Genomic DNA, 113,073 nt, shown 5'->3' on the forward strand with positions numbered 1-113,073 from the left:
GTGATGATTTAAGGGCGGCTCAGGCCGCCCTTTTCGTTACATGGCTACGGACGACGTGCTTATGGAATGGCTGCGGCGGTGTCTTTGCCGTGTCGGATGACGGGTTGTGGGGATGTTGGTGGGTGCGGCTCACCCCCCTCTGCCCTGCCGGGCATCTCCCCCACAGGTGGGGAGATCGACTCGCGGCAAGGTTTCGCCTTTCTTGATGGTCGAGATAGCGCAACGCGGGCGCGTCTTGCCAATCTCCCTCCTTGTGGGGGAGATGCCCGGCAGGGCAGAGGGGGGTAAGCGGCATACTCCGAAGCGCGGATATTTTCCCTACCGCTTCTCCTCCAGCCCAATCACGGGTCTCAGAGGCAGACCATTTCCGGTTGTCCGCTTTTCACATACAAAAAATCCCCGGCCGAAGGCCGAGGATGATTCATGGTCAGCGCGTTGGCGTCATAAGCGCGCTGTCTTACGCATCGACCACGCGCAGGGCGCGCGCTGCTTCCAGCGCTTCTTTCTGCACCGCTTCCTGAACCTTCTCGAAGGCGCGAACCTCGATCTGGCGGACGCGTTCGCGGCTGATGTCGAACTCTGAGGAGAGTTCTTCCAGCGTCACCGGGTCTTCGGCAAGGCGGCGGGCCTCGAAGATGCGGCGTTCGCGCTCATTCAGCACGCCCATGGCTTTCGCAAGCATGCGGCGACGAGTTTCCAGCTCGTCCTGTTCGATCAGCACGGCTTCCTGGCTGTCATGGTCGTCCACCAGCCAGTCCTGCCATTGGCCGGACTCGCCTTCGGAGGCCTTGATCGGGGCATTCAGCGATGCGTCGCCATGCAGGCGGCGGTTCATCGAGATGACTTCTTCTTCCGACACCTGCAGCTTCGTCGCGATTTCCTTGACGTGCTCCGGCTTCAGATCGCCATCGTCGATAGCCTGGATGCGGCCCTTCAGACGGCGCAGGTTGAAGAACAGACGCTTCTGGTTGGCGGTCGTGCCCATCTTCACCAGCGACCACGAGCGCAGGATATATTCCTGGATCGAGGCCTTAATCCACCACATGGCATAGGTGGCCAGACGGAAACCGCGCTCCGGATCGAATTTCTTCACCGCCTGCATCAGGCCGACATTGCCTTCGGAGACGACTTCGCCGATCGGCAGGCCGTAACCACGGTAACCCATGGCGATCTTGGCCACGAGACGCAGGTGACTGGTGACGAGCTTGTGGGCGGCGTCGCGGTCGCCATGCTCGGCATAACGCTTGCCAAGCATGTACTCTTCCTGCGGCTCCAGCATCGGAAATTTGCGGATTTCGTCGAGATATCTATTGAGACCGGCTTCGCCGGCTGTAATCGTAGGCAAACTATTGCGGGCCATAAAGCACCCCCTTATCTATGGTCTGGAACGGCACCCTCTTTGATCGGCGACTGACCCGCCGGAGGCACACCGTAAGCTGCGGGTCGTTACCGACCCCGCACGAACCCATGTGACAGATATGTACGCGCGCGCCGCGTTTCAAGCGAACGCTGCGTTCACACATGCGTTATGTCGAGGCGACACCTTCTTTGACCTGTTTAACTTTCGAACGGTAGATTCGTTCCGAAAAACCGCCGAGGCCGGAGCGTACCATCAGCTCATACATCACCCGTCTGCGCATCGGATTGTGCAGACGCACCACCCTCGCGCCGAGGAACTGCGTCTCCACGTGAGCAAGCGCCTGCAGATCGGTATCTTCGGCAATCGCGCCGGCATAGGTCGCGTGAAATTCCCGGCGGCAGACATAGGTCTTGTATTTGGTCATTGCGAAACAGACGAGGCTGTGGCCATGGGTGCGCAGGAAATCCGCGACGCCCACTGTCACCTCCGGCCAGGCGGGATTGAAGGTATCGTCGAAAACGATGACGCCGTGGGGCGCGATTACCTCCATGGCCAGTTTCGCATCGGCCAGCACATGGTGCAGGTGATGGCCGCCATCGATGCTGAAGAAGCGCACCGGTCCGATCTTCGCGGTGATGTCGGCAGGCGATAACCGCGTGCTGTCGCCCTTGATGATGAGGTCCGCATCCATTGAAAACCCGAGCCGACGACCATTCTCCATCAGCCGCTCATATTGGTCGAGGCTGCCGTCTTGCGGCGGGTCGAGATCGAACAGGTCAATGCCCAGCACCTTCTCCTCGCTCCGGGCGAATTTGCGCAGCAGGAAATAGGAGCGGCCATAATAGATGCCTATTTCAGCCATGCCACCGTTGAGGCCCTCTTTCGTCTGCGCCTGCAGCAAGGCCTCGAAGACAAGCGCGTCGGGCGGGTCGATATAACCTTCGACGCTGCGCAGATCCTGGAATATAAACCGGCGGTCTTCGATATTCATCAGCGATAAATCCCGTCATCATGCCGGTTTCGTTCAGGGGCGACTTGAACGAACAGCGTTTCCTGCGGTGTCTTTTCTCGCCAGGCTCTTGTGTGGCCGCGGTTTTTCACAGCGGTGATTTCAAGCTTCGGCTGGGCCGAGGAGGTGCGACGATTGAAGCGAAATTGGGGCGGTCTATAAAAAGGACCGACTGCGGAATATCGCTATCCGCTAATCTTTTTTTATTATCCGAGGCTTCCGGCAAAATGCCTGGCGCAGTTTTTTTGTCTGCGCCAGGCAGGTTTTCAGCTGCGAAGGGCAGTCAGCAACTCTTCCATGTCTTCAGGCATATCGGTTTCGAACTCCATCACCTCGCGGGTGCGGGGGTGTTCGAAGGCCAGAAGATAGGCATGGAGCGCTTGGCGCGGGAAGCGGTTGACTGTGCTTCTCGCCGGTTCTTCCAGAAGGTTCGCCTTGGTGCGGAACGCGGCGCCATATTCGGGATCGCCGATCAGCGGATGGCCGATATGGGCCATATGCACGCGGATCTGGTGGGTGCGGCCGGTTTCCAGACGGCACTCGACCATGGAAGCGAGGCAGGAGGCGTCCGGCCGCTCATGGAAGCGTTCCATCACCTCATAATGAGTGATCGCTTCACGGGCATCGAACGAATCCTCATTCTTGACGGCGCGTTTGGTGCGGTCGGCACCACGGCCAAGGGCGGCATCGATGGTGCCACGAAGCGTGCGCGGACGGCCCCAGACGACGGCCTTATAGGCGCGTTCCAGCGGGCCGGTGCGGCCATGGTCGGCAAATTGTGCGGCCAGATGCCGGTGGGCATTGTCGTTCTTCGCAACGACCATGACGCCTGATGTTTCCTTGTCCAGCCGGTGCACGATGCCGGGGCGCTTGACGCCGCCAATGCCGGAGAGGCTGTCGCCGCAATGATGAATGAGGGCGTTGACCAGCGTTCCCGTCCAGTTGCCGGCGCCTGGGTGCACGACGAGCCCGGCGGGCTTGACCAGCACGATCAGGTCTTCATCCTCATATTCCACATCGAGGGGGATATCCTCGCCCTTGGGTTCCGGGTCTTCCGGCTCAGGCATCACGATCTCGATACGGTCGCCGGGATGCACCTTCTTTTTCGGCTCCGTCACCGGATTACCGTTGAGAGACACTGCGCCCTGTTCGATCAGCGCCTTCAGGCGGCTGCGGGAGAAGTCGCTGCCCACTTCGCCCGCCAGCCAGGAATCGAGGCGGCCTTCGGCGTCTTCCCCGGCAATCAGGACTTTCCTTGCGTCTCCGCCTTGTTTAAAGGGGTCGTTCATTCTTATTTTTCCGATCCATCAGCATTTCAGGGAACCCGATGACGCAGATCGAGCAAGACGAACAGGAAGACAAGCCGCTTGATCCGGCCATGGAAAAAGTTCGCCGCAAGATGATCCGTTTGCAGATCGTGTCGGGCTCCGTGATGTTTATCAGCCTTATGGCTGTCTTCGGTGCGGTTGTCTACAAGGCGATGGGGCCGTCGAAGACCGTTCAGACGCAGGCGGAAGCGCCGAACCTCGCCGTTCCCACTGGCAATGGTCCGGTGGCCGTGACCGCCAGCCTGCCGCAGGGCTTTGCGATCGACAATGTCAGCTATTCCGGCGGCGACATGCTGTTTTATGGCCGGCTGGCAAACGGCACGCGCAAGGCGCTGGTCTTCAACGTCGCGACCGGCCGTTTCCTGGCCGATGTGACTGTTGATGGCCAGTGAGGTCAACAACCTCCTGGATGGGCGGGTGCTGATCTCAATCGACGACCCGGCCGATCCGCGCATCGCCGCCTTTCGCGATATTCGCGAGCGTGATCTCACCGGCCGGCAGGGTCGCTTTATTGCCGAAGGCACGGTGGTGCTGCGCATGCTGGCCGCCGCTCACAAAGCGGGTGGGGCCTTTGCGGCGGAGAGCATTCTCATCCTCAAGAACCGGCTTGCCGGCGTTGCGGATATTCTTGCCGATTTCCCTGAGGATGTGCCCGTTTATGTGGCTGAAGCGCCGGTGCTGGATGGTATTGTCGGTTTCCATCTGCATCGCGGCATTCTGGCGATCGGGCGACGGGTGCGCGATGATGGGCTGGAAGAGATGACGGCAGCACTTCCTGCGTCGTCTCTGGTGCTCGTCGGCTGCGGCATTTCCAACCACGATAATCTCGGTGCTATGTTTCGCAATGCGGCGGCTTTTTATGCCGATGCGGTGCTGCTGGACGAGACCTGCTGCGATCCGCTCTATCGCAAGGCGCTGCGGGTTTCCGTGGGGTCGGTGCTGTCGGTTCCCTATCATCGCGGCGGCGGGGCGGTGGAAATGCTGGAACGGCTTTCCGAGGCCGGTTTTGCGATCTGGAGCCTGTCGCCGAATGGCGAGACGGAAATACGCGATATTCCCCGCTCCGAGCGCATGGCGCTGGTCATCGGTACGGAGGGTGAGGGGTTGCCGCAATCGGTGCTGTCGCGGTTTCATACGGCGCGGATTGCACAGTCGCCGCAGCTGGACAGCTTGAATGCGGGGACGGCTTCGGGGCTGGCGCTTTATCAGATGGCGGGGGCGATCGGGCGGGTGTGAGGTTTTGCTTACCGCTGCCTTTGTGGGTGACGTTTACGTTGGCCTTGGTGGGTGGGGTTTACCCCCCTCTGTCCTGCCGGACATCTCCCCCACAAGGAGGGAGATCGGCAAGACGCGATATCGGCACTTCATTCACTAATGTCGAGTTGGGCAAGACCTTGCCGCATATCGATCTCCCCACCTGTGGGGGAGATGCCCGGCAGGGCAGAGGGGGGTTAGCCGCATACACTGCGCCGTAAGGATATCACCCCTTGCGCTTCTCCATCACCACCTTCGCCCGCTTCGCAAGGCTCTCCCGCCCCGATGACCCTGACGCCTTGGCCAGCAACCCCGGAATAGGCGATGCCTCACCCTCCTGCGCGGCTGTCAGCGCGATCATCTCGGCGGCAATCCTTGCGATTTCGCGGCGGATGGGTTCGTCATTGCCGGTGCCGCGCACATTCAGCAGGCGTTCGGTGAGAGCGGTGCCCTGATTGCGGATATCCTCGATTTCCTGTTCCAGACCTTCCGATGCCGCTGCGCCTGGCTGCGCTGCCGGCTCAACCGCGGGGGAGACGGCTGCTTCTTCTGCAGTCGCCTTCTGTTCCGCGTCCTTCGCTGCCACGGGTGCTGTTTCGAGCGCGGCGGCTGGCGTTGGCGCTTTCGGTTCCGGCGGGTTTACCGCTTTCTCCACTGGCGCTGCCGGGTTCGGCAGGCGAATGACCATGTCGTTGCTGCGGCCGCCGGTTGCCGCAAGCTGGTCCTTAAGCCGGGCGACTTCCTGGTTGCGCAGGGTCAGCATCGTGTCGAGATCGGCGTTTTTGGCGATGGTGCTGGCCAGTTGTTCTTCCAGCCTTGTCACCTTGCGGCTTTCGCGCGCAACGGCTTCCATCGCTTCCCTGTTGCGGCCGGCGACATCCTGCAGCTCGCGGGTTGCCGTCTCGCCTTCCTTTCGGAAGCGCGTGGCGCTCTGCTTGGCCTGCTCGGCTTCGAGATCGCGGGTGGCGGCGAGGATCTTTGAATCGTCAAGTTCACGCGTCAGGTTGGTCAGGCGCGCGGTGAGATCGGCCATCTGGCTGGCGCGCTCGTTCGCGGCCTGTTCCTGTTGTGCAAGGGCCGCCTGTATGGTGCCGGCGCGTTCTTCGGCTACATCGAGGGCGGCGCGCAAGTCACCGATCTCCAGCGTCAGCTCCTCGATTTTCAGGGCGAAGCTGCGGTTCTGTTCGCCAAGGCGGTAGGCGTCGCTGGAGGCCGCTTCGTTGGCGAGGCGCAGCGAGGTGTTCTTTTCCCGTTCGGTATCCAGTTCCTGGCGAACCTTGGCGTTTTCGGCGGCGTAAAGAGCACGCGCCATGTCCTTCTGGGCGCGCACTTCCTGCGGGCTGATGGGCATGGTGGCACGCAGGCGGTTTTCCGTATAGGCGACGATGCGGCGGTGGATCGCAGGTGCGATCAACAGCGCCAGCAGGGTTGCGGTAAGAAAACCCAATCCGAAGAGAATGGCATATTCGATCACGCGGGACAGTCTCCGAAACTCAGATACGCGCGCATTCGGAAAGAGGGGCGCGAAAGCACGTTACGCTATTATTGCAACCGTGGGGAGGGGTTTCCCTTTGGCAATTCGCGGGCGGGACGTTGCCACTTGTTTCTTCTTCCCCGGGGGGGAGAAGTCCGCGGCAGCGGGATGAGGGGGCAAGGGTTATGAGATACGGCAACGTTTCCCCCGCATCCGACCCTTCGGGCCACCTTCTCCCGGCGGGGAGAAGAAACCTGCCGCAACGCCTCATCCTATAGACCACCGTTCGCTGCGCTCAGACCTCAGCGAATCAGAAGGGGTTCCAGGTCGGCTGCTGTGTCAGCTTCAGGTAACCGACATTGATGCCGAGGCGCGCGCCGATGCCGGTGCGGATGGGAGCCAGCGTCACATCGCTGCTTTTCAGATAGGTCATGCCGACGCCGGCAACTATGAAGGCGGAGCCGCTGACGCCGCCATAGCGGCGATAAAGCGCATCGACGGAGGGCAGATTGTAGACCAGCATCATGGCGCGGGTGCCCTGGCCGCCATAATCGAGACCGAGCGAGGGGCCCTGCCAGAAGACGGGGTGCTGGCCGGCATTCTTCGTGTAAAGTGTGCCTTCGCCATAGGTGAGGCCGGCAACGAATGCGCCGGAGCCTTCCTGGCCGAGAATGTAACCGTTCGGAAGACCATATTGCTGGAAGGCGCGCTCCACCACCTTGGCAAGGCCGCCGGTGGTTTCACCGAAGAATCCGTGGCCTGCATCCACGACTTCCTGCATGGAATATTGATCGCTGGTCTGGGCCGCAGCCGGCGCGACCCACATCAGGAGGCCCGCAAGGAGCGCGACAATTTTTCCCAGTCCGAGGCGTGCAATGGTGCGGGTTTTCGTAAGGCGCATCGTCATGTCCGTCCGTCTGTTTTTTTAACGCATCAGCCCGAAAAACCGAATCGGTTTTCGCAAGGGCCGACGCTTAGAGTCAAAGTTCTACAGCATCTGTCGTGCGTCCTAACGGATACACGGGGCTCCAATGTGGCCTGTTAAGGCATTTGGCATTTTGAAACCATCCTATTAACAATCGGTTTACCAAATATGGTGTCATTATGGCTTAACAATTTCCACACCGTCCGCGCCTCCCTTGCGCAGGAGAGAATTTTATGACCAGCAAACTCAATATCACGCTGTCCGGTCCCGATCTGGCGGCTCTTCTGTGCAGCCGTGTGTGCCATGATGTGATTTCTCCTGTCGGCGCCATCAATAACGGCCTCGAACTGCTGGACGAGGGCGGCACGGATGACGATGCGCTCGATCTCATCCGCACGTCAGCCCTTAACGCATCCGTGCGGCTGAAGTTCGCCCGCCTCGCATTTGGCGCTTCCGGCTCGGCCGGTGCCTCCATCGACACCGGTGAGGCGGAAAAGGCTGCCCAGGATTTCGCCGCCGCCGAAAAGAAAGCGGAAGTGAGCTGGAACGGCCCGCGTGCGATCGTCGCGAAGAATCGTGTCAAACTTCTGCTCAACCTCTTCCTCGTCGCCTATGGCGCGATCCCGCGTGGTGGCAATGTGGATGTGCTGCTGGAAAATCCCGATGGTGACGCCAGGTTCGAAATCACCGTCAAGGGGCGGATGATGCGCGTTCCGGCCAAGTTCGTGGAAATTTACGAAGGGCGACTGGAAGAGGCGGTCGACGCCCATTCCGTCCAGCCCTATTACACGCTGCTCCTGGCGGAAGAGGCCGGTATGGCCGTGGAATACAAGGTGCACGAAGACCGCATCGTCTTTACCGCAAAGATGGTTGCCGAGTGACGGTGCAGCTGCCGAGGTGAATTTGTGAGAGGCCGGATCGCGTCAACCGACGCGCCGGCCTTTTTATTTTTGGGAGCATGTTCATGACGCGTCTGGCAACCGCCCGCCTTGTCCTGCGGCCGCATGCCATTTCGGATGAAGCGCTTTATTGCGCCTTCTGGGGGGCAGCCGTCCGGCCGATCGAGGGGGTCGCGTCGATTGCTCCGCTGGACCCGGAGCTCGCCTTCGCCCGCCTGTTGCGTTTCATCGGCCATTGGTCCGTCTTCGGTTTCGGCCCGTTTGTGGTGGAAGAGCTTGCCACGGGGCGCATCGTCGGCGAAGTCGGCTTTGCCCACATGCGCCGTGGCAATGGTGCCGATTTCGATGGGGTGCCCGAGGCGATGTGGAAAATAGACGGGCAATTGACGGGCAAGGGTGTCGCAACCGAAGCGGTGGCGGCTGCGACTGGATGGTTCGACGAGAGCGGTATCTCGCAGCGGACCGTATGCATGATCGATGCGCTGAACACGCCGTCTCTGGCGATCGCCGCCCGATTCGGCTTCCGTCCGTTTCGCGAGACGCTGTTCCGCAACAATCCTGTCCGGCTTTTCGAGCGGATCGTTTAAACCTAGCGATTCGTGTCGATCAGCTCATCTTCACTGATAATGCCGATAAACGAGGTCTTCGGGATCAGAACGAGGCGCTGCCGCATCGAGCTTTCCGCCGATTCGTTCGGCGACAGCGGCCGATTTGCGGTTCTGCGGTGAGACGTAGCTGACAAGCGTCGGCAGTTTTAGCGTCTCGAATGCCCAGTCGCGCAGCGCCGAGGCGGCTTCGGCGGCGTAACCGCGCCCTTCGTGACCCTCGTAAAGCAGCCAGCCCAGTTCTTTTTCCGGAAATAGCGGGCCGTGATTGATGCCGACCTGGCCGATGCATTCGCCTGTTTCGCCAAGCTCGATCATCAGCGCGCCATGGCCGAAGAAGTGCCAATTGGCCAGATCGTGGCAAAAGATGCCCCATGTCGAGGGCAGGTCGTAGGGTCCGCCGACACCGATGGAACGCGGCGAGGCCATGAAATCCCGATAGGCGGGGAAGTCCGCCATGGTTAAGGGGAGCAGTGTCAGGCGTTCAGTCCGAAGGGTTGGGATCGGGTGGTTCATGGCTTTACCTGGTCATAAATCGCAACAAAAAACCCGCTGTCGCCAGCGGGTCTTTTAAAAACTATCCTGGTCCGAGACGGATCAGGCGGTTTCGAGGAATTCCGTGGCGCCGTCAGGCTCGCGCAGCACATAGCCGCGGCCCCAGACGGTTTCGATGTAGTTTGCGCCGCCGGCAGCGTTTGCGAGCTTCTTGCGCAGCTTGCAGATGAAGACGTCGATGATCTTCAGTTCCGGCTCGTCCATGCCGCCATAGAGGTGGTTCAGGAACATTTCCTTGGTCAGCGTCGTGCCCTTGCGCAGCGAAAGCAGCTCGAGCATCTGATATTCCTTGCCGGTCAGGTGAACGCGCTGGCCGCCCACTTCAACCGTCTTGGCATCCAGATTGACGATGAGTTCGCCGGTGGAGATGACCGACTGCGCATGGCCCTTGGAACGGCGGACAATGGCGTGAATGCGGGCAACAAGCTCGTCCTTGTGGAACGGCTTTGTCATGTAATCGTCTGCGCCGAAGCCGAGACCACGAACCTTGTCCTCGATGCCGGCCATGCCGGACAGGATGAGGATCGGCGTCTTGACCTTGGAGAGGCGAAGCGTTCTCAGAACCTCGTAACCCGACATGTCGGGCAGGTTAAGGTCGAGAAGAATAATGTCGTAGTCGTAGAGCTTGCCCAGATCCACGCCTTCCTCACCGAGGTCGGTTGTGTAAACGTTAAAGCTTTCCGACTTAAGCATCAGTTCAATGCTCTGCGCTGTTGCGCTGTCGTCTTCAATCAGTAGAACCCGCATAATTATCCCCTTTGCCGCCCGCGAACCGGTAAATCATTGCCTCGCGCGATGCGGATCCAGACGTTGCCTGATTTGCAGGCTGCCACCAAATGGTTAACAAATTCTAATTGCCTTTGGCAAGGTGTATCGAATTTATTAAGCAAGCTAGGCATTTCGCTGTTTTTGCACGTGAATCCACCATCGCCAAAATTGAAGCTTAACGTGAGGATTTCCCGCTAAGTGATTCAATCGACTCTTACATCGTCTGGCCCGTTTTTTTGGACCTGGCATTTACCGACCCTTAAATGATCGTGTTTATCATTAACGATGCCCGTAAACGAAAGGTTAACGACGGCGGTTTTTTATTAACGTCGGGTAACTTTTAGGAATCATTCCGGCACAACGGGTTAACCCGGCCGGTTGAACGGGCGGGTTAAACGGGCCGATCAGGGTGGCATAGTGCCTCTTTGATCCGGGTCTCGCTATCCATGGAGTATTGCGTATGAAGTCGCGTGACAGCCTGGTTCGCCTGAAGGAATTTCAGGTCAACGAAAAACGCAGGCAGCTTAACCAGCTGCAGCAGATGATGTCCGAATTCGAGCGGATGGCAAAGGAACTGGTGCATCAGATATCTCTGGAAGAGAGCAAGTCGGGCATTACCGATCCGACGCATTTCGCCTATCCGACCTTCGCAAAGGCCGCGCGCCAGCGGGCGGATAATCTTCAGGTTTCTATTCGGGAACTGAAGGCCCAGCAGGAGGCTGCCGAGGCTTCGCTGGAAGAGGTGCAGGCCGAATATGAAAAGGCCGCTGCCCTCGAAAACCGCGACGGAGCAATTCGCGCGCGCGCCTGATATCAGGCGTAAAAATCGGACGATGATCGTCCTCATTGACGGCTGCCGGTGGATCAGGAGGCGGCTTTCAATGACAGGACGCCCATGCATTTTTTTGAAAGGCCGCTCCTCAAGGGCGGCCTTTTGTTTTGGGGTGGTGTCCGGGTCTTCCGGGCGGGACGGCGTATCCCTGATTCTTATTGTCCGGGGTTGGTAAAGGGCGTATTTTAAGGGGGTTCCGACCATGAGCCGGAGGGCTTTGCGTGCGCGCCTCAAGCGGGCGCGGACGGCTATCTCAGGGAGGGAAAAATGGCCCGCCAATATATTGATTGCCGCGAATTCCCCAGTGACAGCAAATGCACGATCGCCATCTCCGCCGATTCTCCGGAGGAGTTGATGGAGGCAGCGGTGCACCATGCCGTGACGGTGCATGGGGCCAAGGATACGCCCGAATTTCGCGATGAAATCCGCCACAGCATGCATGCAGGGACGCCGCCGCTGAAAGTGGCGTGACGGGCGAGACGCGCTGTTTTTGTAGGGTTGTGAGGGGTTGGACGTAAGCCGCTTGTTTTTTCTCCCGAGGGGGAAAAGTCCGCGGCAGCGGGATAAGGGGGCGAGTTCTCGGTTAATCGCTACCGTCGCCCCCTGATCCGACCTTTCGGGCCACCTTTTCCCCGGCGGGGAGAAGAAAGACGCTGCAGCGCTCGTGATTGCCTGTCGGGTTACCCCTGGATGACATCCGCCCATTCGGCATGGCGCAGCGTCTGGGCCTTGAAGAAGGGGCAGAGCGGAATAATCTTCCAGCCGCCCTTGCGGGCTTCATCGATCGCATGGGCGGCGAGCGCCTGGCCGACACCCTTGCCGCGCAGGGCATCGGGCACGCCGGTATGGTCGATGATGATAAGGGTGGGGGAGGTGCGCGAATAGGTCATCTCCGCCTTGTGGCCGTCGATGGTTGCCGAATATTCGCCGTGCGATCCGGTTTCGGTGGTCTTGATGTCCATGGTCTCTGCCTCCGCATTGCTGTTCGTTTTCGCCAGTCTAGCGGCTTGCGCCTGAATTGAAACAGCACAATAGCGAACGCAGCGGACACAAACCGGCAACAATTACCGTCGGTGTCGGGCAGTTTTCAGGAGAGATCCGAAATCAAACCGAAAGCCCCGTCGATGGTCCGGCGGGGCGTTCTCTAAATTCGGTCTGGGCGCGTTACCGCGCCAGCGCACTGGTTCAGTGGCGATATTGCTGAATGCGCGTGGTGCGCAGGCCGGCAAGGCCATGATCGGAGATCGAGGACTGCCAGGACAGGAATTCTTCAACGGTGAGCGTATAACGCTCGCAGGCTTCCTCGAGGCTCAGCAGTCCTCCGCGTACCGCGGCAACCACCTCCGCCTTTCTGCGAATGACCCAGCGACGGGTATTGGCAGGCGGAAGATCCGCAATCGTCAGAGGGCTGCCATCGGGGCCGATGACATATTTAACTCGTGGGCGTATCATTTCGGTCATTGGACACTCTATACAAACTCAAGACCATATGACGGGAACTCTAGCCCGGTACCTTTAAAAATTGACTAAGCAGGTCGTGACAATTTATTAAGAATTTGAACGGTTTCGCCTGATTTGTTCGAGTCGCCTTATTTTGCCGGGGAAAAATTTTTCCAAAAATCGCATTTTTTTTCTCGTGCATCGGTTGTTTCCCTCACAGCGCGGCAAGCGACAGGCATGTTTTCCCGTTGCCCTGGGTCAACTCCACCGTCCCGTCATGTTGCAGCCGCAGCCGGTCGCCGGCATCAAGGGCAAGGAGCGCGGTTGCCGACTGCGTGGTGCCTGCACTTGAGGCATTGCCGGCAATGCTGAAACTGGCCGGCACGCCGTTGACGCCGAGCGTCACGCGGTGGCCGGACGAGGCGACCACGGCCAGAGACAGGATAGTGAGATACAGGCCTTTGGCGGGAATGACGAGTTCCCGCCCGCCGTCGCTCACCGCATCACCAAGCGTAAATCCGCCCTCGGCGATGGTGAGCACGGAAAAACCGGCGGCAGAGCCGCTGGCCGGTTTCGTGGTGCCCGCCGGCAGGCCGGCGACGGCAACCGGGCGGTTTGGCATCGAGACCCGGCCATCGCCGCTGCACAGCAGCGCCGTATGCCACAATGTGCCGTCCCTGCTGGTCTTGATGGAAAAGCCGTCGTTGCCGGCAAGACCCATTTCAGCCCGGCCGCTCCAGCCGGACTGGAAGAGCAGCGAGGCGGTATCGGTTTTGCCCGCCTTGTTAACCGTCAGGCGGTGGCTGCCGTCGTCCTGCGTATGGGTGAAGAGGCTTGAGGGAGAGGCGAGTGCCATGCGGTTATTCGCATCGGCCTCCGCGCCGATGCCCAGCCGCTCCAGCCGGCCGTTGGCCGGCAGCGGCATATCGCGCCAATGTCCGTCCTGCAGCACCCGGTATCTGCTTTCGGTCACAAACCATGCCGTCCAGCCGGGCTGCGGGGTGATCGAAAGCCATGCGTCGTCCTGCCGGAACATCAGCCTGCCGCCCTTGCCGGCCCAATCGCCCGTGGTATCGGCGGAGAGGAGAAAGCAGTCTCCTTCGGCCGCATTTTCGGGCGGTGCCGTGACGGCGGCCCTGATGACGAGCTGCACGATGGCGTCGAGCCTTTGCAGGGCTTCATTATGGGTGACGTGTTTCTGGGCCTGCGAGGGCAGGATGTAGGGAAGCCGAAGTCTCGCCGTCTGTTCCGTCATGATGTGCTTTCCGCGCGGTTGTGTTGGTCGCGGGGCATTGTGATGCGGTGGCGTGGGGTGGGGATGAAGGAGGATGGAAATATTTTTTTAGGGACGGTGATGGTGGATGTTTTGTGGGGCTCCGGCGTCTGCGGCTTACCCCCCTCTGCCCTGCCGGGCATCTCCCCCTCAAGGGGGGAGATCGACAAGCGGCTAGGCTTCGGCCATCTCGACGTTGGAGAACGAAGTGGCGGCGGTACTTCTGGCCGATCTCCCTCCCTGTGGGGGAGATGCCCGGCAGGGCAGAGGGGGGTAAGCCGCACGCGCCGAAGCAGAGATCGGTCCACACGTCACAATAACCGCAGGAACCCCGAGGCCTGTTACCCCGCGCGGTCCGCCACGACCGCCATCGCCCCTTCGGCAATAAAATCCGGGTTGGCCAAAGCATCCTCTCCGTCACCCTTCACCGCATAGGCAAGAAGTCTGCCCTCGCAATCGAGCGTCCGGCCGCCTGCGGCGCGCAATACGGCGTCGCCGGCGGCGGTGTCCCACATCATGGTGCGGCTGAAGCGGGGGTAGATATCGGCGGCACCCTCCGCCAGCATGCAGAATTTCAGCGAGGAACCGACGGAGATGCAGTCCTTCAGGCCGTGTTCGGCCACGAAGGCTTCTGTCTTTGCGGTGCAATGCGAGCGGCTGATCAGCGCCACCGGGGAGGCGCCGCGCCGGCGTGCCTGGATGGGGTGGCGCGACAGGATCGCGCCGTCGCCTGATATTGCGAGCTTTTCGGCGGCATTGTCCTTGCCCGTCCACGCCTGTCCGCGGCAGGGGGCGTAGACCACGCCGGCCACCGGCACACCGTTGCGGATGAGCGCGATGTTGACGGTGAAATCGTCCTTGCCGGAAATGAACTCCTTGGTTCCATCCAGCGGATCGACAAGAAAGAACTCCGCCCCCGTTGCCGGCAGGATGCCGCTCGAGACGGCCTCTTCGGCAATCACGGGGATGTCGGGAAAATGGGCAGACAGTGCCGCAAGAATGATCGCCTCGGCGCGTTGGTCGGCCTCGGTCACGGGCGAACAGTCGTCCTTGTATGACACATGCGGGCCGGCGCGATGGACCGCCATGATGGCCTGCCCGGCGTCCAGCGCCGCTTTCGTCAATATGTCGATCATCTCTTTGCCACAGCCATCCGGCGACGGGGCCATCCCGTCATGGGGTTCTGTCCTTACGCTCTTCGCTACTCTTTTGCCCGTCGTCCGTCAAATAACGGCATCGGACGTTATTAAAATAAGCATTCGACCGTTATTTTTTCAGCACTTCCTGCCAAAATCATGGCTTTTTTGATCGGGAAAGCGGCAGTCCATGTGGAAATTCCAAATTTTGTGCAGGATCGCCCGTTTTTGACTTCACATTTCTAACGAACACGATATGCATTTTGCAGGTGGGGGCTTCCAAAAAAGGTTTCCCCTATAATTAACATAAATGAGGCGTGGTCCATTCGAGGCCATACCCGGGGGAAAGATATGGAGTACTTTGTCCAGCAGCTCATAAACGGGCTGACTCTTGGATCAATCTACGGCCTCATCGCTATCGGCTATACGATGGTTTACGGCATTATCGGCATGATCAACTTCGCCCATGGCGATATATTCATGCTTGGCGGCTTTGCCGCCCTGATTGTATTTCTGATCGCAACATCCTTTTTCGCCGGCATTCCGGTGGCGCTTCTTCTGCTTCTGATGATGGTCGTCGCCATGCTGATGACCGGTCTTTGGAACTGGGTGATCGAGCGCGTCGCCTACCGGCCGCTGCGCGGCTCATTCCGTCTCGCGCCGCTGATTACCGCCATCGGCATGTCGATTGCGCTGTCCAACTTCATCCAGGTCACGCAGGGTCCGCGCAACAAGCCGATCCCGTCGATGGTGACGGACAGCTATCATTTCGGCGCCATTACCATTTCGCTGAAGCAGCTCATCATCATGGTCGTCACCTCGGTGCTGCTCTTCGCCTTCTGGTATATCGTCAACAAGACCCCGCTCGGCCGGGCGCAGCGCGCCACGGAGCAGGATCGCAAGATGGCGGCGCTGCTGGGTGTGGATGTCGACAAGACGATCTCCATCACTTTCATCATGGGTGCGGCGCTGGCTGCGGTCGCAGGCACCATGTATCTGATGTATTACGGCGTTGCCTCGTTCAACGATGGCTTCATTCCGGGCGTCAAGGCCTTCACCGCGGCGGTTCTCGGCGGTATCGGGTCGCTGCCTGGCGCCGTGCTGGGTGGTCTGCTGATCGGCCTCATCGAATCGCTCTGGTCTGCCTATTTCTCCATTGCCTACAAGGACGTTGCGGCGTTCGGCATTCTGGCATTCGTGCTGATCTTCAAGCCGACCGGTATTCTCGGTCGTCCGGAAGTCGAGAAGGTTTGACATCATGACCAATATCGCTTCCGAAAATAACACTTCCGGCTCGAGCCTGATGGCGACAGCCGTGAAGGAAGGCATCATTGCGGGCGTCGTCTCGCTCGGCATGTTCATTCTTTATGTCGGCATCGTCACCTATCAGGACATCAATAACCAGCTGATATGGGGAACGCGCTGGGGTCTTCTGTCGATCTTCGTCGCCGTTGCCGCCATCGGTCGTTTCCTCATGGTCGGCTTCATCAAGCCGTCCGTCGATCGTCGCAAGCTGGCCAAGGCCAAAAGCGGTGTGCTGGAGATTTCCGAAGAGAAGGGCTTCTTTCACAAGCACTTCCTGAAGTTTGCGCTGGTGCTGCTGCTTCTTTATCCCGTTATCGCCGTGCAGCTGTTCGGCTTTCAGGGTTCGCTGAAATTCGTCGACAATTTCGGCATCCAGATCCTGATCTATGTGATGCTGGCCTGGGGTCTCAACATCGTTGTCGGTCTCGCCGGTCTGCTCGATCTCGGTTACGTGGCTTTCTACGCCGTCGGCGCCTATTCCTATGCGCTGCTTTCGAGCCACTTCGGCCTGTCCTTCTGGGTTCTGCTGCCGGTTGCCGGTATTCTCGCGGGCTTCTGGGGCATCATCCTAGGCTTTCCGGTGTTGCGCCTGCGCGGTGACTATCTGGCGATCGTGACGCTCGCCTTTGGTGAAATCATCCGCCTCGTGCTGCTGAACTGGACGGATGTGACGAAGGGTACTTTTGGTATTTCCGGCATCGCCAAGGCGTCGATCTTCGGCATCTGGTCCTTTGATGTCGGCGCGCCGAACAATTTCGCCAAGGCCTTCGGCCTGTCGATGTCGTCGGCCTATTACAAGATCTTCCTGTTCTACGTGATCCTGCTGCTGTGCATGCTGACGGCCTATGTCACCATCAAGCTGCGCCGCATGCCGATCGGCCGGGCGTGGGAAGCACTGCGCGAAGACGAGATCGCCTGCCGTTCGCTCGGCATCGATACCGTCATCACCAAGCTCACCGCCTTTGCGACGGGCGCGATGTTCGGCGGTTTTGCCGGCTCGTTCTTCGCTGCGCGTCAGGGTTTCGTGTCGCCGGAAAGCTTCGTGTTCCTGGAATCGGCCGTCATCCTCGCCATCGTCGTTCTCGGCGGCATGGGTTCGCTGACGGGTATTGCCATTGCCGCCCTCGTTATGGTCGGCGGCACCGAGCTTCTGCGTGAAATGGAATTCCTCAAGCACGTCTTCGGGCCCGATTTCACCCCGGAACTCTATCGTATGCTGTTGTTCGGTCTTGCCATGGTCATCGTCATGCTGTTCAAGCCGCGTGGCTTCGTCGGCTCGCGTGAACCCACGGCTTTCCTTAAAGAACGCAAGGCCGTCTCCGGCAGCTTTACCAAGGAAGGTCACGGTTGATGGCTTCCGGAACGACAACAATGGCAAATGATACCATCCTCAAGGTCGAGCATCTCTCGATGAAGTTCGGCGGCCTGATGGCCATCAACGATTTCTCCTTCGAGGCGAAGCGCGGCGAGATCACCGCATTGATCGGCCCCAACGGTGCTGGCAAGACCACGGTCTTCAACTGCATCACCGGCTTCTACAAGCCGACAATGGGCATGATCACCATGCGCCAGCAGAATGGCGAGGCGCATCTTCTCGAGCGCCTGCCGGATTTCGAAATCACCAAGAAGGCCAAGGTGGCGCGCACCTTCCAGAACATCCGCCTGTTTTCGGGCCTGACCGTTCTGGAAAACCTGCTGGTGGCGCAGCACAATGCGCTGATGAAGGCCTCGGGTTACACCATTCTCGGTCTTCTCGGCCTGCCTGCCTATAAGCGGGCGGTCGCAAGCTCGATCGATAAGGCCAAGTACTGGCTGGACAAGGCCGATCTGACCGATCGTGCCGACGATCCGGCCGGCGATCTGCCCTATGGCGCGCAGCGCCGTCTGGAAATCGCCCGCGCCATGTGCACGGGGCCGGAACTTCTGTGCCTCGATGAGCCGGCCGCCGGCCTCAATCCGAAGGAATCGCTGGCGCTCAACACGCTGCTGCGTGGCATCCGCGACGAAGGCACGTCGTTGCTGCTAATCGAGCACGACATGTCCGTGGTGATGCAGATTTCCGACCATGTGGTGGTTCTGGAGTATGGCCAGAAGATTTCCGACGGCACGCCGGACCATGTGAAGAACGACCCGAAGGTCATCGCCGCCTATCTGGGTGTCGAGGATGATGAAGTGGAAGACGTGATTGCGGAAGAACTCGATGGGGGAGCGGCCTGATGTCCGGTGAACCGCTTCTCAAAGTTCAGGGTGTCGAAACCTATTATGGCAATATCCGCGCTCTGGCCGGTGTCGATGTCGAAGTCAACAAGGGTGAAATCGTCAGCCTGATCGGCGCCAACGGCGCCGGCAAGTCGACGTTGATGATGACCATCTGCGGCAGCCCGCAGGCGCGCGCCGGCCAGGTGATTTTCGACGGCGAGGACATTACCCAGCTGCCGACGCATCTCATCGCCCGCAAGCGCATCGCCCAGTCGCCGGAAGGTCGCCGGATTTTCCCGCGCATGACGGTGCTGGAAAACCTGCAGATGGGCGCCAATCTCGACAACCTGAAATATTTCAAGGAAGACGTCGAGAAGATCTTCGTGATGTTCCCGCGCCTCAAAGAACGCCAGAGCCAGCGCGGCGGCACGCTTTCGGGCGGTGAGCAGCAGATGCTGTCCATCGGCCGCGCGCTGATGTCGCGTCCGAAGCTGCTGCTTCTCGACGAGCCGTCGCTTGGTCTTGCGCCTTTGATCGTCAAGGGCATCTTCGAGGCGATCAAGAAGCTGAACCAGGAAGAGGGCCTCACCGTGTTCCTAGTGGAGCAGAACGCCTTTGCCGCCCTGAAGCTTTCCGACCGCGCTTATGTGATGGTCAACGGCAAGGTGACGATGAGCGGAACGGGCAAGGAACTGCTTGCCGACCCGCAGGTTCGAGCCGCCTATCTGGAAGGTGGAAGGCACTGAAAGATTTTACTTGCGCCGGACGTTTTGCGGCGCAAGATTGCGAATGGCATCCCGCCGCAGCCTTGGTGCCAGGCGGCGGGACGCAAACAATAAAAGCCGGCCGGGAAACGGCGGGACGACAAACAAGGCAGGGTCAGGGTGTTTTCACCCGGCCTGATGGGGAAAGAAATGCAGGGCCTTTTTTTCGAAACGGATAACGGCGTGCGCTATGTTTTGCGCGCACTGGTTGTTCTCTTGGGTTTCTGGACGGCATGGCGCACGGGTAAGTCCGTGGCCGATGGCTGGGGCGAATATCCACGTGTGGTGATCTACACGCTGGCTCTGGGGCTGGTGATGCGCTTCCTGCATTTCGCCCTGTTCAATGGGCCGTTCATCAACGGCTTCTATTATGTGTTTGACGTCGTTCTTCTTCTGGTCTTTTCCAGCATCGGTTTCCGCATGCGCCGGACGAGCCAGATGGTCAATAACTACTATTGGCTCTACGACAGGACGTCGGCATTTTCCTATAAAAAGAAGAATTGACAGTCGGGTTTTTCCGGCGTCACTAATACTCGGCAGAGTGGAACGTTTCTGTTCAGTGAAGGTGGGTACTGAACGGGTGCTTGTAATCAACCCATCCAAAGGAACTGGGAGTAAAGTAATGAAGAAGTCTCTTCTTTCCGCTGTTGCGCTGACCGCCATGGTCGCGTTCAGCGGTTCGGCCTTCGCCGATGTTCTGATCGCCGTCGGCGGCCCGCTGACCGGACCGAACGCTGCTTTCGGCGCTCAGCTTCAGAAGGGTGCCGAGCAGGCTGCAAAAGACATCAATGCCGCAGGCGGTATCAATGGCGAGCAGATCAAGATCGTGCTGGGTGACGACGTATCCGACCCCAAGCAGGGTATTTCGGTCGCCAATAAATTCGTCGCCGATGGCGTGAAGTTCGTTGTCGGTCACTTCAACTCCGGCGTTTCCATTCCGGCGTCTGAAGTTTATGCTGAAAACGGCATTCTCGAAATCACGCCTGCTGCAACCAACCCTGTTTTCACCGAACGTGGCCTGTGGAACACCTTCCGCACCTGCGGCCGTGACGACCAGCAGGGCGGCATTGCCGGCAAGTATCTGGCCGACCACTTCAAGGACGCCAAGATCGCCATCATTCACGACAAGACCCCCTATGGTCAGGGCCTTGCCGATGAAACCAAGAAGGCTGCAAACGCCGCTGGCGTCACCGAAGCCCTGTACGAAGGCGTCAACGTCGGCGACAAGGACTTCTCGGCGCTGATCTCGAAGATGAAGGAAGCCGGCGTTTCCATTATCTACTGGGGCGGCCTGCACACCGAAGCCGGTCTGATCATCCGCCAGGCGGCTGACCAGGGCCTCAAGGCGAAGCTGGTTTCGGGCGACGGTATCGTTTCCAACGAACTCGCTTCCATCGCCGGCGACGCCGTCGAAGGCACGCTCAACACCTTCGGTCCTGATCCGACACTGCGCCCGGAAAACAAGGAACTGGTAGAGAAGTTCAAGGCTGCCGGCTTCAACCCGGAAGCCTACACGCTCTATTCCTACGCAGCACTGCAGACGATTGCAGAAGCCGCGAAGGCCGCTGGTTCCGTGGAGCCTGAAAAGGTCGCCGAAGCCCTGAAGAAGGGTACCTTCAAGACCGCACTCGGCGACATCTCGTTCGACGAAAAGGGCGACCCCAAGCTTCCCGGCTACGTCATGTACGAATGGAAGAAGGGTCCGGACGGCAAGTTCACCTATATCCAGCAGGGCAGCTAAGCCTTTCTGCGACACCCAATCGAAGCCCGGCAGCAATGCCGGGCTTTTCTTTTGCGCGACGGGCGCCACACTGGAGACAACAAGGCAGGAGACAAAGCCTCCCGAAAACTGCAATGGGGGGTGGCAATGGCGATGAAACGGATGGTGTCTCTGGTCCTTGGTCTTGCCATGCTGGCGGCCGTGCTCGGTGGCGTTCATCTCTTCAGCAAATCCCGCACGACGCAATTGTTCGGAGAGATCATTCCAAGGGTCGAGACGCCGAGGCCGGTGGTGGCCCTGACATTCGACGACGGGCCCTCGGTGCGTTTCACGCCTGCGGTCCTGGCGATCCTGAGGGAACGCGGGACCAAAGCGACATTCTTCCTGGCGGGCAAGGAAACCGAAGAAAATCTGCCGCAGGCTCGCATGATCGTCAGCGATGGCCATCAGGTTGGAAACCACAGCTATACGCATTCCAACATGGCTTTGATGGGACTGGCGCGGGTGGGCGATGAGATCGAACGAACGGATGCCGCCATTCGGGCTGCGGGCTACGAGGGCGAGATCATGTTCCGCCCGCCCTATGGCAAGAAGCTGTTCGCCTTGCCATTGTATCTTTCCCGGCATAAGCGGAAAACAATCATGTGGGATGTCGAGCCGGAATCCTATCCAGATATCGCCGAGGATGCAGCCGCTCTTGCAAAGCACGTCATCGAGCACACGAAAAACGGCTCGATCATCATCATGCACGTCATGTATCGCAGCCGCGAGGCCTCACGGCAGGCCTTGCCGCTGATCATCGATGGACTACGTCAGCGCGGGTTCGAGTTTGTGACCGTGTCGCAGCTGCTGGAAAATCACTGAGACAGCTGCGATCAGTTCAGCCGGTCCAAAATGAAGTCAGCTCGGTCCTCGACGCCCGATTTCGGAAGGACGACAGTCTCATAGTCAAGGGCTTGATAATCTCTGACGAGACGGTCGTATTCGGCCACGGCCGCGGCAAAATCATGCCGACGCTCCGCGTCTGCCCGATAGATTTCCGGCCAGGGCGGGGTGAGAAAGACCAGCCTGTTATAGCGATGTTCGCGGTGCATCGTTTCGATGAAGGGGTCACCGCTGACCTCGCGTAGAGCCGAGGCGGCATCGATCAGGCCGCGATCGAAGAAGACGGTGCCGTGCTCTGGCGTATGCTGCCGGTCTTCAAGCGCCACAGAAATAGCGCGGCGCGCAAAGGCTTCGAGGTCTATCCACGGCAGAGCGTTGCCGCCATCGCGGGTTTGTTCGATGACGATTCTGCGGCCGGGTTCCTCGACGGTGGCGTAACCGCGCCGGCCAAGTTCCGCAAGAAGGGTGGATTTTCCGCCGCCGGAGCAACCGGAGAGAATGATGAAACGGTTCATTGGGGGGTGCGTTCCTGTGTTGGGATCAGGGCAGGGGGTGGTGATTTTTTGGGAGGTGGGTGCCGCGCGTTTCTTCTCCCCGCCGGGGAGAAGGTGGCCCGAAGGGTCGGATGAGGGGGCAAGCTCTCGGTTTTATCGCGACCCTTGCCCCCTCATCCCGCTGCCGCGGACTTCTCCCCGGCGGGGAGAAGAAACAAGGGGTTACCGCTCGTTCAACAAGCAGAATTTGCGTATTTGAGCGGGAATGTGTCGGAAGAGCCTACCATAATTTGGCGAGTCGTCACCCCTGATGCAGAATATGCGCCGCCTTGACCGCGGCAGAGGCGCGGTTTTCCACGCCGAGCTTCACATAGATCTGTTCAAGATGCTTGTTCACCGTCCGGGCGGACAGGCCGAGAATATCGCCGATATCGCGGTTGGACTTGCCCTTGGCGATCCACAACAGCACTTCCGATTCCCGCGTCGTCAGCGCGAAATGCTCTTTCAGCAGATGGTCATCCGACTTTTCGTTGGCGGCGGTCAGGCGAAACAGATGCTCATCCGGGCCCATCGCGCCGAGGAAGGAGAGCTGCAAGGCCGGGCGTCCTGCCTGGGTGATCGTCAGCGGTGCATCGCGGCCGGTTTCGGAGGCTGTTCTTTCGCCGAGCCAGCGGCCGATATGGCTGACGACGATCTCCATGCCGTCATCCCGGCCCGTCGCAGCATTGACGAGCCGCGTTGCCTGGGGTGTTGACCAGTGGATGGCTCCATTGGCGCGCACGGCGAGAAGATGGCGGCCGGCAGCATCGAGCGCGACACGGGCGCTCTGGGCGGACCGGGCATTGGAGAGATGCACGCGGATACGGGCGCGCAGCTCATCGATATTGATCGGCTTGGTTAGATAATCGACGCCGCCGGAGTCCAGCGCCCGCACCACATGTTCGGTCTCCGTCAGGCCGGTCATGAAGATGACCGGCACCTGCGCCACCGCCGCGTTCGCCTTAAGACGTCGGCAGGTTTCGAAACCGTCCATGGTGGGCATGACGGCGTCGAGCAGGATAATGTCGGGCGTGATGCGTTCGGCAATGTTGATGGCGGCCTGTCCCGATGTGGCGATGAGGGCGGAAAAGCCCGACTGTTCCAGCGCATCGGTCAGGAATCCCAGCGCTTCCGGGCTGTCATCCACCAGCAATACGATGTCTCTCGGGGCTGCCGCCTGAGCGCTCATGCCTTGAGGTCTCCCCTGTCACTGTCTTCGAACCGCTTGAGAAAACGCGCATAACCGGCCAGATCGAAAGCCTGCACATAGGCGCCGAGTTCCTGCGTGAAGGGCAGGTTTTCCGTGTTGCGGGCAAGATCGGCGAGTTTCGCCTCAATGCCGCGTATGTAGCCTATTTCACCCAGCCGCTGCAAATCCTGGATGTGAATGGCACCGGGGTGGACGATCTCGGCAGGCGGCTGCGGTTCCGGCGCGGGCGGCAGATCCGTATCGTAGATCCATTTCAACCCGAGATGCACGGCGAGCCTGTCGCAGAGGTGGCGAATATCGACTGGCTTGGCAATGGCGTCGTTGTGGTTGTCGTCGCCGGCACCCGCGATCGCACCATCGCCAATATTGGCCGAGAGCATGATGAGCGGCGCAGTCTGCCCCGCCTCGCGCAGCTTCGTCACAAGCTGCCAGCCGGTCATGCCAGGCATGGAAATATCGATGAGGAAAAGGTCTGGCTTCACGCCTTCGATGAGTGTGAGGCATTCCGGGCCACTTTGGGCGGTCAGCACCACGAAATCGAGAGGCGAGAGCACCTGCCGCATCAGCTCGCGATGATCCTCGTTGTCATCGACCACAACGATGGTGCGGCGTGGACCGGAATAGGAGCGGATGGTCTTTTCCGGCGCTGGCGCCGTGTTTGGCCGGTGGACGGCGGATAGCATGAGGCGCACACGGAAGGTGGAGCCTTTGTCCTTTTCGCTGGAAACGGAAATCTCGCCGCCAAGCGTGTTGGTCAGAAGCCGGGTGATGGTCAGACCGAGGCCAAGCCCCGGCATGGGCCGCACGCTTTCGGCCTCGCCACGCTGGAAGGGTTCGTAGATGCGGGCGAGGTCCTTTTCGGCAATGCCGCGGCCGGTATCGGACACGGTGAAGCTCGCCACCTGGCTGCGATAACCGACATCAAAGGTCACAGCGCCCTCATCGGTGAACTTGATGGCGTTGGAAAGCAGGTTGACGAGGATCTGGCGCAGCCGCTTTTCATCGGTGCGCACATATTGGGGCAGAGCGGGCGAGCGGTCGTGCCTGAATTCCAACCCCTTGGCCTGCGCCTGCGGGCGGAACATATCGACGATCTGGTCGAGGAAATCCTGGATATTGATCTCGTTCGAATAGACCTGCAGGCGGCCCGCCTCGATCTTGGAAATATCCAGCAGTCCGTCGATCAGGCCCGACAGGTGGTCTGCCGAGCGGCGAATGACCTTGATGGCCGATTGGCGGGGAGGGGGGATGGTCTCATCGCGTTCCAAAATCTGGGCGTAACCGAGAACGGCGTTCAGCGGCGTGCGCAGCTCGTGGCTGAGGCCGACGACATAACGGCTTTTGGCGCGGTTGGCGGCTTCCGCCGTTTCCTTGGCGTCCTGAAGGGCGGCGTCGGTCTTCTTGTGGGCGGCGATTTCTTTCAGCAGCAGCGTGTTTTGACGGGAGGATTCCTCTTCCGCCACCACCCGGCTGTCATGGGCAAGCACGAGGAACCAGCAGACGATGCCGGCTATGACCGCAAAGACGAAAAACACGATGAGGATGGTGCGATTGACCACATCTGCCGTTTCCGGTGAGGCCGTGCCGACCTGATGCGCGATCATGGCCAGAATGCCGCCGATGGTGGTGACGGCAATGGCCGCCGCCATGCCGTAGCGTCCGAGCCGGGTGGCGAGCTTCGCCACCAATTGTCTCGGCAGGAAGGTTTTGGCGACGGTCGCCACCTGATAGTTGAGCTTTGCCTTCGGCTTGCACATGTCATGGCAGCGGCTGTCCAGCGAGCAGCAGAGCGAACAGATCGGCGCGGCATAGGCCGGGCACCAGGCCATGTCCTCCGGCTCGAAAGGGTGCTCACAGATGGAGCAGGTGATGCTGCTCTCTGCGCGCCATTGCTGGCGCGGCTTGCGGGCAAGGTAGAATTTGCCCTTTGTGCCCCAGGCGATCAGAGGCGAAGCAACGAAGGCGACGGTGAGGGTGAGATAGGGCGCGAGCGAGGCGGCAAGCGGGCCGAAAGTGCCGAAATGCGCCATCAGCGCAATGGTAGCGGACAGCGCCATGGAGCCGACGCCGACCGGGTTGATGTCATAGAGATGGGCGCGCTTGAATTCGATGCCCGGCGGGGCAAGGCCGAGCGGCTTGTTGATGAACAGATCGGCCGAGATGGTGCAGAGCCACGCCATGGCGATGATGGAGAAGATGCCGAGTGTTTCTTCCAGCAGCCGGTAGATGCCGAGTTCCATCAACAGCAGCGCAATCGCCACATTGAACACCAGCCAGACGACGCGGCCGGGGTGGCTGTGGGTGAGGCGGGAGAAGAAATTCGACCAGGCGAGCGACCCCGCATAGGCATTCATGACATTGATCTTCAGCTGCGAGACGACCACGAAAGCGACCATGAGCAGCATGGCTGCCGTCTGGTTGGGGATCATGTAACCGAAGGCGGTGAGATACATCTGCGCCGGATCGGCGGCACGATCTACCGAAACGCCGGAACTGAAGGTGAGCACGACGAGGAACGAGCCGGCGAGCAGCTTTGGCACGCCGACGACGACCCAGCCGGCACCCGCCAGAAACACCGCGATGCGGTGGCGCAGGCGGCTCTGGCCCTCGGCTGGCAGGAAGCGCAGGAAGTCCACCTGCTCGCCGATCTGCGACATCAGCGCCAGAATGACGGCGGAGGCCGCGCCGAATTCCACCAGATTGAAATCGGCCACGGTGCCCGGCGGGCCGGAGGCGTGGTGGATGCCGGAAAAAGCCCGCCACAGATCGTATTTCTCCCAGTCCATCAGGGCGATGAAGATGAAGGGCAGGATGTTGAGAATGATCCAGAACGGCTGCGTGATGATCTGGAAACGGCTGATGAGGCGCACGCCATGGGTGACGAGCGGAATGACCATGACGGCGGAGATGATGTAGCCGATCCACAAGGGAATGCCGAGCGCCAACTCCAGCGCGCCGGACATGATCGACGCCTCGATGGCGAAAAGCATGAAGGTGAAAGCGGCATAGATGAGCGAAGTGATGGTGGAGCCAATGTAACCGAAGCTTGCGCCGCGTGTCAGTAGATCGATATCGACGCCGTGGCGGATGGCATAACGGCTGATCGGCAGGCCAACGGCCAGCATGGCCACGGCAGCGACAAGGATGGCGTAAAAAGCGTTGGTGGTGCCGTAGGAGAGCGTGATCGCCCCGCCGATGGCCTCAAGGGCGAGGAAGGATATCGCCCCAATGGCAGTGTGGGAAATGCGGTTAGAGGAAAATTGCCGGGCGCTCTTGGCGGTGAAACGCAGCGCATAATCTTCCAGCGTCTGGTTGGCGACCCAGCGGTTATATTCGCGCCTGACGGGGATGATGCGTTGCCGTGCCGCCATGCCTATTGAGCGCCTTTCCGCCCGCGGCCGTTCACAGCCGCACCGACATGCCGCCATCCACCGTCAGCACATGGCCGTTGACGAAGGAGGCCGCGTCGCTCGCGAGAAACAGGGCCGCACCGGCGATTTCATCCGGTCTGCCCCAGCGCTCCAGCGGCACGCGCAGCTTGGCAAAGGCGACCATTTCAGGATTTTCGGCAAGGGCGGCGTTGGTTTCGGTGGCGAACATGCCCGGCGCAATGGCGTTGCTGGTGATGCCACGCGCGCCATATTCGACGGCGATGGCCCGCATCAGGCCCGTCAGCCCCTGCTTGGCGACAGGATAGATCGCATCGCCCGGCCGCACGATGTGGCCAAGAATGGAGGTGATGGTGATGATGCGGCCATGGGCCTTTGCCGCCATGGCTTCCGCCGCATCCCGCGACAGGGAAATGGAGGAGGTGAGATCGGTGCGGATCAATTCCAGCACGTCCTCATCGCTGAACTCGGACAGCGGGCGGCGGTCGCGCGCGCCGACATTATTGACGAGAATATCGAGGTGGCCGAGTTCGCTCATGATGCGGTGGACCAGCGCTGCCCCTGCCTTGGTATCGTCGATATCGAAGGCGGAATAATCGGCCTTTCCGCCCGCCTCGCGCAGCGTGTCAACCGCCTGTTGCAACGTCTCGGCATTGCGGCCGGTCAGCCAGACATGGGCGCCAGCTTCGGCAAAGGCTTTGGCGATTTCAAAACCGAGACCGCGGCCGCTGCCGGTGATGATGGCGGTGCGGTTCTTGAGGGAAAATTTTTCGAGAATGCCCATCGTTCACCTTTCTGCTCGAAAGCACATGGCCTGCTTTGAGGCGCCGGGGCGAACCCTGTCCGGGTCAAGGAAGCGGCGATGCCCTTGCTCAAAGACGCGCAACTCACTGCGCCGAAAGGAGTATGCCGCGTCGGGCGCATGGGGAAAGGTCACCTGTCCGCCTGGCCGTTCGGTGGACAGAAAAATGGCGTCGCCCGGCTTGAGCGACGCCATCAATCAGTTATCAGGCAGCAGCCGACTTTGCGAGCGGCACTTCAGCGATCGTCTTCAGAACGACGGAAGCGATCTGGTAGGGGCAGCCCTGCGAGTTCGGACGACGGTCTTCAAGGTAACCCTTGTAGCCATTGTTAACGAAGGAGTGCGGAACGCGGATCGACGCGCCGCGATCTGCCACGCCGTAGGAGAACTTGTTCCACGGAGCGGTTTCGTGCTTGCCGGTCAGGCGCAGATGGTTGTCCGGACCGTAAACGTCGATGTGTTCCTGCCAGTTCTTGGCAAAAGCAGCCATGAGGGCTTCGAAATATTCCTTGCCGCCAACTTCACGCATGAACTTGGTGGAGAAGTTGCAGTGCATGCCCGAACCGTTCCAGTCGGTATCGCCGAGCGGCTTGCAATGGAATTCGACGTCGATGCCGTACTGCTCGCACAGACGCAGCAGCAGGTAGCGAGCGATCCAGATCTGGTCGGCGGCGCGCTTGGAGCCCTTGCCGAAAATCTGGAATTCCCACTGACCCTTGGCCACTTCGGCGTTGATGCCTTCGTGGTTGATGCCGGCTTCCAGGCAGAGATCAAGGTGCTCTTCAACGATTTCGCGGGCAACCGAACCAACGTTCTTGAAGCCTACGCCCGTGTAGTAAGGACCCTGCGGAGCGGGGTAACCCTGTTCCGGGAAGCCGAGCGGGCGGCCGTCCTGGTAGAAGAAGTATTCCTGCTCAAAACCGAACCATGCATCTTCGTCTTCGAGAATGGTTGCACGGCTGTTCGACGGATGCGGGGTAACGCCGTCAGGCATCATGACTTCGCACATCACGAGCGCACCATTGGTGCGGGCCGGATCAGGATAGATCGCGACGGGCTTCAGCACGCAATCCGACGAATGGCCTTCGGCCTGCTGGGTGGACGAACCGTCAAAACCCCAAAGCGGCAGCTGCTCGAGTGTCGGGAATTCATCGAATTCCTTGATCTGCGTCTTGCCGCGCAGGTTTGCAACCGGCTTGTAGCCGTCCAGCCAGATGTACTCGAGTTTGAACTTAGTCATTACGAACCTCTCATAGGTAACAATGCGAAGCCTTGAGGCCTCCCGCGGCTTTCACCACCGGAAGCGCATTCGCGTTCAAGGGCTGACCCCTTAGATGCATGCCGCGTGCCAGATTGACGATATCTCGCGATTTTTTCGAAAAATCTTTCAGCCGCATATTGGCCGGGCCTGTGCCTGTTAGCTTATTCTTGCTTCTGTTGCGGCGCAGCACGGCAAAACACCCCTCAAGTTTTACCATTGAATCCTGATAGATAGCGGGCAGCTTCGCGCGACGTGCCATGCTGTGATGCAGCAAATTCAATTGCGCGCGAGTGAATGGCATTTGCCCTAAAAACCAGCGCTTTCGGAATGGTTTTTCTTGTCGAAACCGCGATTTGTGCCTATATTTTTCGCAACGTGATTTTTTTTTAATCAAAAGGAGCGAATCCGGCTTTCACGGGTTTGACTTCATGACCAAGTGCTTCGATGCAATCAGAGTGAGATGACCGAAATGGCGACTGGCTTTCATCGTGAGACGGCAACGATCTACCAATTCCCTGTTGGCGGACGCGCGGGCGTGTCCAAGTTCCGTACTAATGGCTTGAGCGACCTCGAACGCGAGGCGAGAGAGCCGCATGTGGATTTTGGCTCCTGGTATCATGACGACGCCATCCGCGACGAAGAGAACGACCGCAAGCCGCATTCCTGATGTGAAACGTTGCCGCAAGTTTCTTCTCCCCGCCGGGGAGAAGGTGGCGCGAAGGGTCGGATGAGGGGCTAGCTCTCGAATATCTCTACCCTTGCCCCCTCATCCCGCTGCCGCGGACTTCTCCCCGGCGGGGGGAAGAAACAAGCCGAGACCTCTCGTTCTATATAGGCCGCTCTGTCCGGTAGTCCCGCTCCCCTGCACCTTTCGCCACCCCGCCTACGTCAATTGACGTATACGGTTTCGCGCTCACGAGATCGATAGTCCCTGCAGCAGCGGCCGCAGATGCCGCTGAGCCTCGCCAAGAGGCCAACAAGGAGAGGGGTCCTTCCGATGATGTTCCGCAAGACGCTCAGTGCCGCGCTGCTTGGCGCAATCCTATCCACCACCGCCTTCCACGGCGCCTTTGCCGCTGACGATACGATCAAGGTCGGCGTGCTGCATTCTCTGTCCGGTACGATGGCCATTTCAGAAACAACGCTGAAAGACGCCATGCTGATGCTCATCGACGAGCAGAACAAGAAGGGCGGCGTGCTCGGCAAGAAGCTTGAGGCCGTCGTGGTCGATCCGGCCTCCGATTGGCCGCTTTTCGCCGAAAAGGCCCGCCAGCTGATTTCTCAGGACAAGGTCGCCGCCGTTTTCGGCTGCTGGACGTCCTCCTCGCGCAAATCCGTTCTGCCTGTTTTCGAAGAGCTGAACTCCATCCTGTTCTACCCGGTTCAGTATGAGGGTGAAGAATCCTCTCGCAACATCTTCTACACGGGTGCTGCCCCCAACCAGCAGGCCATTCCGGCCGTCGATTATCTCGCCAGCACAGAAGGCGTCGAGCGCTGGGTTCTGGCCGGTACGGACTATGTCTATCCGCAGACCACAAACAAGATCCTGAAGGCCTACCTGATGTCGAAGGGCGTCAAGGAAGAGGACATCATGATCAACTACACGCCGTTCGGTCACTCCGACTGGCAGACGATCGTGTCCGACATCAAGAAATTCGGCTCGGCCGGCAAGAAGACCGCCGTTGTCTCCACCATCAATGGCGACGCCAACGTGCCCTTCTACAAGGAACTGGCGAACCAGGGCATCAAGGCCGAAGACATTCCGGTCGTCGCCTTCTCGGTTGGCGAAGAAGAGCTTGCCGGTCTCGATACCGCGCCGCTGGTCGGCCACCTTGCCGCCTGGAACTACTTCCAGTCCGTCGATGCGCCCGTCAATGCCGAGTTCATCAAGACCTGGCATGCCTTCACCAAGAACGACAAGCGCGTGACCAACGATCCGATGGAAGCCGCCTATATCGGCTTCAACGCCTGGGTAAAGGCCGTGGAATCCGCCGGCACCACCGATACGGACAAGGTTCTCGACTCGATCATCGGCGTTTCCGTGCCGAACCTTTCGGGCGGTTACTCCACCGTGATGCCGAACCACCACATCACCAAACCGGTGCTGATTGGTGAAATCCAGGCGGACGGCCAGTTCGAAATCGTGCAGCAGACGCCGCAGGTGGTGGGTGACGAATGGTCGGATTACCTCCCGGACTCGAAGGATCTGATCTCGGATTGGAGAAAGCCGATGTCCTGCGGGAACTTCAACGTGGCCACGGGTAAGTGCGGCGGTAAGGGTAGCTGATTAGCGGGAGCGCTGTGATGGGCCGCTCCCTTGGTGGGGGCGGTTTTATCATTGGAAACTGAACAAGCATGCCCCCCCTCTGCCCTGCCGGGCATCTCCCCCACAGGTGGGGAGATCGGCAAGCGGCGAGGCCCCGCATTTCTCATCGGTCGAGATGGAGCGATGCGAGCGCATCTTGCCGATCTCCCTCCTTGTGGGGGAGATGCCCGGCAGGGCAGAGGGGGGTAAGCCACATACTCATCGTCAGATAAAATACACCGCCGCTCCAAGGAACCCGACATGACGATCCGATCTTTTCTCGGAGCCATCTTCCTCTGGCTCACCATGGGGATCGCCGCCCAGTCCCTCGCACAAAGCGACCCGAAGGCGCTGATCGACCAGCTCGGCACGGCTGATTTCAAACAGGCCGAAGTGCTGATCGGGCAGATTGCCGCCACGGGCGATGCGCGCGTGGTGCCGGCGCTGGAGGCTTTTGCGGCGGGTGATCTTTATGTGCGCAAATCCGACAATCTCGTTTTCATGACCAGGCCCGCCGGTTCCGATTTCACGCTGATCGACCCGCTGACGGGTGAAAGCGCCGGTTCGGCGCCAAAGGCGGCGGTTTCCAAGATCAGGGTCAACAATAATCTTCGTCGCGTTATCCGCGCCGCCATGGGCGGGCTGACGTTGCTCAGCCCGGAGAAATCCGTGCGGCTGTCGGCGGCTGACGCCGTCCTGAAAGCCCCGAGCGCTGAAAATCTTGAACTGCTGGAAGCTGCCATAGCCAAAGAAACCGACGGTGAGGTGCGGACCCGGATGGAGGAGGCGCGGGCTGTCTCGCTGCTCTCCTCCGACCGCCCCCTTGAGGTCAAGAAAGAAGCAATCGCCACCATCAAGAAGCTTGGCGGGCGCGATGCGATCAGCATTCTGATGGCGGCCACGCCCACGGTTGATCCGAGCCTGAAGCCGGATGTGGACGAGGCTATTTCCAGCATCGAGAGTTCCCTTGCCTTCTGGGATTACGCGCAGAATGTCTGGTACGGCCTGTCGCTCGGCTCGGTGCTACTGCTCGCCGCCATCGGCCTTGCCATCACCTTTGGCGTCATGGGCATCATCAACATGGCGCATGGCGAGATGGTGATGATCGGCGCTTACTCCACCTTCATGGTGCAGGAGTTGATCCGCAGCCATTTCCCCGGCCTGTTCGACTGGTCGCTGGCGATTGCGCTGCCCGCCGCCTTTCTCGTCACAGCCTGCGTCGGCCTCGTTATGGAACGTGGCGTCATCCGCTATCTCTATGGACGACCGCTGGAAACGCTGCTCGCGACCTGGGGCATCTCGCTGATCCTGCAACAGGGCGTGCGCTCCATCTTCGGCCCCACCAACCGGGAGGTCGGCAGCCCGAGCTGGATGTCCGGCTCCTTCAGCGTCGGTTATCTAAACTTCACCTGGAACCGGGTGTGGATCGTCTGTTTCTCGCTCTCCGTCTTCTTCGCGCTGCTGGTTCTCCTGAAGCGCTCCGCTTTCGGGTTGCAGATGCGCGCCGTCACCCAGAACCGCCGCATGGCTTCCTCCATGGGCATCCGCACACCGTGGGTGGATGCCTTCACCTTCGCGCTTGGTTCGGGCGTTGCCGGGCTCGCGGGCGTCGCGCTGTCGCAGATCGATAACGTCTCGCCCAATCTTGGCCAGAGTTACATCATCGACAGTTTCATGGTCGTCGTGTTCGGCGGCGTCGGCAATCTCTGGGGAACGCTGGTAGGCGCCCTGTCGCTCGGTGTACTCAACAAGTTCCTCGAGCCGACGGTGGGCGCCGTGCTCGGCAAGATCTTCGTGCTCGTTCTCATCATCCTGTTCATCCAGAAGCGGCCGCGCGGTCTCTTCGCACTCAAGGGAAGGGCGATCGAAGCATGATTACCGGCTTCCTCCTGCGCGCGCTCGATCGCCGCATTTCCATCGCCATCGGCATTATTCTCGCCATTGCCGTTCTGGTGCCCGCCTCCAACCTGCTGCTGCCAGCCGACAGTGCCTTTCGCATCCCGACCTATATCATGTCGATGCTCGGCAAATATCTGGCCTACGCGCTGCTGGCGCTGGCACTCGATCTGGTCTGGGGTTATTGCGGCATTCTCTCTCTTGGCCACGCCGCCTTCTTCGCGCTCGGCGGTTATGCCATAGGCATGTATCTGATGCGGCAGATCGGCACGCGCGGGGTTTATGGCCATCCGGTGCTGCCTGATTTCATGGTGTTCCTCAACTGGAAGGAACTGCCGTGGTTCTGGCATGGCTTTGACATGTTCTGGTTTGCGGCGCTGATGGTGCTTGTCGTGCCGGGCCTGCTCGCCTTCGTGTTCGGCTGGTTCGCCTTCCGCTCGCGCGTCAATGGCGTTTATCTCTCGATCATTACCCAGGCCATGACCTATGCGCTGCTGCTTGCCTTCTTCCGCAACGACATGGGTTTCGGCGGCAATAATGGCCTGACCGATTTCAAGGATATTCTCGGCTATTCCGTGCAGGCCGATGGCACCCGCGCCGTGCTGTTTGCCATGACGGCGGTGATGCTGGCGATCTCGCTTCTGATCGCGTCGGGCATCGTCAATTCCAAATTCGGCAAGGTGCTGGTGGGCGTGCGGGATGCCGAAAGCCGGGTCCGGTTCCTCGGTTTCCGGGTGGAAAACATCAAGCTCTTCACCTTCGTCGTCTCGGCGATGATGGCAGGCATTGCCGGCGCACTGTTCGTGCCGCAGGTGGGCATCATCAATCCCGGCGAATTTTCGCCCGCCAACTCCATCGAAGTGGTGGTGTGGACGGCTGTCGGCGGGCGCGGCACGCTGATCGGGCCGATCATCGGCGCGGTGCTGGTCAATGGCGGCAAGAGCTATTTTACCGGTGCGTTTCCCGAGTTCTGGCTGTTTGCGCTGGGCGGTCTCTTCATTGCTGTCACGCTGTTCTTCCCCAAGGGCATCGTCGGAACGGTGCAGCATTATCTTGCAGGACGGCGCGAGAAGCGTGTGGCGGGCGCGGCGCGTGAAGCCGGCAACGACAGCGCGGTTGCGCAACAGGCGGCGGAGTAAGCCCATGAACACGGTTTCCGAAAACAGAACCAAGAGCCTGCTTTACCTCGATGGCGTTTCCGTTTCCTTCGATGGGTTCAGGGCGCTGAATTCCCTTTCCTTCGTGGTGGAGCCGGGCGAACTTCGCGCCATCATCGGCCCGAATGGCGCGGGCAAAACGACGATGATGGATATCATCACCGGAAAGACGCGACCGGATACCGGGACGGTGCTCTTTGAAGACAGCATCGACCTCACCAAGAAGGACGAGGCGGATATCGCCCAGCTCGGCATCGGCCGGAAATTCCAGAAGCCGACGGTGTTTGAAAGCCATACCGTGTGGGACAATCTGGAACTGGCGCTGAACCGCAAGCGCGGCGTGTTCGCAACCCTGTTCTACCGGCTGACGGAGGAAGACAAGGCGCGCATCGAGGAAATCCTCGCCACCGTGCGCCTCAGCCACCGCCGCGGCGATCTCGCCGCCAATCTTTCGCATGGGCAGAAACAGTGGCTGGAGATCGGCATGCTGCTTGCGCAGGAGCCGAAGCTTCTCCTGGTGGACGAGCCGGTGGCCGGCATGACGGATGCGGAAACGGCCGAAACGGCCGTGCTGCTGAAGGAAATCGCCAAGACCCGTTCGGTGGTGGTGGTGGAGCACGATATGGGCTTCATCCGCGAGCTGGGGGTGAAGGTGACGTGTCTTGCGGAAGGCTCGGTGCTGGCTGAGGGGTCGATCGATTTCGTGTCCAGCGATCCTAAGGTGATCGAGAATTATTTGGGGCGGTGATGGTGGTGTTTGCGGCTTTACCCCCCTCTGTCCTGCCGGGCATCTCCCCCTCAAGGGGGGAGATCAGATGCCGCCCCCGCCCGTTCCATCGCTTACTGGTCATGGGGCAGAGTTTTCGCCGCTTGCCAATCTCCCCCCTTGAGGGGGAGATGCCCGGCAGGGCAGAGGGGGGTAAAGCCGCCCACCATACCGTCATTGGAGTTTCACCATGCTGACAGTCGACAACATCAACCTCCACTACGGCGCAGCACAAGCCCTGCGCGGCGTGTCGCTGAAGGCCGAAATGGGCAAGATCACCTGCGTTCTCGGTCGCAACGGCGTCGGCAAAAGCTCGCTGCTGCGGGCCGTGACCGGCCAGCAGGCCACCAGCGCTGGCACGATCCGTTTCGGTGATGCGGCGCTCGATGGGCTGGCGCCTTACCAGCGGGCGAAGCGCGGTGTCGGTTACGTGCCGCAGGGGCGCGAGATCTTTCCGTTGCTTAGCGTGCAGGAAAATCTGGAGAGCGGTTATGCGCCACTGCCGCGCAAGGAGCGGTTCATCCCGGATGATATTTTCAGCCTGTTTCCGGTGCTGCAGACCATGCTGTCGCGTCGCGGCGGCGATCTGTCCGGCGGTCAGCAGCAGCAGCTTGCCATCGGCCGGGCGCTGGTGACGCGGCCGAAAATCCTCGTTCTCGACGAACCGACCGAGGGCATTCAGCCGTCGATCATCAAGGATATCGGCCGGGCGATCAAATATTTGCGCGATTCCACCGGCATGGCGATCCTGCTGGTCGAGCAATATCTGGATTTCTGCCGCGAACTTGCCGACTACGTCTACATCATGGACCGCGGCGAGATCGTGCATGAGGGGCTGGCCGAAACGCTGGATACACCGGAAGCGCGGCGTCATTTGACGGTGTAACGGCAGGCTTCCCGTTCACGGCACAAAAACGGTCGATTAATATTTTGAAAGTCTATGCGCCTGCGCATGGCTTTCATGCGTAATTTTAGCGTTTCATTAAGTAAAAGCCTATGGTATTGGGCGGATGAAATGCTGCATGCGAGACACAGAAGAAGTCTATTCGCACGCCGCGACTGTTGATCCCTTACATTTCCCGGACGCTCGACGTATCGTCGGGAAACTGTGCCAATAAAGGCGTGTCAATGATTCAGGACTTTGCAGTGGGCCGGGCTTCCCGGTGGGTGCGTTTCGCACGCAGCCTGTTCCTCGGGCTGGTAATCAGCGCAGGAGCAGGGGCCGCAGCGTCGGCTTCGACCTGCGGTCAGGGTATTGGCCCCGGCATGGAACCGGGTCGGCATGATTTTTCCATTCTCTCTAACGGGCAGAAACGCGACGGGGTCTATTTTGTTCCATCCGCCTATGATGGAAATAAGCCCCTGCCTGTCGTATTCGATTTCCACGGCTCCAACAGCAACCCGCACGGCCAGCTGAACCGCAGCGGCTGGGACAAGCTTGCCGAGCGTGATGGCCTTTTGGTCGTGGCGCTGGCGGGCAGCTTAAACGGCGAATTGCCGGGCACCCATGCCTGGAATGTTCCCGGCGTTACAACACGCCCCGGCGGGCTGGATGAGGTGAGCTTCATTCATGAAGCGATTGCCATGGTGAAGGGCAAGTTCTGCGTCGATGAGGAACGTTTTTACGGTTCCGGCTATTCTGGCGGCGGGCGCATGCTGTCGCAATTCATCTGCACCGGAGCCAAGGATTTTAATGCCGCCGGTTTCGTCGCCTCGTTGCGCGCGGGTTATCCGCAGGAAACCGAAGGCAAATGGGCACCGGATGCGGCAAGCTGCACACCGGCGCGGCCGATGTCGATCATCGCCTTTGCCGGGCTGAAGGATCCAGCCAACCCCTATCAGGGCGGCGGCAAATCCTACTGGCAATATAGCGGCGAGACGGCGCTGAAGCGCTGGGCCGAAATGGATGGTTGCAAGGGCGCCGCCAAAAGCAAGGTGGGCGAGAGCTTCACCGTCAATTCTTACGATGTCTGCAAGGCAGGCGCACGCATCCAGTCCTATGTCATCGAGAACTGGGACCATGCCTGGCCGCGCGCCACCATGAAAGCCGAGGTTCTGGCGGCAAACGCCGTCGTGACCCGCAAGCCGGGCGGTGAGCAGACGCCGAAGGCGGAGCCTGCCGTGGAGCGCAAGATGCCCACAGGCGAAGTGACGCGCACGGTTGATGCGGCCGAAAGAATGTGGGATTTCTTCCGTAACACGGAAGGGCAGATGGTGGTGGACGCCGTCGTCAAGAAGGATTGCGTCGCCAAGGCCAATTCCGCTTCCGCAACCGTTTCGGAGACCGCGTGCAGCAGCAACAGCAAGCCATCAGCCCTTCCGGTTGCGAAGACACTCAACCTGTCCGGCAACAACGCGCCCGTGGCAGAGGGCGCATTGTAACCAAGGCAGTTGAAGGGTGCAGCCGGCTGGACGAGTTGTTTCAGGAGGGCTGCGCCAAAATCCGTCTGCCGGATACGTTTTCCAATGAGATGGAAGCTATTCTCATCAATTCCTCCGGCGGCCTGACCGGCGGGGATGACATGGAATGGCAAGCGGTGGCCGCAGCCGGCACATCGCTGGTGGTTACCACGCAGGCCTGCGAGAAGGTCTATAAGGCATCGTCTGGCACTGCCACCGTCACCGCCCGTGTTTCTGCCGGGCCGGGCGCGAAGCTCCACTGGCTGCCGCAGGAAACCATCCTGTTCGAGCGCGCGTCACTCACCCGAAGGCTTGAAGCCGATCTCGATCAATCCTCAGAATTTATTGCCGTCGAAGCCGTTTTACTTGGCCGCCAGGCCATGGGTGAGGCGATGACGCATGGGCTTTTTCGTGATCGCTGGCGCATTCGCCATGGCGGCAAGCTGGTGCATGCAGAAGAGTTGCTGATTGCGGGCGAGGTGGCGGCGCTGACCGCGAAGCCGGCGGTTCTGGCCGGGCAGGTTGCCTTTGCCACGCTGCTTTATATCGGGCCTCTCGCCGAGGCGCTTCTGCCTAAAATCCGGGCGATTGCCGGTGAAAGCGGCGGTGCCAGCGAATGGCAGGGCAAGCTTGTGGTACGCGTATCAGCCGCTGATGGTTTCTCTTTGAGAAAATTGCTTTTTCCGATCATTTCACTCTTGCGAAACGGCGCGCCAGTGCCGAAAGTCTGGAATCTGTAATCCCTTCGGATCGCTTGGTAACAGGCGTCCTTCGGGGTCTGTCAAATGTCGGATCTGGTCTCCTGCAAACCTCTTTTGCGGGGCAGATGCCAAGCTGTGGGACGACGATGAACCTTAGCCCAAGAGAAAAAGACAAGCTGCTGATTTCTATGGCCGCCATGGTGGCGCGCCGCCGGCTGGAACGTGGCGTGAAGCTGAACTATCCCGAAGCGATTGCGCTGATTTCCGATTTCGTGGTCGAGGGTGCCCGTGATGGCCGCGCCGTGGCCGACCTGATGGAGGCGGGCGCGCATGTGATTTCCCGCGATCAGGTGATGGACGGCATTGCCGAGATGATCCATGACGTGCAGGTGGAAGCGACCTTCCCTGATGGCACCAAGCTGGTGACCGTTCACGAGCCGATCCGGTAAAGGGAGGCAGATTTGGCGCTGGAACTGAGGCCCAATTGCGAATGCTGCGACCGCGATCTTGCTCCTGACAGCCCGAACGCGATGATCTGCTCGTTCGAATGCACTTTCTGCGCCGATTGTGTGACCGGCGTTCTCAAGGGCGTGTGCCCGAATTGCGGTGGCGAACTGGTGCGAAGGCCGGTCCGCCCGGCGGAAAAACTCATCAACAATCCTGCGTCGACACGGCGCGTCCTGAAGGCCGAAGGCTGCGTGGCCGCAACCGCCGCCTGAGACAAAACAAGGGGAGCACCATGAAACCAGGCGAAATCATAACCGCAGAAGGCACCATCGAACTCAATGCCGGCCAGCCGACCGTGACGATCGAAGTGGCCAATTCGGGCGACCGGCCGGTGCAGGTGGGCAGCCATTACCATTTCTTCGAGACCAATGCGGGTCTTCTTTTCGATCGCGACAAGGCGCGCGGCATGCGCTTGGATATCCCGGCCGGCACGGCGGTGCGTTTCGAGCCCGGCCAGAAGCGGGAAGTGACGCTGGTGCCGCTTTCCGGCAAGCGGGAGGTTTATGGTTTCCGTCAACAGGTCATGGGGAGGTTATGAAATGGCGACGGCGCATTATCATGGAAGCTGCCAGTGCGGCAGCGTCAGCTTCGAGGTCGATGCCGATCTCGATCATACCATCGTGTGCAATTGTTCGCGCTGCAAACGCCTCGGCGTAACGCTGGCCTTTGCGCCGCGCGACAAGTTCACGCTGCTTTCCGGTGAAGGCAAGCTTAGCGAATATCTCTTCAACAAGCACAGGATTCACCATCTTTTCTGTTCCACCTGTGGCATCGAAAGCTTTGCTTATGCCGACGGGCCGGATGGAACGCCGATGGTGGCCGTGAATGCCAATTGCCTTGACGGCGTTGACCCACGGGCGCTGAAATCCCGCGCCGTTGATGGCGCTGCAGCCTGAGTGAGGGAAAGCGTCTCGATGATGAAGCGAAAAAACCTTGCCTGCATGGCGGTATTGCTGATTGCCGGGGCGGCGATTGCGCCGCTGCCCGCGATGGCGCAGGCAGAGCCGAACTGCAAGGAACCGCAGACGCAGGCGGACATGACCATCTGCGCCGGGAAGGACTACGAAAAGGCCGACAAGCAGCTCAATGTCGACTATCAGAAGCTGCGTAAGCTGCTTGTGGAGCGCGACAAGGCAGCGGATGCGGACGGCAAGGGTGCAACCGACGCTCTTGTGACGGCACAGCGCGCCTGGGTGGCGTATCGAGACGCCAATTGCGCACTTGCGGGTTTTCAGGCGCGCGGCGGCTCGATGGAGCCGATGCTGATCTCCTCCTGTCTCGCCGATATGAGCGGCAAGCGGGCGGAAGAACTGCGTCAGCTGTCGGAAGGTTTCTGAACGCATGGGGCGGCGAATTACGATCGTTGGAAATGGGGAGTTGCCGCCCGGCGCAGCTCGTCTCATCGACCGTTCGGATATCGTCGTCCGTTTTAATGATTGCCGCTCGCTTGGTCTGGGCGGCATGCGAACCGATGTGGTGGCCGTTTGCAACACCGGGCGGCCGGGCCGCGAGATGACCGAGGGCACCGAGTGGCGCGAAAGCGACGGCGTGCGGCAGGCTGCCGCCATCTGGTCGGTACGCGATCCCGCAAAATTTGCTGAAATGGAGCCTGGCATCCGCACACGCTGGCCGGAGCTCACCGATTTCTGCGCCGACTACACCGAAAGCTTCGCCGCCATCGCCCGCGAAACCGGCAAGAGCCACATCGTCATTCCGCGCGGCGTGCATGAGAGGCTCGATGCTGCGCTCGATGCCTATGCCCCTGCGCCCTATGTCTGCCCCAGCACCGGCCTTGTCGCTATCGCCCATGTTCTTGAGAGCGTGAGCGGCGATGGCGACGAAGTGGCGATTGCCGGCTTTGGCCATCAGGGCTGGAGCGGCCATCCATTTGCCGCCGAAAAACAGCTGGTCGAAGCCCTTGCGGGTGAGGGCCAGCTGACACGCATTTCTCCCACATCGATTTTCTCCGCGTCCGAAGGAGCCTGAGCCTATGCCCTACAAGATTTCCCGCGCCGCCTATGCCGGCATGTTCGGCCCGACCGTTGGCGACAAGGTGCGTCTTGCCGATACCGAACTCTTTATCGAGATCGAGAAGGATCACACGACCTATGGCGAGGAAGTGAAATTCGGCGGCGGCAAGGTCATTCGCGACGGCATGGGCCAGAGCCAGGCGACGCGGGCCGAAGGCGCTGTTGATACCGTCATCACCAATGCCGTCATCGTTGACCATAGCGGCATCTACAAGGCGGATGTGGGCCTGAAGAACGGCCGCATTCACGCCATCGGCAAGGCGGGCAACCCCGATACGCAGCCGGGTGTCACGATCATCGTCGGCCCCTCGACGGAGGCGATTGCCGGCGAAGGCAAGATCCTGACGGCCGGCGGCATGGATGCGCATATCCATTACATCTGCCCGCAGCAGATCGAAGAAGCGCTGATGAGCGGCATCACCTGCATGCTCGGTGGTGGTTCCGGACCGGCGCACGGCACGCTTGCCACCACCTGCACCGGCGCATGGCATATCGAGCGGATGATCGAGAGCTTCGATGCCTTCCCCATGAACCTGGCGCTCGCGGGCAAGGGCAATGCTTCGCTACCCGCACCGCTGGAGGAAATGATCCTTGCCGGCGCGTCTTCCCTGAAGCTGCATGAGGACTGGGGCACAACACCTGCCGCCATCGACAATTGCCTGACGGTGGCTGACGAATATGACGTGCAGGTGATGATCCACACCGATACGCTGAACGAGAGCGGTTTTGTGGAGGACACGGTCGCGGCCATCCGCGGCCGCACCATCCACGCCTTCCACACCGAAGGGGCGGGCGGCGGGCACGCGCCTGACATCATCAAGGTCTGCGGAAATCCAAACGTCATTCCGTCCTCCACCAACCCGACACGGCCTTACACCGTCAATACGCTGGCGGAACATCTCGACATGCTGATGGTGTGCCACCATCTGTCCCCGTCCATCCCTGAGGATATCGCCTTTGCCGAAAGCCGCATCCGCAAGGAAACCATCGCAGCGGAGGATATTCTCCACGATATCGGCGCGTTTTCGATCATTTCCTCCGATAGTCAGGCGATGGGCCGTGTCGGCGAAGTGGCTATCCGCACCTGGCAGACGGCCGACAAGATGAAGCGCCAGCGCGGCCGCCTGAAGGAAGAGACCGGCGAAAACGACAATTTCCGTGTCCGTCGTTATATCGCCAAATATACCATCAACCCGGCCATTGCGCAGGGCGTCAGCCACGAGATCGGTTCTGTCGAAGTCGGCAAGCGTGCCGATCTGGTGTTGTGGAACCCGGCCTTCTTCGGCGTGAAGCCGGAAATGGTGCTGCTTGGCGGTTCTATTGCCGCCGCGCCGATGGGTGACCCGAACGCCTCCATTCCGACGCCCCAGCCGATGCATTATCGGCCGATGTTTGCCGCTTACGGCAAGCTGCGCACCAATTCCTCGGTGACCTTTGTCTCGCAGGCCTCGCTCGATGGTGGTCTTGCCCAGCGTCTCGGCGTCGCCAAGAAGCTGCTGCCGGTGAAGAATGTGCGCGGCGGAATTTCCAAGGCGTCGATGATTCACAATTCGCTCACCCCGCATATCGAGGTTGACCCGGAAACCTATGAAGTGCGGGCGGATGGCGAATTGCTGACCTGCGAACCGGCGACTGTGCTGCCGATGGCGCAGCGTTATTTCCTGTTTTAACGGGACGTTATATTGAGACGTGTCCTCAGATGGATCAGCGGCGGCGTGCTGCTGATCGTCCTGCTTCTGGTGCTCGGCACCGTGGTGCCGCGCCCCTTTTTCGCCGATGATGCAAACGGTGCGAAAGATCGCGAAATTTTGCTGTTGTCCAATCCGATCCATACCGACATCGCCTTGCGGGTCGATGACGATCTGCGGCTAGTATTCGCCGAATTGCAGGAGGGTGGCATTGCGGTCAATCATCCCGCAGCGGCCTATCTGGTGTTCGGTTGGGGCGGCAGGTCGTTTTATATCCAGACGCCCACTTGGGCCGATCTGAAACCGATGCCGGTGCTGCGCTCATTCACGCTGGATAGTTCCGTCATGCATGTGGATGTGACCGGGGATTTTCCCGCCGATCTCGCTGGGGTAAAACGGCTTCGCATTTCCGAAGCGGGGTATCAGCGTCTGGTCGCGGGCATCAGGGCAAGTTTTGCCAGAAACGACGACAGGATTGAGGTGGTCTCCGGTGCTGCCTATGGTCTGACAGACGCGTTTTTCGAGGCGAATGGCTGGTTCAACGCGGTCGCGGGTTGCAACACCTGGTCGGCCGCCATGTTGCGCGAGGCGGGCATGCGAACGGGATGGTGGACGCCTTTGCCGCCGCTGTTGCGCTGGTCGATAGACCTGCACAATTGAGCCCCAAGGCTGTGCGGCAATTCGCGCATTTGGCGGCTGGAATCCTATTTTTATGCTGCACCGCAACGCATCTTGCGCTATGGAAACGGCAAAAGAATTCCACGGAGATCGATCCCAAGCGATCCCTGTAAAACGCCAGAACAGGAGACAAGACATGCTCGGCAAAAAAGTGCCTGCCGTAACCTTCCGCACGCGCGTTCGTGATGAGGCCGTTGGCGGCCCGAATCCTTTCCGTTGGCAGGACATGACCTCCGACGACTATTTCAAGGGCAAGAAGGTCGTCCTCTTCTCGCTGCCCGGCGCTTTCACGCCGACATGCTCGACCTACCAGCTTCCCGATTTCGAAAAGCTGGCCCCCGAATTCCGTGCGCTCGGCGTCGATGAAATCTATTGCCTGTCGGTCAATGACGCTTTCGTCATGAACGCCTGGGCCAAGGGCCAGAATCTCGAAAACGTCAAGGTCATTCCTGACGGTTCGGGTGAGTTCACCCGCAAGATGGGCATGCTGGTCGCCAAGGACAATCTCGGCTTCGGCATGCGCTCCTGGCGTTACGCCGCCATCGTTAACGATGGTGTCGTCGAGCAGTGGTTCGAGGAAGAAGGCTATTCGGACAATTGCGAATCTGACCCCTATGGCGTTTCCGCACCGCAGAACATTCTGGAAAACCTGAAAAGCCGCGCTGCGGCCTGATTTTGGTTTTGTTGTTTGAGAAAGGCCCGGCAGCAATGCCGGGCTTTTTGTTTTCCGCAGCATTGTCGCTCTGAAAACACAGCTTGAAATCACCCCGCCTATACGTCAAAAATCAGACCTCCAAAGACTGTTTCTGAAACGGATCATCCCATGCTGCGCGTCACCTCCTATCATCCGGCCGGGACCCCCGCCGACGAAGCTTCCGGCTATGTAACCCTGGCGCATGACCAGCGGCATCTGCGCCGCAAGCTGCTGCATCTGCAGAATGACGAGATGGTGATGCTGGACCTGAAGGAAGCCGTGCTGTTTGCCCATGGCGATCTTCTCGTGGTTGAAAACGGCGATCTGATCGAGGTTCGCGCGGCGGATGAAAAGCTGTTCGAAATCAAGGCGAAGGACCGGCTGCATCTCATCGAGCTCGCCTGGCATCTGGGCAACCGGCATCTGTCGGCGCAGATCGAGGAGGAGCGCATTCTCATCCTGCGCGACCACGTCATTCGCGCCATGCTGGAAGGTCTGGGCGCCACAGTGCGCGAGGTGGAAGAGCCGTTTCAGCCGGCGCGCGGCGCGTATCACGCCCATGGCGGTCATTCCCATGGTCACGATCATGGGCATGGCCACCACCATCATGATCACGGCTGAGGCGTGAGCGGGGAAAGCGGCGTCGCCGCGCTGCTGCGCCTGATGGCCTGGATGTCACCGGCTTTTCCTGTCGGCGGCTTTTCCTATTCGGGCGGGCTGGAAAAGGCGGTGGAGGACGGGCGTGTGCGCGATGCAGCGGCGCTTCGCGGCTGGGTGGAAACGCTGCTGCGCCACGGCAGCCTGTGGAACGACGCGGTGTTTCTGGCGCATGCCTGGCGAAGCTCGCAGGATGCCGCGGCATTCAGCGAAACCGCTGATCTTGGCCGCGCGCTCGCCGGTTCGGCGGAGCGTTATCGGGAGACCGTGCTTCTGGGTGATGCCTTCATTGCCGCCGCCGGCGCATGGCCGCATGCGATTCTGGAGCTGTTGCCGCGGGAGGCTCCCTATCCCGTTGCCATAGGCGCCGTGGCCGCCGGACATGGGGTGCCGTTGCGCGAGACGCTCGCCGCCTTTCTGCATGCCGGTGTTTCGCAAATCGTTTCCGCTGGTATCCGCCTTGGCGTTGCAGGCCAAAAGGATGGCGTCGCCATTCTGGCTGCAAGCGAGGTGGTCATCGCGGAGATGGCGGCGCAGGCCACGCAATCGACGCTCGACGATCTCGGTAGTGCGACGATCATCGCCGATACGGCGGCGATGCGTCATGAAACACAGGGTACGCGGCTTTTCCGTTCCTGAAGAGCGAGCGGCCGCCACGAGTTTCTTCTTCCGGCCGGGGAGAAGTCCGCGGCAGCGGGATGAGGGGGGAAGGGTAGAGGCATACCGAGAGCTTGCCCCTCATCCGACCCTTCGGGCCACCTTCTCCCCAGCGGGGAGAAGAAACAAGCGGCACGATCCTTGCATATCTTGAAGCGTCCCGTTCAGGGACTATGGTGAAACAAGACCACAGCATAGTGAAGGGAACAGAGTGATGAAATCGGGTAATGGTCCGCTGCGCGTCGGCATTGGCGGGCCGGTGGGTTCCGGCAAGACGGCGCTGACGGAAAAGCTCTGCAAGGCGATGAGCGCCGATTATTCCGTCGCCGTCGTCACCAATGATATCTATACCAAGGAAGACGCCGAGGCGCTGGTGCGCATGCAGGCGTTGCCATCAGAGCGTATCGTCGGCGTCGAGACGGGCGGTTGCCCGCATACCGCCATTCGCGAGGATGCGACGATCAATCTGCAGGCGATTGCCGGGCTGAACCAGCGTTTTCCCGATCTCGATGTCGTCTTCATCGAATCCGGCGGCGATAACCTCGCCGCGACCTTTTCGCCTGATCTTGCCGATATCACCATCTACGTCATCTCCGTCTGCCAGGGCGAGGAAATTCCGCGCAAGGGCGGGCCGGGCATCACCCGCTCGGATCTGCTGGTCATCAACAAAAAGGACCTTGCGCCCTATGTCGGTGCTGATCTGACTGTCATGGACAGCGATGCGACGCGCATGCGCAACGCCATGCCCTTCGTGTTTACGGATATGAAACGGGGCGATGGTGTGGATCGCATCGTCGGTTTCCTGAAACAGCAGGGCGGTTTGTAAGCCATGAATGCCCCGTTGCGTTTCGGCCCTTACGCCGTGTCCCGGTTCATCGATGGTATCTACAAGGCGCCGGTCGGCCATCTCATCCACCGACAGGGCGCAGATTCGCTGGCTGCGGTTCTTGCCGGGATTCAGGGTAACACGGTGGATATGGACGTCAACTGTTTCGCGCTTTCCGGGCCGGATGGCGTCTGGCTGATCGATGCCGGCTGCGGCACGGCCTGGGGCGAGGCCTACGGCCATGCCCGCGCGGCGATGATTGCCGCCGGTATTCAGCCTGATGATGTCAGCCGTGTGATCCTCACTCACATTCACGGCGACCACGCGCTGGGCCTCATCGATGGCGACAGGCCTTATTTCCCCAAGGCGGAGATATGGGTGCCGGAGGCCGATCTTGCGTTTTTCACCAATGCGGAGGCGCGAAAGGCATTGCCGCCTGCCCGCCAAGGCGGTTTCGATCTCGCCGCGCGGCTGCTCGATGTTTGCGGCGCCATGCTGCGGCCGATCCCCATGGGAAGGGTTGCCGAGGATATCGAGGCAATCGCCATGCCCGGCCATACGCCGGGGCAGGCGGCTTATCTGATCGGGAGCGGCGAAAACCGGCTGGTATTGTGGGGTGATGTGCTGCACGTGACGGGGTTGCAGGCCGCCGATCCAGAAATTGCTTTTGTTTACGATATCGATTCAGAGCTCGCCCTTGCGACCCGTCTCGAGGCGCTGTCGGCAGCAGCCGATCATGGCTGGTTGGTGTCCGGCGGTCATATCGGCGGGTTTTTCCACATCGAGCGGCAGGGCGATCATTTCCGTTTCCTGCCGCAAGCGGTCTGAACCGTCGTGATGTCTGACATGAGAAAGGGCGGGCTGCCTGATGGCGGCCCGCCCTTCTTCCTCTCCCCGTATTTTCAGATCTGCTTCAATGCGGCGACGTCATTGACCTGAACGATGCGGCCACGCACCGTGACGCCCGACTTTTTCAGCGCCGAGAAAGCGCGGGACAAAGCTTCCGGGGCAAGGCCGAGCTTGCCGGCAAGCAGGCTTTTCTGGAACGGCAGCCGCAGCGAGAAGGATGTCGCATCGCGCGGGCCCTGGCTGATGAGGTAGTGAGCGACGCGCTGTGGGGCGGTCTGCAACCGGTCGTTGGCGATGCAGTCCATGGTGCCTAGCAGGCTGTTGGACAGGCAGCGCATGACGGCTTTGGCGATTGCCGGTTCCTGGTCGATCAGGGTTCGGATTCTCGCCAGTTCAAAACGCGCCATGGTGCAGCTTTCCGCTGCCTGCGCGCTATAACGATAGGTATCGCTGCCGAAGATCAGGCATTCGTTGAAGGTATCGCCGGGGCCGCTGACGCGCACATCCGCTTCGCGCCCGTGTCGGTCCAGCCGGAAAAGCCTGATATAACCCGATAGCACGCAATAAAAATGCTGTGCCGCTTCGCCTTCCTTGAAGAGGACGTGGCGGGCGTTGACAGTGGTGATGGTTGCCGCCTCCATCAGTTTCAGCGCCGCCGCATCGTCGGCAACCCCGATCAGGGGTGCGCGCAGCAGCATGTTCCTGTCCCTGTTGCTCAGCTTCACGGTCTTGTTCACGTCCATCCGGCTCCCGCTCAAACCTTTTGCCGGGCTGTCCGAAGGGATACGAAACCGGGGAGGTCGCTTCTCCCTCGCGCCTATCTGCACAGAACTCATCGCATTTTTCCTCGACCCGCAATTCCCGATGCGAGGGAGACTAGCAGTTCAGGTGGAAAGCGAATTGATTTCGATCAAACGGCGTTGCGGTCGTTTTGAGGAGGGAACGAGGGGGCGCGCATGTTTCCAATCACAGGGAAATATGGAGCGAGCGCGTGCGGCATATTTCTTCTCCCCGAGGGGGGGAGAAGTCCGCGGCAGCGGGATGAGGGGGCGAGGGTCGAGATATTCGGCGACGTTGCCCCCTCATCCGACCCTTCGGGCCACCTTCTCCCGGCGGGGAGAAGAAACGAGCCGCGATGTCGTGCTCTCCCAAGGCACATATGGAAACGCCGGGCACAGGGCCCGGCGTCTCAATCTTCAAGCTGCAACATTCACTCCGCAGCAAGCGGCGGCAGTCGCAATATATTGCTGCCCTTATCGGTGGCCTTGTCGCCGGTGCCTTTTTCCATGCTGGCGACACGCGCCTCCAGCGAGGAAAGCGCGAGGCTGTTTTCGCGGGCGATCTCCGAGAGTTTTTCGTTGGAGAGGGCCTCTTCCTCCTCTTCCTTCTTGCCGACGAAGCGGCCGAAGAGGTGGGCGAGCAGGCGGGACAGGTCGTCCATGATCAGGAAGAAGGCCGGCACCACGATCAGCGACAGCACGGTCGAGACGATGATGCCGCCGATCACCGCAATCGCCATCGGCGCGCGGAACGAACCGCCTTCACCGACGCCGAGCGCTGAGGGCAGCATGCCCGCCGACATGGCGATGGAGGTCATAATGATAGGGCGGGCACGCTTACGGCCGGCCTCCACCATGGCATGCACCCGCTCCATGCCGTGACGGCGCATTTCGATGGCGAAATCCACCAGCAGGATGGCGTTCTTGGTCACGATGCCCATCAGCATCAGGATGCCGATGAGAACGGGCATGGAGAGCGCGTTCTGGGTGATGATGAGCGCAACGGCCACACCGCCGATGGCAAGCGGCAGCGAGAACAGGATGGTGAACGGCTGGATGACATCCTTGAACAGCAGGATGAGCACGACCAGCACCAGCATCAGGCCAAGCAGCATGGCGTTGACGAAGCCCTGCTGCATTTCGCCCTGCACCTTGGCATCGCCGCTTTCGGCGAGACGAACGCTTGCGGGCAGTTCGGTTTCCGACACGATGCGCTTGAACTCGGCTGTCGAGGTATCGAGCGCCGTGCCGAAAGGCACGTCGGAGCCGATGGAGACGACGCGGTTTCGGTCGTTGCGCTTGATCGAGCTTGGACCTTCCGAATAGTCGATATCGGCAACGCTATAGAGCGGCACCAGCGAGCCGGAGGCGGTCTTGATCTTCAGCGCGCGGATGGTGGCTAGGTCGCGGCGGGCGTCGAGCGAGGCCTGCACGCGGATCGGGATCTGCCGGTCATCCAGCGAGATTTTCGTCAGCTGTGCGTCGATATCACCGATGGTGGCGACACGCACGGTCTGCGAAATCTGCTGCGGCGTGATGCCGAGGCGGGCGATTTCATCCTTGCGCGGGCGGATTTGCAGTTCCGGCCGGGGCAGGGCGCCTTCCGAGCTGACATTGGCGAGGATCGGCGAGGCGCGCAGGCGGCTTTCGAGAATGCCGACGGCGTCGCTCAGGTCCTTCTCGCTCTTCGAGAGGAAGTTGAAGGAGAGTTCGCGTTCCGCGCGGTCGTTCAGCTTGATGATGCGCACATCGGGAATACCACGCACCTGCGCGAAAATATCCCGCTCCACATCCCATTGCGGACGTGTGCGGCCCTTCTCCTCCACCTTCGGCAGATATTGGCCGATGAGCGGAATGGAGCCGAGGCCCTTGTTGACGAGGGTTTTCAGCAGAGAATGGTCGATATGCTCGAGAATGACGTTGACGGTGGCGCGGCGCAGCTCCAGGTCGCCCTTCGGCGAAGCGCCGCCCAGGATGAAGACGCTTTCCACGCCGTTGATGTCACGCAGCGCGTGATAGATCTGCGTCGTCGTCCGGTCGGTTTCATCGAGCGTCGCATTGGGTGGCAGTTCTACCGAAAGCGTGACGCGGGAGGCGTCATCCGGCGGCAGGAAGCTGCCGGGCACCTGGCTAAGCAGCATCACCGACGCAATAAGGAACGCGATCGCGCCGACCAGCGTCAGATACCGCGCCCACCATTTTCGGGTGGTGGCGGTGACCATGCGCGTATAGGCCTTCATCAGCCTGCCGTCATTGTCATGATGGTCGTCCATCGCATCTTCGGCGCGCATCAGATAGGCCGCCATCAACGGCGTGATGAGGCGGGCGACGGCGAGCGAGAAGAACACCGAGAACGCGACGGTGAGGCCGAACTGGATGAAGTATTGCCCCGGAATACCAGGCATGAACGAGACGGGCACGAAGACGGCGATGATGGTGAAGCTGGTGGCGATGACGGCAAGGCCGATTTCATCCGCCGCTTCCAAGGCCGCGCGATAGGGTGTCTTGCCCATCTTGATATGGCGGGCAATGTTCTCGATTTCCACGATCGCGTCATCCACGAGAATACCCGTGGCGAGCGTGAGCGCGAGGAAGCTGACGAGGTTGAGCGAGAAGCCCATGATGTCCATGATCCAGAACGTCGGGATCGCGGAAAGCGGCAGGGCCACGGCGGCAATCAGCGTTGCGCGCCAGTTGCGCAGGAAGAGCAGGACGACGATGACGGCGAGGACAGCGCCTTCGATCAGCGTGTCGAGCGCGGCCGTATAGTTGCCGTAGGTGAAGTAGACGGCGTCATCGACCTTCTGGATTTCGACGTCTGGATGGTCCTTCCGCACCTGTTCAAGGCTTTCCGACACGGTCTGCGCCACGGAAACCTCGCTCGCGCCCTTGGAGCGGAACACGGCAAAGGTGACGGCAGGGTTGCCGTTGAAGCGCGAGAAGGACTTCGGCTCCTGATAGGTATCCGTGATCGTGCCGAGTTCGGACAGCTTGACGAAACGGCCGTTCGAAAGTGCGATGGTGGTGTTGGCAAGCTGCGAGACATCACGCGTATCGCCGAGCGTGCGGATGGTCTGTTCGTTGCCGCCCACCTGGCCACGGCCGGAGCCGAGGTCGATATTGGTGCCGCGAAGCTGGCTGTTCACCTCATTGGCGGTGATGCCATAGGCGTCGAGCTTTTCGGGGCTCAGTGCCACGCGCACTTCACGGTCCGCACCGCCGTAGCGATCGACCTTGCCGATGCCGGATTTGCCTTGCAACGCCCGCTTGATCGTATCATCCACGAACCATGACAGCTCTTCGAGCGTCATGTTGGGCGAGGAAACGGCAAAGCTCTGGATCGCCTGACCCTCGACGTCGATCTTGCTGACGACAGGTACTTCGATATCGGCGGGAAGATCGCTGCGGATCTTGTCGATCGCGTCCTTGGTGTCCTGAACAGCCTCTTCCGTCGGCTTTTCGATGCGGAAGACGACCGTGGTGGTGGACTGGCCATCGACCACGGTGGACTGGATTTCATCGACGCCGCTGATGGCGGCGACGGCGTCCTCGATCTCTTTCGTCACCTGCATCTCGAGCTCGGAGGGCGAAGCGCCGCTCTGGGTCACGGTGACGGCGACGACGGGAACGTCGATGTTCGGGAAGCGGGTGATCGGCAGGGTGTTGAATGCCTGCAGGCCGAGCATCATCAACACGGCAAAGCCGAGCAGCGGCGCAATCGGATTACGGATTGACCATGCGGAAAAGTTCATTTCAATCCCTCAGTCAGTTGGACGCAGCCGTCTGGGCTTCAACCGGCTTGATCCGGTCCCCATCACGCACGAATGCCCCAGCCTTCTCGACAACCTTGTCTCCAGCGGCAAGACCGCTGACAATCTCAATGAAACCGCCGTCTTCAATGCCGGTCTCGATCTTCACCTGCTTGACGACATCGCCTTCCACCTTGCGGGTGGTCGAGCCTTCACGCCCGGCGGTGACGGCCGAAAGCGGCAGGGCGAGCGCATTCGTCTCCTCGACGATGATCGCGGCGCTGGCATACATGCCCGAGCGCGCCGGGCTACCTTCGGGCAGCACCACATGCACGGAACCGAGGCGCGTCGTCGGATCGACGGTGGGCGATACGAGGCGCACCTTGCCCTCTATTTTCTCAGTTCCGCCGGCAACCGTCAAATAGGCCTTCTGACCGACTTTCACCTTCTGGATGTCGGTCTCGGACAGATCGGCCACGAGTTCGATCGCGCCATCCTTGATGACGGTGAAAAGCGGATTGCCGGCGCCGCTGGCAATCGCGCCGACTTTGGCATTCTTGGCCGAAACGATGCCGGCAACAGGGGTCTTCACGCCGGTGCGCGTCAGCTTAAGATCTATATCGGCAATCTGCGCATCAACCACCTTGATGTCGGCCTCGCCGGCGGAAACAGCCTGGCGGGCGGCGTTCAGCTTGGCGGCGGCGACTTCCGCCTGCGCCTGGGTTTGTTCTACCTGCGAGACCGAACCGGAACCGCTCTGGCCGAGCCTTGCGGCGCGGTCACGCTGGCGGTTCGCGTCGTTCGCACTCGCCTCCGCTTCCAGAACCTGGGCTTTTGCCTGCGCAACGGCGGCCTGCGCCTTCGCCTTGTTGGCCTCAAGTTGGCTTTTCTGAAGGATCAGACTGTCAGATGAAAGGACGGCGAGGACCGCATTTGCTTCCACCTTGTCGCCGATATCGACGTTCAGCGTATCGATCGACAGGCCGTCGACCAGCGGCTGGACATAGATTTCATCGACCGGGCGAATGGTGCCCGTCGCGATGATGCGGTCCACCAGATCGCGTTTTGCCACATGCGCGACGATGATCGAGGGCAGGTTTTGCTGTTTGACCGGTGCCTGCGCTTCTCCTTCGGCAACCACGGTAAGAGGGAGTGCCGTTGCGGACAGAAGAAGGAAAACAAACCGGTTAAACGTGACTTTATGCTGCATGTGTCTTGGCTCGCGCAATATCCGCTCGCATGTCCTGCAGGCCCGGGGCCGTATCTTAAAAGGTCATGCGAAGGCGAATGTGAAACAAGGGATCACAATACTTCCTTTTCGATCCTCCCGATTCAAACGCCCCTCAACGCGAATCTAAAGCACCTTTGCCTCGTGCTTTTTTTACAAGATCAAATTTGGTAGTCTTGTCGGCGTGACTGTAATTCTTGTTGCCGTGCAAATCAATCCGCATAGCCATAGGGCTAGGTATACATTTTTGTATGGGTGCGGGTGTTGTAATTCGTCAGACGGGTTACCAGTGCGTGGCGCGGTCTGGAATTCCGAGAACCCCTAATACGGCGTAATCCTCGGGCTTACTCACACTGTCCGGTTTAAATTTACCGAAACGACACGAGACTCTCATTCGAATAGTTTTTTGGGATTGAGCCCCCTTACCGGACACGAAAAAAGAGGGCGTCGTCCAATGGGAAGGAAAGTCAGTCAAATAGTGCCGACGTCATCCTCGGGCCTGTCCCGAGGATCTGCCAACGTATTGATTTTATTCGACGTGGTTAGATCCTCGGCACAGGGCCGAGGATGACGTTGAGTGAATGTTCACCCTTCACCACCGACTACAAGGGGATTGCAGTCTGTCTGGAAATTTAAACCGGACAGCAGTGGATCAAGCCCAAGGATGACGGCGGAGAGGTTGTCATTCAAGAAAATCGCGCGGTCATCGCCGCGCGATCTTGTCTTGCCGCCTGCGCCTACTTCAATGCCGCGTCGGTAATCTCGGTCGTATAAGCACCCGAGGGTTCCTTGGTGATGACGGGGTCGGAGCCGCCGCCGAGCAGCGTCTTGACGGTGCGCTCGTAATCGGCCTTATCCAGCGCGCCCTTCGAGCCGGCCGTCAGCTTGGCGACTTCGCCCATCATGCGCTTCTGGTGTTTTTCGGTCTGCGCGCCGGAGGCGTCGTTTTCGAGAACGATGCCGGCTGCCTCATCAGGGTTTTCTTCCGCCCATTTCCAACCCTTCATGGAAGCGCGGACGAATTTGACCATGTCCTCCTTGAACTTGGCGTCTTTCAGCTTGTCTTCCAGAACGTAAAGACCGTCTTCCAGCGTCGCCACGCCTTCATCCTCATATTTGAAGGTGACGAGTTCATCAGGTTTGATGCCGGCATCGAGGACCTGGCCGTATTCATTATAGGTCATGGTGGAAATGCAGGCGGCCTGTTTCTGCAACAGCGGATCGACGTTGAAGCCCTGCTTCAGCACGGTAACGCCATCCGCACCGCCCGTGGTCGGGATTTTCAGATGCGCCATCCACGACAGGAACGGATATTCATTGCCGAAGAACCAGACGCCCAGCGTCTTGCCCTTGAAATCTTCAGGCTTCTTGATGCCGGTTTCTTTCAGGCAGGTCAGCATCATGCCCGACGATTTGAACGGCTGTGCGATGTTGACGAGCGGCACGCCCTTTTCACGCGTGGCAAGCGCAGACGGCATCCAGTCGACGATGACATCGGCGCCGCCGCCGGCCAGAACCTGTGCGGGCGCAATATCCGGGCCGCCGGGCTTGATATCGACATCGAGGCCTTCGGCTTCATAAAAGCCTTTGTCCTTGGCGACGTAGTAACCGGCGAACTGCGCCTGGGTGACCCATTTCAGCTGCAGGGTGATCTTGTCGGCGGCCTGGGCGCTGAATGCAGTCAGAAGTGACGCGCCGGCAAGAAGCATGGATGCAAGTTTCATTTTCATCGCTGTTCCCTTTTTCGTTATTTACGTTCGTCCCCCACGGACGGACGGATGCCAGAAGGTGACGGCCCGTTCTGCGAGCGCCACAAGACCGTAAAAACCCGAGCCCGCGAGCGCGGCGACCGCGATTTCGGCCCAGACCATATCGACATTGCTGCGGCCCATTTCCGCCGAGATGCGGAACCCCATGCCGACGATGGGCGTACCGAAGAATTCCGCCACGATGGCGCCGATCAGCGCCAGCGTGGAATTGATCTTCAGCGCGTTGAAGATGAAAGGCCAAGCGGCGGGCAGGCGCAGCTTTATCAGCGTCGGCCACCAGCCGGCGGCATAGGTGCGCATCAGGTCCCGCTCCATATGGCTGGCAGCGGCAAGCCCCTGCACCGTGTTCACCAGCATCGGGAAAAAGGTCATGATGACGACGACGGCGACTTTCGACTGCCAGTCGAAACCGAACCACATGACCATGATCGGCGCAATGCCCACGACCGGAAGGGCGGAGACGAAATTGCCAATGGGCAGAAGACCGCGTTGCAGGAAAGGCGAGCGGTCGATGAGGATGGCAACAAGGAAACCGAGGCCGCAGCCGAGCACGTAACCCGTCAGAACGGATTTGATGAATGTCTGGCGGAAATCCGCCCAGAGAATCGGTAGAGAGCCGAGAAGACGGGCGAGAATGGCGCTCGGCGCCGGCAGCAGGATGGGCGGCACGGAAAATCCGCGCACGACGCCTTCCCAAAGCACGATGATGGCGAGACCGAAGAGAAGTGGCACGGCGAGGCGGCTGATGCGTTTCGCTGTCGGAGAAATAAAGGCGTGGCGTACCAGCCATTCGTTGAAGGCCCAGGCGGCAAGCCAGAACAGGATCGCGCCGATAAACCAGCCGGGGTTCGTCATGGCCGTGCTCCCATTCGTTTGAGGACGGCGGCGTGGGCGATGCCGATGATCGATACCAGAATGGCGGCGACACCGGCTGCCATAAAGAGTGCGGCCCAAATCTGCACCGTCTGGCCATAATAGGAACCGGAAAGCAGGCGCGCGCCGAGACCCGCGACGGCGCCTGTCGGCAATTCACCGACGATGGCGCCGACCAGCGCGATGGCGATGGCGATCTTCAGCGAGGTGAAAAGGTAAGGCAGTGCGGCGGGCCAGCGCAGCTTCCAGAAGATTTGCGCCGGTGAGGCATTATAGGTGTGCATCAGGTCAAGCTGCAGGGTTTCGGGGCTTCTTAAGCCCTTCACCATGCCGACGACAATGGGGAAGAATGAGAGATAGGTGGAGATCAGCGCCTTCGGCAGCAACCCGGAAATGCCGATGGAGTTCAGGACAACGATGATCATCGGCGCGATGGCAAGAATGGGAATCGTCTGGCTGGCAATGATCCACGGCATGACCGAGCGGTCCATGGCGCGGTTATGGATGATCGCGACCGCCAGCAGGATGCCCAGCACCGCGCCGATGGCGAAACCGAGCAGGGTGGCCGAAAGCGTGATGCCGGCGTGGTAGACGAGGCTGCGCTTTGAGGTGACGGCCTTGTTGACGATGGTATCCCAGAGTTCCGCGATGATCTGATGTGGGGCGGGGAGGACCGGGCGCTCCTGTGCGAAGGTTTGCGGCAGGAGTTCGAGGAAGCCCGGCGTCTCGCCAGCGCGTGTGGCCTGGTCGCGGGCGAAGGGCATGTTGAGGTAGACGACCGCGAGGTGCCACAGGACGAGGATGGCGAGGAGGACGGTGAGGATGGGGAGGATGCGGTGGCGGAGGAGGGTCATGGGGTTGCCCTCGGTGGGTGTGGTTTATTTGCGTGTTGAGGGTGGGGCTTACCTCTAACTTGTGGGTGAGGCTTACCCCCCTCTGCCCTGCCGGGCATCTCCCGCTCAAGGGGGGAGATCGACTCGTGGTTGGGTTTTGCCCTTCTCAACGTTTGCGAATGAAGCGGTGGTCGCGCCTCTTGCTTATCTCGCCCCTTGAGGGGGAGATGCCCGGCAGGGCAGAGGGGGGTAATGCTGGCGCTGACCTCACCCCTCATAGCTATGCCCCGCCTTCAACCCCTCACGCACCCGATGCGCGATCGCCAGAAACTCCGGCGTTTCCCTGATTTCCAGCGGCCTTTCGCGTGGCAAAGTGGATTCGATTACATCGGTCACCCGGCCCGGCCGCGGCGACATGACGACGATCTTGGTCGAGAGATAAACCGCCTCCGGAATCGAGTGGGTAACGAAACAGATGGTCTTGCCGGTCGTATCCCAGAGTTTTAGCAGTTGTTCGTTGAGATGATCGCGAACGATCTCGTCCAGCGCGCCGAAAGGCTCATCCATCAATAGCAGGTCGGCATCGAAGGCGAGCGCGCGGGCGATGGAGGCGCGCTGCTGCATGCCGCCGGAAAGCTGCCAGGGATATTTCTTGCCGAAGCCGTTGAGGTTGACGAGGTCGAGCGTGCGGTCGATGCGCTCGCGCTGTTCGGCCTTGCTGTAACCCATGATTTCAAGCGGCAGGGCGATGTTCTTTTCGATGCTGCGCCATGGATAGAGCGCGGCGGCCTGAAAGACGTAGCCGTAGGACCGGTCCTTGCGGGCATTTTCCGGCGTGGTGCCGTTGACGGTGATCTCGCCTGACGTGTGTTTTTCGAGATCAGCGATGACCCGCAGAAAGGTGGTCTTGCCGCACCCTGACGGGCCGATGAACGAAACGAAGTCGCCCTTTTTCACGTCGAGATCGACATTGGACAGCGCGTGAACAGGGCCATCCCCCGTTTCGAAGGTAAGCCCCAGTTTTTTGGCGGAAACGACGGAATAGGAAGAGGCCTGGTTCATCGCGGCTTGGTTTCACTTTCCGTAAGTGCGGCGCGCGCCAGCGGCAGCATCTGGGTTTCCGTCAGTCTGGCGATGGTGACGCCGGGGTTGCGGTCGAGATCGAGCCAGCGGACTTCCTCGATTTCCGCCTGCGGGGTGACCTCGGCATGAAGCCGGGCGGTGAAGGCATGGGCGACGACATCGGCGCCCGGCTCGTTGGCGGCTTCCTCGCGAAAGATACCTTCGTAACGCGCGGCATTTTCGGGCAGCGTCAGGCCGATTTCCTCGGCCAGCTCGCGGTGAAGCGCCTGCTCCGGCGTTTCGCCCGGATCGATCTTGCCGCCCGGCTGCATGAACTGCGTGGTGCCGCGCTTGCGCACGACGAGCATCTGCCGCTTCTCGTTGAGCAGGATGGCGGCGGCGATGAGGATTTCGCGTTTCGGCGCGTTGCTCATTGTCACACACCCGATGCCGGAATGCCTGTGCGTTCCACCTTGCGCGGCGACACCAGTTCCTTCCAGGTGGAAAGCGCCTGACTGACGGCGGGGTAGGGGTCGCGGGCGATGAACTGGCCGTGGCCGGGCTGCGTTTCGATGGTGCCTTCCTCGACACTGACGAGACCGCGTGAGAGCGTGTAACGCGGCAGGCCTTTCACTCGCTGTCCTTCGAAGACGTTGTAATCGATCGCCGATTGCTGGTTCGCGGCACTGATGGTCTTTGTGAGCGCCGGGTCCCAGACAACGATATCGGCGTCGCTGCCGACGAGGATCGCGCCTTTTCTCGGATAGATATTGAGGATTTTGGCGATGTTGGTGGAGGTGACGGCGACGAATTCATTCATCGTCAGCCGGCCGGTCGCCACGCCATGGGTCCACAGCAGCGGCATGCGGTCTTCAAGCCCGCCGGTGCCGTTCGGTATCTTGCGGAAATCACCGAGGCCGAAACGTTTCTGCTCGGTCGTGAAGGCGCAATGGTCGGTCGCTACACATTGCAGCGAGCCGGAAGCGAGGCCCGCCCAGAGGCTGTCCTGATGCTGGCGGTTACGGAAGGGCGGCGACATCACCCGGCGGGCGGCGTGATCCCAATCGGGATTGGCGTATTCGCTTTCGTCCAAGATCAGGTGCTGGATCAGCGGTTCGCCATAGACCCGCATGCCGTTCTGTCGGGCGCGGCGGATGGCTTCGTGCGCCTGTTCACAGGAGGTGTGGACGACGTAAAGCGGCGCACCGGCCATATCGGCGATGATGATGGCGCGGTTGGTGGCCTCGCCTTCGACGGAGGGCGGGCGGGAATAAGCATGCGCTTCCGGCCCGACATTGCCTTCGGCCATCAGTTTTTCCTGCATCTGCGCGACGATATCGCCGTTTTCCGCATGCACGAAGGGAATGGCGCCGAGCTCGGCGCAGCGCGAGAAGGAGGCGAACATCTCGTCATCGTTCACCATCAGCGCGCCCTTATAGGCCATGAAGTGCTTGAAGGAGTTGATGCCTTTCTCCTGAACCACCGTCTTCATCTCATCGAAGACCTGTTCGCCCCACCAGGTGACGGCGATGTGGAAGGAATAATCGCAATTGGCGCGCGTCGCCTTGTTGTCCCAGCGTTGCAGGGCGTCAAGCAGCGATTGCCCCGGCTCCGGCAGGCAGAAATCCACCACCATGGTCGTGCCGCCGGCCAGCGCCGCCCGCGTGCCGCTCTCGAAATCATCGGCGGAATAGGTGCCCATGAAGGGCATTTCCAGATGCACATGCGGATCGATGCCGCCAGGCATCACGTAACATCCGCTCGCATCCAGCACGGTGCCGCCGGCAAGATCGGGTCCAATCTCGGTGATCCTGCCGTCTTCGATCTTCACATCGGCCTTATAGGTGAGGTCGGCGGTGACGATGGTGCCGTTCTTGATGATTGTGGCGGTCATTCAACGATCTCCGCAGTCTCCAGCACGGCATGTAGCAGCACATCGCAGCCGGCTTTTGCCCATTCCGGTGAAATTTCTTCCGCCTCGTTGTGGGAAAGTCCATCCACGCAGGGGCAGAAGATCATGGTGGAGGGGGCGACCCGTGCTGTCCAGCAGGCGTCATGGCCAGCGCCGGAGATGATGTCCATGTGGCTGTAGCCCAGTCTTTCGGCGGCGGAGCGTACGCGGCCGACGAGGATAGGATCGAAGGTGACGGGGTCGAAATGGCCGATGGCTTCGATCGAGCAGCCGACACCGAGTTCTTCGGCGATGGCGGGCACTTCGCGCTCGAAGATGGCGCGCATGCTGTCGAGCTTCGCCTGCGACGGCGTTCTGAGGTCGATGGTGAAGACCACCTTGCCGGGCAGCACGTTGCGGGAATTGGGCGTGAAGATCATCTGGCCGACGCCAGCCACCGCGCCCGGCTGGTGGGCCATCGCCACTTCCTGCACCTTTTCGAGGATGCGGGCGGCGGCGAGGCCGGCATTGACGCGCATGGCCATAGGGGTCGAGCCGGTATGGGCTTCCTTGCCGGTAAGGGTCACTTCCAGCCACCACAGGCCCTGGCAATGGGTGACGACGCCGATCTGTTTGTTTTCGGCCTCCAAAATGGGCCCCTGTTCGATGTGATATTCGAAATAGGCATGCATCCTGCGCGCGCCGACCTCTTCCTCACCCAGCCACCCGATACGTTTCAGCTCCTCGCCATAGGTTTTGCCGTCGGTATCCGTGCGGCTATAGGCGTAATCAAGATCGTGAATGCCGGCGAAGACCCCCGACGCCAGCATGGCAGGCGCAAAGCGTGCGCCTTCCTCGTTCGCCCAGTTGGTAACGACGATCGGGTGCTTGGTCCTGATATTGAGGTCGTTCAGGCTGCGCACGACTTCCAGCCCCGCCAGCACGCCAAGCACGCCGTCATATTTGCCGCCGGTGGGCTGGGTATCGAGATGGCTGCCGATGTAAACGGGGAGCGCGTCCGGGTCTTCGCCGGGGCGGGTGGCGAACATGGTGCCCATGCGGTCGACGCCCATCGTTAGGCCCGCCGCCTCGCACCAGCGCTGAAAAAGGCTGCGGCCTTCGGCATCCTCATCCGTCAGCGTACGGCGATTATTGCCGCCGGCAATGCCGGGGCCAATCTTCGCCATGTCCATGAGACTATCCCACAGACGGTCCCCATTGACCGTCAAGTTCTTACCCGCCGTCATGAAGTGTCGTCCTCACCTGTTTTGTTTTTATCAAAGCAAAGCTTGTGCCGTTCCCTTTTTTGCCGGTTAAGATAACAGCCATTGCCTTGTGGCGGCGATGATGGATAAATTGACCGGCTGGTAAACATTGCAAATTCGCGATGGCGTCAGCAAGGGATTTTGTGACGAATCGCAGTAATTTTGCCTAAGCTATGAACGGCGATCATTTTTTAAGCATACTGTAGCGGCAATTGCATTGAAAAGAAACAGAGAGCTGATAATGGCCATACCGCGCGCAGCGAAAACACAGAAGCGGACCCGCATTCAGGAGGAAAAGCAGGAAGCGATTCTTGAAGCTGCACTGAGTGTCTTTTCCACGAATGGGTTCCGCGGCTCCACCATCGACCAGATTGCGGAAGCGGCCGGCATGTCGAAACCGAACGTGCTTTATTATTTCCGCACCAAGGAGGCGATGCATCGTGCGCTTATCGAGCGGGTGCTGGATACATGGCTCGACCCGTTGCGCGCTTTCGATGCCGAGGGCAATCCCGAAAGCGAGATTCGCTCCTATATTCGCCGCAAGCTGGAAATGTCGCGCGATTTCCCGCGGGAGAGCCGTCTGTTCGCCAATGAGATCCTGCAGGGCGCCCCCCATATCGAGGACGAACTGAAAGGCCCGCTGAAGCAGTTGGTGGACGAGAAGGTCGAGGTGATCCGCGCCTGGGTGAAGGCCGGGCGGATGGCCAAATGCGACCCTTACCACCTCATTTTCTCGATCTGGTCGACCACCCAGCACTATGCCGATTTCGATGTGCAGGTGCGGGCGGTGCTGGGCGACAAGAACGGCGGCGAAGGTCGTTTTGAGGATGCGGCCCGGCATCTGGAACAGCTTTTCATGGGTGGATTGCGGATCAACGGCTGATCGGCCGGCTTCGCGCGATTATGTGATAAGCCCTCCGCATAAAAACATGAGGAAATTTATCACCTTTATACTTTACTCCAAAACTCATCTTTATTATGGTGCCGTCATCCCGAACGTCGGGGCCCAATATCGGGGTATGAAAAACCAACCGGCAGGTGAGGGAATGGCACGCAAGGAAAAGAAGAAGGCCGAACGCGGCGGCAAGCAGGGCAAGGGCGCGCCGCAGACCGAAAAGGAGGTGGCCGAAGAACAGCTTTCCGGTCCGAAAAGCTTTCTTTACGTCGGCGGCCGTGACTGTCAGGTTGCCCATCTTCGCCAGATCGCCAGCAATTTCGGCGCCGAACTGATCCACCATGATGGTGGTCTGCGTGAGGCCGTCTCGCGCATCGATACCGTGCTTCCCTCCGTCGACTGCGTCTTCTGCCCGATCGACTGTATCAGCCATGATGCGTGTCTGCGGGTGAAGTCGGGTTGCAAGAAATTCGGCAAGACGTTCATTCCGCTGCGCAATGGCAGCAAATCCAGTCTGGAGCGGGCGCTGCAGACGATGAATGAACGGACCCCAAACGATGAGCGACGAGCGCAATAATGTCAGGGATGCAGAGCCGGCAGCGGGCGAAGCCTGCCGCGTGGAACTGCACAAGATGGCCGAGCAGGGCGGTGATCCGGCCCTGACCGAGGTGTATGAAATCGTTGGAGAACGGGAAAGACGCAACCGTCTTGCCCAAGGCCGAAACGTTGTAGCTTTTCCCTATCTGCGCACCCGCCAGCCCGGTGAAAGGCCGCCCTTTGATCCCGGCGAGGCGGCGGAAAAGGGCCACAACATTTTGCCGTTTCGCTGGATGCTGCGTTAAGGCCGGTCAGCTTTTCGGCTTCAGGAACGCGCCGGCGCAAAGTACCAGCCATCCCGAGATCATGCCGAGACCGCCCAAGGGGGCCGCGTAGGGAAACAGGCTGTGGCCGAAAAAATGCCTGCAAACAAGATCGCCGACAAAGATCGCGGTGCCGAGGCCGAGGATCAGGCCCGCCGGAATGGCGGTTCTGATGCGGTCTGCGCCGATGTGGAGCGCCACCAGCACCGGCGCATGGGCCAGCGCCATGGCCGAGGCATTGCCGAGCATATAGGTTTCGCCGGTGTGCGTGGCGGCGGCGGCAAGCATCACGCCAGCTGCACCCAGCAGGCCGCCCAGCAGCAGAATAAAGGCCCGCAATCTCCCGCCGGGCACGCTTGCGATGATCGCGTTCTGCGTGGTCATTGGCTGCCCGCCTCCTGGTTCTGCATGTGAAAGGCCAACCGTTCGACCGGTGCCCAGATGATCTCACGCAGCTTCACATTCTCGATTGTCTCGTCCATGGCGCGGCGGAAGCAGAGCAGCCATTCATCCCGCTCGGCGGGGCCGATGGGGGCGACGAAATGGCGGCGACGCAGCATCGGATGACCATGTTTCTCGACATAAACGGGCGGGCCGCCAAGATATCCAGTCAGGTAGTCGTAGAATTTCGCTTCACTGCCCGAGAGATCGGCGGGGTGGATGGCGCGGCAGCGGGCTGCTTCCGGCAGGGTGTCCATCAATTCGTAGAAGCGGCGGGTCAGTGCTTTGACCGTCGCATCGCCACCGATCGCTTCATAAAGGGTAATGGTCTCGCCGCTCATAATCCGCCTCTTGTGACCCTCCGGTTCTTATCGCTCCGCAGAGTGGGAAGAGCAACAGGGCAATGGCAGGGTGCGACATTTGGGACAGTGCGTTGATGAAGTCGTCAGTTTTCACTTTTGACGGAGCGATGAATAGCTTCAACAGCGTTTCTGAGGGGCGCTACATGTTCCGTGACGACTGCCCAAACAACGTCATCCGCGATCTTGTGGTATTCGTGGCGCAGAATATTGCCGATTCCACGTATCTGTTTCCATGGCACTTCCGGAGCAATTTCCAGCAGGTCGTCAGGTATGTGGCGGGACGCCTCGGAGACGATTTCAAGAGCGCGCTGGACAGCGAGTTTGAGGAGCCAGTTTTGTTGGAAGTCAACGAGTGCCAGACCGGCAGTATGACTCTCGATGCCGTTTAGGGCCTCCAGAATCTCGGCGAGAACTGGCTCAATTCTGCGTCTGGCCATTAAAATATCCGGACTGCAGATTGTTCGATATCATTCCGTAGCATCGGGTGGAGGCTGTTGCGTGTCGTCACGTCGACTTCCACTGCCAGCTCTTCTTCCAGAAACTGTTTGATACCGACGAGGTCAAGCAGCGAAAAACGGCGGTCTGGATCATAGTCGATGAAGAGGTCCAGATCGCTTGAGACGAGTGCTTCATTGCGGGCTGTCGATCCGAAAAGATAGAGCGAGGTCACGCCCATGCTTTTCATCGCATGGGCGTGTCGCTTGAGTCTTTTGATCGCGTCCGTTCTCTTCATGCGTTTAGCTTATACCATCACGCATGCGGCTTCCACTCTCACCCGAAATTGCGGATGAGATCGAGCCCCTTGTTCAGAAGCGTTTCGGCTTCATCCTGATTGGCGGCTTCGACGTAGCAGCGCATTTCAGGCGCGTTGCCGGAAGGGCGGAAGTGGATGGTGCTGCCATCCGTCAATGCCACACGCAGGCCGTCAATGTCGCTCAGCGCCTTCACGGTGCCGACAGGGGCGAGGAAGGCTTCGAGATTGGTCCGCGAGGCGCGCAGATGCGTCATCAGGGCGGCGCTTTTTTCTTGGGCGAAATTTTCCAGGCGGTCGGCCGCGGCCACCGGCAGATTATAGGCGGCTGCGATCTGCGACAGCGCTTTTTTTTGTTCTGCAGAGAGAAGCAGCACGGCGAGGATCGGCAGGAAGCTGTCACGCGTTGGCAGCGGTGAAAGCGGCCTGCCGTTGAGCGTGAAGGCGGAGGCCGTCAGCAGGCCGCCATTGGCTTCAAAACCCATGACGCCGTTTTTGCCGGCGGCGAGCGCCTCTGCCATGCCGGCGATCACGAAGGGCGAGCCGACTTTGGTGCGGATGACTTCGAAGGAGCCGCTTGCCTCGATGCCCGAATTGGAGGTGACGGGGGTGACGACCACGCCGGCATCGAGGAAATTGGCGGTGATGAGGCCGATGAGGTCGCCGCGCAGCGGCACGCCGTTTTCATCGGTCAGCAGCGGACGGTCGCCGTCGCCGTCAGCGGAAACGATGGCGTCGAGACCGCGCTCGGGCGACCATTTCCTGAGAAGCGACAGCGTTTCCGGCGAGACTGCCTCGGTATCGACGGGGATGAAGGTTTCGGAGCGGCCGAGCGGCACAACATCGGCGCCATAATGGGCGAGGACATCGACAAAGAGATCGCGTGCCACGGTGCTGTGTTGATAAACGCCGATCTTGAGGCCGGAGAGCGCCTTTTCCGGCAGCAGCGCGATGTTGCGCTCGTAGAATAGTTCGGCTGCGATGGCGGAATGGTCTTCGGCGGCCCCCGCTTCGTCGCTGATGCCTTCCGCTTCGATTTCGGCAGCGAGGGCTGCGATCGCCGTCTCGTCCCGCTTGTCGATTTCGCCATCCGGGCGGTAGAACTTGATACCGTTGCGGTCGGCCGGGATATGCGAGCCTGTTATCATCAGCGCACCCGCCTTCAGGGACAGGCCGTAAAGGGCAAGCGCCGGTGTGGGCACGGTGCCGCAATCGAACGGGGTGAGGCCCGCTTTTTTCAGCGCGGCGATGCAGGTGGCGGAGACATCCGGGCTCGAATCGCGGAAATCGCGGCCGACGAGAATGGGGTCGCCCGCCTTTGCCTGGCCCGATGCGAGAAGGTGCCTTGCAAATGCCGTGGCATAAACGGCCGAGGCTTTTCCTTTCAGATCGACAGAGAGGCCGCGAAGGCCGCTCGTTCCGAATTTCAGGCTCATTCCAAACTCCGTTTCCATAAAATCATTTGAGGGGCAAAGGGATAATGAAAAAATATAACGGTTGAAAGAACCGTATCGATCCATTCAAGTCAATCATCGCTTTCACGGCGGCCACGAATAGGCGATGATGGCGGAAATCGTGCGGGTAACCTAAAATTCACCCGTCATATTTAAACTTGTCCGTCGATGGCGGCTCTGGCGACGATGGGAATACTGTGTTGCCGGCCTTTTTTGTGGTTCGTTCGAGTTGGATTGGCTGATGTACAGGCTTCAAAAGGCGGGACATAAGCAGGCACGTCCGCTCGATGAAAAAACGGCGCCCGCCGCCAGAACCCATGGTTCCCTGCTGGACGATCTGGTGGATGAGGACGAGGTTTTCGAGCGCACGGTGCTGAAAGAGCATCTCGAGCCGAAACCGAAGGCGGCCGCTGCCGAGCCAGCCCCGGCCGTGACACCGGTAAGGGCGGCATCACCGAGCGACGGCCTGGCCTCCATGTTGCCCGGCCTCAAATATATCGACAGGATCGGCGTGGATGACGTGCTCGTCTGGCTGCGCAAGGGTATCGTCTGGATCGTGCTGGCGATCATTCTCTGCGTCGCCGGCGCGCTGACTTACGCCTCCATGACCCCGCCGCGCTACAAGGCCTATACGGATATCGTCGTTAATCCCTCCAACCTGAACGTCGTCAATGACGGGGTGTTTTCCCCCAACCAGCAGCGCGACACCCAGATTCTCGAGGTGGAAAGCAAGCTGCGCACCATCACCTCACGTAACGTGCTGGCGCGCGTGGTGGATGAGTTGAAGCTCGATCAGGACCCTGAATTTATCAGCCCGCCGCCGCTTGCGCGGCTGAAGGCGATGTTTTCATCGAAGCCCGATGATGGCGATAACCGCGTCGGCGCACTGCGTTCGCTGGGCGACCGGGTGGCGGCGGAACGTGATCCGCGTTCCTTCGTCGTCACGCTTTCGGTATGGACCAATGATGCCGAAAAATCGGTGACCGTCTCCAAGGCCATTGTGAAGGCCTTCGAAAGCGAGTTGTTCCAGACGAACTCCGACAGCAGTCAGCGCGTCGTTGACGATCTCAAGAAGCGGCTTGAGGAAATGCGTGAGAATGTTACCGCCGCCGAAAAGCGCGTGGCCGATTTCCGTCGCGAGAACGGCTTGCAGGAAAATAATGGCCAGCTTGTCAGCAATCTCGCTTCCGGCGAGCTGAATGCGCAGGTGCTGGCGACCCAGCAGCGCCTCATTCAGGAGGAATCGCGCCTGAAGCAGATGGAGGCGGCGATTGCCCAGAACCGCACCCAGAGCGATGCGATCTTCGACAGCCAGACGATGAATACGATCCGCGCCCAATACAGCACGCTGCAACAGCAGATCGGCGCGATGACGCTGACCTATGGCGCGCGCCATCCGCGGCTTGCTACTGCGGGTGCGGAGCGGGCGATGCTGGAGCAGGGAATGGCGGACGAGGCGCGGCGCATTCTGCAGGCGGCCAAGATCAATGTCGCAGAAGCGCGCTCCTCGCTCGATGCGCTACGGCTGAAAGCGGTGGCGGAGCGCGCCAATGTCTTTACCGACAATGAGGCGCAGGTGCGGCTGCGCGATCTTGATCGCGACGCCCGCTCGGCTGCGGCGATCTACGAGACTTACCTCACCCGCTCGCGCCAGCTGGCCGAACAGCAGTCGATCGATTCCACCAATGTGCGGGTGATTTCGCAGCCGGTCGCGCCCAATTCCAGAAGCTGGCCGCCGGGCAAGCTGACCTTCCTGATTGCCGGCGGTGCGGGTGGCCTGTTCCTCGGTCTTGGCATTGCCGTGGCGCTCGGTCTCTGGGGTTATCTGCGTCGGGACGATCATGCGGAAGCCGCGGCGCGTTAAGCCCCGGGGCCCCTTGCCGACCTATTCTTCCGAGATCAGACCATCATAAACCTCAAGGAGAGCGGCGGCGATGGCGGCACCCAGCGCATTGCCCGCATCGCGAATGCCGGCCTCGTCCCCGTCGCGAACCGAAATCGCAAGATCGGAGGCCTCGTTGGCGACGATTTCCTTTGCCCGTTCTATCGCCCATAGGCCGAAATCGCCGCGATTGTCGATCGAGATTGTTTCCATGGCCAGAGCCCTTCCGTGGTTTGAATGTCGGCGTCCCTTAACCCATCGGCTCGAAAACCGGAATAGGCCGCGGACACGGCGCGCAACCTTCAGGGGTATAAAATAGGGCTTCGCAAAGGGATTTATAAAAATATTAATGATAGTTCTTCGTAGTGTTTGAAGTCTTATATTCTAAGCATAAGCGTGACTTTAACAATGAAACGATGCCTATCTTGGACACCGGACAGACTATGACAGGGGGAGAGATGCCGCAGATGGAGGAGACTGGTCATTGCTGGCCGGTTATTTCTCTTGCGTCCCTACCCATTACTGACGCAACCATCGATGAAACCGCGCGGGATTTCATCGTGCGTGCGACGACGGAGCGTGCGCCGGGTGCAAGGCCGTTTTATTCGACGTCCGCAAACGGTCAGGTCATCGCGCTTTGCCACCACGACAGCGAATTCGACGCCATTCTGCGGCAGGCGGACCAGATTCACGCCGATGGCATGTCGCTGGTGATCTTCTCCCGCAAGTTCTGCGCCCGGGCGTTGAGAGAACGGGTTGCAACGACGGATCTCGTTCATGCGGTGGCGAAACGAGCCGAAGAGACGGGCAGCCGGTTTTATTTCCTCGGCGGTTCCGAAGAGGTCAACCGTGCGGCGGTCGAGGAAATGCAGAGGCTTTATCCGCGCCTCGTCTTTTCGGGGCGCCATAATGGTTACTTCGGTCCCGGTCGCGGGGAGGAAATCATTGCTGATATCGTCGCATCGAAGACCGATATTCTGTGGGTCGGCTTCGGCATTCCGCTCGAGCAGCGCTTCGTTTCGCGCAATCTGGACAGGCTTTCCGGCATCGCCGTGATCAAGACCTGCGGCGGCCTTTTCGATTTCATCGCCGGCAAGAACAGCCGCGCGCCGCAGTGGATGCAGGATATGGGGCTGGAATGGCTTTACCGGGCGATGCTTGAGCCGAAGCGTCTTGGAAAACGTTACCTGCTGACCAATCCGATCGCCATATATTCGCTGCTGAAGTATCGCTTTGGCGCTTCGGGTCAGAACCGCTAGATTAGCGCTGCCGTCCTCATCCGATCATGTGAGATTTTCCTAACATATTGAATCGATGCGCTTCGGCGCCGAAACCCGTTGCAACTGCGAACGGCTGCGCTACACTGCACAAATATTACAAATTTATTCGAATCAGAGATATTTTGAGGCCACCAATGGTGATTACGTCCATTTCTCTTTTCATATATGGAATTGGCACCGTTACCTCTCTCGCCATGACCTATATTGAAGGCGCCCGTCGCGACAAGAGCTGGGATTTTTATCGGGTAACCGGCATTGTCCTTTGTTTCTTCTGGCCGGTGCTCGTGCCGCTCCTCGTACTTGCGACGGCCTTTTCGTCGTTCGGCTTGCAGAAACGGCGCGCGAGCCCAATGTCTTTTGGCAGGCAAAAGACACTGGGATAACCGTTACGGGAGGAGATGGCATCAGCTCTTCTTCGCCGGCGCCTTGTAAGGTGTGAGCGTGATGCCGAGGCTCGCCATCACGCGGCCGATGGACATTAGCGGTGGATGGGTGGCGGGCAACAATGCGCCGGTTTTCAGCCCGGCGGAAACGGCGCGCACCAGCGACAGACACAGGCTTATGGCATTTTTGGCGGCGAGCAGCAGCCCGCCCTTCAGGCCGGGGCGGCGGGCGCGATCGATGCTGTAATTGATGATACCGGTGCGAAGCGAGCGCTCCATGATCCAGCGCGGCGCCATGCGGCTTTCCGGCACATATTCGATGATGATGGCGCGTGCATTCCAGGCGAATTTGAAACCAGCCTTGCGGCAGCGGGTGAAGAAATCCATGTCTCCGCCGCCGAGGAAATTGAACTGAACGTCGAATTCCGGTTTCGGCAGGGTTTCGAACACCCGCCGCGAGATCAGGCAATTGCCCGATCCGTGGATTTGCTCGACAAGGCCGGTCGGCGCTTCGATGGAGCCGAACAGCGGATGCGACAGAACCGCCTTGGAAGCTGGTGCGTCGAATTCGCGATTGACCGGTCCGCCGACAATATCGACGCTGAAGGATTTTGCCGCCGACACCATTTCGGCGAGCCAGACGGGGGAGGCGGCCTCGTCGTCATCGATCATCAGGAACCATTCTGCCGAAGGATAGCTCTGCCGGGCGGTGCGGAATGCGGTGTTGATGGCGTAACAATTGCCCTGGGTCGGCTCGACCAATGCCTGACCGGCCATACCGTTTTCGGCGAAAAAGGCACGTGCGACGCCGAGGCCCTGCTGGCCTGCACCATCATTATCGACCACGACCACGGCGAAGGAAAAATCGACCTTCTGGGCTGCGAGCGATGCAAGCGTCTTCTTCAGGCCTTCCGGTCGACGGAAACTTGGAATGCAGACCACCGCTTCCGGCATGATCTCGGGCATGGAAACTCCTAAATTCCGGCAATCGCGGCGGCGGAAAAAACGACGGCCCGAAGGCTCTGGCGCGGGCGGTTGAGGATGGTGTCGGCCAGCGCCGAAAAGGCCTCGCGGTAGCGGCGGGCGCGGAAGGCCTGCGCAACGGTATAGGCATTCATGTGGTTCTCGGATTTGCGGCGAAGCCGTTGCAGTTCCTGCGGGGAGACGGCGGCAACGATGGCGGGATCGGAAAACACGGCTTCGATAGCCGGTTCGCAGTCGCGGAAGGTCAAAAGCCTGTTCATCATCACGCTTGTCCTGTGCACCCGGTAATCGAGCACATGGCGGCCGGGCAGATAGACAAAACGGCCGGCGGCGGCAAGCCTGCACCAGCCATACCAGTCTTCCGCATAACGCAACGTTTCATCGAAACCGCCAAAGTCCTGAAAGATGCGGGTCCTGACCAGCATGATGCCGCCATTGACGATGAAGTTTCCGCCGAGCAGCGGCTCTAGAATGAAACCGTCAGGCTTTTCCCGGCGACGGATGAGGTTGCGCCGGCCGATCTTGACGCCGTTTTCATCGATGCGCTCATAATCGCCGTAGACGGCGACCACTTCAGGGCCGGAAATACCGGCGCACAGGGCATCGATGGCGCCCGGTTTCAGGCGGTCGTCGGCATCGAGAAACATGGTCCATTCGCCGCGCGCCTGCGACAGGCCGAAATTGCGCACGGCGGAAACGCCCTGCCTGCCCTGCGGCCGGGCCAGCAATTTGACGCGGGGATCGGAAAACCCTTCCACCTTTTGCGCGGTGGAGTCGGTGGAGCCGTCATCGACGACAAGCACTTCGCGGATTGTCTCGCCCTGCAGCAACGCACTTTCGATCGCTTCCACGATGTAACGCTCGCCATTGCGAACGGGAATGACAATCGAAACGGAGACCAAGCTTTTCAACTCCATAAGGGGCGGGCCAAGCATTCTCACAGTGAAGTTACTACCGCATTAAGCCGGGATCACCAATTATGACGTGGTATAGCGTCGGTTAACCTTGCAAATCTTTAATATCCTTTTCCTATGATTGGAATGTTATGTTTTGGGAATGAGAGCGCGGTCATCCCTTCGGATGCAGAGGCGCTTGGGTTGTGGAGGCGGGTTGATGCGGATCGGGCGGCGGAATTTTCTGGGTGGTGCGGCAAGCGCTGGCCTGTTGCATGCCGTGGCCGGCCCGGCCCTTGCCGCGCAGAAAAAAACCACGATCAAGACTGCCCCCTATGGTGCCGCCGTCTACCTGCCTGATCTCAACGCCGATAGCCGCATCGGCGAGGCGGTGGTGAAATATTGCTCGCGTATTACCCCTGTCACCGAAATGAAATGGGAGGTGATGCGGCCTTCGGCAGACGCTTTCGATTTCGCCGCCGCGGATGCAATCGCCAATTTCGCACGCCAGCACAAGCTTTCCATGCATGGCCATCCGCTGATCTGGTATGCCTCCAACGCACCCTGGCTTGCCAGCGTCGGCGGCGGCGCAAAAGTCGAGAAGCTGATGGAAAACCATATCGTCACCGTGATGGAGCGATACAAAGACGTGATCCACAGCTGGGATGTGGTCAATGAACCGATCCCCGATGTGCCTGCCAATGTGCGTGCGCGGCGCGATGCCTGGTATTACGGTGCCGGGCCGGATGCCATCAAGAAGGCTTTCGACCTTGCCCATGCGGTCGATCCGAAGGCGCAACTCGTGCTCAACGAATATGATGTCGAATTTGCCGCCGAGAAATCGCCGGCCAAACGCGCCGCCTTTCGCAATCTCATTCTCGAACTGCTCGAAAAGGGCGCGCCGATCAACGCCGTCGGCCTGCAGGGGCATTTGCGCGGCGGCTGGCCCATCGCCAAGGACGAGCTTGCCGCCTTCACGACGGAAATGCGCAGTTACGGTCTTGCCGTGCTGGTGACGGAGCTTGACGTGATGGACCAGACGTTGCCCACAACGGAGGCCGAGCGTGACATGCTGATCACCGGTCAGGTGCGCGAGTTTCTGGAGGCTGCTTCCGCAGGTGGCCCGCTTTCCTCCATCACCACATGGGGCATTTCGGACCAATATAGCTGGATCCGCTGGGCCTATCCGCGCCGCGACGGCACCGCCAACCGGCCGCTGCCGCTGGACTGGAGTTTCAACGAAAAACCCATGATGGCCGTCATCAATGAATTCCGCAACCGTGGTGCATGACTATGAATGCTGAAATGCCGCTTCCTCCCGTGCAAAAGGCGTTGCAGATTAATCTCCATCCGTTCGATGCCCCGCATGCGGCCCTGACGCTGCCGCATCAGCTCAGGGTCTGGGGCGGGCAGGTGGACCGCATTCTGCTGACGGTCGATACTGGCCAGGTGGGGGCAGGGCGGTACAAGGGCAATGGGTTCGATTCAGCGCGCCAGCGTCTCTTCGACATGCTGGACGAAATGCAGATCAATTATCCGCATCTCTCCGTGGATATCGTCGATTACAGCGCTTCGGCGCGTGATGCGGTGACGCAGACCTTCTTTTCGCGCTCTCCCATTCCCTATCCCGCCAAGGCTTTCGATGGCGGGCCGTTCCATGTCTATTTCTACGGTCTGAAACGCGCCAATGCCCGTTACGTGCTGCATATGGACAGCGACATGATGTTCGGCGGCGGCAGCCAGAGCTGGTTCAGCGAGGCGATTGCGCTGCAGAAGGCCAATCCGAATGCGCTGTGCATCACGCCCTTTTCCGGACCGCCGACGGTTCGCGGCGATCTCGATATTTCCCGCCATGTCGGTATGCCGGGCGTGAAGAACATCCCCGAGCCGCGCAAGCTGCCGTCGCGCATTCCTACCTGGCGTTTCGCCACCGTTTCCACTCGGCTTTTCATGATCGACATGGACCGTCTTGCGAAAAGGATTGGCTCGCTGGAACTGCTCCGGCCCGATGTCAAACGGCGTATCCGCTCCTATGCCTATAACCAGCAGCCGGTCTCCATGCCCGCCGAGGAAGTGCTGAGCACCAACATGATGCGCGTCGGCGTCCACCGGCTCGATTTTCTCGGCACGGGCAAGGGCATGTATTCGCTGCATCCGCCCTATCGGTCGCCGGAGTTCTATGCGGCTCTTCCCTCGATTGTCGAGCGCATCGAAAAGGGCGATATTCCCGAAGGCCAGCTCGGTGATTTCGATATTAACGGTTCGATGGTGGACTGGGGAAGCGCGCTGGCGGCCAAGACACGCTCCAAACGTTACGCGAAAGCGCTGCGCCATCTCATCTCGGCGAATGTCGGGCGGTTCAGCAAAGCTTGAGGGCGTCGCGCCCGTGTTCCGTTCCCGGGCCTGGCAGGAACCTCAATAGTCAGTGATGAGTTTGCTCCAGCTTTCCGAGCACAACCCGCCAATATAGATGTCGCCGGCCAACGCCTTTTCCCTCAGCGCGTCATCGCGGGTGGCCATGCAGAAATAACCATCGTGGCGGAAGCTCATATGGTTCTGACGGTAAAGCGCATTGATGAGGAATGGCTGAGACATGCCGGTGATGTGGGCATAATTCTCGTCATAGAAATGGCGGAACAGAGTGTTGAGAACATCGTTTTCGCGACCGGCATCGCAGACGAGGTTGAGCACATAGGCCGTCCGCCCCCGCTGACCGAAAAACAGTGCGGCGCCCATGACATGGCCTTCGGCACTCTCGATCACCACGCTTTTCAGTTCGCCGAGGCTTTCATTGGCCCTGCTCATATCCACCAGCCAATGGAACTCCTCGTAGGACCATTCCGGACGAATGGAAAACCGCTCGATCTTTGCGAGCGCTTCGCGGCGGAAGGTTTCGTAATCCACGGCTCTCACCCTGGCGCCGGCGACCTCCGGCGGTCTTAAACCCTTCTTCCAGCGTCGCAGAATTCCATCCACGAAACCGAGCGCCGTCAGGGCAAGTGTGGTTTTGGCCAGTTTGGAACGGCGCGGCATACGCAGCGCGATCGTGCAGAAGGGTTTGAGCGCCTTATGCCATTGCAGGCTTTCAATCGGCAGCATGTTGCCACCGATCGTCACCCAGTGATCGGCGCTGACGGGAGAGGCCGTATCCGAGAACAGCATGTCGTGTTTCGATGCCCGCATGCCGCGCGACAGGCGGGCGGCGCCGAGCGCACCGAGTTTCCCGTCCGATGCGAAGGCGCACAGCAGCCTTGCGGTAACAGGTTTTCCATGGACGACAAAACGCATGGGCACGGCAAGAATGACGCTGGTGACCCTGTCGCCCGTGTCGTAGAGGACACTGCCATTCTCCGGGCTGAAGGCGGGGCTGCCGAAGAACAGTTTTTCGATATAGGAGCGGAAGTCGAAATTGCGCTCCTGCCCGGTCTTCCTGAAAGCGCTGTTGAGGACGGCTTCGACGGCGGGCACGTCATCCCTTCGCATGGGTCGCACGCCGGCGATGCTCGACTGAACCGGGCGTTGTGTCGGCTGACCGCGGTCGCCATCGCCAATATTGGTGTGCATCTGAACGTCCACCTTCGGCCTCCAGCTTTTTGCGCATTAAGAAAGCAACCATAGGAAGCGTATATTCGAACGTATTAATATAGATATAAAACCGGTGAAGTGCACCGTCCGCAAAGCTTCGCGGGAAAATAAAATGCCCTTGTATCAGTCTGTTACGAGATATCGCCTGTCGTGTAGTAAGTTAACAAACTATGTTTAAACAGGCAACCAAAAGGTGAATATGATACAGATTTGATCGATATTTCCTGGGTGGCGAAGTCTATTTTTCGGAAAACGAAGATCCCGGTTTTGATTGTTGGCGGCGGTGGTAAATAATCTTTGTGCTATTTATACGTGCATCTTGAATAACTAAAATGAGATTTCGCAGGAGACCTGTAATTGGCTATTCGAAGCATGCGTTTCGGTGCCGGCGGCTTCCTGCAATTTGCCCCCTCCGCAACGTGCATAGCCCCGGTGTTCCTCGCGCAGCAGCTTTCATCGCTAATCCGCTTCGGATGAATTTTGAAATGATTTTTCGTGGCAAATATGTAAAAGAGCCGATTGTTGCGCGCGTTTGCCCCGATTTTCGCTAAACATGCGCGGCACAAGTCTTTGTTATTGTGCATGTCTCAGCGCGGAATTCCGGATATTGGCGTGGCCGGCACTAAAAAACGGATCGGTAAGGTCAATAGATGACAGATAACGGCGCCTGTGCGCTCGAGGCGGATGACATCCACAAGAGCTTCGGCACGCATGAAGTTTTGAAGGGCGTTTCGCTGAAAGCCCACAAGGGTGATGTCATCTCGATCATCGGCTCGTCCGGTTCCGGCAAGAGCACCTTCCTGCGCTGCATCAACTTTCTCGAAACGCCGGATCGTGGCCGGGTCATCGTTAATGGCGAAGAGATCGCCACGAAAGCAGGCAGGGACGGCAAGGCCGTGCCGAAAAGCTGGCGGCAGGTGGAGAAACTGCGGACCGGGCTTGGCATGGTCTTTCAGAATTTCAATCTCTGGGCCCACCGCACCGTTCTTGAAAACGTCATCGAGGCGCCGGTTCATGTTCTGGGCGTCAGGCGGCATGAAGCGGTGGAAAAGGCCGAGGCCCTGCTGAACAAGGTCGGCCTTTATGACAAGAAAAACGCCTATCCGGCGTTTCTGTCCGGCGGGCAGCAGCAGCGTGCCGCCATTGCGCGCGCGCTCTGCATGGAACCGGCGGTGATGCTGTTCGACGAACCCACCTCGGCCCTTGACCCGGAACTGGTGGGCGAAGTGCTCAAGGTCATCCGTGACCTGGCCGAGGAAGGCCGCACCATGCTGCTCGTCACCCATGAAATGCGCTTTGCGCGGGATGTTTCCTCGGAAGTGATGTTTCTGCATCAGGGCCGGGTGGAGGAGGCAGGGCCGCCGGCGCAGGTTTTCGGTAACCCCATCAGCGCCCGCTGCCGGGAATTTACCGGCGCGCTGGCCAATTGATCCTTTAGCCGGACAGTTCATATTTAACAGGAGAGACTTGAATGAAATTCTTCGCCACGCTGATCGCCGGAACGGCATTTGCGGTTTCCGCCTTCCCGGCCAGCGCCGACGTGCGCTTCGGCATCATGAACGAATCCTACCCGCCCTTCTTCGCCAAGGATGCCAGCGGCAAGTGGCAGGGCTGGGAAATCGATCTCATGGACGCCGTCTGCGCGGAAATGAAGGAAAAATGCTCGATCGTCGAGCTGTCCTGGGATGGCCTGATCCCCGCCTTGCAGACCAAGAAATTCGACGTCATCTGGTCGTCCATGTCGAACACGGAAGAACGCCAGAAGGTGATCGATTTCACCGACAAATATTACAACACGCCGAGCAAGCTGATCGGCGCCAAGGGCGAAAAGCCCGGTGCGGCAGCGGAAGACGTCAAGGGCAAGACCATCGGCATTCAGGTCGCGACAATCCAGTCCGAATATTACAAGAAATATTTCGCTGCTGTTGCTGACGAAAAGACCTACCAGACGCTGGACGAGGCATTTCAGGATCTGGCAGCCGGCCGTATCGACTATGTCTTCGGCGACTCGCTGGTTCTCGATGCCTTCGTGAAGAGCGATGCCGGCAAGGATTGCTGCGCCGACATGGGCAATGTTGCTGACGACAAGGAAATCCTAGGCCTTGGCGTTTCCGGCGGCCTGCGCAAGGAGGATACGGAACTGAAGAACAAGCTGAACGCCGCTCTCGCCGCCGTCCGCGCCAGTGGGAAATATGACGAGATCACCAAGAAGTATTTCAGCTTCGACATCTACGGCAGCAAGCCCTGATCGGTCACAGCAATGGCAAGTCTTGAAACCACGTTGCAGCTTCTGTCACCCTATCCTCCGGGATGGGGCGGCACCCTTTTGAAGGGTGCGGCGTCGACGCTTGCCATTTCCGCCGGTGCTTACCTCATCGGTATCGTCATCGGGCTTGCCGGCGCGCTCGGCAAGCTTTCCGGCAACAGGCCGCTTGGCCTGCTGCTCAATTTCTACACCACAGCGATCCGCGCGGTTCCTGAGCTCATTCTCATAGTCGGGCTTTATTATGCCGGTACGGATGGGCTCAACCGCCTGCTTTTCCTGGCTGGCATGCCGCCGCTGGAGGTGAACGGTTTTGTTGCCGCCGTTGCGGTTCTGGGTTTCGTACAGGGTGCCTATATGACCGAGGTGCTGCGCGGTGCCATTCTTGCCGTGCCGAACGGGCAGATCGAGGCGGCGCGCGCCTTTGGCATGTCGCCCTTCTTGCGTTTCCGCCGTGTGGTCCTGCCGGCATTGCTGCCGAACGCGCTGCCGGGCCTTGCCAATCTCTGGCTTGCCGTGACCAAGGACAGCGCATTGGTGGCCGTTGTCGGTTATCAGGAACTGGCGCTGGCGACGCGCTTGGCAGGGGCCAGCACCAAGCAATATTTCCTGTTTTTCCTGGCGGCGGCGTTCCTTTATCTCGCCATCACGCTCGTCTCCAATCTCGTCTTTTCGCTGCTGGAACGCCGGGTGCGGCGCGGCCAGCCAACGTTGGCGTAAGGGGAACGGCATGGATTTTTCATGGGTCGCCAAATATTGGCCGCTGCTTCTCTCCGGTGCCTGGCAGACGCTGGCGCTGCTCGTCATTTCCGTCAGCATCGGTTTCGTGCTGGCCATCGGGCTTGCCTTTGCGCAGGTCAGCGGCGGGCGGCTAACGAAAATTCTGGCGCGGGGTTATTGCACCTTCTTTCGTGGCACACCGCTGCTCATCCAGCTCTGGCTGCTTTATTACGGCGTCGGCTCGTTTTTGCCGATGATCCCCGGCCTGCGCCAGAGCTTCATGTGGCCGGTGCTGCGCGAAGGGTTCTTCTTCGCGGCTGTCAGCTTCACGCTGAATTATGCGGCCTATGAGGCGGAGGTGCTGCGCGGCGCGCTTTTGGCTGTGCCGAAAGGCGAACTGGAGGCGGGCCGGGCTTTCGGCATGGGCCGCTTTACCCTCATTCGCCGCATCTGGCTGCCGCGCGCCATCCGCATCGCGCTGCCGACCATCGCCGGTGAAGTGGTGATGCAGCTTAAGGCCACGCCGCTTGCCTTTACGGTCACTGTGATGGACCTCTACGCCGTCGCCTACAAGGTGCGGCAGGATACGCTGCTGGTCTATGAGCCGCTGATTGTCGTTACCGTCTTTTATCTCATTCTCACCGCCATCATCGCCCGCTGTTTCGGTCTTGTCGAACGGCAGGTGCCGGTGCGGCGATAAATCGTTCAAGGAGTATGAACATGGCCACTTTGCGTATCCTCGACGGCGGCATGAGCCGTGAATTGCAGCGGCTCGGCGCCGAGCTGAAACAGCCGGAATGGTCGGCGCTGGCGCTGATCAATTCGCCTGACATCGTGCGGCAGGTGCATGCGGAATTCATCGAGGCCGGTGCCGATGTGGTCACCACCAATTCCTATGCGCTGGTGCCGTTCCACATCGGCGAAGAGCGTTTCCAGAAGGATGGCGCATCGCTGATCGCCCTTTCGGGCAGGCTGGCGCGCGAAGCGGCGGATGCTTCCGGCCGTGATGTCGTGGTGGCCGGTTCGCTGCCGCCGATCTTCGGCTCCTACGAGCCGCAGAATTTCGATGCCACGCGGGTGCAGGACTATCTGAAGGTGCTGGTCGACAATCTCGCTCCTTCCGTCGATGTCTGGCTCGGTGAGACGCTGAGCCTGATCGCCGAGGGCGAGGCGGTGCGTCAGGCCGTTGCCGCAACGGATAAGCCGTTCTGGATCTCCTTCACGCTGAATGACGATGCGGCAGCGGTCGCTGGCGGCGAACCGGCGCTGCGTTCTGGCGAAACGGTGAAGGCTGCCGCTGAATGGGCGGCGCAATCGGGTGCGGCTGCCCTGCTGTTCAACTGCAGCAAGCCGGAAATCATGAAAGCCGCCGTTGAAACCGCCGCCGCCGTCTTTGCGGAAAAGGGCGTTTCGCTTGAGATCGGCGTTTATGCCAATGCTTTCGAAGGCGAACAGGGCGATTCCGCCGCCAATGAAGGTCTGCACGGTACGCGCGCCGATCTGACCGACGATGTTTATTCGCGTTTCGCCTGCTCCTGGGCGGATGCCGGCGCAACCATGATCGGCGGCTGCTGCGGCATTGGCGCTGCCCATATCCACACGGTGGCAACGGCATTGCGGCACGCGGCCGCCTGACGCTACCGCTCCAAACGCCACTATCGGAAGAATGCATGCGGCAGGCTGAAAGGCCTGCCGTTTTTTATCCCATGCACGCTCGAAGCAGATCATACGGCATAAAGGAATCTTAAAGTTTTAAAGTATAATTGTTGTATTAGTAAGCAAATAAAAGAATATTATAAAGTACTGTTTCTTGAGCTTCTTCCTGTTGCGGACAGTCTTTTTCGTCTGCTGTGTCGCCGCCGGATTCCCGGAACAGGTGCTTGCCTAGATTTCAGGGCAGGCATCCCCCCGCGGGGCAGATGCATGATGCAGTTTGCGACAGGGCGGACGATCCGGCTGATGGGGCCTTGATGATCAAGGCTTTCGACGTGCAATGTCATTTTTACCGAACACCTCCGGCACGGGAAAGGAGCGGTATCCATTTCAGGAGCTTCCCGTGTCCTTTCTTCACAACGCCAGTATCCGCACCAAAATCCTGACACTCATTTTACCGCTCTGCATCGTCGGTCTTGGCGCCACCGCGTTCATGGCCACCCGTTACAAAGAAGCCGATACGCTCTATTCCGAATTCATCGCCAGCGACAATGCCGCGCTGGTGGAGCTTGCGCGGGCAAACCGCAATCTCGTTGCCTTGGCCTATGGCGCCTATCAGGTCATGGCTTACGACGCGAATGCTCCGGAAATCAAAGTTGCCAGCCAGGCCTATAGTGACAGCAAAGGCGAGCTTCTGAAGCGGCTGGGCAATGTCAAGATGGTGTTTCCGGAAGAGAGCGCCACTGTCGATACCTTGATCGCGCAATCCCAGTCCATCGCGCAAATTACCGACAAGGCTGTCGAGTTTGGAATGGCGAACAAGAACGCGGAATCTGCTGCGCAACTCGTCAAGGCGGATGCCTCCATCAAGACAACGACGGCCACCATAACGGCGCTGCTGGACAAGCTTGCTAAGGGCGTCGTAACGGGCAGCGACGATCTGACCGACCAGACGAATTCCACGATCCTGACGTCGCTCGTCGTCGTGGGCGCCGCTTTTGCAGTGGGTATCATTCTCGCACTCTTCGTGGCCTCGCGTGGCATCACAACGCCGATTGCCCGCCTGCGTGAGCGCATGGCGTCGCTGGCCGGCGGCGATACGGCGGCCGAGATCGATGGCATGGACCGCAAGGACGAAGTCGGCCAGATGGCGGTCGCGGTTCAGGTGTTCCGCGAGAGTGCGATCGAGCGCATCCGTCTGGAGCAGGAAACCGAAGCCAATCGGTCGATGTCGGAGAAAGACCGCATCGCGCGCGAGCAGCAGAAGGCAAAGGAAGCAGCCGACGTCAAATTCGCCGTCGACAATCTCGCAGCTGGCCTTTCGAAGCTTTCGGATGGCGATGTGTCCTATCGCATCGACCAGCCGTTCACCGCGACGCTCGATGGCGTTCGTAACGACTTCAACATGTCGGCCGAGAAGCTGCAATCGGCGCTGACACGGGTTGCACAGAATGCCGGTGGCATCGGTGCAGGCGCCAACGAGATCAAGTCGGCTGCCGACGATCTGGCCAAGCGCACCGAACAGCAGGCTGCCGCCGTTGAAGAGACCGCTGCGGCGCTGGAAGAGATCACCACGACGGTGCGGGATTCCACCCGGCGTGCGCAGGAGGCGGGCCAGATCGTCAGCCGTGCCAAGGCCGGTGCCGAACAATCCGGCGATGTGGTGCGCCGCGCCGTGGTCGCCATGGAACAGATTGCCAAATCCGCCAATGAGATCTCCAACATCATCGGTGTGATCGACGAGATTGCCTTCCAGACCAACCTGCTGGCGCTGAATGCCGGTGTGGAGGCAGCGCGTGCGGGCGAGGCGGGCAAGGGCTTTGCGGTCGTGGCACAGGAAGTGCGCGAACTTGCGCAACGTTCCGCCCATGCGGCAAAAGAGATCAAGGCGCTGATCACCACGTCGAACGATCAGGTGCAGCAGGGCGTGCAGCTGGTGGGCGATACCGGCAAAGCGCTGGCGACCATCGTGTCCGAAGTGCAGGAAATCAACCGCCACGTCGTCTCTATCGTGGAAGCGGCGCAGGAACAGTCTTCGGGTCTGCAGCAGATCAATACGGCTGTGAACCAGATGGATCAGGACACGCAGAAGAATGCGGCGATGGTGGAAGAGACCAATGCCGCAAGCCATAGCCTTGCCAAGGAAGTGGCGTCGCTCAACCAGCTGCTGTCGCAGTTCAGGCTTGGCGATGCCGCCTATCAGCAGAAGAGCCAACCGGCTCCGGTTCGCAGTGCTGCGGGCAGCGACAGATCGGTGACATCTCCTGCGCGGGCGCTCGGCCGCAAGCTTGCCTCGGCATTCTCGGGCAATGCTGCTTTGGACACAAAGGGCGACTGGCAGGAGTTCTGAAGCGCAAACGGCGCGGCAGTCTCCGGTCCAAACTCAGACCGAACTGTACCTAATGACCGACGTCAAAATGCCACGCAGGCGGAAATCGTCTGCGTGGCATAATTTTATGACATCGCCACTGTCTATTGTTGCAGGACGCCGCGCCCGATAGCCGGGATGATCCTGGCCCGGGATCGGTCATTGCAGAGATCGGTTTGGGTTTCTTTGTGAACCGATTATAAAGTTTTTTATTATAATATTATTGCAGGAAAATAGATTGACGCCGCAAGCTGGCGATCTCGCGTGTTTTTTCCGAAAAATTGACGCTGTGGCCGCCGTCTCCGGCGGAGCAGCATCGCCGGGTCTCACCCGTGTTGAAGAAGGCGTATCTGCTGGCCTTCACTTCGCGGCGGACCTGCAAGCGGCCAGCAAAGCCTTGATGATGAAGGCGTTTGACGTGCAATGTCATTTTTGCCGAACACCTCCTGCACGGGAAAGGAGCGGTCTCCCATCTTTTAGAGGTCTTCCTTGTCCTTTCTTAAAAACGCCAGTATCCGCACAAAAATCCTGTCGATCCTTCTCCCCCTGTGCGTCGTTGGTCTTGCCGCCACCGCCTTCATGGCCAGCCGTTACAAGGCGGCGGACACCGCCTATTCTGATTTCATCGCCAATGACAACGCCGCACTGGTGGAGCTATCCCGTGCCAACCGCAATCTGGCGGCCCTTGCTTACGGCGCCTATCAGGTCATGGCTTATGACCCGAAGGGGGACGACATCAAGCTTGCGCAACAGAGCTATGTCGACAACAAGAAGGAATTGTTCTCGCGCCTGGAGAAAGCAAAGAGCGCCTTTCCCAAAGAAGGAACCGATCTTGACAAGTTCCTCGGGCAGATAAAGGAGACCATGGCTCTTACGGACAAGGCTGTGGAGCTCGGTCTCGTTGATCGGAATGAGGAAGCAGCGGCATTGCTGTTGACGGCGGACAGAACAATCAGGACGACAGTCACTGGCATCGCTGCACTTGTCGACAGACTAGCCAAGGGCGTCGTCGCATCCAGCGACGATCTGACCGACCAGACGAATTCCACGATCCTGACGTCGCTGGTCGTCGTGGGCGCCGCTTTTGCAGTGGGCATCATTCTCGCACTCTTCGTGGCCTCGCGTGGCATCACAACGCCGATTGCCCGCCTGCGGGAGCGCATGGTGTCTCTGGCCAGCGGCGATACGGCGGCCGAGATCGATGGCATGGACCGCAAGGACGAGGTCGGCCAGATGGCGGTTGCCGTTCAGGTGTTCCGTGAAAGCGCGATCGAGCGCATTCGCCTCGAACAGGAAACCGAAGCCAACCGGTCGATGTCGGAGAAAGAGCGTATCGCGCGCGAGCAGCAGAAGGCCAAGGAAGCAGCCGACGTCAAATTCGCCGTCGACAATCTGGCAGCTGGCCTTTCGAAGCTTTCCGACGGCGATGTCTCCTATCGCATCGACCAGCCGTTCACCGCGACGCTCGATGGCGTTCGTAACGACTTCAACATGTCGGCCGAGAAGCTGCAGTCGGCGCTGACACGGGTTGCACAGAATGCCGGTGGCATCGGTGCAGGAGCCAACGAGATCAAGTCGGCTGCCGATGATCTTGCCAAGCGCACCGAACAGCAGGCCGCCGCCGTTGAAGAAACCGCTGCGGCTCTGGAAGAGATCACCACGACGGTGCGGGATTCCACCCGGCGTGCGCAGGAGGCGGGCCAGATCGTCAGCCGTGCCAAGGCCGGTGCCGAACAATCCGGCGATGTGGTGCGCCGCGCCGTGGTCGCCATGGAACAGATCGCCAAATCCGCCAATGAGATCTCCAACATCATCGGTGTGATCGACGAGATTGCCTTCCAGACCAACCTGCTGGCGCTGAATGCCGGCGTGGAGGCAGCGCGTGCGGGCGAGGCGGGCAAGGGCTTTGCGGTCGTGGCACAGGAAGTGCGCGAACTTGCGCAACGTTCCGCCCATGCGGCAAAAGAGATCAAGGCGCTGATCACCACGTCGAACGATCAGGTGCAGCAGGGCGTGCAGCTGGTGGGCGATACCGGCAAGGCGCTGGCGACCATCGTGTCCGAAGTGCAGGAAATCAACCGCCACGTCGTCTCCATCGTGGAAGCGGCGCAGGAGCAGTCTTCGGGTCTGCAGCAGATCAATACGGCTGTGAACCAGATGGATCAGGATACGCAGAAGAATGCGGCGATGGTGGAAGAGACCAATGCGGCAAGCCATAGCCTTGCCAAGGAAGTGGCGTCTCTCAACCAGCTGCTGTCGCAGTTCAGGCTTGGCGATGACGCCTATCAGCAGAAGAGCCAGCCCGCACCGGTTCGCAGTGCTGCGGGCAGCGACAGATCGGTGACATCTCCTGCGCGGGCGCTCGGCCGCAAGCTTGCCTCGGCGTTCTCGGGCAATGCTGCTTTGGACACAAAGGGCGACTGGCAGGAGTTCTAAGAGACGATTGGCTGTCAACTAGGCATCGGCGGGGAGAGATCCCCGCCGATGCGCATTTCGCGTAACCGAAAACCACTTTGCCAAATCAGACTACAGAGAGACCGCGCCTTCTATGCAGGTGACAACATCTCCGCCAATCCAGATGTCCCGTCCGTCCGAAGAGACATGAAGCCGCCCTTCGATATGCGCCGAAATCCCCGGGGAATGGGTGGCTTTTCGCGGCGTCGTTTGCAAAGCGGATCTGCTATCGTCTTTATGAGGTCTGCGACCAATGCTGGCGTCAGCGCACCGATACGGCCCGGTCTCGCTGCGGCGACCTGCCGCCATATCCGCGTCTGAAAAGCCTGATCAGCGGCTTTTCGAACAGGAAATGCGCGGCGACCGATACGGCCAGTGCAACGATGATGATGACGGTGCCTGCGAGAAATCCGGGCGCCAGTATCTTATGGACGATCGAGATCACCAGGCCGTGCAAAAGATAAAGAGCGTAGGAGGAATCCCCGACGATCTCGATCGGCTTCAGCAGGCGTCTGGGCCATAGCCCGCCGTTCTCGAGCCACACGCATCCGGCCACGAGGAAAAAGGCAGGCACGCCCCAGGTCAACAGGCGCAGCATTCCGGATTGCTCGCTTATCAGAGCCGCGGCAACGAAACCGGTTACCGAGATAACAAGCGCGGCGATGCCCGCTTGCACACCCTGGAACATGAAGCGCGACAGCAGCAGCCCGCCAAGAAACTCCAGCAGGAGCGGCGAGGTCCAGGTCTGCATGAAGGGGGATTGCGACTGGAAAACCTGCCCCGCCAGGGCCATGGCGGACAGGATGCCGACCGTGATCGCAAGCGGTGCGCGCAGGGCAAGTCCAAGCGCAAAGACAATATAGAAGAACATTTCCATATTGAGGGTCCAGCCCACGACCAAAAGGGGAGCCACTTCGCCGTTGTCGGCCGTATAGGGAATAAAAAGCAGCGATTTCCAGAGATGTTCGAGGGTGAAGGTGAAGGTGGAAAAAACGCCCGCCATCGCCCCGGCGCACATCACCAGGGTCACGGCCCAGTACAGCGGTACGATACGGACCAGCCTATGGTATAAAAACGCGCCCGGCCCCGCCGTCGTTGCGAAAGATCCCATGATGAGGCCAGAGATGACAAAAAAGACATCCACGCCGGCGGCGCCAATCGTGAAGGGTTCGCCGATTATGTGAAACAGAAGCACCGAAAACGCCGCGAGCGCCCTCAGAAACTGGATGGAATAAACCTTTTGCATCGACACCCCTGAGAATCTCAACCGTCCACGTCCCTTGCCTCACTGCACGAGAGGCAGCGGATCGCACCCCATCGAAAAAGTCACCGCATTATCCTCATCCGATGCTTGCAAGAATTGACGGTGTATATGTTCAAAAAAAACTTAAAATCTGAAGAACCCGGCGACCGGAATTATTCCGGTGCTGTGAGAAGGTCGATTTTGACAATATTGCGGTAATTGGCGGAGCCCGGCCTCTCCGGCAAATGTGCCTTTCCATATGGCGATGCGTCGATCTACCTGAATATCAGCTATTCGACCGTATATTATAGATAACTAAAAAAAAGGGTTTTCGCGGAATAGTGGTGCTATCGCAGGAAGCATCGGATACGATGTAGCTCATATGGAAAAACGCAGCGAAGACCCCCTTATGGATGCTGGGCACCACGAACAGGCGCGTGGATATTGGCGCAATACACTGTTTTATGTGACGTTCCTTTATTTCACGGTCGGTTTCTCGCCCTATATTTCGCTCTCCTCGACCTATGAGGGATCGGCGATGGCGGCCGGGTCCAACCTTCTCAATCAGCTTACCGCGATCATCCTGCTTTTCAGCTTCGTGCTATTCATGGCGAAGGAGCGCTCGTTTTCCCTCGTCTTGACCCCGCGCCTGCTGATGGCGGCGATTTTCGGCTGGCATGTCTTCACCTCGATCGTGGGGGAAGCGCCGCTATTTTCGATCCGGCGGCTTGCGATGTGCGCCATTATCTGTGTGCTTGCCAGCGGCTTTCTGCAATTGCCGCGCACGGAACGGCAATTCACCACGCTGCTTGCCGGTTGTGTGATGATTATCCTGTTCTTGTGTTACTTCGGGGTCATCGTGTTGCCGTCGCGGTCCATCCACCAGGCCAGCGACGCGCTGGAGCCACTTCTGGCGGGTAACTGGCGCGGGGTCTTCCAGCACAAGAACGAGGCCGCCTCGGTCATGGCGGTGCTGATCATCGCGGCGATCTATCTCTGCAGGCGCTGGTCCTTCATCGGCGGCTCGATGATACTGCTGCTCTCGCTCGTCTTTCTGGTCAAGTCGGGTGGCAAGACGGTACTCGGCCTGATGCCGATTATCGTCTCGGCCGGCTGGTTCATCGTGCGCTGGCCCCGCTGGCGATATACGGTCGTGGCCCTGCTTCTGTCGGTCTTCACGGTTGTGACCGTGGGTACCACAATCGACCCGGTATTTGCGCAGATGCTGACGAAGATGGGTGTCGACGCCAGTTTTACCGGCAGAACGGATATCTGGGTCGTCGCCATCGATTACATCAGGCAAAGCCCGATCGTCGGATATGGCTACCAGGCCTTTTGGCGCAGCGACACCCTGATGTCGAGCTTCACCGAAAACAATAGCTGGGCGACGACTGCGCCATCCTCCCACAGTGGTTATTTCGACCTGTTGCTGGGGGGCGGTGTACCGGGGCTGGTTCTGGTGATGATCTGGATATGTCTGCTGCCGCTTCACTATCTCGGCAAAATGGATGCCGCCACGCGGGGCAGCCCGCTGACGCGGTTCTATATCGGCGTCTGGCTTTACGTGCTGCTTTACGGCTTTCTGGAAACCCTGTTTCTGCTCAGCTCCGGCTTCGTCTGGTTTTTACTCCTGGTGGCGGTGATGGGCCTGCATCTGCAGGCAAATGCCAGCCTTGTCGAGGATGAGGCCGAACCGCAGCCTGCCCTGACCCGCGGCGGCCCAGCGAGAGCTTGATGCCAGGAATATTGCCTACTTTGATGTGTAGCAGCAGGTGATTGCGCTCCCTTGATTCGTCGCTAGCCACAAAAGCGTCGTTGATTTCACTACTGTTTCACAACCACCATCACAAAGGTATAGGAGTCTCGATCCGATAGCTTTGTCCGCCCCAGAATCGAAGGCATAAAAAAAGGCCCGCCGAAGCGGACCTTTCAAAAACTGTTTGATCGATATCGGGGTCAGAAATCGAGGTTGAGAACGTCTTGTTTCAGGTAGTAGCGTGAATTCCGGCCGGTCGGTTCGAACAAGGACTTGATACCTTTATCTGCGACCTTGTCGCGGACGGTGACACCGAACATTCCTCTCTGCTCTGCCAAGTGCGCCAGAGAGATGTAGTTCTCCATGAAGGTTTCAACTGACTTCGAGCAGATGTAGTCGCGCACTCGCTGCGTCTTCGGATTGAAACCTTTTACGTGTTTCAGGAAACCGAAGTTCAACAGCTCCGTCACTGTGCCAGTTGCCGTTGCCAGCTTTTGGCGTACTTGTGTGGTGTTCATCAGACCGCACTCCGGATCAGCCGGATCAAAGATCGGCAACGTCAATCCAGTCGCCGACTTCTGCCGGTCCTCAACAAGTGGCTGAAGCTCCGCCAAGCTTAGTCCTAGTCCTGAAATAATTCCATCCTCACTGAGACGGCGAAGACCGGCCAGCTGTCCGTTGAAGACGAGTTCGATGATGTCGACAATGGTGCAGAACAAAATCTGGGTGGCACGACCAATAGGAACCAGCGCATCAATCTCTGTCGGCGTAGCCATAGGCGCGTCCAGGCGCTTTTTGAAAGCGTCGAAATCAGAACGACGCACGCGGGAAAAGATTCGTGTTCCATCCTGGGCAGCTTCGACACGGGGCAAAAGGTTTGCGTCTAGCATTTGCCGTACGCGATCAATGTTGATGCGAAGCTCTGATGCGATTTCAGGTGTTGTCAACGTAGTCAGGGCGACAGAGAGAATGTCGTGCGTCCGTTGCGCATCAAGGTAGATGCGCCCGCTCGACAAGTCTGTCGGTTCCGTCAGACCCGCGTCTAAAGCGAGCTGATAAACTCGGTCTTCAACCATTCCAAATTCGATGCTGGCGGACCGAACGGAGTGAAGATGACGGTGGCGTGTAGGAAGAACGAACGTTTCTTCGCTGCCGATAGGAAGGTTTCGCTCGGCGATGCCCTGGAACAGCTCGATGACTCCCGCGAACCCGTCTTTGTCTTCGTTGCGCAGTAGCCAGCGGCGGAGCTTGCCAAAAAAGCCCTGCATTTCAATTGCGAGGGGACGTTCCCGTGTAATAACTTCAGCGATCATTGCTTCAATACGTTCCGGCCCCTGGCAGGCAATTTCGAAACCGTAATCGACCAGGCTTAGTTCCCCGACCGCTGTCGCCGCACTTTCGACGAGTCCGTGCTGGATCGCGAAATTGCCGATGTTTCGGCAGAGATCGATTGCAACGTAGGCTTCGAACTGATCCAGGAATTCATTGCTTGATTTCCCGTAGATGCGATTTTCCACATAGCGCGCGACTTCGACTGAAGCGGCCAAAGGCACTGTCCCAGCCTCTTCTCGGAGACGCTCCAGGTTGTCTGCAACATAGCGAGCGAAGTCACCGTGAGCCTTTTTGTCAGGCACAGCTTCTACGATGACGCAGCCATGCTCGACGCATGCCTCGACCGCTCGCGTCATCCATGCTGCGCGGACGTAAGGGCGTGTTTGTTCCCGTCCACGGCCGTTCTGGAGGTCAGCAGCAACGCATTTCGGGCAGTAACGGTGATAGGGCCCGACCCGCATGTCCCTGCTCATCAATGCAGGGCCAAGCCACCAGTTAGAACCGGCTCCGCTGCTTTTGATGTTGTAAGAGGATAACTGATCGGCGGGCACACCTGACCACTCCGAAAGCCGTTTGATCGCTTTTGCTTCTCCGCGCTCGAACGGCAATACATTTGTGCCGTTGAGCGCGAGAAACGCCTCTAGTGAGCGATAGCTGTTCGCCATTGCCAGGCGAGAAAGCACGCTCTTGCGGGTCTCTTTATGATGATATTCCAGGGTGACGCGGAGGGTCATTTCGATGCCTTTTTCCTGGAGCGCTTCGGTTCTACCGTTTTGGAGACGAGGTCGATGAGAGCGTTGCTGCGATCAAGATCGACCCAAGCCTTCGCCGTAATGATGTTTTCAGAAGGCAGGCTGCCGGAGGTGCGGCCATAAACGAATTCAAAGTCCTTAGCCGTAACAGCCACATGACCTTTGGACAGGGCCTTGAAGCAAGCTGCACGGGCCATTTCGATCATGGTGCCGATGCCACCACCCGTCGCTTTCACAAGTCGCCCGAGAAAATCATCCGTCGACAGAGCCTTATCGACCTCCAAGCCGCAGTTGGCAGCGATGTCAGCAAGGATTTCTTGAACACGCTTGTTGTCAGCGGGTGATGACAGCGTATCAAAACGCATAAGATTCGACCGGTTAGGCATTTGCTGGTCACCGGTGAACAGTTCTGACAAATCCTCAACCCCGCTCAGGATAAGGTGAAGAGGCCAGTTCTCGATCACCAAAAAACTCTTGAAGCGATCCTTGAGCCCCATAACTGCGTGGGAGGAGCCGCCTTTCTTCAGGTGCTGCGCCTCGTCGAGGTGGAGGAGGATGGTTCCTGAGGCGCGGAGCTGGTTCTTCAACTCGTCGTAAAGGACAGTTTCATTCGAACGGTAGCTGCCATCCGCACCGAGCATGCGAAGGATGCGGATGGCCAGGTCTTTCGGCGTATTCGTGTACTCAACCTCGACACTCAGCATCGGGATGATTGTCTCGTTGTGCTCGTTCAGGTAAGGTTTGAACTCGTCAAAGCTGTCCAGGACGTGCTTGAGCGCTGTCGACTTTCCGGTACCGGACTCGCCGATAATTGCCAGGGTACGGCGGCGGCTGCCGCCTCCTGCCAAGCAATCCTTCGCGTGCTCCCAGAACTCTTCGACGCGAACACGGAGGTGCTTGGTCAGCGGCGTAGAAACAATACGACTGCTTTCGCGAACACGAAGCGCGCGAAGTTCCTCACTCTTATTGGTCATGATCAGTATTCCTCGTCGTATTTCGCAAAGTTGGAAATGAATTCTTCTGTTTCGGAATCCTTGTCGTCCTCTGCCTCACCGGCCGCTTCCGGGGCCTGTTCCATCTTGTCCTTGCTGAACAGTTCCGGCTTGTTGGTGACGACGCCAAGATGCAGCGGGTCGTCCGGAAGCGGGCCCTCGTGGAGCAGCGGCGGGACATCCTCAGACGCAACGACATTCCACGAGCCGAACACCTCCGTTTCCCATTTCAGGAAATCGGCTACAGTCGGAATGCGGGGCGAAAGGCCCGCACGCAGGGTTGCCGCTTCACCGATCTTGCGAAGGCGATTGATGGCCTCATACATAACCTTCAGACCCTGTTCCGCAGCGGTCGCATAGTGGGCACGAAGTTCGTTACGTGCCGCGATCCACTCCGCCAGGGAAACGCTATCGTCGAGACCAACAGTGTTACGTGCCACGAGCCACCCTTTGTCGGACTTGAACGCCACCTGGGCCACGCCTTCCGGATCGAATTTGATCATAATGTCGATTTCCCCATGCTTGGTGCGCATGCGTTGAAGCTCCGGGTCGTTGTAGGTGATGCCCATGAACGTGACGCCATAGGGAGTGATGCGGCGTTTAACCTTGTGGCCGAAAATCTGCAGCATTTCAGCCGGACCCGGCGGGTAGTCGATCTCATATTCCTGGCAGGCTTGAACCCAGGCATTGTGCGGAGTGTTTCCTCCAAGCCCCTCGTGCGGCTTGTTGTGGTAGATGTCGCAGATCGCGAAGATGAAAATCTTGATCAGCTCCTCGACCAGCAGACTGGCGTGTTTCTGCGGATCGTAGTCACCCTTGGCCACGACATTGTGGAAGGTACGGCCGTCGAAATACGGGGTGATCAGATGGCCGATGGAATGAAACAGCTTCTCGATAAACGGACGGCAGGCTGGTTGGCCCGCAGGTGGGCGGGTGGCTTCGATACGAGCGAGGCGAAGTACATCCTGGGTCTTCTTGGCGATGAACTCCGAGCCGTTATCATGGGTAATAAACCACGGGCGGACTTTCGCAATCCACGGCGTCTGCGCACCCACATGAGTGGACAGGTGCCGTTTATCAGTCATGATCATGCGGATCGTGGCGACAGCCGACGCACCGTTGGGAGCCAGGCTTGCCTTGAAAGCCAGGATATTGCGCGTCGCCACGTCAATGGCGGCTCCGAAGTAGATGCGCTCACGCGGGATTTTATCCTGGACGTCCTCGGGCAGGATCGCCCAGATTCCCGTCTCCACCAGCAGGGACACGAGATCGACATTGACGAAGTCCATCTCGATGCGCTGGCCGGGGGCAAGCACGGTGAAGCTGCGGCGGATCGCCATGAACTTGCGAATGGCGAATTTCTCACCCATGCGGCTCGCCACAACATGGAACACGTCGAACTTGGCGATCATCGCCTCGAACTTTTTGCGCGAGACCTTTTCGACCTGGCGGTGCACCGCAACGGTTTTATTATGCGCATGAAGAGCGGCCAGGTAGTTGCGGTAGGTGTGGGCCTTTGTCGGACGGCTCCGGTCGAGGTAGCCCATCGCCTCCTTGTGTGCGAAGGCAATCGACGCCGGTTTGAACGAGAACAGCTTTGGCCCAGGACCGTGATGACGCGGTAAAAGCGCCATCACATCCATGTCGCAGCCGTGATAGAGGTCGTGCCAACGTTTGAAGGTTTTGGCGCTCGGGCGGTTGAAGACGATAATCTCCTCCGCCTGATCGGCGCGGCCCCTCTCCGTTTCTTCATCCTCTTCGTCCAGGTCTAGCAGATCGCCGATGACCTCTTTGCGCCATTTGCGCAGATACGGCTCCAATACTTTTTCGGAAAAAGGCAGGCGCTTACCGGTAAGTTCGCACTCGTCGGCATACTTTTGCAGCATCTTCTCGCGCCAAAGGGCGATAGTTTGAAGATGCGGCCTGTCGTCGAAGTCGCTCCAGGTCTGGTCGCCGAAGGCTGCGCGAAGCGCCTGCTGAGCGACGCCATTATGGCCGTATTTGATTTCGGCTTGGTTGGAATCGAGCGCCTTGTAGATTTCCGAGTGAGTGAGGAAAATCTTGCGCTCGGCATCGTTCTCGGCCTGCATCATGTAGCCGAGATCATCGCGCATCAGCGGGATGAAGTTTTCGTTGCGCTTTTTATCTTCGTAACGGTCCTGCCGGGCCATCCCGATCATGGAATGGATGAAGCGGCGTGCAGGTACAGGGCGAAAATCCATAGGATGTCCTTTCGTTGATTGGACGGCGGTGGAACGGGAGTTTTCAGGTGGCGCGCAGCCAGGAGAGTTCATCGATCAGGCCACGATTGACCGGTTCGATGAGGCCGAGGTCGAGGAGACGCCAGATGGCGGTACGGCGTTTGGCGCGAGGCCAGCAGTTCAGGAGCAACTGTCCGAAACGAAAGGCACCGGGAAGTTGCTGGACGATGTCATAGAGTACGGCGCATTCGGCCTGGTCGTGATGAGAACGGGACGAGAGCAGGAAATAAGCGTTTTCGAATGCTTCCTGGGTTGCCTGCGCATTCGTTACCAGAGCGACGGCATCAGCGACGCCGACCGAGCGCTTTCCACCCTTGCCGATCCCGGTGACGCCGTTGTCACAGATGCGCTCGATCAGATCGAGCATCTCGGCACGTTTACGTTCGTACTTCACGACGATTGCGATACGGGTGCCGTCGAGCAGCTCGATGAAGTAGTCGCAGGTATGGTGATGCACCTCTCCATCCTCATCGATCCATTCGACCTTTGGGTATTGGGAGATCAGCCGGGCAAGGCCGCGATATGTTTGAAGAACGACGCTCACACGATGTTCAAGGCCGCTTTCGTGGTAGATGACAGTGTCACGGTAGAAGGTGTGACCACGCGTCGTCTTCGCTTGCTTGAGCGCGGGCATGCGCACGGCAAGGCCATGATCGGGCTCGTGCCAGGCGGAGCGCGGCTTGGCCGCCATCGAACCGCTGACTGCGAGGTAGCTGGCGGAAGTCGGCACCGGCAACTGATCGAAGGTGGAAGCCGATCCGTTCGGGAAGGAAAGTTCACGCAGTCCAGCGCGTTTCAGGTAAAGATGCTTGGCGATCTTATGAGTATGACGCACGTCCGTGCTCCTCAATTTGGCAAAGCTCCGCCCTTGGCTGAATAGCCAAAGGATGCTGCCTGATGTTTTCGGATTAGGTTGCGGGCCGGAGGCCTTAGGAACGGTCGAACGCTTTCAGGCGCTCGCCGACTGACGAGAAGAAGCAGTCCTTGACGTCATAAAAGCCAAGGCAATCGGTGGTCGAGAAATCGTCAGCCGGGTGGTATCCGAACCAGTTGCGCTTGGCCTTGCCTTTACGACGCTTGGGACGCACGTTTTCGTTCCGTGTCGCCACGGTTTTCATTCCAGGGTTTGCCATTTGGTTGATCTCGGTTTAACGCTGAACCCTGCCCGACATCATGTCGATGGTTCGCAATTCCTTGCCGCGTTGATGGCGACGAGGGGATAATCCGATATCTTCACGGCCACCGCAGGTGTCGGAACCAACTGAGACAAGACTCATTTCGGTTGCAACATCGCGAGGAGAAGCAACCTTCGGGCGTGGCTGACCGAACGTTTCGCGACAGGTCGCGACGGCTCGAAGCAGTCACCAAATGGCCATGTGTTGGGAGACAGGTGGACCTGGAATGCGCGTGCGCGCCAGCAGTCGTTAAGGCAGTTAGCCTGCGAACCCGTAGCGAGCGCTGAGCGCTTGATGAGGTATTCGGAAGAACGACATTACTCTTCTCCAAAGGACGCGCCGCAACGAATGCCACCGGGCGAGAGGCAAGTCCAGCCAGGGTCGTTAAGATTTTATTAAAGATTGAAGTATGGTTAACGCGATATCGGGCCACGTTGTTGTCCCATGCAGCTTCGTGGCGGTGAAATAGGGTGACCCAAATTGGAGAGCCCTACATATGAAATTTCTGAAGTTGCAAAGATTAGGCGAGGTACAGGAGAAGCTGAAGCCCGTCCTTGCCGAACTCGGACTGCAAGCGCGATATGAGAGAAACTCGACTTTGGGCGGGGACATTTGCTTCGAAAATGAAGACGGCAGCTTGCATCATGCGGTGACCATCCTTGTTACGGATACGCTCTTCACCAATTCTGTAAACCCTTGGAAAGGCACATGTCTGCAAATCAAGGATGTCGGAGAAGAGCCGCTAGGCTATGGCGACTGGAAGTTTGTCGAATGGGGCTGCCCATCCGATACTCCCAAATTTCGCGGGGACGTCGACGAGATATTTGCTCAGATCGCGACGTATCTGAAAGAGTATCCGGTTCTGCGCATTCGCAATTCGCATCCCGGGCTGATCGACAACACCGATTTCGTTAAGGTCCTGCGCGACGTTGAACAGACAATTCAAGACAAAACGGATAGACCGATAACGGTGAACAGGATCGATGGTGTTCTTTCGATCAACTTTGAAGTCGGGGACGACAAGTGGCGAATTGATGTCGCCAATTACGACGCTAAACTTGTTATCAATGACGTAGAGGTCAATATGGTCAAGGGTTTCAGCGTCCCGCAGGTTAAGGAAATGCTCTGGGAAGAATGGCGCAAGCGCGACATTCCTGACCTGGGTTTCGACTTTTAAGGCAAGAGTCCCTGATCCACCAAACCGGTCAGGGACCTTCCTCCTCCATCAGGATGTGTGCACGCCATTCTAGCGCCTTGCGACGCGCAGGATTTTGGCTCTCGGACATGCTTCGGAAGCCGGATGCTGTCTTCCACCGTATGCCGTCGAGCTTCTGCCGCGCCGCTAGATCAATATCCACATCCTGACCTGTGAGAGCGGCATGGATGACGTGGCCGATGACGCGATAGATGACCGGCGGCGTCGTTTCGCAGATTTGTGCACATTGCTCATGGAACGACCCAAGAAATGTCCAGTCATCTGGTATCCCCTGCAGCCTCTTCAAAATAGAAAGCGACAGTGGCACAGAATAGGTTTGCAGGTCTTCGAGCCGTGGTGTGACGGTATACGTTTCGTCCCTGTTGAAGCCTCTTTCATGCCAGTTGTTAAAGGTGTCAGAACTTCCGCGAATGAGGCTCAGGGTATCGCGCGCGTCCTTATGACCGTGATCCGCCAGCCATTCCGTCGCCCATTTGTGATACTTGATCTGGCCTTTCGTCCGCGACTCTTCTGGAATTGCTTCAATCTCCGGTAAGAAGCCGAAAGCCACGTCAGCGATAGCCTCGCCGACCGTTATTTTTATCGGGTTCGCCAGAATCGGCTGCCGGAGCCGCGATCCATACTCCTTTGCCACACCCATCAAGATTGATCTCGGCCGATCCTGTGGCACGCCGAACGATAAAGCGTTCAGTTCAAAATCTGTGATTAGATACCCCAGCTCATCGGCCTGACGCGCCAGCCGGTTGCGAAGGGGAAGATGTTTTGGGCCGCGAAACTCTGCAGAAGTTTCGAAGAAGAAGCCTTTCGGCCTGATATCCCGGAGCAGCTGAAACGCGTGGCCGAACTGCTGACGTTCGTCGGCTTCGCCTCGGCCTCTTTCCTTAAACGGTTGGTCTGTGAGTGTCGCAGCAAGAAGATGGACATCTTGCCCTTTGAGGCGACCGATCTCGCCGTTCAGATCAGCGAGAAGTTCGTCGTTGTCGATCTGAAAGCGCCGCACGTTCCAGCTGTGCGGGAATGTTCGTTTTCTGGGCTGCTCCAGAGGCAGAGGGTTAAACCGTACTGCGGAAGTGCCCTCCATCGTATATGCGACAACTTTCTGTCGACCGGATGGCGTCAATAAACGGCCTCTCGGCCTTCCCGGCTTCATCGACGTGTAGGTTGCGCGAGCACGGAAACCGGCCGCATCGAGCCCGACTGCTTCAACCCCGCTCGCAGCACGCAAGATGAACGCATTCAGCTTTCCAACCGGTCTCGGCGAGAAGCGTCGTGAGAGAGTGCTGCCGCCATGAATACCGGCGAGATAAGCAATGGACGACAGCGCGTCCCAGTGACCGTGTTCGGAATTGTCGGAAGGAAACCCACCTAGAAACCCGCCTACCTGGAGGGCCACAAGGGCATGTCTTGCTTCCGCAAAACAGCGGAGCGTTGGATCATCAATACCAACGAGTCCCCAGTTGGATTTTGGGATAGCGCGACCCGGAAATAATTCGTCGAATTCCTTGAGAAGGGTTTTCGCCAGGGCGACAATTTCATCTTCTTTCTCTCCGAAGAACGTTTCCTCAATCTCGCTAACCTTTACGCCCTCCTGACGTAACGCTTCGATGTCTTCATCGCTCAGGTCTGCAAGGACATTGTAGTCCTCAACCCTCTCATAGTAATGGCGCACATATCTCAGGCGCTCTGCATAACCTTGCAAAGCGATGTGCAGTTCCCTGACCATGGAGGTGAATGACTGCTGCCGCTCTCGCGCCATGCGAATACATTCGGCTTCGAAACATTCCTCCCGAAGTTTTTTAACGACATCGATATCCGGAATTTTCGAGCGCTCTGGAATATCGCGAAGGCGTACGATTTCGTTGGCACCGAGAGGTCCACCGGCATTGCCGAGGCTCATTGCCTGAGCGATAGCTTCGTCGCTGGAGTGCACGAGTGCGCGAACGCCGTCGTATCCCAGCCCTTGTGACTTGATCGAATCCTCGTAGTGACCGAGCTTCGACGTCAATTCCATGTACGTGATGATTTCATCTTCATTGAGGCCGCAGTCGCGGAGAAGAGAAATGATGTTCGCAGTGTCGTGCGTTTCTCGAAGCTCATCGATCTTCTCAGCGAGCGCGAAAATGCCTTTGCTTTGGTTCAGGCGCATCCTGTTGATCGCAATACCTGCCGCGTGAAGGGTTTCATCATATGGCGATCTTTTGCTCGGGCGATTTTTTGCGGGCATTTTTTGACGAGAATTCCTTGCGGTGGTGTTTCCCATTGCCACAAAAGGAATTCTCGTCGTCCAAACAGAACGATTAAATCTTGAAATACTTTGAGGATTGATCGCTTGGTTGCGTCAGCCCCGAATTTTTCTCCGGCTGGACCGCTCTAAAATCTCGGCCACTTTCTCTGGATCGAGAGTGCAGCGATCAAATAATTCCTTTGCGAGCGCGAGCAGTACATCGCGCTCGTTCTCAAGTATTCCTTTCGCGCGGGAAAATTCGTCTGCAAGTTTCGCGTCGATGTGTTTGCGGAGATCGGGATCGCTGCGACGCAGGGTTTCGAGACCGTCATCATCCGTTGCCACGCAATGACGGTACGACGCTCCCATTCCAAAGGATGTTTCCATCATCGTGGCCAGCCAGGTTGCCCTAGCCAGATCGGACGACTGACCCGCACCCGCACCGTCAAAAGTTTCCCCAAAAATAAGTTCTTCAGCGGCAAGTCCCGCCATCGTCATTGCGATCCGGTCGCTGTAGTTGGCTCTCCCCCGGTTCGCGATTATCGGCATCTCAAAATACGCGGCTCCTGCCTGACTGCTAGCGCCTTTACCGAGCGACAATTGTTGGACGAGACGCGTGCCGACGTATTTGCCGACGCCGAGCGTGACCCCTACCAAGGTATGTCCGGCTTCATGAACCGCGTTGGCGTAGCGGTGTTCATCAGTCAACCGGACGACTTCCGGCAACCCTTCAAGCACGTCTTCAATGGTCAGATTCCGCTTTCCCCGGCGAGCGATGCGTCGAGCGTGGCGCGCCGCTTGGGCGAGGTCCGCACCGGACATCCCTTGTGTCGGGACGACCAGCCTTTCCAGCTCGTCTGCCGGGATTCGGAAGTCGACATGCTGTGACAGGATTGCCAGCCGATCTGCAGCATCCGGCAGCGGGATCGCCACATGTCGTTCCAGGCGACCTGCACGAACAACGGCGGGATCGATCCTGTCATAGTGATTGGTCGCGCCCATAACGATCACGCCCTCTCTGCCACCGATCCCGTCCAACTGTTCAAGGAAGGCATTGACGACCTGGATCGAATAATCCGCATTGTCGTGTTTGAATTTCTGCCGGTCGCCAATTGAATCCAGTTCGTCAACGAACAGGATGGATGGCACTGCTGCCCTTGCAGATACGAAGTCCGCCCTCATGGCCTTCAACAAATCCCCAAGGTGACCGCGTGATTGCCACTGGCCAAGGGATGTCGCGATCAGTTTTACGCCGCATTGCTTCGCCACGGCCTGAGCGAAAATAGTCTTGCCCACTCCGGGAGCGCCGCTAAGGACAATGCCCCGGTCCACGTCATCCCAATCGATGACGCCATTTCGCCAGTCTTCCAGGTCCTGCGCCAGCTGCATTCCCCAGGCTTTTGCATCGCCGTACCCGTACATGTGCTCCAGAGCAGGAACCTCCCGAGATGGTCGGTGCGTCACCACGCCTTCCTGGTCGGGTCCGGCCGACGTCAACCGTTCCAGGACCGAGGACATCGACCGGCCGCGACGGAGGGCCGACCACAACAGCTGCTCCGGATATGAAACTGCTTGCTTAGCCTCTTTGCTGCTTACCTTGATCCCCAAGACGATCCGGCATGCGATCTGCAGGTCGCGTGGTGTGATCGGAGGGATGTTGGTAATGACGTCTGCGCCGACTTTGATCTCGGCAGGAATGATCGCTCCATGCTCGACGATCACGATGGCTCGCCGCTTCTTCGAGCACTCATCGCGGAAGGTGTCCAACGTCTTCGACAGCTTGTCGCTTTTCAGGAGATACATGAAACCACGATCATCGCGGCGGAAGTCATCATCGGGGAATAGCTGGTCTAGAAGGGCTGGTCCGTACCGGACGGGTGAATGACTTTCTGGTGCGACCAGAACGAGGATGCCTTCGCCGCCTCCCGCGAACACGGGGTGGGACTTGAGGGATCGCTTCAACGAGCACATGAATGCGAAGTCTTCAGCGGTTTTCACGCTGGTGGATTGTTTCTTGGACATGGATAACCCCTGAACAGTTGGACTGTTCTTCGAAACCGGAGATCAGCCGCGACGGCGGCGGACGGTGGATTCGGGTCCGATCAAAGCTTCGTCGAGATCGATGTCGATGAAGCGGTTAAGGACCATGGACGCCATGCCTGCTATCGGCCGCGTCTCTCGAAATACGGACAGGCATTCGGCAAGCGTCAGGGTTCCATGTTCGTCCAAGGCGGCAAGCAGCCTCACACGATCTTCAAGACCAGTCTGGAAGTTCGCGTATCGTAGAAGGTCCTTGGCATTCTTCAGCCGAATGAGGGGAAGTTCGGCGCGACGTACCGCCTCATATTGGTGACCGTCTGCGCGTACCGCCCCTTCAATCCATAAGGGCGTGTCATCGGTCGCGGCATCGATGACAATGATACCGTTGCCAACTTTGGCGACGAAATCTGGCCGGTAAAACTCCTGTCCGTCACTGAAGGGGAGAGGTTGGCACCGCCATTCCGTGATGGCGTCATCAACGTCGAGAAGGCAGGCAACATCCCGTGCAAACTGGTTGCGAAAGACGGCGGGGCCGTCGCATCGGATTGTGGCTGAAGGATAAAAAGTCTGACCTTGAGGTGCGGTCTTCCAGGCAGGGGGCTGCGACGGCTCGATACTCATCTGAACAACTCACGATAATAACGCATGGGAACGGCCTCCGCAGAGGCGGCGATCACAGCGATATTCGTATGAGGTGCAGAGCGAGTAAGGTCATGGCGGGAACAAATAAAGAACACGTTAACCAGAGTCAATAGCTATTGTCGCTTGCGATCCGACGTCTGAAACTTCCCGTAACCTTTAATATAGCGGCCAGACGACCTATCTTATTCAAGGTTATGGTGCTAAACTTGAATATGGAGCCTTCCTGGCCCTGTGTGTTAAAGGATAAGGGATGAACAGGAACAATCTCAGCGAGGCAGTTCGTCAGACGCTTCAACGTTTCGCTGAACCGCACGAAGCCCATTACGGGGTCGTTCCCGCAGCACCGTCTGAAGACAGTATACCGCTTCAGGGAGTTGCCGTCGCCGTCAGTGACGCACACGCTGCTCTGAAAGAAGCGGCTGTTATCGCTAGCACAGTCCCGGATAATTATCTTCTCACACGCATCCCGGTCCGCAAGGAAGCTCTTAGCAGTTCCTCAATCGAAGGCACCAACAGTACGCTTGATGAGCTTCTTCTCGTCGAGGAAGAAAACAGCGCGCAGAATGACGCCACTCATCAGGTCCGAGACTACGCGATTGCTCTAGAAACTGTGGTACCCAGAGCCAGAGAACTCGGAACTGCCATTTTTGACCTCGACCTGATCCGGGACCTGCATGCCGCCACCATGAAATCGGATGCGGATTATCGCGATCCAAAAGGGCAGTTCCGCAATAGGGTTGTCTGGATCGGTGGGGGAGACATCAGTCAATCGACCTACAATCCGCCACCACCACAACTCGTGACCGGCTGTATGGATGACCACATCCGCTATCTCCAAGGGGACGGCATGCAGATGATGAACCAGGACTTCATCACCCGTTTGGCTGTCGCTCATGCGCATTTCGAGGGCGTGCATCCATTCCGCGATGGCAACGGTCGTGTCGGCCGTCTGCTGCTTCCTGTCATGATGGCAGCCGAAGGCCACGAACCCGTCTACCTGTCTTCGTTCATCGACGAGAACAAGCAACGTTATTACGACAGCCTGAAGGCCGCGCAGCAACGCATGGACTACTCACCGCTTGTCGTGTTCATGGCCAACGCGATCAAGGAATCGGTCTACGAACTGAAGCGACTTCGCAGCGATCTCGCTGAACTGCGTGACGACTGGCTGCAGCGCGACAAGTGGCGCGCAGGATCGACCGCCGTTCGCGCCTTGGGAATCCTGCATGAATATCCGGTCCTGACCGTCGGTCGCCTGGCTTCACTTCTCGACGTCTCCTTCCAATCGGCGTCTACAGCCATGAAGAGCTTAATCGATGCGGGAATTCTGACAGAGAAGACTGGGTACACCCGCAACCGTGTTTTCACAGCGCCCGAAGCCGTCACTCTACTGAACCGGCCGTTCGGAGAGTACGAGCCTGATGGCTATGGCATTTAAAGTACCGGACAAACTCGTTGACAGAGCTGTAATATCCATTATTCTGGATATATGGAAAACACGTTAGCGATCACCGCGCTCTCTGCGCTTGCCCAGACCACTCGACTGGAGACGTTCCGGCTTCTGGTTCGCCACGAGCCAGATGGCGTCCCCGCCGGTGAGCTGGCGAAGCTGCTCGATGTGCCCCAGAACACCATGTCTTCACATCTTGCCACGCTTTCCCGAGCAGGGTTGGTAAAGAGCGAACGCCAAAGCCGATCCATCATCTACCGCGCCGATCTCGATGGGCTCCGGGACCTAACTCTCTTCCTCCTCAAGGATTGCTGTGGCGGTTCTACGGAGCTTTGTGCGCCGCTGATTGCTGAACGGCTGCAGGATCGGAGCGTCTGATGTCGACTTTCGAACGCTACCTTACGATTTGGGTATTCCTCTGCATCATCGTCGGCGTCGCCCTCGGACATCTGATGCCTGGCGTGTTCCAGACCATCGGCGCTGCCGAGATCGCCAAGGTCAACATTCCCGTCGCAATCCTCATCTGGTTGATGATCATCCCGATGCTGATGAAGATCGACTTCCGGTCGTTGGGCCAGGTTAGCACTTTTTGGCGAGGCATCGGCGTCACGCTGTTCATCAATTGGGCGGTGAAGCCATTCTCGATGGCGCTCCTGGGGTGGTTGTTCATCGGATACCTATTCAGGCCGTACCTGCCAGCCGACCAGATCGACTCCTATATTGCGGGTCTCATCATCCTGGCGGCGGCACCATGCACCGCAATGGTTTTCGTCTGGTCCAACCTGACTAGGGGGCACCCGCTGTTCACGTTGTCCCAAGTTGCGCTGAACGATGCGATCATGATCGTTGCCTTCGCACCAATCGTCGGTCTTTTGCTTGGCCTGTCGGCAATCACCGTCCCATGGGACACCCTGGTCATCTCCGTCGGTCTCTACATCGTTGTGCCGGTGATCATCGCTCAGGTGCTGCGTAACAGGCTTACCGCCGACGGCAACACCGCTGGTCTCGACAGAATGCTGGAGACGCTTCAGCCGATCTCCCTCCTTTCCCTTCTGGCAACTCTTGTGCTGCTGTTCGGCTTCCAAGGGGAGCAGATCATCGCTCAGCCGACAATCATCGCATTGCTGGCCGTGCCAATCTTGATCCAGGTCTACTTCAACTCTGGGCTCGCCTACCTGCTAAACCGGATGTCCGGTGAACAACATTGCGTTGCCGGTCCATCGGCATTGATCGGAGCCAGTAACTTCTTCGAACTCGCCGTCGCTGCCGCAATCAGCCTGTTCGGGTTCCAGTCAGGAGCGGCATTGGCAACCGTCGTCGGCGTCCTGATCGAGGTGCCCGTTATGCTGTCCGTCGTCTGGATCGTGAACCGCTCGAAGGGTTGGTACGAGGCCGCCCCCTCCGTTTCCCGAAACACCGTATCCGAAAGGAACTGACAATGGACGTTACCATCTATCACAACCCCGCCTGCGGAACCTCCCGCAACACGCTTGAGCTGATCCAGCACGCTGGGATCGAACCGACCGTGATCGAATACCTGAAGACGCCGCCCTCACGTGAGAAGCTCATCAAAATGATCGCAGATGCCGGTCTGACGGTTCGTCAAGCAATCCGAGAAAAGGGCACGCCCTATGCCGACCTCGGTCTCGACAATCCAGCCCTGACCGATGACGAACTTCTCGACGCGATGCTCAAGGAGCCGATCCTGATCAACCGTCCGTTTGTGATAACGCCGATGGGCACGCGCCTGTCCCGCCCGTCAGAGGCCGTCCTCGACATCCTGCCTGCCGACGCATTCAAAGGGCCCTTCACCAAAGAGGACGGCGAACAGGTTCTCGATGAAAGGGGACAGCGCATTGTCTGATACATTTCCTGCAGCTTCTCAGGAGCATCTCCGCCAGCCCGATCTCGATGCTCTGCGACCGGCCTTTTCCACGCACAAGCCCAGGATTTTGATCCTGTACGGCTCGCTGCGTGAAATCTCCTACAGTCGCCTCCTGGCCCATGAAGTCCGTCGTCTGCTGGAGCATTTCGGCTGCGAAGTCAGAGTGTTCGATCCGGCAGGGCTTCCGTTGCCGGATGAAGCTCCTGTGAGCCATCCGAAAGTTCAGGAGCTGCGCGATCTTTCAACTTGGTCGGAAGGCCAGGTCTGGGTGAGCCCAGAGCGTCACGGCGCGATGACCGGTATCATGAAGGCACAGATTGATTGGATACCGCTTTCGCTCGGCTCAGTTCGTCCGACCCAAGGCAAGACGCTTGCTGTCATGGAGGTTTCCGGAGGCAGCCAGTCCTTCAATGCCGTGAACCAGATGCGCATCCTCGGTCGGTGGATGCGCATGATCACAATTCCAAATCAAAGCAGTGTGGCGAGGGCTTTCCAGGAGTTCGATGCCGATGGCCGCATGAAACCGTCTTCCTACTACGACCGCGTCGTTGACGTGTGTGAGGAGTTGGTGAAATTCACCCTCCTGACACGCGATGCCTCAACATATCTGACCGACCGCTATAGCGAGCGAAAGGAAGAGGCCGCAAAGCTCGAACATCGAGTTCAGCTCAACTCAATTTGATCGGCGTTCCAGAGCCCTTTATGAAATCAAAAAATCCTGGTTGAGGTTCCTTGGCTAGGTTCCTTGGCACCCAATCCCGGTCCTGATCATCGAAGGCGAAAGCGAACTTGCGCGCCTGTCGAACCAACAGTCGATTGTTTTTGCGGACGAACTCTGTCTCTCCATCGCGAAACACTCGGTTGATTACTTCGCGGGAGCGAGCAGCAAGAAACACGGCCTTCGGACCGATAGGGAGAGTAATGAGAGAGTTGGGTGAACGGAAGGGGTAGTCTCGTCTCAGTGGCCGGTCAGAAGTCAGCAAAAGAGAAGGAGCTTTCAACCATCTCACTTCCCAGTGCATGTTCGCGATGGCCGTTGAGATTTCATTATGGTCGGTCATGTAGGCCATTATCTTGACGCCAAGGCGCTTGCCGTAATCATCTCCCATTGACCCGATGTATTCCCTCAGCGTTGGAGCTGCGTGCCGCCGCATTTCCGGAAAGTCGTCGAATAGCTTTTGGTAACGTGCCTCCATCCGTTCGTTTGGGTTTGCCCATTCCCTGCTGATGTTCGTCTTCGCCGACTCGACATCCTGTGGACCTCTGACGAGCAATGAGACTAGAAACCAAGTCCAAGCAAACCGGTCGTCATCGTTCCAGTGGCCGTCAGCTCCACATTGCTCCAACCTCGCGAGCATTCTGCTCGCGAGGGAATCCTTCGGGCTCATCAGCTTGGTTTCGACAGCCTCCGCTTCGTCCCCTGAAAATCCGTCGAAGGAATAGCCGTGTCGTTCCCATCCGACACCTCTAGGCGCTTTGCGGTCAATCGAAACTATCCCCGGACGCCATAAAGCGTAGCGCGTTAGGAGCGGTGGAGCGCCTGAAGCCCACCGCTTCGAATAGAAGATGGGGATATAATGATGCGTTGAAGGAGCTGCGTTGTTCGCTGACAAGTCGAGACCAGGCTGAGTACCGAGGTTGATGAAACTGTAGACCTGATACAGATGTTCTTTAAAGCCTCTTCACCATCCAAGGGCTACTTTTCACTCTTCAGAGATCATGCAGCTTCTACGAGATTTCGTCGCGTTTCGTACGCGACGCTGATAAACGCGACCATTCCTATAACTCCTAGAGCAGCCGTGCTGACGAGAGAAACGGCAATGCCGAATTGCTCCATGGCGATTGCAAACAAGAATGGTGCCGCCGCACCCGAAGCAAGCCGGGCGGCAGCCATCTTCCCGGTGATCGCGCCATAGCCGTCGCTGCCAAAAAGATACAGAGGCAGGCTGCCCTGAGCGATAGAATTAATGCCCGAGCCCAAACCGAGGCAGATCGCGAAGGCCACGGCTCCGGCTAGCGAACTTCCGGTGATCCCCAGGATGACGATGCCGCCAACAATCAGGGCAGCGGACATTACCGCCAATATCGGTGGCGACAACCGCGATCCGAAGACCATGTTAATTAGTCGACTGGCGACCTGTGCCGGGCCGAACAGAGCGCCGATGACGACGGCTGCAGAACCCAAGCCGAGGGTGGCAAGCATAGGGACCATGTGAGCGAGGATAGATGCGAGAGTGAAGCCGAGGATGGCAAAGGCCGCCGAAACGATCAGCATCGCCTTTCGCCGATTTTCCAGCGGGATTGCTCCAACGACGTGTTCACGCGCCTGTCGAATACCGTTGGCCCTGATGGTTTTACCCTGCCTCATGATCCAGAAATGCAGTGGCATGCATAGCAACAGGTTCAGAGCGGCGAACAGGATATAGATTTCCCGCCAGCTTAGGACGTCCAGCAGAGCTGTCGAAATCGGCCAGAAAATCGTGGAGGCAAAGCCGCCGATCAGGGTGAGGTAGGTGATATTTCGCGATGCAGTCTTCGGATCGTGTTCGACCAGAGCCGCGAAGGCCGCTTGGTATTGAACCATGCCCGATGACACCTCCAGCAAGACGATCCCGCCCGCGAATACCGCAACCGAGGGGGACCAAGCGCATAAAATCAGGGTGAGGGCCGAAAGGACCGATCCAAGCGTGAGCACCGTTGCCGCACCGATCTTATCCATCTGCCTTCCGATGACTGTCGCGGACAAGCCGCCGACGAACAGCGAAATGGAAAAGACGCCAAAGACCTCTTCCAGGCTGATCACAAGGTCCGCTGCGATATGCGGTGCCAGGATCGAGAACGAGTAGTACAACGTCCCATAGCCAATGATCTGCGTAAGGCCGAGCGCGGATACGATAGCGGTATGACGATTAGGCACGAACGCCATCCTGATTGCTGACGTCCGGAGAGGGGCAGCACGTATCCCGTTGCTCAACGGAGCTACGAATGGCCGGATGACCGGCGCAACAGTCTTCCATGAGGAACTTCACAAGCTCGGCCAGCGTATCGTATCCGGCGGTGTACACCATTGACCGCGACTCCCGCCGCTGACTGATCAACCCTGAGCGATCTAGTTCCTTGAGATGGAACGAGACGTTCGACGGTGAGAGGTTCATGCGCTCAGCAATTGCTCCCGCCGTCATGCCCTCGCTGCCTGCGACTACTAGGGTTCTGACAATGGACAAGCGCGTTTCTTGCGACAGTGCAGCGAACGATGCGAGGGCTTGACGTTCATCCATATTTCAATATTCCTTGAACTATTGAAATAACGGAGTAGCGCAAATGAACATGATGCACAAGACTGGGGACATCACGCTCGGCGAAATGCTCGATTCGATAGCCGCCACCCCAGACCTCCCTCTGATATTCTTCTACAACCAAACCAGTATTCGCCCCGGATATCACGTGACTGAGGTTAAGGCAGGCCAGTTCTCCGCTCTTGACTGCGGAGCCAACCCAGAGGCTTGGTCAGAAATCTTCGTTCAGCTCTGGGATATCGAGGAAGGCGACCGCACTCATATGATGGCCGGAAAATTCGCCGCCATAGTTCGTAAAGTCTCTGAGCATGTCCGTGTTGATGGGTCGGCCAAGCTGACGTTCGAGGTCAGTGATGGGGTTCAGCCTATGCAGCTTTTCTGTGCTGGGGCACCGATCCTCGTGGACGGGACTCTGCATGTCTCGCTTTCGCCGCGTGCAGCGAGCTGCAAGCCGCGAGATCGCTGGCTGGCAGAGCAATCAATGAAGGCGGCTTCCTGTTGTGGGCCTGCATCTAGCTGCTGCGCTTAAGGGTGTCGGGACCGGTGGACGAGACGCAGGTCGCTCTCCTAAGCCACCTGACTACCAAGCCCAGCCAGAGGCTCCATACGAGCGTGCCACTGATCTTCCATGGGATTATAGATTCCTGGCAGGGGGTAGAACCGGTCGATCAGTGTGAAGTCTTTGACGTTCATGGTAGCGATTGCAACTCGGTGAACTAGGGCTACCGCCGCGATGTGGAGGTCTTGTCCAGCCCGTGGCCGTTGCGCTCTTGCGTTCGCGACGAACAGGTTCTTCAATCTGGGGTCTGCGGCCAAGACGCCCCAAACCTCTGCGACCTCTGTGTTCGTATCGATGACAGGAAGCCCGGAGGCAGCCAGCCGTTGATACCAGGTCGCTAAGCGCACGGCGCGAACAGGGTCTTTGTGAGAGATTTCCGTTATGCCCATTTGGAATTCCATCACGACGGCTATCGGAAGCATCAGGTTCTCGGCCGTCTCGATGAATCGGACCACGGCAGGATGCGGGCTTCGCCTGCTCGTTTCACTGAGAACGCATGTATCGAGTAGGTAGCCGAGTGACATGTCGATAGCCTAGTTTTCGCTGGCGACAGCCTTCCATTGCATGGTTAAATTAGAATTAAAGTGAAGACGAATGCACCCTGGGCACCGTCGATACTTCCATACTTGTAGAAATATTGAAATGAATTTTCGGAAGTTCTAATAAAACTCTGCTGGACATCCTTTTCATTTAACCTATATGGTCGGCGGACCGGCATCGCGCGTTCTCCTTATTATTAGGAGGCGCAAAGGAATTCTTGTGTCCGGAGGTGGATTTGTCAGGCAGCGGCTCGGAAGAATTCCTTACCCTCACAGAAAACGACTTGGAGCTTCGCCGCTTCTTTGATCGTGTTCGTGCAGCGGGAAGGGTTGTGGTGAAAGCCGGAGACCACGAATTCATCGTCGAGCACAGACCGGCTAACATCACCGATGAAGCACGGCGGTTACTTGCACGAGGCGGCCCCGAAGACTGATCTGATCGATGAAGAGGTACCGGCTACGAGGAAATTCAGTAATCGCGCATGAATAAATCGACCACCTTTTTTGAGCGTCGTAAAATTTTCGGAGGAAAACGTGGGGTTGAAAGATTCCACGTCTTGAACTTCGTAATGATCAACCTGATATTCCAGACATCCGGTCACGAGGGGCAACCTGGGGGGACGGAGAATTACTTGAAGCTGTCAAGCCCGAAGGCCGCCAGCAGGTATGCCATGATGTCCATCCGGACCTCCAGGTATAGCTGGACGCTCAAGGTACATGACGAGCAATCGTACATGCAGCTAATATAGTCCATTATCTCGACTACTTGTGCCGAAAGGGTATCCCATACCCGCTCTAAACAGTCGGGGGCGAGAGGATAACCGGAAGCACACCGGTCCTTTTGCCCCCTTTCGCCTTTGAGGACCACCGTGAAGCCATGGACTGCTTCCGTCAGACGCTATCCTCACTTCGACCCAGTCATATCTGTTGCTGAGGCCGAGGCCGTTGCTACCGACCCAGCTCGGGTCGTGACCCACACGTTCTACCCGTTCTTGAAATACGATGAGGGTTGGACGCTCTTCGCCGAGAAGGGCAAGCACGGAAAGCGGAAGGATCGTCCCATAAGGTTTGCTGCAAGGCTCGATAGCTGCATTTTTTCCTACTACAGATATCTGCTCTCCGGGCCATATGAAGCGATATTACAGGCTGAGAGGTTGTCGAATTCCGTCATTGCATATCGACGGATTCCAAAGCACGTTGGCAGTGGCGGGCAGAGCAATATCGATTTCGCACTTTCCGCTGTCCAGGCGATCCAGATACAAGGCGATTGTTGCACCATAGCGCTTGATATCAGCAGCTTCTTCGAGACGCTCGATCACAATCGACTTCGAGACGTATGGGCTGGCTTGCTGGGGGTCTCAAAGCTCCCAGCTGAACACTTCAGGGTATATCAGGCAATTACGCGTTATGCTTTCGTAGATGTCGTGAAAGCGTACACACGCCTCGGGTACTACGGAGATAAGGCGGACCGCCACGGCAAAGTTAGGCCGGGCTATTTGAAAGCCCGTAAGGATATCCCGGTTCAACTGTGCGACGGGCGGACCTTTCAGGAAAAAATCGCTCGGTCCGCTACCCAGTCATCGATCATAGAGGTCAACAAGCTCGGGATGGGAGTTCCGCAGGGCGCGCCGTTGTCCGATCTTCTGGCAAATGCATACCTTCTGGAATTCGATAAATACCTTCGAGACATTTGTGAGAAGCTGGGCGGCTGCTTCTTCCGCTATTCCGACGACATCCTAGTCATTGCGCCGATTTCGGAAAGTGATGCAGTCCAGCTAGAGAAGGAAATTCGAGGGGCCATAACCACCTATGGCAAAGGGCTCCTGATCAAGGAGGAGAAATCGGCGATCCATCGGTTCGATGTTCAGGGCGACCGCCAGACGGTTCGCACGATCAAAGCCACTGACAAAGACGGCAACCCGATGCAGAACAAACCCTTTGAATATCTTGGCTTCCGATATGATGGGCGGCACACATTCATTCGCGACAAAACGATGAGTAATCTCCACCGTAAGATCGCATCAGTATGCAGAGCAACTGCAATTCGGCAAGTTAAGCGATATCAGGGAAAGCCAACCGACGAGATTCTGGCTTTGACCAATGTTGAAAACGTTATTCAGGCTTTCGGATCGGTCGAGGACTTCCACCTTAAAGCTGCTGATTATCGCTCTTGGACGTTCACTACCTATGCCAAACGTGCATCCAAAACGATGGGGACATTAGGCAAGCCAATTGCGCGGCAGATGAAAAATCTCCGCAATGCAATCAAGCGACGAATTTCCCATGAGCTTGCGCGGGTGCGGTAGCGATCTGAATGAGGGCTAAGGATGATCCTCCTGTTCGATCTCTGCGTACCGATCAACTACCGAACTTCAGGACTTTCGATATGTGTCGAAAAGCTTCGCCACGTCTGCGATCTGCAACGTCCGTTTTGATCTCTGATCTGTAAGTAAACCTAATTTCTGAAGTTTGTATTGTATGGCCTGCTTTGATACCTCGAAGTACGTGAGAAGCTGAATTAGTAGCTGATCGTAAATCTGGTAGTTGTAGGGTTGATCGTCAACGAAGATGTAGCCGTGTCCCCGGTCAGTTATGCCAAGTAGATTCCGAAACTCTGCCGTTTTTCTTATGAATATTTCGTCGGGAAGAATCAGATTGGATGCGAACGAGTTTGCTTGGAATTCCAGTCGTTCGTAATTGAAGCCGTCTTCCCTCTCGCTGACTATCCGGAGATCGCTTTCGATAACGTTTTCCGAGGCCAGGTAGAGCTGATGTTTCAAAAAAAAGTGGCCGATCTCATGGCCAAGAGTGAAACGCTCGCGAGTTACGTTCCCGTGGGCATTGATGACGATTTTTTTGCGGTCGAAATTTGCCGAGCCTAAAATCTCCATGCCATCCAGGTCATGAACGCGGTGGTCCGTAAATTCGAGATCAATTGCGAGGACAGCGCAAATGTTCTTGAGGTCAACCGGGCCAGATTCGTATCCCACTAGGCCCAGAAGATCACGTGCGGACGCCTTGATTGCGTCGCTTGGAACATAAGGTACGCCAGAATGATGTCTCTCCCGATTCGGTTGCCCTGTAGGTGCAATCTCCAGAAAGCCTTCCACTAGCCCCCGCACCGACCCGTAGAAACTGCCATCGTAGAAAGCAGAAAATTTCAGTGACTTTGCGGCTTTCTCGTTTTCAAAAATCTGCTTCCTTGCGAAGCTATGTTCGATAAACGGACGGCCTCGGCGGTCGGCGATGATCTCAAGCCCACCTTCATCAAACTTGACTATTCCCATTTTGCTATTTCGAGCGACGTTCTCCGCGCCAGATTGAAGTCGGGAAGAAATTACAAGCACACCCTTCGCCGCATGGCGAAAAGTGCGGCTTAGCTTCAGCGAGAAATCATTGACGTATACCTCTGGTATGCTCCGCCCGTAGTTTTTGCATTCGAAAACGACATAGGAATGGGGCGTCAAACTACCTCGCCGAAAGAATTCGATAACAACATCAAATTCCACGTCGCCGCCGCGCTCCGCGCAGAAATATTTTTTCTTTTTGTAAATTTTACAGTTGTCAGCCGGATAGGCCTCGAACACCAGTTCGCCGCGCTCCTGTTGGTCGAGAAGATATTGATAAAGAGAGTCTTCGAGTTTGTTGCCCTTGAGCGTAGAATTCACGGCTTTGCCCAACGAAGTCGCATCCTTTACTCGCCAAGGAGAACGGAAAAGAACGCTTGATTTCTTTTCTTCGCATTCGCCACCAGGGTGTCGTATCCGAACGCTTGGATAAAAATCTCCTCGTTGTCCCTGTAGCGAACAAAGATTTCGGGGTTCCAGTCGTTCTTGAAGTCGTGCTTTTTGAGAACCCTTACCAGTGAAGGTGTCTGGTCAGCAATGATGAAGGCGAACCGGCGCACGACGCCCCGAAACATGAAGAACGTTCCATCCGTCTTGGTGATTGAACCGCGCTCGCTTGCTTTTTCCAAGGTCTCGATGACCTGCAGAACAGGATCGCTCTTTATATTGCCAAAGCTGAAATCATCACGGCTCGGCTTTTTGAACTCGACGATGGTTACCGTAGTACCGTCGTTGTCGCCCAGGACCATGCTATCGTCGAAGAAAGCGATATCGGTGACCTTGTCACCGGTTCGTCTCCCTCCGCCGTGCAGCGTTCTGTCGCTGGAGATATACGGCAGGAACGCCAAAGCGTCGTCGATGAGCCAGAGGTTGTGCTCGAAATAGCTGGCTTCGACATTATCGGTGAACCGACGGAAAACGAGTTCGTGGATCACATCTTCCGGGGTTCTTCCACCGTCAGGACGAAATTTTCTGGCTGCTTCGACCAGTTCGATGACACTCTTTCTATGCAGGACGTATTCGGCGAGCGCTTCCTTCTTGTTCGCGTCGAGTGTGCTTGCCAGGCCCTCGATTTTTTCGCGGTACTGGTCCGGATTTTCCGTAATGCTGGCAATCTGCTTGCTCAGGTCGTTAGACGCGCGGAAACGTTCAATCGCGAGATCGGATACAAACTCTTCAGCAGACCAGTTGTTGGGCTTCGAAGCGACGTAGTCCGTAACGCTCCGCCCTTTGAGACCCAGCCGAAGGATTGGATTCTCCTTCAGGGCATAGTTCAGGTCCGAAGACTGCCCGCTCTTGATCTTGTCGATCTGAGCGGCCTCAGATTCCTGGATCACGTCACTGACCTTGGACACGATCCCTTCAATAGTTTTCGCACCAAGGTTCAACCCGGTACGAGCATCGTTCAGCCGCGACTCGAACGCAGTGCTGCGAACGACGGCAATAACGATATAGCTTTCATTCTTTTCGTCGAGGAAATGCGGCTGTCCGAGTTTGTTGGACAGGTCACGCGGTGCACCTACTATGCGGTCGGCTGCAGAGAACAGCAGACAGTGATTTTTGAAGGATTTGGTTTTAGGTATCTTAGTCAGCGAATACTTGATGGTTTCCGACAAGCCATCGATAACAAATTCGAAGTCCCCGGATTTGAACTGCACAAACACGGCACTGAAATGCGCCTTGATGCTCTGCGGCTCCTGGTCGTCGAACTGGATCGTTATTTCAGGAAGCCACCGATAAAGGAAATATGGAAGGAAATGGCTGGCTATAAGATCAGCAACGTCCTTCGACTGCAGTTCTCGAATGAGATCGTGCCAATTCGTCAGAAGTTGATCGTACACAACAGTTACGCCGGTCTCCTCAAAAACTGGCGCATCGTCCAGGAACACGAACTCCTTGTCGCGCAGCAGATCGAACTGGAACGACCTTGTCAGTTGCTCGGCGAAGAATTCGTATCGACTGAGATATACAGAACGGCCAAAGACCTTGAAAGCCATGAAGCGGCCAAAGCCTCGCCCATGGGCTTTCAATTTATAGCCGGAGAACGGGGTCTTGAAGGACTTATAATTATCATCATTGAGCCCAATGCCGTTGTCGGTGACAGCGATCTTGAGCTTAAGAGGGTTGTTGGCGTTTTCGAACGTGATGGTGATCTTACCGCGTTCGCTGGCTTCCTTCTCACCATACTTGGCTTCGATACCATGCATAGCGTTCGACACCGCTTCGAAGACGGGAAGGAGGAAATCATGCAGCGTGTTGGACAAGTGCGTGCGCGAAAGCACGGCCTGCATGTCTGGCTTGACTAGCTCGTCTGTCTTTGTCGTTACAGTGTCCACAGTAGTCCCCAATCCGCTGCCGAACATTAGGGTTTGCTTCAAGCGACGCGCAAGAAGTTTTTACAACTTTTTGGAAAGGTTGGAAATTTATAGAGGTGCGGTACCGCCTCGGTCACTATCGCACGTTTCCCGGGCTTGAACGGTCCATATGAACTTGAGAAGCCATGTCGGAAAGTAAACGAATGGGCAGCGTCGCCTTCTTCGGCGACCCACATGGCAACTTCCGTCCTGTGCGCGAAATGCTACGGCATCATCACCCCGCTCATTCCATTTTCCTTGGTGACTTTGACTTGGATCGGCCCCTCGATTTGGAACTGGCGGACCTGACGTCGGTCGGTTCGAGCATCTTTTTCATACACGGCAATCACGATGCCGACCGCGAAAGCTGGCACGACTTCGTTTTTGAATCCAGTCTGGCTAGCGGCAATTTGACCGGTCGTGTCGTTGAACTGGACGGCGTTCGGCTTGCGGGCTTGGGTGGCGTCTTCCATGCCGACGTTTGGCATCCTCAGAACGCTGGCGGCATCCCCAAGTTCAGTACACGCAACGAGTATCTCAGCACCAATTCAAGATCGACGTGGCGCGATGGACTGCCTCTGCGTCATCGGTCGACA

General features: G+C 58.6%; 111 protein-coding genes and 1 pseudogene (2 of these 112 cut by a window edge). 60 read left to right on the forward strand and 52 right to left on the reverse strand.

The features are described from left to right. Positions 1-4 carry the 3' end of a hypothetical protein gene (locus tag ACFVTJ_RS00575; RefSeq protein WP_386903708.1) on the forward strand. Its footprint begins 2,309 nt before the window's first position, so 4 of the gene's 2,313 nt are visible here — the last part of the coding sequence; its start codon lies off the left edge, out of view; its stop codon occupies positions 2-4. 453 nt (positions 5-457) lie between these two features. Here the strand turns inward: ACFVTJ_RS00575 and rpoH are convergent, their stop codons facing one another. From rpoH to ACFVTJ_RS00590, 3 genes are all read right to left on the reverse strand, one after another. After that, positions 458-1,360 (reverse strand): RNA polymerase sigma factor RpoH, encoded by a 903-nt coding sequence (gene rpoH / locus ACFVTJ_RS00580; protein WP_386903710.1) that lies wholly within the window; start codon positions 1,358-1,360, stop codon positions 458-460. Between the two features lie 166 nt (positions 1,361-1,526). Next, on the reverse strand, positions 1,527-2,351 hold the full coding sequence (locus tag ACFVTJ_RS00585; protein WP_386903712.1) for a class I SAM-dependent methyltransferase: 825 nt from the start codon (positions 2,349-2,351) through the stop codon (positions 1,527-1,529). 284 nt (positions 2,352-2,635) lie between these two features. Then, positions 2,636-3,658, reverse strand: a complete 1,023-nt coding sequence (locus ACFVTJ_RS00590; protein WP_386903714.1) for an RluA family pseudouridine synthase — start codon at positions 3,656-3,658, stop codon at positions 2,636-2,638. Between the two features lie 38 nt (positions 3,659-3,696). Between ACFVTJ_RS00590 and ACFVTJ_RS00595 the strand changes: the two genes are divergently transcribed. After that, positions 3,697-4,089, forward strand: a complete 393-nt coding sequence (locus ACFVTJ_RS00595) for a hypothetical protein (protein ID WP_386903716.1) — start codon at positions 3,697-3,699, stop codon at positions 4,087-4,089. Then, positions 4,079-4,933, forward strand: coding sequence for a TrmH family RNA methyltransferase (locus tag ACFVTJ_RS00600; protein WP_386903718.1), 855 nt, complete (start codon positions 4,079-4,081; stop codon positions 4,931-4,933). Before ACFVTJ_RS00595 ends, ACFVTJ_RS00600 begins: the two co-directional genes overlap by 11 nt. A 244-nt stretch (positions 4,934-5,177) precedes the next feature. On the opposite strand, the gene ACFVTJ_RS00605 is transcribed toward ACFVTJ_RS00600, so the two are convergent. Together ACFVTJ_RS00605 and ACFVTJ_RS00610 are read right to left on the reverse strand one after the other, a co-directional pair. Then, positions 5,178-6,425 (reverse strand): hypothetical protein, encoded by a 1,248-nt coding sequence (locus tag ACFVTJ_RS00605; protein WP_386903720.1) that lies wholly within the window; start codon positions 6,423-6,425, stop codon positions 5,178-5,180. Between the two features lie 310 nt (positions 6,426-6,735). Further along, complete coding sequence (locus ACFVTJ_RS00610) at positions 6,736-7,332, reverse strand: DUF1134 domain-containing protein (protein WP_386903721.1); 597 nt, start codon at positions 7,330-7,332, stop codon at positions 6,736-6,738. A gap of 251 nt (positions 7,333-7,583) precedes the next feature. Between ACFVTJ_RS00610 and chpT the strand changes: the two genes are divergently transcribed. Together chpT and ACFVTJ_RS00620 are read left to right on the forward strand one after the other, a co-directional pair. Continuing rightward, positions 7,584-8,231 carry a histidine phosphotransferase ChpT gene (gene chpT / locus ACFVTJ_RS00615; RefSeq protein WP_386903724.1) on the forward strand — a complete coding sequence of 216 codons (648 nt, stop codon included), beginning with the start codon at positions 7,584-7,586 and terminating at the stop codon, positions 8,229-8,231. An 83-nt stretch (positions 8,232-8,314) separates the two neighbouring features. Continuing rightward, positions 8,315-8,836 (forward strand): GNAT family N-acetyltransferase, encoded by a 522-nt coding sequence (locus ACFVTJ_RS00620; protein WP_386903726.1) that lies wholly within the window; start codon positions 8,315-8,317, stop codon positions 8,834-8,836. A 30-nt stretch (positions 8,837-8,866) separates the two neighbouring features. On the opposite strand, the gene ACFVTJ_RS00625 is transcribed toward ACFVTJ_RS00620, so the two are convergent. Together ACFVTJ_RS00625 and ctrA are read right to left on the reverse strand one after the other, a co-directional pair. Beyond that, positions 8,867-9,370: a GNAT family N-acetyltransferase gene (locus ACFVTJ_RS00625; RefSeq protein ID WP_386903728.1), complete on the reverse strand. Its 504-nt coding sequence runs from the start codon at positions 9,368-9,370 to the stop codon at positions 8,867-8,869. Positions 9,371-9,451: 81 nt separating this feature from the next. After that, entirely contained in the window at positions 9,452-10,156 is a 705-nt protein-coding gene (ctrA, locus tag ACFVTJ_RS00630; protein WP_003491823.1) for a response regulator transcription factor CtrA, read from the reverse strand. A 481-nt stretch (positions 10,157-10,637) separates the two neighbouring features. Between ctrA and ACFVTJ_RS00635 the strand changes: the two genes are divergently transcribed. Together ACFVTJ_RS00635 and ACFVTJ_RS00640 are read left to right on the forward strand one after the other, a co-directional pair. Beyond that, positions 10,638-10,988, forward strand: a complete 351-nt coding sequence (locus ACFVTJ_RS00635) for a flagellar export protein FliJ (RefSeq protein WP_003491821.1) — start codon at positions 10,638-10,640, stop codon at positions 10,986-10,988. Between the two features lie 288 nt (positions 10,989-11,276). Further along, positions 11,277-11,480, forward strand: coding sequence for a DUF1059 domain-containing protein (locus ACFVTJ_RS00640; protein WP_080789885.1), 204 nt, complete (start codon positions 11,277-11,279; stop codon positions 11,478-11,480). Between the two features lie 209 nt (positions 11,481-11,689). Here the strand turns inward: ACFVTJ_RS00640 and ACFVTJ_RS00645 are convergent, their stop codons facing one another. The 4 genes from ACFVTJ_RS00645 to cysQ form a co-directional block, all read right to left on the reverse strand. After that, positions 11,690-11,971, reverse strand: a complete 282-nt coding sequence (locus ACFVTJ_RS00645; RefSeq protein ID WP_386903733.1) for a GNAT family N-acetyltransferase — start codon at positions 11,969-11,971, stop codon at positions 11,690-11,692. Between the two features lie 223 nt (positions 11,972-12,194). After that, a complete protein-coding gene (locus ACFVTJ_RS00650; RefSeq protein WP_004430042.1) occupies positions 12,195-12,470 on the reverse strand; it encodes a DUF1153 domain-containing protein in 276 nt (91 codons plus the stop codon). Positions 12,471-12,663: 193 nt separating this feature from the next. Continuing rightward, the gene (locus tag ACFVTJ_RS00655) at positions 12,664-13,704 is read right to left on the reverse strand and encodes a DUF2793 domain-containing protein (protein WP_386903736.1); all 1,041 of its coding nucleotides are present in this window, start codon (positions 13,702-13,704) and stop codon (positions 12,664-12,666) included. 359 nt (positions 13,705-14,063) lie between these two features. Then, positions 14,064-14,858 carry a 3'(2'),5'-bisphosphate nucleotidase CysQ gene (cysQ, locus tag ACFVTJ_RS00660; RefSeq protein WP_386903738.1) on the reverse strand — a complete coding sequence of 265 codons (795 nt, stop codon included), beginning with the start codon at positions 14,856-14,858 and terminating at the stop codon, positions 14,064-14,066. Between the two features lie 351 nt (positions 14,859-15,209). On the opposite strand from cysQ, the gene ACFVTJ_RS00665 reads away from it, so the two are divergent. The 7 genes from ACFVTJ_RS00665 (at position 15,210) to ACFVTJ_RS00695 (ending at position 21,710) form a co-directional block, all read left to right on the forward strand. Beyond that, positions 15,210-16,112 carry a branched-chain amino acid ABC transporter permease gene (locus ACFVTJ_RS00665; protein ID WP_386903741.1) on the forward strand — a complete coding sequence of 301 codons (903 nt, stop codon included), beginning with the start codon at positions 15,210-15,212 and terminating at the stop codon, positions 16,110-16,112. A 49-nt stretch (positions 16,113-16,161) separates the two neighbouring features. Next, positions 16,162-17,514, forward strand: coding sequence for a high-affinity branched-chain amino acid ABC transporter permease LivM (gene livM / locus ACFVTJ_RS00670; protein ID WP_386905217.1), 1,353 nt, complete (start codon positions 16,162-16,164; stop codon positions 17,512-17,514). Beyond that, the gene (locus ACFVTJ_RS00675; RefSeq protein ID WP_386903743.1) at positions 17,514-18,380 is read left to right on the forward strand and encodes an ABC transporter ATP-binding protein; all 867 of its coding nucleotides are present in this window, start codon (positions 17,514-17,516) and stop codon (positions 18,378-18,380) included. The genes livM and ACFVTJ_RS00675 overlap by 1 nt, the downstream gene beginning before the upstream one ends. Then, positions 18,380-19,108 (forward strand): ABC transporter ATP-binding protein, encoded by a 729-nt coding sequence (locus ACFVTJ_RS00680; RefSeq protein ID WP_386903745.1) that lies wholly within the window; start codon positions 18,380-18,382, stop codon positions 19,106-19,108. Before ACFVTJ_RS00675 ends, ACFVTJ_RS00680 begins: the two co-directional genes overlap by 1 nt. 168 nt (positions 19,109-19,276) lie before the next feature. Beyond that, positions 19,277-19,630: a DUF6867 family protein gene (locus ACFVTJ_RS00685; RefSeq protein ID WP_386903747.1), complete on the forward strand. Its 354-nt coding sequence runs from the start codon at positions 19,277-19,279 to the stop codon at positions 19,628-19,630. Between the two features lie 118 nt (positions 19,631-19,748). Beyond that, positions 19,749-20,867: a branched-chain amino acid ABC transporter substrate-binding protein gene (locus ACFVTJ_RS00690; protein WP_386903748.1), complete on the forward strand. Its 1,119-nt coding sequence runs from the start codon at positions 19,749-19,751 to the stop codon at positions 20,865-20,867. 126 nt (positions 20,868-20,993) lie between these two features. Then, on the forward strand, positions 20,994-21,710 hold the full coding sequence (locus ACFVTJ_RS00695) for a polysaccharide deacetylase family protein (RefSeq protein ID WP_386903750.1): 717 nt from the start codon (positions 20,994-20,996) through the stop codon (positions 21,708-21,710). Between the two features lie 11 nt (positions 21,711-21,721). On the opposite strand, the gene ACFVTJ_RS00700 is transcribed toward ACFVTJ_RS00695, so the two are convergent. The 6 genes from ACFVTJ_RS00700 to ACFVTJ_RS00725 form a co-directional block, all read right to left on the reverse strand. Then, positions 21,722-22,246 (reverse strand): AAA family ATPase, encoded by a 525-nt coding sequence (locus ACFVTJ_RS00700; RefSeq protein ID WP_386903752.1) that lies wholly within the window; start codon positions 22,244-22,246, stop codon positions 21,722-21,724. A 280-nt stretch (positions 22,247-22,526) separates the two neighbouring features. After that, on the reverse strand, positions 22,527-23,453 hold the full coding sequence (locus tag ACFVTJ_RS00705) for a response regulator (RefSeq protein WP_386903754.1): 927 nt from the start codon (positions 23,451-23,453) through the stop codon (positions 22,527-22,529). Beyond that, on the reverse strand, positions 23,450-26,845 hold the full coding sequence (locus ACFVTJ_RS00710; RefSeq protein WP_386903756.1) for an ATP-binding protein: 3,396 nt from the start codon (positions 26,843-26,845) through the stop codon (positions 23,450-23,452). Before ACFVTJ_RS00710 ends, ACFVTJ_RS00705 begins: the two co-directional genes overlap by 4 nt. Before the next feature lie 31 nt (positions 26,846-26,876). Further along, on the reverse strand, positions 26,877-27,647 hold the full coding sequence (locus tag ACFVTJ_RS00715; protein ID WP_386903758.1) for an SDR family oxidoreductase: 771 nt from the start codon (positions 27,645-27,647) through the stop codon (positions 26,877-26,879). 223 nt (positions 27,648-27,870) lie between these two features. Beyond that, complete coding sequence (locus ACFVTJ_RS00720; protein WP_386903760.1) at positions 27,871-28,905, reverse strand: glutamine synthetase beta-grasp domain-containing protein; 1,035 nt, start codon at positions 28,903-28,905, stop codon at positions 27,871-27,873. A gap of 10 nt (positions 28,906-28,915) precedes the next feature. Next, a complete protein-coding gene (locus ACFVTJ_RS00725; RefSeq protein ID WP_386903762.1) occupies positions 28,916-29,320 on the reverse strand; it encodes a hypothetical protein in 405 nt (134 codons plus the stop codon). 66 nt (positions 29,321-29,386) lie between these two features. Here ACFVTJ_RS00725 and ACFVTJ_RS00730 point away from each other — a divergent pair, with 66 nt between their 5' ends. The 21 genes from ACFVTJ_RS00730 to ACFVTJ_RS00830 all read left to right on the forward strand — a co-directional run bounded on the left by ACFVTJ_RS00730 (position 29,387) and on the right by ACFVTJ_RS00830 (position 46,716). After that, the gene (locus ACFVTJ_RS00730; RefSeq protein ID WP_386903764.1) at positions 29,387-29,593 is read left to right on the forward strand and encodes a DUF2735 domain-containing protein; all 207 of its coding nucleotides are present in this window, start codon (positions 29,387-29,389) and stop codon (positions 29,591-29,593) included. Positions 29,594-29,923: 330 nt separating this feature from the next. Beyond that, the gene (urtA, locus tag ACFVTJ_RS00735) at positions 29,924-31,213 is read left to right on the forward strand and encodes an urea ABC transporter substrate-binding protein (RefSeq protein ID WP_386903766.1); all 1,290 of its coding nucleotides are present in this window, start codon (positions 29,924-29,926) and stop codon (positions 31,211-31,213) included. Between the two features lie 279 nt (positions 31,214-31,492). Then, on the forward strand, positions 31,493-33,106 hold the full coding sequence (urtB, locus tag ACFVTJ_RS00740) for an urea ABC transporter permease subunit UrtB (protein ID WP_386903768.1): 1,614 nt from the start codon (positions 31,493-31,495) through the stop codon (positions 33,104-33,106). Beyond that, positions 33,103-34,266 carry an urea ABC transporter permease subunit UrtC gene (gene urtC, locus ACFVTJ_RS00745; protein WP_386903770.1) on the forward strand — a complete coding sequence of 388 codons (1,164 nt, stop codon included), beginning with the start codon at positions 33,103-33,105 and terminating at the stop codon, positions 34,264-34,266. Before urtB ends, urtC begins: the two co-directional genes overlap by 4 nt. A gap of 4 nt (positions 34,267-34,270) precedes the next feature. Continuing rightward, a complete protein-coding gene (urtD, locus tag ACFVTJ_RS00750) occupies positions 34,271-35,032 on the forward strand; it encodes an urea ABC transporter ATP-binding protein UrtD (RefSeq protein WP_269313974.1) in 762 nt (253 codons plus the stop codon). A 208-nt stretch (positions 35,033-35,240) separates the two neighbouring features. Then, entirely contained in the window at positions 35,241-35,936 is a 696-nt protein-coding gene (urtE, locus tag ACFVTJ_RS00755; RefSeq protein ID WP_077987275.1) for an urea ABC transporter ATP-binding subunit UrtE, read from the forward strand. 242 nt (positions 35,937-36,178) lie between these two features. Beyond that, the gene (locus ACFVTJ_RS00760; protein WP_386903773.1) at positions 36,179-37,432 is read left to right on the forward strand and encodes an alpha/beta hydrolase family esterase; all 1,254 of its coding nucleotides are present in this window, start codon (positions 36,179-36,181) and stop codon (positions 37,430-37,432) included. Then, positions 37,339-38,190 carry an urease accessory protein UreD gene (locus ACFVTJ_RS00765; RefSeq protein ID WP_386903775.1) on the forward strand — a complete coding sequence of 284 codons (852 nt, stop codon included), beginning with the start codon at positions 37,339-37,341 and terminating at the stop codon, positions 38,188-38,190. Before ACFVTJ_RS00760 ends, ACFVTJ_RS00765 begins: the two co-directional genes overlap by 94 nt. 107 nt (positions 38,191-38,297) lie before the next feature. Continuing rightward, on the forward strand, positions 38,298-38,600 hold the full coding sequence (locus tag ACFVTJ_RS00770) for an urease subunit gamma (RefSeq protein ID WP_269701847.1): 303 nt from the start codon (positions 38,298-38,300) through the stop codon (positions 38,598-38,600). A 12-nt stretch (positions 38,601-38,612) separates the two neighbouring features. Next, positions 38,613-38,870: a DUF1272 domain-containing protein gene (locus tag ACFVTJ_RS00775; RefSeq protein WP_386903777.1), complete on the forward strand. Its 258-nt coding sequence runs from the start codon at positions 38,613-38,615 to the stop codon at positions 38,868-38,870. A gap of 20 nt (positions 38,871-38,890) precedes the next feature. Then, entirely contained in the window at positions 38,891-39,196 is a 306-nt protein-coding gene (locus ACFVTJ_RS00780) for an urease subunit beta (protein ID WP_386903779.1), read from the forward strand. Position 39,197: 1 nt separating this feature from the next. Beyond that, positions 39,198-39,554, forward strand: a complete 357-nt coding sequence (locus tag ACFVTJ_RS00785; protein WP_386903780.1) for a GFA family protein — start codon at positions 39,198-39,200, stop codon at positions 39,552-39,554. 45 nt (positions 39,555-39,599) lie between these two features. Continuing rightward, the gene (locus ACFVTJ_RS00790; RefSeq protein ID WP_386905219.1) at positions 39,600-39,995 is read left to right on the forward strand and encodes a lysozyme inhibitor LprI family protein; all 396 of its coding nucleotides are present in this window, start codon (positions 39,600-39,602) and stop codon (positions 39,993-39,995) included. A 4-nt stretch (positions 39,996-39,999) separates the two neighbouring features. After that, positions 40,000-40,644 (forward strand): Urease operon accessory protein, encoded by a 645-nt coding sequence (locus ACFVTJ_RS00795; RefSeq protein ID WP_386903782.1) that lies wholly within the window; start codon positions 40,000-40,002, stop codon positions 40,642-40,644. 4 nt (positions 40,645-40,648) lie between these two features. After that, positions 40,649-42,358, forward strand: a complete 1,710-nt coding sequence (gene ureC / locus ACFVTJ_RS00800; protein WP_386903784.1) for an urease subunit alpha — start codon at positions 40,649-40,651, stop codon at positions 42,356-42,358. A 9-nt stretch (positions 42,359-42,367) separates the two neighbouring features. Next, positions 42,368-43,036 (forward strand): TIGR02117 family protein, encoded by a 669-nt coding sequence (locus ACFVTJ_RS00805; RefSeq protein ID WP_386905221.1) that lies wholly within the window; start codon positions 42,368-42,370, stop codon positions 43,034-43,036. Positions 43,037-43,190: 154 nt separating this feature from the next. Further along, the gene (locus ACFVTJ_RS00810) at positions 43,191-43,727 is read left to right on the forward strand and encodes a peroxiredoxin (protein ID WP_386903786.1); all 537 of its coding nucleotides are present in this window, start codon (positions 43,191-43,193) and stop codon (positions 43,725-43,727) included. A 150-nt stretch (positions 43,728-43,877) separates the two neighbouring features. Beyond that, positions 43,878-44,369, forward strand: coding sequence for an urease accessory protein UreE (gene ureE / locus ACFVTJ_RS00815; protein WP_191855873.1), 492 nt, complete (start codon positions 43,878-43,880; stop codon positions 44,367-44,369). A 3-nt stretch (positions 44,370-44,372) separates the two neighbouring features. Next, positions 44,373-45,044, forward strand: a complete 672-nt coding sequence (locus ACFVTJ_RS00820; protein ID WP_386903788.1) for an urease accessory protein UreF — start codon at positions 44,373-44,375, stop codon at positions 45,042-45,044. A gap of 232 nt (positions 45,045-45,276) precedes the next feature. Then, the gene (gene ureG, locus ACFVTJ_RS00825; protein WP_386903790.1) at positions 45,277-45,888 is read left to right on the forward strand and encodes an urease accessory protein UreG; all 612 of its coding nucleotides are present in this window, start codon (positions 45,277-45,279) and stop codon (positions 45,886-45,888) included. Between the two features lie 3 nt (positions 45,889-45,891). Next, a complete protein-coding gene (locus tag ACFVTJ_RS00830; RefSeq protein WP_386903792.1) occupies positions 45,892-46,716 on the forward strand; it encodes an MBL fold metallo-hydrolase in 825 nt (274 codons plus the stop codon). A 74-nt stretch (positions 46,717-46,790) separates the two neighbouring features. On the opposite strand, the gene ACFVTJ_RS00835 is transcribed toward ACFVTJ_RS00830, so the two are convergent. From ACFVTJ_RS00835 to ACFVTJ_RS00880, 10 genes are all read right to left on the reverse strand, one after another. Continuing rightward, a complete protein-coding gene (locus tag ACFVTJ_RS00835; protein ID WP_386903794.1) occupies positions 46,791-47,480 on the reverse strand; it encodes a Crp/Fnr family transcriptional regulator in 690 nt (229 codons plus the stop codon). 467 nt (positions 47,481-47,947) lie between these two features. Beyond that, on the reverse strand, positions 47,948-51,268 hold the full coding sequence (locus ACFVTJ_RS00840) for an efflux RND transporter permease subunit (protein ID WP_386903796.1): 3,321 nt from the start codon (positions 51,266-51,268) through the stop codon (positions 47,948-47,950). A 13-nt stretch (positions 51,269-51,281) separates the two neighbouring features. After that, on the reverse strand, positions 51,282-52,475 hold the full coding sequence (locus tag ACFVTJ_RS00845) for an efflux RND transporter periplasmic adaptor subunit (RefSeq protein WP_386903798.1): 1,194 nt from the start codon (positions 52,473-52,475) through the stop codon (positions 51,282-51,284). Between the two features lie 755 nt (positions 52,476-53,230). Next, positions 53,231-54,223: an ABC transporter substrate-binding protein gene (locus ACFVTJ_RS00850; RefSeq protein WP_386903800.1), complete on the reverse strand. Its 993-nt coding sequence runs from the start codon at positions 54,221-54,223 to the stop codon at positions 53,231-53,233. Between the two features lie 21 nt (positions 54,224-54,244). Then, entirely contained in the window at positions 54,245-55,117 is an 873-nt protein-coding gene (locus tag ACFVTJ_RS00855; RefSeq protein WP_386903802.1) for an ABC transporter permease, read from the reverse strand. Next, positions 55,114-55,989 (reverse strand): ABC transporter permease, encoded by an 876-nt coding sequence (locus tag ACFVTJ_RS00860; protein WP_386903804.1) that lies wholly within the window; start codon positions 55,987-55,989, stop codon positions 55,114-55,116. Before ACFVTJ_RS00860 ends, ACFVTJ_RS00855 begins: the two co-directional genes overlap by 4 nt. 246 nt (positions 55,990-56,235) lie before the next feature. Next, the gene (locus tag ACFVTJ_RS00865) at positions 56,236-57,030 is read right to left on the reverse strand and encodes an ABC transporter ATP-binding protein (RefSeq protein WP_386903806.1); all 795 of its coding nucleotides are present in this window, start codon (positions 57,028-57,030) and stop codon (positions 56,236-56,238) included. After that, complete coding sequence (locus ACFVTJ_RS00870) at positions 57,027-57,470, reverse strand: NUDIX domain-containing protein (RefSeq protein ID WP_386903808.1); 444 nt, start codon at positions 57,468-57,470, stop codon at positions 57,027-57,029. The genes ACFVTJ_RS00865 and ACFVTJ_RS00870 overlap by 4 nt, the downstream gene beginning before the upstream one ends. Beyond that, positions 57,467-58,924, reverse strand: coding sequence for a dihydropyrimidinase (gene hydA, locus ACFVTJ_RS00875; protein ID WP_386903810.1), 1,458 nt, complete (start codon positions 58,922-58,924; stop codon positions 57,467-57,469). The genes ACFVTJ_RS00870 and hydA overlap by 4 nt, the downstream gene beginning before the upstream one ends. Further along, positions 58,921-60,168: a Zn-dependent hydrolase gene (locus ACFVTJ_RS00880; RefSeq protein ID WP_386903812.1), complete on the reverse strand. Its 1,248-nt coding sequence runs from the start codon at positions 60,166-60,168 to the stop codon at positions 58,921-58,923. The genes hydA and ACFVTJ_RS00880 overlap by 4 nt, the downstream gene beginning before the upstream one ends. 259 nt (positions 60,169-60,427) lie before the next feature. Here ACFVTJ_RS00880 and rutR point away from each other — a divergent pair, with 259 nt between their 5' ends. From rutR to ACFVTJ_RS00895, 3 genes and pseudogenes are all read left to right on the forward strand, one after another. Then, positions 60,428-61,069 (forward strand): HTH-type transcriptional regulator RutR, encoded by a 642-nt coding sequence (rutR, locus tag ACFVTJ_RS00885; protein WP_386903815.1) that lies wholly within the window; start codon positions 60,428-60,430, stop codon positions 61,067-61,069. Positions 61,070-61,334: 265 nt separating this feature from the next. Further along, positions 61,335-61,658, forward strand: a pseudogene (locus ACFVTJ_RS00890) (DUF2325 domain-containing protein); the annotation flags it as partial. After that, positions 61,639-61,923 carry a hypothetical protein gene (locus ACFVTJ_RS00895; protein WP_386905223.1) on the forward strand — a complete coding sequence of 95 codons (285 nt, stop codon included), beginning with the start codon at positions 61,639-61,641 and terminating at the stop codon, positions 61,921-61,923. The pseudogene ACFVTJ_RS00890 and the gene ACFVTJ_RS00895, both read left to right, overlap by 20 nt. Before the next feature lie 6 nt (positions 61,924-61,929). Here the strand turns inward: ACFVTJ_RS00895 and ACFVTJ_RS00900 are convergent, their stop codons facing one another. The 5 genes from ACFVTJ_RS00900 to uppO all read right to left on the reverse strand — a co-directional run bounded on the left by ACFVTJ_RS00900 (position 61,930) and on the right by uppO (position 64,931). Beyond that, on the reverse strand, positions 61,930-62,325 hold the full coding sequence (locus ACFVTJ_RS00900) for a DUF423 domain-containing protein (protein WP_386903817.1): 396 nt from the start codon (positions 62,323-62,325) through the stop codon (positions 61,930-61,932). Next, the gene (locus ACFVTJ_RS00905; protein ID WP_386903819.1) at positions 62,322-62,723 is read right to left on the reverse strand and encodes a globin; all 402 of its coding nucleotides are present in this window, start codon (positions 62,721-62,723) and stop codon (positions 62,322-62,324) included. The genes ACFVTJ_RS00900 and ACFVTJ_RS00905 overlap by 4 nt, the downstream gene beginning before the upstream one ends. A 104-nt stretch (positions 62,724-62,827) precedes the next feature. Continuing rightward, a complete protein-coding gene (locus ACFVTJ_RS00910; protein WP_386903821.1) occupies positions 62,828-63,181 on the reverse strand; it encodes a DUF86 domain-containing protein in 354 nt (117 codons plus the stop codon). Beyond that, a complete protein-coding gene (locus ACFVTJ_RS00915) occupies positions 63,181-63,477 on the reverse strand; it encodes a nucleotidyltransferase family protein (RefSeq protein ID WP_386903823.1) in 297 nt (98 codons plus the stop codon). Before ACFVTJ_RS00915 ends, ACFVTJ_RS00910 begins: the two co-directional genes overlap by 1 nt. Before the next feature lie 38 nt (positions 63,478-63,515). After that, a complete protein-coding gene (gene uppO, locus ACFVTJ_RS00920) occupies positions 63,516-64,931 on the reverse strand; it encodes a polysaccharide biosynthesis phosphomannomutase UppO (protein ID WP_386903825.1) in 1,416 nt (471 codons plus the stop codon). 259 nt (positions 64,932-65,190) lie between these two features. Between uppO and uppM the strand changes: the two genes are divergently transcribed. Further along, on the forward strand, positions 65,191-66,813 hold the full coding sequence (gene uppM / locus ACFVTJ_RS00925) for a polysaccharide biosynthesis protein UppM (protein ID WP_386903827.1): 1,623 nt from the start codon (positions 65,191-65,193) through the stop codon (positions 66,811-66,813). 21 nt (positions 66,814-66,834) lie between these two features. On the opposite strand, the gene ACFVTJ_RS00930 is transcribed toward uppM, so the two are convergent. After that, positions 66,835-67,044, reverse strand: a complete 210-nt coding sequence (locus tag ACFVTJ_RS00930; protein WP_003509414.1) for a hypothetical protein — start codon at positions 67,042-67,044, stop codon at positions 66,835-66,837. Between the two features lie 245 nt (positions 67,045-67,289). Here ACFVTJ_RS00930 and uppL point away from each other — a divergent pair, with 245 nt between their 5' ends. Next, positions 67,290-68,090, forward strand: a complete 801-nt coding sequence (gene uppL, locus ACFVTJ_RS00935; RefSeq protein WP_386903829.1) for a polysaccharide biosynthesis UDP-hexose transferase UppL — start codon at positions 67,290-67,292, stop codon at positions 68,088-68,090. 155 nt (positions 68,091-68,245) lie between these two features. Further along, positions 68,246-68,494, forward strand: coding sequence for a hypothetical protein (locus ACFVTJ_RS00940; RefSeq protein ID WP_386903831.1), 249 nt, complete (start codon positions 68,246-68,248; stop codon positions 68,492-68,494). Positions 68,495-68,515: 21 nt separating this feature from the next. Here ACFVTJ_RS00940 and uppJ read toward each other — a convergent pair whose 3' ends face one another. Further along, positions 68,516-69,460, reverse strand: a complete 945-nt coding sequence (gene uppJ / locus ACFVTJ_RS00945; protein WP_386903833.1) for a polysaccharide biosynthesis UDP-hexose transferase UppJ — start codon at positions 69,458-69,460, stop codon at positions 68,516-68,518. A gap of 8 nt (positions 69,461-69,468) precedes the next feature. Continuing rightward, the gene (gene uppH / locus ACFVTJ_RS00950; protein WP_386903835.1) at positions 69,469-70,380 is read right to left on the reverse strand and encodes a polysaccharide biosynthesis endo-1,4-beta-xylanase UppH; all 912 of its coding nucleotides are present in this window, start codon (positions 70,378-70,380) and stop codon (positions 69,469-69,471) included. A gap of 211 nt (positions 70,381-70,591) precedes the next feature. Here uppH and uppI point away from each other — a divergent pair, with 211 nt between their 5' ends. After that, the gene (uppI, locus tag ACFVTJ_RS00955; protein WP_386903837.1) at positions 70,592-71,662 is read left to right on the forward strand and encodes a polysaccharide biosynthesis UDP-hexose transferase UppI; all 1,071 of its coding nucleotides are present in this window, start codon (positions 70,592-70,594) and stop codon (positions 71,660-71,662) included. A gap of 2 nt (positions 71,663-71,664) precedes the next feature. Beyond that, entirely contained in the window at positions 71,665-72,744 is a 1,080-nt protein-coding gene (gene uppG, locus ACFVTJ_RS00960; RefSeq protein WP_386905225.1) for a polysaccharide biosynthesis glycosyltransferase UppG, read from the forward strand. 42 nt (positions 72,745-72,786) lie between these two features. Here uppG and ACFVTJ_RS00965 read toward each other — a convergent pair whose 3' ends face one another. After that, entirely contained in the window at positions 72,787-73,854 is a 1,068-nt protein-coding gene (locus tag ACFVTJ_RS00965) for a GNAT family N-acetyltransferase (RefSeq protein ID WP_386905227.1), read from the reverse strand. Between the two features lie 752 nt (positions 73,855-74,606). Between ACFVTJ_RS00965 and ACFVTJ_RS00970 the strand changes: the two genes are divergently transcribed. From ACFVTJ_RS00970 to ACFVTJ_RS00995, 6 genes are all read left to right on the forward strand, one after another. Continuing rightward, positions 74,607-75,386 (forward strand): ABC transporter ATP-binding protein, encoded by a 780-nt coding sequence (locus ACFVTJ_RS00970; RefSeq protein ID WP_386903839.1) that lies wholly within the window; start codon positions 74,607-74,609, stop codon positions 75,384-75,386. A gap of 41 nt (positions 75,387-75,427) precedes the next feature. Beyond that, on the forward strand, positions 75,428-76,204 hold the full coding sequence (locus ACFVTJ_RS00975) for a transporter substrate-binding domain-containing protein (RefSeq protein ID WP_386903841.1): 777 nt from the start codon (positions 75,428-75,430) through the stop codon (positions 76,202-76,204). A gap of 12 nt (positions 76,205-76,216) precedes the next feature. Continuing rightward, positions 76,217-76,939: an ABC transporter permease gene (locus tag ACFVTJ_RS00980; RefSeq protein ID WP_386903843.1), complete on the forward strand. Its 723-nt coding sequence runs from the start codon at positions 76,217-76,219 to the stop codon at positions 76,937-76,939. Positions 76,940-76,949: 10 nt separating this feature from the next. Next, positions 76,950-77,639, forward strand: coding sequence for an ABC transporter permease (locus tag ACFVTJ_RS00985; protein WP_386903845.1), 690 nt, complete (start codon positions 76,950-76,952; stop codon positions 77,637-77,639). Positions 77,640-77,659: 20 nt separating this feature from the next. After that, the gene (locus ACFVTJ_RS00990) at positions 77,660-78,574 is read left to right on the forward strand and encodes a homocysteine S-methyltransferase family protein (RefSeq protein WP_386903847.1); all 915 of its coding nucleotides are present in this window, start codon (positions 77,660-77,662) and stop codon (positions 78,572-78,574) included. A 421-nt stretch (positions 78,575-78,995) separates the two neighbouring features. Then, a complete protein-coding gene (locus tag ACFVTJ_RS00995) occupies positions 78,996-80,942 on the forward strand; it encodes a methyl-accepting chemotaxis protein (RefSeq protein ID WP_386903849.1) in 1,947 nt (648 codons plus the stop codon). Between the two features lie 238 nt (positions 80,943-81,180). Here ACFVTJ_RS00995 and ACFVTJ_RS01000 read toward each other — a convergent pair whose 3' ends face one another. Continuing rightward, positions 81,181-81,390, reverse strand: coding sequence for a hypothetical protein (locus tag ACFVTJ_RS01000; RefSeq protein WP_386903851.1), 210 nt, complete (start codon positions 81,388-81,390; stop codon positions 81,181-81,183). Between the two features lie 59 nt (positions 81,391-81,449). Between ACFVTJ_RS01000 and ACFVTJ_RS01005 the strand changes: the two genes are divergently transcribed. Then, the gene (locus tag ACFVTJ_RS01005) at positions 81,450-83,396 is read left to right on the forward strand and encodes a methyl-accepting chemotaxis protein (protein WP_386903853.1); all 1,947 of its coding nucleotides are present in this window, start codon (positions 81,450-81,452) and stop codon (positions 83,394-83,396) included. A gap of 280 nt (positions 83,397-83,676) precedes the next feature. Here ACFVTJ_RS01005 and uppZ read toward each other — a convergent pair whose 3' ends face one another. Further along, positions 83,677-84,660, reverse strand: a complete 984-nt coding sequence (gene uppZ / locus ACFVTJ_RS01010; RefSeq protein WP_386903855.1) for a polysaccharide biosynthesis acyltransferase UppZ — start codon at positions 84,658-84,660, stop codon at positions 83,677-83,679. 406 nt (positions 84,661-85,066) lie between these two features. Here uppZ and uppW point away from each other — a divergent pair, with 406 nt between their 5' ends. Next, the gene (uppW, locus tag ACFVTJ_RS01015; protein ID WP_386905229.1) at positions 85,067-86,392 is read left to right on the forward strand and encodes a Wzy-type polysaccharide biosynthesis protein UppW; all 1,326 of its coding nucleotides are present in this window, start codon (positions 85,067-85,069) and stop codon (positions 86,390-86,392) included. Positions 86,393-86,613: 221 nt separating this feature from the next. Here uppW and ACFVTJ_RS01020 read toward each other — a convergent pair whose 3' ends face one another. The 5 genes from ACFVTJ_RS01020 to ACFVTJ_RS01040 all read right to left on the reverse strand — a co-directional run bounded on the left by ACFVTJ_RS01020 (position 86,614) and on the right by ACFVTJ_RS01040 (position 92,859). Beyond that, the gene (locus tag ACFVTJ_RS01020) at positions 86,614-88,479 is read right to left on the reverse strand and encodes a TniQ family protein (protein WP_386903856.1); all 1,866 of its coding nucleotides are present in this window, start codon (positions 88,477-88,479) and stop codon (positions 86,614-86,616) included. Next, on the reverse strand, positions 88,476-89,471 hold the full coding sequence (locus ACFVTJ_RS01025; RefSeq protein ID WP_386903858.1) for an AAA family ATPase: 996 nt from the start codon (positions 89,469-89,471) through the stop codon (positions 88,476-88,478). The genes ACFVTJ_RS01020 and ACFVTJ_RS01025 overlap by 4 nt, the downstream gene beginning before the upstream one ends. A 2-nt stretch (positions 89,472-89,473) precedes the next feature. Continuing rightward, positions 89,474-91,711: a Mu transposase C-terminal domain-containing protein gene (locus tag ACFVTJ_RS01030; protein WP_386903860.1), complete on the reverse strand. Its 2,238-nt coding sequence runs from the start codon at positions 91,709-91,711 to the stop codon at positions 89,474-89,476. Positions 91,712-91,754: 43 nt separating this feature from the next. Then, positions 91,755-92,585, reverse strand: coding sequence for a hypothetical protein (locus ACFVTJ_RS01035; protein ID WP_386903862.1), 831 nt, complete (start codon positions 92,583-92,585; stop codon positions 91,755-91,757). A 94-nt stretch (positions 92,586-92,679) separates the two neighbouring features. After that, positions 92,680-92,859 carry a hypothetical protein gene (locus tag ACFVTJ_RS01040; RefSeq protein ID WP_162764483.1) on the reverse strand — a complete coding sequence of 60 codons (180 nt, stop codon included), beginning with the start codon at positions 92,857-92,859 and terminating at the stop codon, positions 92,680-92,682. Between the two features lie 562 nt (positions 92,860-93,421). Here ACFVTJ_RS01040 and ACFVTJ_RS01045 point away from each other — a divergent pair. Further along, a complete protein-coding gene (locus tag ACFVTJ_RS01045; protein WP_386903864.1) occupies positions 93,422-94,102 on the forward strand; it encodes a hypothetical protein in 681 nt (226 codons plus the stop codon). Between the two features lie 28 nt (positions 94,103-94,130). Here ACFVTJ_RS01045 and ACFVTJ_RS01050 read toward each other — a convergent pair whose 3' ends face one another. From ACFVTJ_RS01050 to ACFVTJ_RS01060, 3 genes are all read right to left on the reverse strand, one after another. Beyond that, positions 94,131-96,401: a DNA cytosine methyltransferase gene (locus ACFVTJ_RS01050; protein WP_386903866.1), complete on the reverse strand. Its 2,271-nt coding sequence runs from the start codon at positions 96,399-96,401 to the stop codon at positions 94,131-94,133. A gap of 78 nt (positions 96,402-96,479) precedes the next feature. Beyond that, the gene (locus ACFVTJ_RS01055) at positions 96,480-98,387 is read right to left on the reverse strand and encodes an AAA family ATPase (RefSeq protein WP_386903867.1); all 1,908 of its coding nucleotides are present in this window, start codon (positions 98,385-98,387) and stop codon (positions 96,480-96,482) included. A 42-nt stretch (positions 98,388-98,429) separates the two neighbouring features. After that, the gene (locus ACFVTJ_RS01060; protein ID WP_113502332.1) at positions 98,430-99,026 is read right to left on the reverse strand and encodes a hypothetical protein; all 597 of its coding nucleotides are present in this window, start codon (positions 99,024-99,026) and stop codon (positions 98,430-98,432) included. Positions 99,027-99,297: 271 nt separating this feature from the next. On the opposite strand from ACFVTJ_RS01060, the gene ACFVTJ_RS01065 reads away from it, so the two are divergent. The 5 genes from ACFVTJ_RS01065 to arsH are packed head-to-tail and all read left to right on the forward strand — an operon-like array spanning position 99,298 to position 103,064. Further along, positions 99,298-100,485: a Fic family protein gene (locus ACFVTJ_RS01065; protein WP_386903869.1), complete on the forward strand. Its 1,188-nt coding sequence runs from the start codon at positions 99,298-99,300 to the stop codon at positions 100,483-100,485. Between the two features lie 51 nt (positions 100,486-100,536). Continuing rightward, complete coding sequence (locus ACFVTJ_RS01070; RefSeq protein WP_386903871.1) at positions 100,537-100,875, forward strand: ArsR/SmtB family transcription factor; 339 nt, start codon at positions 100,537-100,539, stop codon at positions 100,873-100,875. Next, positions 100,875-101,933: an ACR3 family arsenite efflux transporter gene (gene arsB / locus ACFVTJ_RS01075; protein ID WP_386903873.1), complete on the forward strand. Its 1,059-nt coding sequence runs from the start codon at positions 100,875-100,877 to the stop codon at positions 101,931-101,933. The genes ACFVTJ_RS01070 and arsB overlap by 1 nt, the downstream gene beginning before the upstream one ends. Before the next feature lie 2 nt (positions 101,934-101,935). Beyond that, positions 101,936-102,361, forward strand: coding sequence for an arsenate reductase (glutaredoxin) (arsC, locus tag ACFVTJ_RS01080; RefSeq protein WP_386903875.1), 426 nt, complete (start codon positions 101,936-101,938; stop codon positions 102,359-102,361). After that, positions 102,336-103,064, forward strand: coding sequence for an arsenical resistance protein ArsH (gene arsH, locus ACFVTJ_RS01085; RefSeq protein ID WP_386903877.1), 729 nt, complete (start codon positions 102,336-102,338; stop codon positions 103,062-103,064). The genes arsC and arsH overlap by 26 nt, the downstream gene beginning before the upstream one ends. Here the strand turns inward: arsH and ACFVTJ_RS01090 are convergent. The 3 genes from ACFVTJ_RS01090 to ACFVTJ_RS01100 form a co-directional block, all read right to left on the reverse strand. After that, complete coding sequence (locus ACFVTJ_RS01090) at positions 103,051-103,995, reverse strand: DUF4238 domain-containing protein (protein ID WP_386903879.1); 945 nt, start codon at positions 103,993-103,995, stop codon at positions 103,051-103,053. The genes arsH and ACFVTJ_RS01090 overlap by 14 nt on opposite strands. Positions 103,996-104,099: 104 nt before the next feature. Then, positions 104,100-105,299: an arsenite efflux MFS transporter ArsK gene (gene arsK, locus ACFVTJ_RS01095; protein WP_386903881.1), complete on the reverse strand. Its 1,200-nt coding sequence runs from the start codon at positions 105,297-105,299 to the stop codon at positions 104,100-104,102. Beyond that, positions 105,292-105,660, reverse strand: a complete 369-nt coding sequence (locus tag ACFVTJ_RS01100) for an ArsR/SmtB family transcription factor (protein ID WP_386903882.1) — start codon at positions 105,658-105,660, stop codon at positions 105,292-105,294. Before ACFVTJ_RS01100 ends, arsK begins: the two co-directional genes overlap by 8 nt. A 43-nt stretch (positions 105,661-105,703) precedes the next feature. On the opposite strand from ACFVTJ_RS01100, the gene ACFVTJ_RS01105 reads away from it, so the two are divergent. Next, on the forward strand, positions 105,704-106,207 hold the full coding sequence (locus ACFVTJ_RS01105) for a DUF6428 family protein (protein WP_386903884.1): 504 nt from the start codon (positions 105,704-105,706) through the stop codon (positions 106,205-106,207). 38 nt (positions 106,208-106,245) lie between these two features. Here the strand turns inward: ACFVTJ_RS01105 and ACFVTJ_RS01110 are convergent, their stop codons facing one another. Beyond that, positions 106,246-106,761 carry a PIN domain-containing protein gene (locus ACFVTJ_RS01110; RefSeq protein ID WP_113502320.1) on the reverse strand — a complete coding sequence of 172 codons (516 nt, stop codon included), beginning with the start codon at positions 106,759-106,761 and terminating at the stop codon, positions 106,246-106,248. 884 nt (positions 106,762-107,645) lie between these two features. Here ACFVTJ_RS01110 and ACFVTJ_RS01115 point away from each other — a divergent pair. Beyond that, positions 107,646-109,082, forward strand: a complete 1,437-nt coding sequence (locus ACFVTJ_RS01115) for a reverse transcriptase domain-containing protein (RefSeq protein ID WP_386903886.1) — start codon at positions 107,646-107,648, stop codon at positions 109,080-109,082. A gap of 66 nt (positions 109,083-109,148) precedes the next feature. Here the strand turns inward: ACFVTJ_RS01115 and ACFVTJ_RS01120 are convergent, their stop codons facing one another. Together ACFVTJ_RS01120 and ACFVTJ_RS01125 are read right to left on the reverse strand one after the other, a co-directional pair. Then, on the reverse strand, positions 109,149-110,456 hold the full coding sequence (locus ACFVTJ_RS01120; protein WP_386903888.1) for an ImmA/IrrE family metallo-endopeptidase: 1,308 nt from the start codon (positions 110,454-110,456) through the stop codon (positions 109,149-109,151). A gap of 14 nt (positions 110,457-110,470) precedes the next feature. Then, positions 110,471-112,459, reverse strand: a complete 1,989-nt coding sequence (locus ACFVTJ_RS01125) for an ATP-binding protein (protein WP_386903890.1) — start codon at positions 112,457-112,459, stop codon at positions 110,471-110,473. A gap of 182 nt (positions 112,460-112,641) precedes the next feature. On the opposite strand from ACFVTJ_RS01125, the gene ACFVTJ_RS01130 reads away from it, so the two are divergent. Then, a protein-coding gene (locus ACFVTJ_RS01130; RefSeq protein WP_386903892.1) for a metallophosphoesterase crosses the window boundary here: on the forward strand, positions 112,642-113,073 show its 5' portion. Its footprint extends 246 nt past the window's final position; only the first 432 of its 678 coding nucleotides appear in the window; it begins with the start codon at positions 112,642-112,644; the stop codon falls past the right edge of the window.

Origin of the sequence: Agrobacterium sp. NPDC058088 (assembly GCF_042885035.1) — a bacterium.
Classification (GTDB): domain Bacteria; phylum Pseudomonadota; class Alphaproteobacteria; order Rhizobiales; family Rhizobiaceae; genus Agrobacterium.

Coding starts and splice junctions, on each gene's coding strand:
- rpoH (WP_386903710.1), bottom strand. CDS start 1,360: ATGGCCCGCAATAGTTTGCCTACGATTACAGCCGGCGAAGCCGGTCTC.
- ACFVTJ_RS00585 (WP_386903712.1), bottom strand. CDS start 2,351: ATGAATATCGAAGACCGCCGGTTTATATTCCAGGATCTGCGCAGCGTC.
- ACFVTJ_RS00590 (WP_386903714.1), bottom strand. CDS start 3,658: ATGAACGACCCCTTTAAACAAGGCGGAGACGCAAGGAAAGTCCTGATT.
- ACFVTJ_RS00595 (WP_386903716.1), top strand. CDS start 3,697: ATGACGCAGATCGAGCAAGACGAACAGGAAGACAAGCCGCTTGATCCG.
- ACFVTJ_RS00600 (WP_386903718.1), top strand. CDS start 4,079: ATGGCCAGTGAGGTCAACAACCTCCTGGATGGGCGGGTGCTGATCTCA.
- ACFVTJ_RS00610 (WP_386903721.1), bottom strand. CDS start 7,332: ATGACGATGCGCCTTACGAAAACCCGCACCATTGCACGCCTCGGACTG.
- chpT (WP_386903724.1), top strand. CDS start 7,584: ATGACCAGCAAACTCAATATCACGCTGTCCGGTCCCGATCTGGCGGCT.
- ACFVTJ_RS00620 (WP_386903726.1), top strand. CDS start 8,315: ATGACGCGTCTGGCAACCGCCCGCCTTGTCCTGCGGCCGCATGCCATT.
- ACFVTJ_RS00625 (WP_386903728.1), bottom strand. CDS start 9,370: ATGAACCACCCGATCCCAACCCTTCGGACTGAACGCCTGACACTGCTC.
- ctrA (WP_003491823.1), bottom strand. CDS start 10,156: ATGCGGGTTCTACTGATTGAAGACGACAGCGCAACAGCGCAGAGCATT.
- ACFVTJ_RS00635 (WP_003491821.1), top strand. CDS start 10,638: ATGAAGTCGCGTGACAGCCTGGTTCGCCTGAAGGAATTTCAGGTCAAC.
- ACFVTJ_RS00640 (WP_080789885.1), top strand. CDS start 11,277: ATGGCCCGCCAATATATTGATTGCCGCGAATTCCCCAGTGACAGCAAA.
- ACFVTJ_RS00645 (WP_386903733.1), bottom strand. CDS start 11,971: ATGGACATCAAGACCACCGAAACCGGATCGCACGGCGAATATTCGGCA.
- ACFVTJ_RS00650 (WP_004430042.1), bottom strand. CDS start 12,470: ATGACCGAAATGATACGCCCACGAGTTAAATATGTCATCGGCCCCGAT.
- ACFVTJ_RS00655 (WP_386903736.1), bottom strand. CDS start 13,704: ATGACGGAACAGACGGCGAGACTTCGGCTTCCCTACATCCTGCCCTCG.
- cysQ (WP_386903738.1), bottom strand. CDS start 14,858: ATGATCGACATATTGACGAAAGCGGCGCTGGACGCCGGGCAGGCCATC.
- ACFVTJ_RS00665 (WP_386903741.1), top strand. CDS start 15,210: ATGGAGTACTTTGTCCAGCAGCTCATAAACGGGCTGACTCTTGGATCA.
- livM (WP_386905217.1), top strand. CDS start 16,162: ATGGCGACAGCCGTGAAGGAAGGCATCATTGCGGGCGTCGTCTCGCTC.
- ACFVTJ_RS00675 (WP_386903743.1), top strand. CDS start 17,514: ATGGCTTCCGGAACGACAACAATGGCAAATGATACCATCCTCAAGGTC.
- ACFVTJ_RS00680 (WP_386903745.1), top strand. CDS start 18,380: ATGTCCGGTGAACCGCTTCTCAAAGTTCAGGGTGTCGAAACCTATTAT.
- ACFVTJ_RS00685 (WP_386903747.1), top strand. CDS start 19,277: ATGCAGGGCCTTTTTTTCGAAACGGATAACGGCGTGCGCTATGTTTTG.
- ACFVTJ_RS00690 (WP_386903748.1), top strand. CDS start 19,749: ATGAAGAAGTCTCTTCTTTCCGCTGTTGCGCTGACCGCCATGGTCGCG.
- ACFVTJ_RS00695 (WP_386903750.1), top strand. CDS start 20,994: ATGGCGATGAAACGGATGGTGTCTCTGGTCCTTGGTCTTGCCATGCTG.
- ACFVTJ_RS00700 (WP_386903752.1), bottom strand. CDS start 22,246: ATGAACCGTTTCATCATTCTCTCCGGTTGCTCCGGCGGCGGAAAATCC.
- ACFVTJ_RS00705 (WP_386903754.1), bottom strand. CDS start 23,453: ATGAGCGCTCAGGCGGCAGCCCCGAGAGACATCGTATTGCTGGTGGAT.
- ACFVTJ_RS00710 (WP_386903756.1), bottom strand. CDS start 26,845: ATGGCGGCACGGCAACGCATCATCCCCGTCAGGCGCGAATATAACCGC.
- ACFVTJ_RS00715 (WP_386903758.1), bottom strand. CDS start 27,647: ATGGGCATTCTCGAAAAATTTTCCCTCAAGAACCGCACCGCCATCATC.
- ACFVTJ_RS00720 (WP_386903760.1), bottom strand. CDS start 28,905: ATGACTAAGTTCAAACTCGAGTACATCTGGCTGGACGGCTACAAGCCG.
- ACFVTJ_RS00730 (WP_386903764.1), top strand. CDS start 29,387: ATGACCGAAATGGCGACTGGCTTTCATCGTGAGACGGCAACGATCTAC.
- urtA (WP_386903766.1), top strand. CDS start 29,924: ATGATGTTCCGCAAGACGCTCAGTGCCGCGCTGCTTGGCGCAATCCTA.
- urtB (WP_386903768.1), top strand. CDS start 31,493: ATGACGATCCGATCTTTTCTCGGAGCCATCTTCCTCTGGCTCACCATG.
- urtC (WP_386903770.1), top strand. CDS start 33,103: ATGATTACCGGCTTCCTCCTGCGCGCGCTCGATCGCCGCATTTCCATC.
- urtD (WP_269313974.1), top strand. CDS start 34,271: ATGAACACGGTTTCCGAAAACAGAACCAAGAGCCTGCTTTACCTCGAT.
- urtE (WP_077987275.1), top strand. CDS start 35,241: ATGCTGACAGTCGACAACATCAACCTCCACTACGGCGCAGCACAAGCC.
- ACFVTJ_RS00760 (WP_386903773.1), top strand. CDS start 36,179: ATGATTCAGGACTTTGCAGTGGGCCGGGCTTCCCGGTGGGTGCGTTTC.
- ACFVTJ_RS00770 (WP_269701847.1), top strand. CDS start 38,298: ATGAACCTTAGCCCAAGAGAAAAAGACAAGCTGCTGATTTCTATGGCC.
- ACFVTJ_RS00780 (WP_386903779.1), top strand. CDS start 38,891: ATGAAACCAGGCGAAATCATAACCGCAGAAGGCACCATCGAACTCAAT.
- ACFVTJ_RS00785 (WP_386903780.1), top strand. CDS start 39,198: ATGGCGACGGCGCATTATCATGGAAGCTGCCAGTGCGGCAGCGTCAGC.
- ACFVTJ_RS00790 (WP_386905219.1), top strand. CDS start 39,600: ATGGCGGTATTGCTGATTGCCGGGGCGGCGATTGCGCCGCTGCCCGCG.
- ACFVTJ_RS00795 (WP_386903782.1), top strand. CDS start 40,000: ATGGGGCGGCGAATTACGATCGTTGGAAATGGGGAGTTGCCGCCCGGC.
- ureC (WP_386903784.1), top strand. CDS start 40,649: ATGCCCTACAAGATTTCCCGCGCCGCCTATGCCGGCATGTTCGGCCCG.
- ACFVTJ_RS00810 (WP_386903786.1), top strand. CDS start 43,191: ATGCTCGGCAAAAAAGTGCCTGCCGTAACCTTCCGCACGCGCGTTCGT.
- ureE (WP_191855873.1), top strand. CDS start 43,878: ATGCTGCGCGTCACCTCCTATCATCCGGCCGGGACCCCCGCCGACGAA.
- ureG (WP_386903790.1), top strand. CDS start 45,277: ATGAAATCGGGTAATGGTCCGCTGCGCGTCGGCATTGGCGGGCCGGTG.
- ACFVTJ_RS00830 (WP_386903792.1), top strand. CDS start 45,892: ATGAATGCCCCGTTGCGTTTCGGCCCTTACGCCGTGTCCCGGTTCATC.
- ACFVTJ_RS00835 (WP_386903794.1), bottom strand. CDS start 47,480: ATGGACGTGAACAAGACCGTGAAGCTGAGCAACAGGGACAGGAACATG.
- ACFVTJ_RS00840 (WP_386903796.1), bottom strand. CDS start 51,268: ATGAACTTTTCCGCATGGTCAATCCGTAATCCGATTGCGCCGCTGCTC.
- ACFVTJ_RS00845 (WP_386903798.1), bottom strand. CDS start 52,475: ATGCAGCATAAAGTCACGTTTAACCGGTTTGTTTTCCTTCTTCTGTCC.
- ACFVTJ_RS00850 (WP_386903800.1), bottom strand. CDS start 54,223: ATGAAAATGAAACTTGCATCCATGCTTCTTGCCGGCGCGTCACTTCTG.
- ACFVTJ_RS00855 (WP_386903802.1), bottom strand. CDS start 55,117: ATGACGAACCCCGGCTGGTTTATCGGCGCGATCCTGTTCTGGCTTGCC.
- ACFVTJ_RS00860 (WP_386903804.1), bottom strand. CDS start 55,989: ATGACCCTCCTCCGCCACCGCATCCTCCCCATCCTCACCGTCCTCCTC.
- ACFVTJ_RS00865 (WP_386903806.1), bottom strand. CDS start 57,030: ATGAACCAGGCCTCTTCCTATTCCGTCGTTTCCGCCAAAAAACTGGGG.
- hydA (WP_386903810.1), bottom strand. CDS start 58,924: ATGACCGCCACAATCATCAAGAACGGCACCATCGTCACCGCCGACCTC.
- ACFVTJ_RS00880 (WP_386903812.1), bottom strand. CDS start 60,168: ATGACGGCGGGTAAGAACTTGACGGTCAATGGGGACCGTCTGTGGGAT.
- rutR (WP_386903815.1), top strand. CDS start 60,428: ATGGCCATACCGCGCGCAGCGAAAACACAGAAGCGGACCCGCATTCAG.
- ACFVTJ_RS00895 (WP_386905223.1), top strand. CDS start 61,639: ATGAGCGACGAGCGCAATAATGTCAGGGATGCAGAGCCGGCAGCGGGC.
- ACFVTJ_RS00900 (WP_386903817.1), bottom strand. CDS start 62,325: ATGACCACGCAGAACGCGATCATCGCAAGCGTGCCCGGCGGGAGATTG.
- ACFVTJ_RS00905 (WP_386903819.1), bottom strand. CDS start 62,723: ATGAGCGGCGAGACCATTACCCTTTATGAAGCGATCGGTGGCGATGCG.
- ACFVTJ_RS00910 (WP_386903821.1), bottom strand. CDS start 63,181: ATGGCCAGACGCAGAATTGAGCCAGTTCTCGCCGAGATTCTGGAGGCC.
- ACFVTJ_RS00915 (WP_386903823.1), bottom strand. CDS start 63,477: ATGAAGAGAACGGACGCGATCAAAAGACTCAAGCGACACGCCCATGCG.
- uppO (WP_386903825.1), bottom strand. CDS start 64,931: ATGAGCCTGAAATTCGGAACGAGCGGCCTTCGCGGCCTCTCTGTCGAT.
- uppM (WP_386903827.1), top strand. CDS start 65,191: ATGTACAGGCTTCAAAAGGCGGGACATAAGCAGGCACGTCCGCTCGAT.
- ACFVTJ_RS00930 (WP_003509414.1), bottom strand. CDS start 67,044: ATGGAAACAATCTCGATCGACAATCGCGGCGATTTCGGCCTATGGGCG.
- uppL (WP_386903829.1), top strand. CDS start 67,290: ATGCCGCAGATGGAGGAGACTGGTCATTGCTGGCCGGTTATTTCTCTT.
- ACFVTJ_RS00940 (WP_386903831.1), top strand. CDS start 68,246: ATGGTGATTACGTCCATTTCTCTTTTCATATATGGAATTGGCACCGTT.
- uppJ (WP_386903833.1), bottom strand. CDS start 69,460: ATGCCCGAGATCATGCCGGAAGCGGTGGTCTGCATTCCAAGTTTCCGT.
- uppI (WP_386903837.1), top strand. CDS start 70,592: ATGCGGATCGGGCGGCGGAATTTTCTGGGTGGTGCGGCAAGCGCTGGC.
- uppG (WP_386905225.1), top strand. CDS start 71,665: ATGAATGCTGAAATGCCGCTTCCTCCCGTGCAAAAGGCGTTGCAGATT.
- ACFVTJ_RS00965 (WP_386905227.1), bottom strand. CDS start 73,854: ATGCGAAGGGATGACGTGCCCGCCGTCGAAGCCGTCCTCAACAGCGCT.
- ACFVTJ_RS00970 (WP_386903839.1), top strand. CDS start 74,607: ATGACAGATAACGGCGCCTGTGCGCTCGAGGCGGATGACATCCACAAG.
- ACFVTJ_RS00975 (WP_386903841.1), top strand. CDS start 75,428: ATGAAATTCTTCGCCACGCTGATCGCCGGAACGGCATTTGCGGTTTCC.
- ACFVTJ_RS00980 (WP_386903843.1), top strand. CDS start 76,217: ATGGCAAGTCTTGAAACCACGTTGCAGCTTCTGTCACCCTATCCTCCG.
- ACFVTJ_RS00985 (WP_386903845.1), top strand. CDS start 76,950: ATGGATTTTTCATGGGTCGCCAAATATTGGCCGCTGCTTCTCTCCGGT.
- ACFVTJ_RS00990 (WP_386903847.1), top strand. CDS start 77,660: ATGGCCACTTTGCGTATCCTCGACGGCGGCATGAGCCGTGAATTGCAG.
- ACFVTJ_RS01000 (WP_386903851.1), bottom strand. CDS start 81,390: ATGACATTGCACGTCAAACGCCTTCATCATCAAGGCTTTGCTGGCCGC.
- uppZ (WP_386903855.1), bottom strand. CDS start 84,660: ATGCAAAAGGTTTATTCCATCCAGTTTCTGAGGGCGCTCGCGGCGTTT.
- uppW (WP_386905229.1), top strand. CDS start 85,067: ATGGATGCTGGGCACCACGAACAGGCGCGTGGATATTGGCGCAATACA.
- ACFVTJ_RS01020 (WP_386903856.1), bottom strand. CDS start 88,479: ATGACCCTCCGCGTCACCCTGGAATATCATCATAAAGAGACCCGCAAG.
- ACFVTJ_RS01025 (WP_386903858.1), bottom strand. CDS start 89,471: ATGACCAATAAGAGTGAGGAACTTCGCGCGCTTCGTGTTCGCGAAAGC.
- ACFVTJ_RS01030 (WP_386903860.1), bottom strand. CDS start 91,711: ATGGATTTTCGCCCTGTACCTGCACGCCGCTTCATCCATTCCATGATC.
- ACFVTJ_RS01045 (WP_386903864.1), top strand. CDS start 93,422: ATGAAATTTCTGAAGTTGCAAAGATTAGGCGAGGTACAGGAGAAGCTG.
- ACFVTJ_RS01050 (WP_386903866.1), bottom strand. CDS start 96,401: ATGGGAAACACCACCGCAAGGAATTCTCGTCAAAAAATGCCCGCAAAA.
- ACFVTJ_RS01055 (WP_386903867.1), bottom strand. CDS start 98,387: ATGTCCAAGAAACAATCCACCAGCGTGAAAACCGCTGAAGACTTCGCA.
- ACFVTJ_RS01060 (WP_113502332.1), bottom strand. CDS start 99,026: ATGAGTATCGAGCCGTCGCAGCCCCCTGCCTGGAAGACCGCACCTCAA.
- ACFVTJ_RS01065 (WP_386903869.1), top strand. CDS start 99,298: ATGAACAGGAACAATCTCAGCGAGGCAGTTCGTCAGACGCTTCAACGT.
- ACFVTJ_RS01070 (WP_386903871.1), top strand. CDS start 100,537: ATGGAAAACACGTTAGCGATCACCGCGCTCTCTGCGCTTGCCCAGACC.
- arsB (WP_386903873.1), top strand. CDS start 100,875: ATGTCGACTTTCGAACGCTACCTTACGATTTGGGTATTCCTCTGCATC.
- arsC (WP_386903875.1), top strand. CDS start 101,936: ATGGACGTTACCATCTATCACAACCCCGCCTGCGGAACCTCCCGCAAC.
- arsH (WP_386903877.1), top strand. CDS start 102,336: ATGAAAGGGGACAGCGCATTGTCTGATACATTTCCTGCAGCTTCTCAG.
- ACFVTJ_RS01100 (WP_386903882.1), bottom strand. CDS start 105,660: ATGGATGAACGTCAAGCCCTCGCATCGTTCGCTGCACTGTCGCAAGAA.
- ACFVTJ_RS01105 (WP_386903884.1), top strand. CDS start 105,704: ATGAACATGATGCACAAGACTGGGGACATCACGCTCGGCGAAATGCTC.
- ACFVTJ_RS01110 (WP_113502320.1), bottom strand. CDS start 106,761: ATGTCACTCGGCTACCTACTCGATACATGCGTTCTCAGTGAAACGAGC.